The organism is Variovorax sp. DXTD-1 (genome assembly GCF_003984625.1).
Lineage (GTDB): Bacteria > Pseudomonadota > Gammaproteobacteria > Burkholderiales > Burkholderiaceae_C > Variovorax.
Genome location: NZ_RWKH01000010.1, coordinates 1 through 110,876, shown reverse-complemented (window position 1 = coordinate 110,876; position 110,876 = coordinate 1). Strand labels below are relative to the sequence as shown.

Here is a 110,876-nt window from a genome sequence, read left to right as displayed (position 1 = left end):
ATTCCTCACAAGCCCGACTCCGTTTCTTCGGGCACGCAATATGAAATCTCTTGATCGGCTCGGTCTTGGCTTGGACGCACTTTGGCGAGGTTCAGGGTGGTGAGGCGCATGCAGCGGGCCTGGAAGTTGTTCCAGAAGTCGGGTTGGCGCGGTATTCGATGGGAGTTGCGCCGGCGCCTTGGTGGCTACAACGATTATTCCAAGTGGGTACGGCGCTACGACACGCTCACGCCTGAACTACGCGAAAAGATCGCGCAGCGCGTGGCGGCGATGAAAGACCGCCCACTGATCTCCGTGCTGATGCCGACCTACAACCCCAACCCGGCGTGGCTTCGCGAAGCCATCGAGTCGGTTCGTGGGCAGCTCTACCCGCATTGGGAGCTGTGCATTGCCGACGACGCTTCGCCTTCGGCGGAGGTGCGCGAGGTCCTCAAGTCGTACAGCGAAACAGATCCCCGCATCAAGGTGGTGTTCCGGTCTGAAAACGGCCATATCTCTGCGGCTTCGAACAGCGCGCTGGAACTGGCCGTCGGACCTTGGGTGGCGCTCATGGACCACGACGACCTGCTGCCGGCCCATGCATTGTTCTGGGTGGCCGATTGCATTGCCGAGCACCCTGGCGTGCAGCTGATCTACTCGGACGAAGACAAGGTCGACGAAGGTGGTCATCGCTTCGGGCCGTATTTCAAGTCGGACTGGAACGTCGATCTCTTTCGCTCGCAGAACATGTTCAGCCACCTCGGCGTGCTGTCCACCGAGCTCATGCGCTCGGTTGGCGATTTTCGCGCGGGGCTCGAAGGTTCGCAGGACTGGGACCTGGTGCTGCGCTGCATGGAGCGCGTGGAGCCGGAACAGATTCAACACATCCCCCGCGTGCTTTATCACTGGCGCGTGCATGCCGAAAGTACGGCCCGTTCGATGACGGCCAAGCCCTATGCGGCTATTGCGGGCGAGCGGGCGCTGAACGAACATTTTGTGCGCACGGGAGTGCGCGCCACGGCCGAACATCTGGATTTCGGCTACCGGGTGCATTACGCCTTGCCCGATGTCTTGCCCCTGGTTTCGTTGATCATTCCCACGCGCAACGCGCTGCCTCGAGTGCGCCAGTGCGTCGGCTCCATCTTGCAGAAGACAAGCTACTCGCGCTACGAGATCATCATTGTCGACAACGGTTCTGACGACCCCGCGACACTGGCCTGGTTGAAGGCCGTTGCTGCGGACCACCCGAACATTCGTGTGTCGCGCGACGAGCGGAGTTCCAGTTATTCAGCGCTGAACAACGGTGCGGCAGCCATCGCGCAAGGCGATGTGATCGCATTGCTCAACCACGACGCCGAAGTCATTTCACCCGACTGGCTGGGCGAGATGGTGAGCCTCGCACTGCAGCCCGGCGTCGGCGCTGTCGGCGCCAGGCTCTGGTACCCCGATAAGACGCTTCAGCATGCGGGGCTGATTCTTGACACGAGGGACATCGCAACCCATCCGCATCGCGGAATGCCCGCGGGAAGGCCCGGCTACGGCGGGCGCGCTGCGCTGATCCAATCGTTCTCGGCCGTCTCGGCCGAGTGTCTGGTGATCCAGAAAAGCCACTATGAACAGGTTGGCGGGTTCGATGAGGTGCATCCGAAGGAGTTTTTCAGCGACGTCGACTTCTGCCTCCGCTTGCGCGCTTCGGGCTTGCGAAACCTGTGGACACCCCATGCGGAGCTGTTCCTGCACGAATCCGCTATGCAGTCCAAGAATGCCTCCCAGCAGAGAAAGGACCAGTTCCAGGAAGATGCCGCCTACATGCAGCAACGCTGGGGCGAGTTGCTAAAGAATGACCCCGCCTACAGCCCGAACCTGATGCTCGCCCGCGAAGACTTCAGCTACGCCTGGCCGCCACGCCTGGCACCGGTTTGACGATGCTGGGAATTTCGGTCGCGCTTTGCACGCGCAATGGCGCGCGCTTCGTGGCGGCGCAGGTGCGCAGCATCTGTGCGCAGGACAGGCTGCCGAGCCAGATCGTGCTTTCCGACGACGGCTCGACGGACGAAACCATCGCTACCGTGCGCAACACGTTGGCAGCCTGCGGCGTTGCCGAGCGTGTCGAACTCGTCGTCCTTCAGAATTCGCCGGCACTGGGCGTGACGCGCAATTTCGAGCAGGCGGTGCGGGCATGCGCCCACGAACTGATCGCGCTCAGCGACCAGGACGACGTGTGGCACCCCGGCCGGCTGGCCCGCATGGCGGCCCGCTTCGAAGCCGCACCCGAACTGCTGCTGCTGCACACCGATGCCCGCCTGGTCGACGCCGAGCTCATGCCGCTCGGCACTTCGCTTTTTCACGCATTGGAAGTGTGCCCTGCTGAATTGGCGGCCATTGCCGATGGAAATGCCTTCGATGTGCTGCTGCGGCGCAATCTGGTGACCGGCGCCACCGCCATGTTCCGCAAGTCGCTGCTAGCACCTGCGCTGCCGTTTCCCGAAGGCTGGGTGCACGACGAGTGGCTCGGCGCGGTGGCCGCGGCCACGGGCCGTGTCGATGTGCTGGCGGAGCCGCTCATCGACTACCGGCAGCATGCAAGCAACCAGATCGGCGCACGTCGGCCGACGCTCTCCGAAAAGATCGGCAAGGCTTTCGTAGAGCGCGGCGACAAGCATTGGGCGCGCCTGCGCAGGGCGGAAGCGCTGCTGGAGCGGTTGAACTCTCTCGGCGCGAAGGTGCAAACCAAGTACATCGAGGCCCAGCGTGCCAAGGTGGCGCACCAGCGCTTCAGGGCCGAGTTGCCTCGCTCAAGAATCGCGCGCCTCGGTCCGGTAGTGCTGGAGGCCGCTCGCGGGCGCTATGACCGCTTCGGGCGCGGCTGGCACGCGGTGGCGCAGGACCTGCTCGAGCGCGGGTAGCTCGGCTAGAGGGACCTTGCTTAGCGGATGCCCGCCTTGAGCCGCCTGTACCGCCAGAAGGCACCCGAAGTCCACACCTTCAACAAGCTGGTCACGTGCCAGTACAGGTGCTTTTTGCTGCTGCGGCTGGCACGCTGGGCCTCGTGGCGCGCCAGCAGGTCTTCTCCCACCTGCAGCTTCCAGCCCGCCAGTTGGGTCCGGGCGCAGATGTCGAAGTCTTCGCCGTACATGAAGAAGCGCTCGTCGAAGCCGCCGATCTGGCGGTAGGCGCTGCTTCGAAACAGCATGAACAGGCCCGGGATCCAGGCTGGTACCGCCGGGCGCTCATAGCTTGGCCTCCGGCGGGTCACGATTTCGAGCGGCGTGATGATCTCGCGATGCTGCTCAGGGGTGTTCTTGCCCGGCTCCAGGATGCGCGGCGTCAGCAGGCCGGCATCGGGTGCTGCCTGTGCAATCAGCGGCGCCAGCACGTCGCCGTCGAAGCGGATGTCCGGGTTGAGCACCAGGAACCATGGCGTTTCGCAGTGCTGGAACGCGTGGTTGTGGTTGGCGCCAAAGCCCTTGGGCTGGGCGTTTTTGATGCGCTCGACCGGAAAGCCCCATTCCTGGCCCGCCAGCACGTCGTCGGGTTCGGGGATATTCAGCGTGAGCACGACCTTGGCGGTCGATGCACCGCTGAAGCGGTCCAGCTGCTCGAGCAGCGGCCTTATCAGCGTGAGCTGACCGTGGCTGACGATCGAAACGGTGATGGGGGGAAAGGAGGGGGAGGGCGCTGGCATGGTCTAATTTCGCTCGGGAATTCTAGAGTTCCCCAACACCCACACATGATTGCTCTGATCGTCATCAGTTTTTTTGCCTCTGCCTTCGCGGTGCAGCTGTTCATGCGCCGGGCGCGCCGGCATGCGCGGCTCTACGGCACCGACATGCCCCAGCGCTTCCACAAGGGCCACGTGCCCCGGCTCGGCGGCGCCGGCATCATGTTCGGCATGGGGGTGGCCTGGCTGGCGGCCGGCATCACCGGAACCGATCCGTTCAACGTGTCGTGGCCGGTCAAGACGTCGATGCTCACGCTGCTGTGCATTGCACCGGCCGTCATCGCCGGCATCGTCGAGGACGTGACGCAGAACGTGAGGGTGCGCTACCGGTTGGGGCTCACCATCGGCTCCGCCTTGCTGGCCTGCTGGATGCTCGGGCTCAGCCTGTCGCGCACCGGCATCGAGGCTGTCGACGGCTGGTTGGCGCTGGTTCCCTATGGCGCCGTGCTATTCGCGGCGCTGGCCATCGGCGGGCTGCCGCATGCCTTCAACATCATCGACGGCTACAACGGGCTCGCGGGTACCGTGGCCGTGCTGGTCTGCCTTGCTATTTCGCACGTGGCGCTGCAGGTGGGCGACCGCCAACTCGCGGCGATGATGGTTTGCCTGGTGGGCGCCACCGTCGGCTTTTTGATCTGGAACTACCCGCGCGGCAAGATCTTTGCCGGCGACGGCGGCGCCTATGTGTGGGGCATGGTGATTGCCGTGGCCTGCGTCACGCTCGTCCAGAGGCACCGTGTCGTCTCGCCGTGGTTCCCGATGCTGCTGCTGATCTACCCGGTCTGGGAAACGCTGTTTTCCATCTACCGCAAGCTCGCGCGCGGACAGTCGCCCGGCACGGCCGATGCGCTGCACTTCCACCAACTTATTTTTCGCCGCATCGTGCGGGTGGCGTTCGCGGACGACGAGGCCCGGCAACTGCTCGCCCGCAACAATAGAACGTCTCCCTATCTTTGGATGTTCGCTGCCCTCTCGGTGGTGCCGGCCGTGCTGTTCTGGAACAACACCATCGTGCTGATGCTCTTTTGCCTGCTGTTCGTCACGACTTATGTGGGTGCGTACCTGATGATCGTGCGATTCAAGGTGCCGCGCTGGCTGCGCCCGTGACGGCCTCGTTGTTGCGACAATTTCCCCTATTCATCGTCCTCCTCACCGTATTGGAGCCTGCCCGCCCATGACCGATCCTGTCCTCAACATTCCCCCGCGCGACAAGGCCGAGATATTGGCCCAGGCGCTGCCATACATCCGCAAGTTCCACGGCAAGACCATCGTCATCAAGTACGGCGGCAATGCCATGACCGATCCGGCCCTGCAGGCCGACTTTGCGGAAGACGTGGTGCTGCTCAAGCTGGTCGGCATGAACCCGGTGGTGGTGCACGGCGGCGGCCCGCAGATCGAGGCGGCGCTCAACCGCCTGGGCAAGAAGGGCAGCTTCATTCAGGGCATGCGCGTGACCGACGCAGAGACCATGGAAGTGGTCGAATGGGTGCTGGCCGGCGAAGTGCAGCAGGACATCGTGGGCCTCATCAACCAGGCCGGCGGCAAGGCCGTGGGACTGACGGGCCGCGACGGCGGCATGATCCGCGCGCAAAAGCTCAAGATGGCCGATCGCACCGACCCCAACCTGCATCACGACGTGGGCCAGGTCGGCGACATCGTCTCGATCGACCCCAGCGTGGTGAAGGCGCTGCAGGACGACGCGTTCATTCCGGTGGTCAGCCCCATCGGCTTCGGCGAGGAGAACGAGAGCTACAACATCAATGCCGACGTCGTCGCCGGCAAGCTCGCCACCGTGCTCAAGGCCGAGAAGCTCATGCTCCTGACCAACACGCCCGGCGTGCTCGACAAGGACGGCAAGCTGCTCACCAACCTGAGCGCACGCGAAATCGATGACCTGTTTGCGGACGGCACTATCTCGGGCGGCATGCTGCCCAAGATCGAAGGCGCGCTCGACGCGGCCAAGAGCGGCGTGAATGCGGTGCACATCATCGATGGGCGCGTGCCGCACGCCATGCTGCTCGAGATCCTGACCGACCAGGCCTACGGCACGATGATTCGCGCGCGCTGAACCAGCCGGTATAGGTCCGCCTCAGCCCTCGTACCCGTTCGGATTGCCCTGCTGCCAGCGCCAGCTGTCCGCGCACATCTGGTCGAGTCCGCGATGCGCTCGCCAGCCCAGCGTGGCCTGCGCGAGCGAGGGGTCGCCCCAGTACGCCGGCACATCGCCAGCCCGTCGCGGACCGACCTCGCAAGGGATCGATCGCCCGCTTGCGCGTTCGAATGCATGCACGACCTCCAGCACTGAAGCGCCGTGGCCAGTGCCGAGGTTCAGCGTGACGAGGCCTGGACTGGCCTCCGCATGCCGCAGGGCCGCGACGTGCCCCTCGGCCAGGTCCATCACGTGCACGTAGTCGCGCACGCCGGTGCCGTCGGGCGTGGGATAGTCGTTGCCGTGGATGACGAGCTTGTCCCTCTGCCCCACGGCCACTTGGCACACGAAGGGCATCAGGTTGTTCGGCTTGCCTTGCGGGTGTTCTCCGATGAGCCCGCTTTCATGCGCGCCGACCGGGTTGAAGTAGCGCAGCAGCGCAATGCGCCATTCCGGCTCGGCGCGCTGCAGGTCGCCAAGCGCTTCTTCGACCATGTACTTCGAGCGGCCATAGGGGCTGGCCGGCCTGCGGGGCGCATCTTCCGGAATGGGTGAATGGTCGGGTTCGCCGTATACCGTGGCGGACGACGAAAAGATCAAGGTCCGCACGCCCGCCTGCTGCATGGCCGAAGCCAGCACGAAGCTTCCGTGCACGTTGTTGTCGTAGTAGGCGAGAGGGTCGGCCACCGAGTCGCCGACCGCCTTGAGGCCTGCAAAGTGGATCACGGCCGAAAAGCGTTCGCTGCCCAGCATGCGGTCGAGCAGGGCCCTGTCGCGCACATCGCCTTCGATCAGCCGCGGCGCGCTGCCCGTGATCTGGCGCAGGCGTTCCAGCACTCTCACATCGCTATTCCCCAGGTTGTCCAGGATCACCGGCACATAGCCGGCCGCGGCCAACGCCACGCAGGTGTGGCTGCCAATAAAACCAGCTCCTCCGGTCACCAGTACGCTGTGGGCCATGAAAAACTCTTTGCTTTGTTGAGGAAGTTGATTCTGTACGAGCTTCCCCGCCCCGTTTGCGCGCGCTCACTGCGCGGCCCTGTGCGAGAATCAATTGATTACATCTTTGCACGCGCTCCCATGCAGAACGAAGAGACAAGCTATCCCGACGTAGAAACTCCGACAGAGCCGCTGGCAGCCGCCGCCCCCGTGCGGAAGCGCCCCAAGCCCGGGGAGAGGCGCGTGCAGATTTTGCAGGCGCTGGCCGCCATGCTGGAACAGCCCGGCGCCGAACGGGTAACAACCGCGGCGCTGGCAGCCCGGCTGGACGTGAGCGAGGCCGCGCTTTATCGCCACTTCGCGAGCAAGGCCCAGATGTTCGAAGGTCTCATCGACTTCATCGAGCAGAGTGTCTTCACCCTGGTCAACCAGATCCTCGAGCGCGAAGGTGCCACCGGTGCGCAGCAGGCCGCAAGAATCCTCACGCTGCTGGTGCAGTTTGCCGAGCGCAACCCGGGCATGACGCGCGTCATGGTGGGCGACGCACTGGTGTTCGAGAACGAGCGGCTCCAGCAGCGCATGAACCAGTTCTTCGACAAGATCGAAGCCACGCTGCGCCAGGTGCTGCGCGGCACCGCTGCGGCCGATGGCTCTGCAACGCCCACGGTCGACGCACAGGTGCGCGCCGCCGCACTCACGGCCTTCGTGGTCGGGCAACTGCAGCGCTTCACGCGCTCGGGCTTCCGCCGCGCGCCTTCGGAACATCTCGAAGCCACGATCGCATTGATCGTCTAGCGGCAGCGCCAGCGCGCCGCCGGTCGCGGGGAGATCGCCTCCTGGCATCGCCTCCTATCGAGGCGATAGTTGAATATGACGCGACGCCGTCATATTCATTGACAAAATACATGGGCTCCACAACACACGAGGAAAGCCCATCAATGACCGACTCCCGCAAGCTCACCACCGAAAACGGCGCGCCCGTCGAGAACAACCAGCAATCGCAGACGGCTGGCGTCAACGGCCCTGTGCTGATGCAGGACCACAACCTCATTGAGAAGCTTGCGCGCTTCGACCGTGAGCGCATTCCGGAGCGTGTGGTGCATGCGCGTGGCTCGGGCGCCTTCGGCACCTTCGAAGTGACGGCCGACGTGTCGAAATGGACCAAGACCAGGTTCCTCGGCCAAGTCGGCAAGAAGACCGAAGTGCTGGCCCGTTTCTCGACCGTGGCGCTCGAGCTCGGCTCGGCCGACACCGTGCGCGATCCGCGCGGCTTTGCGCTCAAGTTCTACACCGAAGAAGGCAACTACGACCTCGTGGGCAACAGCACGCCGGTCTTCTTCATTCGCGACCCGCTCAAGTTTCCCGACTTCATCCACTCGCAGAAGCGCGACCCCTACAGCCACGTGCAGGAGCCCAACAACGCCTGGGACTTCTTCTCGCATTCGCCCGAAGCCACCCACCAGTTCACCTGGCTCTTCGGCGACCGCGGCATTCCGAAGAGCTACCGCCACATGGACGGCTTCGGCTCGCACACCTTCCAGTGGGTGAACGCCAAGGGCGAAGCCTTCTGGGTCAAGTACCACTTCAAGACCAACCAGGGCATCGAGACCTTCGTGGCCGAAGAGGCGCAGCGCGTGGGCGGCGAAAACCCCAACCACCACCACCTCGACCTGCTGCACTCCATCGAGCGCGGCGAGTTCCCGAGCTGGAAGGTGCAGGTGCAGATCATGCCGGTGGCCGAAGCGCAGACCTACCGCTTCAACCCCTTCGACCTGACCAAGGTCTGGTCGCACAAGGACTATCCGAAGATCGACATCGGCATCCTCACGCTCAACCGCAACCCCGACAACTACTTTGCCGAGATCGAGCAGGCCGCGTTCAACCCGGCCAACTTCGTGCCCGGCATCGGCCCGTCGCCCGACAAGATGCTGCAAGGCCGCCTGTTCAGCTACGGCGACACGCAGCGCTACCGCCTGGGCATCAACCACACGCAGCTGCCGGTGAACCGGCCGCACGCCACCACGGCGCAGAACTACGGCCGCGACGGCGCCATGCGCGGCGACGGCAACGGCGGCCGCGGCCCCAACTACGAGCCCAACAGCTTCAGCAACGCGCCCAAGCAGACCAACGAGCCGGTGTATGCGCCGCTCGAGATCCACGGCTGGACCGGCAGCCACCAGTGGCAGAAGCACCCCGAAGACAACGACTTCGTGCAGGCGGGCGACCTCTATAGCCTGATGGACGAAGCCGCCAAGGAGCGGCTGGTGAACAGCATCGCGGGCGGGCTGGGCGCCGTGACGCGGCAGGACATCATCGACCGCTCGATCAGCTACTTCCGCCAGGCCGATGCCGACTACGGTGCGCGGCTCGAGAAAGCCGTCAAGGCCGTGCAGGCGAAGATCAAGGGCGAGGAAGTCAGCGTCCAGGTCGGCAAGCCGGCGCACGACAGCAGCAACAGCTGAGCGTGTCGATGTCAGGCCGCGACTGCGACGCCTACCTTCGAACCGGCCGCGACGATTTCTCCCCACGTCGCATCGTCCAGCCAGATGCCGCTGCGCTCGCGCGCCACGCGTGCGGCACGCTCGGGTTCGCCTGCGATCTGCACCTGGTCGAAGCCTGCGCCTGGCGGGCTCTGGCGCAGCCAGTCGACGAACGCCGTCGCTTCCTGCGCGAAGCTTTCCTGCGTTCCCAGCTTCGCGGGATCGATCAGGATGGTCAGCATGCCATTGAGCACTGTGCGCGCGGTATCGGCCGGGCGGTGCCAGGTGCCGCCGCCGGTGAGCGCGCCGCCCAGCAGCTCGCAAGCCATCGCCATGCCGTAGCCCTTGTGCTCGCCGAAGGTCAAGAGCGCGCCGAAGAGCCCGTTCGATTGCGGCACCACCACCACGCCCGGGTCATTGGTCGGCGCGCCGCGCTCGTCGATCAGGTAGCCGTCGGGCACCTGCTCGCCCTTGTTGTGCGCAACGCGCATCTTTCCCTGTGCCACGCGGCTGGTCGCAAAGTCGAGCAGGAAGGGCTCGGCCCCCGCCAGCGGAATGCCGATGCAGCACGGGTTGGTGCCAAAGCGCCCGTCGCCGCCGCCCCACGGCGCCACCACGGGCCGCGAGAGCACGTTGACGAAGTGCATCGACACCAGGCCTTCGGCCGTTGCCATTTCGGCGAAGTGCCCGATGCGGCCCAGGTGGTGCGCATTCGCGAGCGTGAAGATGCAGCTGCCGTGCTGCTTCGCACGCGCGATGCCGATTTCCATCGCCTGCACGCCGACGATCTGCCCGTAGCCATGCTGGCCGTCGAGCGCGAGCATCGTGCCGATGTCGGCGTTGACCTTGACCGACGCGTTGGGCACGAGCCCGCCTTCGGCCACCGCATCCACATAGCGCGGCAGCATGCCCACGCCATGCGAATCATGGCCGCTCAGGTTGGCGAGCACCAGGTTGGCCGCCACCTGTTCGGCTTCGGCCGGTGTGCTGCCGGCAGCAGTCAGGATTTGCGCGCATTGCGATCGCAACGTAGCGGCGGGAAGGGTCTTGGGCATCAGTTGACTCCATGGGTTTGATCAAGGGCCGCGCAGCAAGGCCCGTTCGTGAAACACCGCGGAACCGGCTTTGCCGGGCCGCTGGTGTTGCCCCCGGTAGGGGGAGGGAGAAGCGACACGAAGTGCGCGTAGCCTGGGGGCGAGCTACATCACTGCGCCGACTTGCCACGGCACGAATTCGTTCTGCCCGTAGCCATGCTTTTCGCTTTTCGACGGTTCGCCGGACGCGGTGGCGAGCACCAACTCGAAGATGCGCTGGCCCATCTCCTGGATCGACGACGTTCCATCCACGATCTCGCCGCAGTTGATGTCCATGTCCTCTTCCTGCCGCTGCCACAGCGCCGAGTTGGTCGCGAGCTTGAGCGAAGGAGAGGGCGCGCAGCCATACGCCGAGCCGCGCCCCGTTGTGAAGCAGATGATGTTGGCGCCGCCCGCCACCTGCCCGGTGGCGCTCACGGGGTCGTAGCCCGGCGTGTCCATGTAGACGAAGCCGTGCGACGTCACTGGCTCGGCGTATTCGTACACCGCCTCCAGGTTGCTGGTGCCACCCTTGGCCACCGCGCCGAGCGACTTCTCGAGGATCGTCGTGAGGCCGCCCGCCTTGTTGCCCGGCGAGGGGTTGTTGTTCATCTCGCCTTCGTTGATCTCGGTGTAGTGCTCCCACCACTTGATGCGGTCCACCAGCTTCTGGCCGACCTCGCGCCGCACCGCGCGGCGCGTGAGCAGATGCTCGGCGCCATAGACCTCGGGCGTTTCGCTGAGGATGGCCGTGCCGCCATGCGCGACCAGCAGGTCGACCGCCGCACCCAGCGCCGGGTTGGCGCTGATGCCCGAATACCCGTCCGAGCCGCCGCACTGCAGGCCGATGGTGATGTGCGCCGCGCTGCAGGGCTCCCGCTTCACCGCATTGGCGCGCGGCAGCATCTCGTTGATGAGCGCGATGCCTTTCTCGACCGTCTTGCGCGTGCCGCCGGTGTCCTGGATGTTGAAGGTGCGGAAGTTCTCGCCCTCGGCCAGGTGGCCCGTTGCAAGCCACGCGTTGATCTGGTTCGCCTCGCAGCCCAGGCCCACCACCAGCACGCCCGCAAAGTTGGGGTGGGTGGCATAGCCGGTGAGCGTGCGCTCCAGGATCTGCATGCCCATGCCCTGCGTGTCCATGCCGCAACCCGTGCCGTGCGTGAGCGCCACGATGCCGTCGACGTTCGGGTAATCCGCCAGCGCAGCCGGATTGGTCTTGCGCGAAAAGTGGTCGGCAATGGCGCGCGCCGCGGTGGCCGAGCAGTTCACGCTCGTCAGCACGCCGATGTAGTTGCGCGTGGCCACGCGGCCGTCCGCCCGCTTGATGCCCATGAAGGTGGCCTCGCGCTTTGCAGGTGCCGGCTTCACGTCAGCGCCGAAGGCGTAGTCGCGTTCGAAGTCGCCCTTGTCCGGGCCCATGTCGAGGTTGTGCGTGTGCACATGCTCGCCGGCCGCAATGGGCTTGCTCGCAAAGCCGATGATCTGGTTGTAGCGGCGCACCGGCTCACCCGCGGCAATGGCGTGCGTGGCCACCTTGTGGCCGGCGGGAATGAGGCCGCGCACGGCAAAGTCTTCGACCTTGGCGCCGCCGACCAGCTGGCTGCGCGCGATCACGACATCGTCGGCCGGATGCAGGCGAATGAAGGGATTCATCGTGGAACTCGTGTTGTGTGTGGTCAGAAGAACATTTTCGGGAGCCAGAGTACCAATGAAGGCACATAGGTAATCACGAACAAGGCCAGCAGCAGCGGAATGAGCCACGGCAGGATGGCCATCGTCGTGCGCTCGAAGCTCAGGCCCGCCACGCGCGCCAGCACGAACAGCACCATGCCCATCGGCGGATGCAGCAGGCCGATCATCAGGTTCAGCACCATCACCAAGCCGAAGTGGATCGGGTCGACGCCCAGCTGTGTGGCAATCGGCAGCAGGATGGGAACCAGAATGGTGATGGCGGCGGTGGGCTCCAGGAAGCAGCCCACGAACAGCATCAGCAGGTTGGCCAGCAGCAGAAACACCCAGGCTTCCTTGGTGAAGCCCAGCACCCAGCTGGCGATGTCGGTGGTCACGCCGGTAGCGGTGAGCATCCAGCCGAAGATCGATGCGGCCGCCACGATGAACAGCACGGTCGACGTGGTCTCGATGGTGTCGAGACACACCTTGACGAACATCTTCCACGACAGCGTCTTGTACCAGGCAAAGCCCAGGATCATGGCCCACACGCAGGCGGCAATTGCGCCCTCTGTGGGCGTGAAAAGGCCCGTGCTCATGCCGCCGATCAGCAGCACCGGCGTCATGATCGGCAGCAGCGCCTCGAACTTGAAGATCCTGTCGAGCACGAAGAGCGAGGCCAGGCCCGCAAACACGGTGAGCTGCGGCGGCGTGCCCAGCTTCGAAACCAGCAGCCACATCAAGAGCGGCCAGCCGACCACCACGGCAAGCTCGCACATGGCCTTGAAGAAACGCGTGCTCGAGAACTTGACGTCGCCGCCCCAGCCGTTGCGGTGGGCAAAGTAGGCCACCGTGAGCATCATCAAAATGGCCAGCAGCGCGCCAGGCAATATGCCCGCGAGGAACAGCGCCCCCACCGACACGTTGGCCATCATCCCGTAGATCACGAACGGCAGGCTGGGCGGAATGATCGGGCCCAGCGTGGCCGAGGCGGCGGTCACGCCGACCGCGAACTCGGTCGAATAGCCGTGCTCCTTCATCGCCTTGATCTCGATCGTGCCGAGGCCCGCCGCGTCGGCAATGGCGGTGCCGCTCATGCCCGCGAAGATCACCGAGCCCAGCACGTTCACATGGCCCAGGCCGCCCTTGAGCCAACCCACCAGCGCAAGTGCGAAGTTGTAGATGCGGGTGGTGATGCCCGCGTTGTTCATCAGGTTGCCGGCCAGGATGAAGAAGGGCACCGCCAGCAGCGGAAAGCTGTCGATCCCGCTCACCATCCGGTGGATGACGACGAACGGCGGCAGGCTGCCGCTCACGAGGATGTAGGCCAGCGAGGCTCCGGCCATGGCCACGGCCACCGGAATGCCGCCCGCCATGAAGATCAGGAAGAATATTTTCAGCATGCAGTTGTTCTCGTCGGGCTCAGTGGTCGGCCAGGGTGGATTCGGGGCGTTCGAGCACGCTGTAGCCGCGCTTCCAGTGAATGCGCGCCACCTGGATCGAGCGCCAGGTCATCGCGACGAAGCCGAACAGGCACAGCGCGTAGACGATGTTCATGGGCGCATCGACGATGGTCATGCGCGTGTTGTTGCCGATCTTCAGCATCATCTGCACCGTCATGATCACGGCCGCAACGAAGAAGGCCGTGCGCAGCACGTCGACAGCGCGCGACATCCACCGGCCCATGGCCGCAGGCATGTGGCGATAGAAGAAGTCGACCTGGATCTGGTTGTTCTTGGCCACCCCGATGGCCGCGCCGATGAACACCACCGCAATCAGCATGTAGCGCGCCACTTCCTCGGTCCACGCGGCCGAATCGTTCATCACGTAGCGCGTGACGAACTGGTAGAACACCGTGAGCCCGAGCATCCAGAAGATCGCAAGCGAGATCCAGCCTTCGGTGATGGTGGGTGAAAGGTCGACGGCCTCGTCTTCCGCGTGGAAGTGGCCTTCGTCGTCAATGATTTTTTGTTCGGTCATGCCAAGTCTCGTGAAAGGGTGCGGGCCCATTCCAGGAACACCGCGGAACCGGCTTTGCCGGGCCGCTGGTGTTGCCCCCTGCAAGGGGGTGGGCGAAGCGACACGAAGTGCGCGCAGACTGGGGGGTTACTTGATTGCCGTGATGCGGTCGTAGTCCTGCTGGCGGTAGCCGTGGTCCGTGGGCTTGGTGTTCTTCAGCACGGCCTCGCGGAACGCGGCCTTGTCCACCGTGATCACGTTGTTGCCCCGCTTCTTGAACTCCTCGACCAGGCGGGCTTCCGAGGCGATGATGTCGCGGCCGGTCTTTTCAGCGGCCTCCTGCATCACCTCGGTGAAGATCTTCTTCTCGTCGGCCGAGAGCTTGCCCCACAGCTGGCCGGAGGTCACCGTCAGCAGCGAATCGACGATGTGGCCGGTGAGCGAGATGTTCTTCTGCACCTCGAAGAACTTCTTGGCCTCGATGGTCGGCAGCGGGTTTTCCTGCGCATCGACCGTGTTGTTCTGCAGCGCGAGGTAGACCTCCGCAAAGGCGATGGGCGTGGCGTTGGCGCCCAGCGCCTTCGGGAAGGCCAGGTAGGCCGGCGCGTCAGGCACGCGGATCTTCAGGCCCTTCATGTCCTCCGGCTTGGTCACCGGCTTGGCCGCGTTCGAGGTGACGTGCCGCGCGCCGTAGTAGTTGAGCGCCGTGATGTGGTTGCCGCTCTTGTCGTCGTAGCCCTTGGCAAGCTCCTTGAACACGTCGCTCTTGGCGTACTTCAGCAGATGCTCCGCGTCGCGGAAGATGAACGGAAAGTAGGTCACCGCCAGCGGCTTGTAGGTGTTGCCCGCAAAGCTCGCGCCGGTCAGCACGATATCGACCGTGCCGAGCGTCATGCCCTGGTTGATGTCTGCTTCCTTGCCCAGGCTGGACGCCGGGAACACCTGGATGTCGTACTTGCCGTTGGTCCGCTTCTTGATCTCTTCGGCGGCCCACACGGAATACTTGTGGAACGGCTCCGAGGTTTCATACACGTGCGCCCACTTGAGCTTCGTTTGCGCGCCGGCCATGCCGGCGGTGCCCAGCGCCGTGGCTGCCAGGGTGCAGGCGGCGATGGCTTTCAGGGTGTTGCGTTTGCTGCTGTTCATCGGTTTGTCTCCGTTGTAGTGGCTGAAAGAAATGCTGCTGGCGATCAGAAAGTTTTTGCGCGGCGCCAGCTCGCGCTGAATCTCTGGTGCGAGTTGTCCATGTGGATGTGCATCGCGGCGCGTGCGCCCTCGGCGTCGTGCGCGGCCACCGCGTCGCGAATGGCCTCGTGCTCGGCAATCGCCGAACGCCAGGAGGGCACCGTTTCGAAGTACCCCCCCAGGCGGGTGAAGATCGGGCCGTTGCGCGAATCCCAGAAGCTCTGCACCGTTTCCACCAGCACGGCGTTGCCGCTCGCCGAGACGATGGCCACGTGGAATGCGCGGTCGCCGTCCAGCGGCAGCACCTCGCGGGCGGCCAGTTCGCGCATGAGCTCGATGGCGCGGCTCATGGCGTCGATGTCCTTGCGCTTGCCGACGGTGGCGGCAATGGCGGCCGTTTCGCCCTCGATCACCCGGCGCGCGCGAATCAGCTCGAGTGGCCCCCATTCCGTGGGCGCCACCGGCTTGCTTGCGCGGTGCGAGCGGTCGAGCACATACACGCCCGAGCCCGTGCGAACCTCGACCCAGCCTTCGACCTCGAGCGCAATCAGCGCCTCGCGCACCGAGGGACGGCTCACGCCGAGCTGCTTTGCCAGGTCGCGTTCGGCCGGCAGCCGCGCGCCGACCGCGAACTCGCCCTGGCCGATCAGTCCGCGGAGCTGGTCGGCAATCTGGCGGTACAAGCGCTGGGGTTCGACGGTCTGTAGCGGCACGGGTGGCTTGCTGTTAAGGGTTGTCCTGAATTGGACAAGTGGTAAGGCCAGTTCAGAATACGATCCGCACCGCGCCATTGCCATCAGGCCAAACCCTGAAACGGGGCGGTACCCATCTTTCAAGGAGACATGCATGAGACTCAAGGGCAAGACCGTGCTCGTGACGGCAGCCGGACAAGGCATTGGCCACGCGAGCGTGCTCGCCATGGCCGCCGAAGGCGCACAGGTCTGGGCAACCGACGTGAACGAAAAGCTGCTCGAACGCTACGCCGGCGTGGCCAACGTTCGCACCGCCAGGCTCGACGTGCTCGACAAGGACGCCATCGGCGCCTTCTTCAAGAGTCTTCCCGCGCTCGACGTGCTCTTCAACTGCGCGGGCGTGGTGCACAACGGCACCGCGCTCGACGCCTCCGACAAGGACCTGGAGTTCGCGTTCAACCTGAACGTGCGCGCGCAGTTCTGGACCATCCAGGCCGCGCTGCCCGGCATGCTGGCCGCAGGAAGCGGCAGCATCATCAACATGGCGAGCGTGTGCTCGAGCATGAAGGGGCTGCCCAACCGCTTTGTTTACGGCACCACCAAGGCCGCGGTGCTCGGCCTCACCAAGAGCGTGGCGGCGGACTTCGTGGCGCGCGGCATCCGCTGCAACGCCGTGTGCCCCGGCACGGTCGATACACCGTCGCTCGGCGAACGCATCAACGCCAATGAAGACCCGGACGCCGCGCGCAAGGCCTTCATCGCCCGCCAGCCCATGGGGCGGCTCGCACAGGCCGAGGAAATCGCGCCCGTGGTGGTGTTCCTGGCCAGCGACGAATCGGTGTTCGCCACCGGCCAGGCCTTCACGGTAGACGGCGGCCTCACCATATGAACCAGCTCGACTTCGCCGGCCGCCACGCGGTGGTGACCGGCGGCGCGGCGGGCTTGGGCTACGGCATCGCCGAGCGGCTGATCGCATCGGGCGGCAGCGTCACGCTGTGGGACCGCGACGAGGCCGCGGCGCACAAGGCCGCTGCTGCGCTCGGGCCCAAGGCCTTCGCGGTGATGGTCGATGTGGCGCAGCAGCCTTCCGTCTCCGCCGCCGTGGCGGCCACGCTGGCGCATTCGCCGAGCATCGACGCATTGGTCAACAGCGCCGGCATCACCGGCCCCAACACCAAGCTCTGGGACTACCCGGTGGACGATTGGCGGCAGGTGATGGAGGTGAACATCAACGGCGTCTTCTTGTGCTGCCGCGAAGTGGTCGCGCAGATGCGCAAGCAGGGCTACGGCCGCATCGTCAACATCGCCTCGGTGGCGGGCAAGGAGGGCAACCCCAACGCCAGCGCCTACAGTGCGAGCAAGGCCGCCGTCATTGCGCTCACCAAGTCGCTGGGCAAGGAGCTGGCCGACACCGGGATTCGCGTCAACTGCGTGACGCCCGCGGCGGTGAAGACCGCCATCTTCGACCAGATGACACCGGAGCACATCGCGTTCATGCTCTCCAAGATTCCCATGGGCCGCTTCGGCACGGTGGAAGAAGTGGCCGCGATGGTCGGCTGGCTCTGCACCGAAGATTGCTCGTTTTCCACCGGCGCCGTGTTCGATCTCTCCGGCGGCCGATCCACTTACTAGATAGACAGACAACAGTCTCCCCCCAAGAAAGGACAACATGAAACTCGTTCGCTATGGCAACCCCGGCAAGGAAAAGCCCGGTCTCATCGACGACGAAGGCCGCCTGCGCGACCTGAGCGCGGTGGTCAAGGACATCGGGCCCGAGCAGCTCGGCGACGCCGCCATTGCCAAGCTGCGCAAGCACAAGGTCGACAAGCTGCCGCTGGTCAAGGGCAAGCCGCGCTTCGGCAGTCCGGTGGCCAATGTCGGCAAGTTCATCGCCATCGGCCTGAACTACGCCGACCATGCGGCCGAGTCGGGCCTGCCGATTCCCGCGGAGCCGGTGGTCTTCATGAAGGCGACCAGCTGCATCCAGGGCCCGAACGATCCGGTCATGCTGCCCAAGAACTCAGTCAAGAGCGACTGGGAAGTGGAGCTTGGCGTGGTCATCGGAACGCGCGCGCGCTATGTCTCGCAAAAGGACGCGCTCAACTTCGTGGCGGGCTACTGCACCATCAACGACGTGAGCGAGCGCGAGTTTCAGATCGAACGCGGCGGCACCTGGGACAAGGGCAAGGGCTGCGACACCTTCGGCCCCATCGGTCCGTGGCTGGTGACGCGCGACGAAGTGCCCAATCCGCAAAAGCTGTCGATGTGGCTCGACCTCAACGGCAAGCGCATGCAGACCGGCAGCACCAAGACCATGATCTTCAGCATTGCCAAAATCGTGAGCTACCTGAGCCAGTTCATGACGCTCCTGCCCGGCGACGTCATCACCACCGGCACGCCGCCCGGCGTGGGCCTGGGCATGAAGCCGCCGCTCTACCTGAAGAAGGGCGACGTGATGACGCTCGGCATCGAAGGTCTGGGCGAGCAGCGCCAGGAAGTGGTGCCTTTCAAGCTCTGAGCAAACAGGCACATAGGAAAAGGCGTGGTGGGCTGAGGCCCACCGCGCCTTTTTTTGTTTGCGCTGCCGGGCACGCTCAGCGCAGCACGCGAATCAGCTCGTCATACACCAGCCGCACGCGTGCCGGCACCGGCGCGCGCTGCGGGCGGTAGACGTTGATCGGCCAGGGCTCCGGTGCATCGGCCTCCAGCACGGCCACCAGCGCGCCTGTTTGCAGCCAGGGTTCCGCCAGCGGCGCAATGAGCTGGCCGAAGCCCACGCCGGCCAGCACGGCGGCACATTCGGCATCGATGTCGTCGGTCACAAAAGCCGGCGACGTCACCGTGACGATCCGCCGCTTGCTGAACGCCCACGGCCACGGCCGGCCCGAGCTCAGGTCGATCAGCGCGGTGAGCGGCAGTTCCGAAAGCGCATCGAGGCTCTGCGGCCTGCCGACTTTTGCGATGAGCGCCGGCGCCCCCACCACATGCAGCGGCATCTTCCCAACGGTGCGCGCCACAAAGCGCGCGTCGCGCATCGGTCCCACGCGCACGCCGATGTCGATCTGCTCGTCGACCACGTCGGCATGCTGCTCGGACAGGCGCAGGTCGAGCACCAGTCCGGGGTGCGCCGTCAGCAGCGGTGCGAGCGCCTGCGGAATGAGCCGCGCATGCATGTGCGGCGCCGTGACCCGCACCGTGCCCGCGTGGCGGGAGAGCGTGCGCCGGTCGATCTGGTGAAACAGCTCGTCCACGCCGCCCACCGCCACGCGGGCGCGCTCGGCAAGCTGCCGGCCGAAATCGGTGAGCTGCACGCCGCGCGTGCTGCGGTGGAACAGCGGCTCGCCCAGTTCTTCTTCGAGCTCGCGCACCGCGCGCGTCACCACCTGGGGCGATACGGACAGGCGCACGGCGGCCTCGCGGAAGTTGGCGGCATCCGCGGCGGTGCAGAACACGCGCAGGGCTTCGAGGCGGTTGGCCATGGTGGTGCTTTCAGGAGGCTCAATAGAAAGAGTATTCCATTTTCAGGAATTCTGAAGTCGAAAGAGTTTCATTTACGGGAACGCGTGGATTTTCCACACTGCATGCACTTCTTGTTTTTCTTCAACACCCCCGAAAGGAACTTCCATGACATCCGTTCAAGACAACATCCGCGGCAAGGTTGCCATCGTCACCGGCGCGAGCAGCGGGCTCGGCGAATCGACCGCGCGCCACCTGGCCGCGCGCGGCGCCAAGGTGGTGCTCGCGGCGCGCCGCACCGATCGGCTCGACAAGGTGGTCGCCGAAATTCGCGAGGCCGGCGGCGAAGCCATTGCCGTCGCCACCGACGTGGCCCGGCGCGCCGACCTGGAAAGGCTCGCGACCGCCACCGTCGAAGCCTTCGGCCGCATCGACGTGCTGGTCAACAACGCGGGCGTGATGCCGCTGTCGCCCATCGACAAGCTCAAGGTCGACGAGTGGGACCGCACCATCGACGTCAACATCAAGGGCGTGCTCTACGGCATTGCCGCGGTGCTGCCGCGCATGCAGGCCCAGGGCAGCGGCCACATCGTCAACGTCGCGTCCATCGCGGGGCTGAAGGTGTTCACGCCCATCGGCACTGTGTACAGCGCGACCAAGCACGCGGTGCGCGCCATCTCCGAAGGGCTGCGCGTGGAAATGGGCAACAGCGGCGTGCGGGTGACCATCGTGTCGCCGGGTGCGGTGGATTCGGAACTGAAGTTCGGCAGCACCGACGCCGAAAGCGCCGCCGGCGTGAAAGCCTTCTACGAAGCCAACCAGATCCCCGCCGACTCGGTGGCGCGCGCGGTGGTCTATGCGGTGGAGCAGCCCGCGGATGTGGACATCAATGAGGTGGTGCTGCGGCCGGTTGCGCAGGAGTTCTGATCGGGGCGGGGCCGGCGACGGCCCCCGTCCCATCGATTAACCTTCAACCGCGGAAGGACATTGACATCGAAAAGCAGAAAGCCCCTGCAAAATAGAACGACCGTTCGTTTTATTCGGAGCTTCCACGATGTCTGTCAATGCCGTTCCCGCCAAGCCGGTCCGCGCCGCCCAGAAGGGCCAGCAGACCAAGGCCGTCATCGTCGACGCGGCGCTGGCGCTGGCGGCGCAGATCGGGCTCGAGGGCCTGTCGATCGGCGCCGTGGCCGAGATCACCAAGATGAGCAAGTCGGGCGTGTTCGCCCACTTCGGCTCACGCGAGGAACTGCAGATCTCGGTGGTGCGCGAGTATCACGCACGCTTCGAGCAAGAGGTGTTTTTTCCGGCCCTCGAGGCACCGCGCGGCCTGCCGCGCCTGCGTGCCATGTTCGCCAACTGGATGAAGCGCACCTCGGCCGAGATCGACTCGGGCTGCATCTACATCAGCGGCGCCTCCGAATTCGACGACCGTCCCGGTCCGGTGCGCGATGCGCTCGTGGAGTCGGTCAGCGTCTGGCAGGCGGCCGTTCTGCGCGCCATCGTGCAAGCAAAGAGCGAAGGCCATCTGCGTGCCGACGCCGACGAGCGGCAGGTTGCCTTCGAAATCCACGGCCTCATCCTCGCGCTGCACTACGAAGCGCGCTTTCTGCAGGTGCCGGGCTCCATCGGCCGCGCGAACATCGGCTTCGACAACATCCTCGCGCGCAGTGCCACGCCCGATGCACCGCCGCCTGCCGCGGAACCCGCGGCCGCCAAACCCGCTGCCCGCCGGCTCAAGCCCGTGCGCTGAGCGGCCCGTTTTCTCGTTTCCCCTTTTTCTTTTATCCAAGTTTCGACCAGGAGAGTCCCGGATGCCTACCTACAACCCGCCCGTACGCGACATGCAGTTCGTTTTGCACGAGGTGCTCAACGTCGCCGAAGAACTCAAGGCCCTTCCGGCCCACGCCGAGACCGATGCCGACACCATCAACGCGGTGATCGAAGAGGCCGGCAAGTTTGCCGCTGAAGTCACGTTCCCGCTCAACATCAGCGGCGACGAAGAAGGCTGCACGCTCGACAAGACCACGCACGAAGTGAAGACGCCCACCGGCTTCAAGGACGCCTACGCCAAGTACGTCGAAGGCGGCTGGCCCGCGCTGTCGTGCGACCCGGCCTTCGGCGGCCAGGGCCTGCCGTTCGTGGTGAACCAGTGCCTTTTCGAAATGCTCAACAGCGCCAACCAGGCCTGGACCATGTACCCCGGCCTTTCGCACGGCGCCTACGAGGCGCTGGTGGCCCACGGCACCGAAGAGCAGAAGAAGACCTATCTGCCCAAGCTCACGAGCGGCGAATGGACCGGCACCATGTGCCTGACCGAGCCGCACTGCGGCACCGACCTGGGCCTGCTCCGCACCAAGGCCGAGCCGCAGCCTGACGGCAGCTACCGCATCACCGGCAGCAAGATCTTCATCTCGGCCGGCGAGCACGACATGACGGACAACATCATTCACCTGGTGCTGGCCCGCCTGCCCGATGCGCCCAAGGGCAGCAAGGGCATCAGCCTGTTCGTGGTGCCCAAGTACAAGGTCAAGGCCGACGGTTCGCTCGGCGAGCGCAACCCGATCTTCTGCGCCGGCCTCGAGCACAAGATGGGCATTCACGGCAACGCCACCGCGCAGATCGTTATCGAAGGCGCCACCGGCTCGCTGGTGGGTGAGCCGAACAAGGGCCTGCAGGCCATGTTCGTGATGATGAACGCCGCCCGTCTGGGCGTGGGCAACCAGTCGCTGGGCCTGACTGAAGTGGCTTACCAGAATGCACTGGCCTACGCCAAGGACCGCACGCAGATGCGCTCGCTCTCCGGCGTGAAGGCCAAGGACAAGGAAGCCGACCCCATCATCGTGCACCCCGACGTGCGCAAGATGCTCCTCACCGCCAAGGCTTACGCCGAAGGCGGCCGCGCGCTGCAGATCTTCTGCACGCTGCTGCTCGACAAGGCGCACAACCACCCCGACGAAAAGGTGCGCAAGGACTCGGGCGAACTGGTCGCGCTGCTCACGCCCATCGTCAAGGCCTTCATCACCGACAACGGCCACATCGCGACCAACGCGTGCATGCAGGTGTTCGGCGGCCATGGCTTCATCAAGGAATGGGGCATGGAGCAGTTCGTGCGGGACAACCGCATCAACATGATCTACGAGGGCACCAACACCATCCAGTCGCTGGACCTGCTGGGCCGCAAGGTGCTGGGCAACAACGGCGCGTCGCTCAAGAAGTTCGGCAAGCTCGTCGCCAAGCTGGTGGAAGAAGAAGGCGTGAACGAGAAGATGGCCGAGTTCATCAACCCGATCGCGATGCTGGGCGACCAGCTCACCAAGTTCACGACCGAGATCGGCTTCAAGGGCTTCCAGAACCCCGACGAAGTGGGCGCCGCCGCGGTGGACTACCTGCGGGTGGCCGGCCACTTCGTGTTCGGCTACCTGTTCGCCCGCATGGCCCAGGTGGCGCTGCGCGAAATTGCTGCCGGCAACACCGACCCGTTCTATGTGGCCAAGCTGCAGACGGCGCGCTTCTACTTTGCCAAGCTGTTCCCCGAGACGGCCACGTTGATGCGCACGGCGCGCGCCGGCAGCAAGGTGCTGATGGACACGGAAGCGGCGCTGGCCTGAGGCCGCCCCTCTACGCCGACATCGTTCAATCGGAGCCGCTCATGAAAACGACGCTTGCAGCCATCGTCCTTGCTGCCATTTCTGCCACAGCCATGGCGCAGAGCACTCCAGTGGGCTTGTGGCGCAACGTCGACGACAAGAGCGGCGAAGCCAAGGCCGAGATCCGCATCGGCGAGGCCGGCGGCGCGCTCATCGGCCGCATCGACAAGTCGCTCCGGAAAGACACCAAGCCCGACGCCATTTGCGACGAATGCACCGATGACCGCAAGGGCAAGCCCATTGCGGGGCTCGAGATCATCCGCGGCGGCAAGAAGGCCGAAGGCAAGGACGTCTGGGAAGGCGGAAAGATCCTCGACCCCGAGAACGGCAAGGAATACCGCGCGAGCTTCACGCCCATCGACGGCGGCAGGAAGCTCGAAGTGCGCGGCTACCTGGGCCCGTTCTGGCGCACCCAGACCTGGAACCGTGTCCAGTAATCCGCCGCGTTTTCAATTCAAGAAATACCAATCAACATGTCCCGATTTCAAGTGAAGAAGGTCGCCGTGCTCGGCGCAGGCGTGATGGGTGCGCAGATCGCGGCCTACCTCGTCAACGTGCGCGTGCCCGTGGTGCTGTTCGACCTGGCGGCTAAGGAAGGCCCCAAGAATGGCATCGTCACGCGCGCCATCGACAACCTCAAGAAGCTCAAGCCCGCGCCGCTCGGCGACGTGGCCGATGCGGTGCTGATCGAACAGGCCAACTACGAAGACGACCTGACCAAGCTCGGCGAGTGCGACCTCATCATCGAGGCCATTGCCGAGCGCATGGACTGGAAGCTCGATCTCTACAAGAAGATCGCGCCGCACGTGGCCAAGCACTCGATCCTGGCCTCGAACACCTCGGGCCTTTCGATCACCAAGCTGAGCGAAGCGCTGCCTGAAGCCCTGAAGCCGCGCTTCTGCGGCATTCACTTCTTCAACCCGCCGCGCTACATGTTCCTGGTGGAGCTGATCAACACGCCCACCACCGAACCGAAGGTGCTCGACGACCTCGAGGCCTTTGTCACCAGCACGCTGGGCAAGGGCGTGGTGCGCGCGCACGACACGCCCAACTTCATTGCCAACCGCGTCGGCATTGCCGGCATGCTGGCCACGCTGAAGGAAGTAGAAAAGTTCGGCCTCACGCCTGACGTGGTGGACGACCTCACGGGCAAGAAGCTGGGCCGCGCGAGCTCGGGCACCTTCCGCACGGCCGACGTGGTGGGTCTCGACACGATGGCCCACGTCGTCAAGACGCTGCAGGACAACCTGAACGCCGAGACCGATCCGTTCTACGCCAACTTCTCGACACCGCCGGTGCTCGCCAAGCTGCTGGAACTGGGCAACCTCGGCCAGAAGACCAAGGCCGGCTTCTTCAAGAAGGTGGGCCGCGACATCCTGCGCTTCGACCTCCAGAGCGGCGAGTACGTGCCCGCCGGCGCCAAGGCCGACGAGGTGTATGGCCGCATGCTCAAGAAGCCCGCGGGCGAGCGCCTGAAGCTGTTGCGCGGGAGCGAAGGGCCGCAGGGCCAGTTCCTCTGGGCCATTCTGCGCGACAGCTTTCACTATGCGGCCGTGCACTTGGAAACCATTGCCGAGAGCGCACGCGATATCGACTTTGCGATGCGCTGGGGCTTCGGCATGAAGCAGGGCCCGTTCGAGCTCTGGCAAGAGGCCGGTTGGGCGCAGGTTGCCAAGTGGGTGCAGGAAGACATCGATGCCGGCAAGGCGCTGAGCACTGCGCCGCTGCCCAAGTGGGTTTTCGAAGGCCCGGTGGCCGAGGCCGGCGGCGTGCATACGCCTGAAGGCTCGTGGAGCGCATCGCAGAACAAGTTCGTGCCGCAGCGCAAGCTGCCGGTGCATGACCGGCAGCTCTTCCCCGAGAGCGTGCTCGGCGCGAACGCGGCCGATGCGAACACCGCTGGCACCACCATCAGCGACGAAGGCGATGTGCGCGTGTGGACGCTCGACAAGGAAGGGTTTGAAGGAGTGCTCATCGCCAGCATCCATTCGAAGATGCACGCCATCAGCCCTGACGTGGCCGAGGCACTGGGCGCTGCGGTCGACCTGGCCGAGGCTGAATACAAGGGCCTGGTCATCTGGTCGCCCGACGAGATGTTCTCGGTCGGCGCCGATCTGCAGGCAATGCTGCCGGCCTTCGTGGTCGCGGGCATCGGCGCAGTCGAAGGCGCGGAAGAAGAGCTGCAGAACGTGATGCTCAAGATCCGCTACGCCAACGTGCCGGTGGTCTCCGCCGTGCGCGGCATGGCGCTGGGCGGTGGCTGCGAGCTGGCCGTTTATTCGTCGAAACGCGTCGCGGCGATGGAAAGCTATATCGGCCTGGTCGAAGTGGGCGTGGGCCTGATCCCCGGTGCGGGCGGCCTGACCTACATCGCGCGCCGTGCGGCCGAGAACGCTTCGGCCTCGACGGGCACCGACCTCCTGCCGTTCCTGACCGAAGGCTTCACCGCCGCGGCGATGGCCAAGGTGGGCACGGGCGCGCTCGATTCGAAGAAGCTCGGCTTTCTGCTCGACAGCGACGTGATCGTGCCGAACAAGGACGAGCTGCTTTACGTGGCGCTGCAGCAGGCGAAGGCAATGGCCGACGCCGGCTACCGCCCGCCATTGCGCCGCACCTTCCGCGTGGCGGGCCGCAGCGGCGCCGCGACGATCAAGGGCCAGCTCGTGAACATGCGCGACGGCGGCTTCATCAGCGCGCACGACTTCCACATTGCAAGCCTGATTGCCAATGTGGTGACCGGCGGCGACGTGGACGCGGGCTCGCTCGTGACGGAGGAATACCTGATGGCGCTCGAACGCAAGGCGTTCTGCTCGCTCATCGTGCATCCGAAGACGCAGGAGCGGATCATGGGGATGTTGAGTACTGGGAAGCCGGTGCGGAACTGACCTGGCAAGGACCATGAGCGAAGACCTCGACACCTCCGGTCCCCTCTCCCGCTTGCGGGAGAGGGCTAGGGTGAGGGCACGCAGCCTTCGAGAAACCCCGACGGACGCCGAGTTCCTGCTCTGGTACCACCTGCGGGATCGTCGACTGGCCAACTACAAGTTCCGTCGTCAACGCTCAATCGGCCCGTACTTCGCAGACTTCGCATGCCTCGAAGCGAAGCTGATCGTAGAACTGGACGGTGGCCAGCATGTGGAAGCTGCCAGCTACGACGAGAACCGGACTCGCTTCATCGAAGCCCAGGGCTATCGCGTTCTCCGGTTCTGGAACAACGAAGTGCTGACCCAGACGGATGCCGTTCGCGAGCGGATTCTGCAGGCGCTGCAGGAAGACAGCCCTCACCCCAGCCCTCTCCCGCAAGCGGGAGAGGGAGCAAGACAACAGCCGACCATCGTCGCATCGGACGAATGAGCAAGACAAGATACAAGGACTGAAAAGCCATGAAACAAGTACAAGACGCCTACATCGTCTCCGCCACCCGCACCCCCATCGGCAAGTCGCATCGCGGCTACTTCCGCAACTACCGGCCCGACGACCTGCTCGCGACCACGCTCAAGGCCGCGCTCGCCGCGGTGCCCGGCCTCGACCCCAAGGCCATCGAAGACATCATCTGCGGCTGCGCGATTCCCGAATCGCAACAGGGCCTGAACGTCGCGCGCATAGGCGCCGTGCTGGCGGGCCTTCCCACCAGCATCGGCGGCATCACCGTGAACCGGTTCTGCGCTTCAGGCCTCTCTGCGGTGCAGATGGCCGCGGACCGCATCCGCGTGGGCGAGGCGGATGTGATGATCGCGGCCGGTGTCGAGAGCATGAGCATGGTGCCGATGATGGGCAACTCGCCGTCGCTGTCGCCCTCGATCTTCGAGCGCGAAGGCGACGTGGGCATTGCCTACGGCATGGGACTCACGGCAGAGAAGGTTGCGCAGCAGTGGAAGGTGAGCCGCGAGGCGCAGGACGAGTTCGCGCTCGCCTCGCACCAGAAGGCACTTGCCGCGCAGAAGGCCGGCAAGTTCGCGGACGAGATCACGCCCACCGAAGTGACTGATCGCACGCCGAACCTCGAGACCGGCGAATCGATTGCCAAGACCCGCACTGTGAACCTCGACGAAGGCGCCCGCCCCGACACCAGCCTCGAAGGGCTGGCCAAGCTGCGTACCGTGTTCGCCGCGCGCGGCACCGTGACGGCCGGCAACAGCTCGCAGACGTCGGACGGCGCTGGCGCGCTCATCCTTGCGAGCGAGAAGGCCGTGAAGCAATACGGCCTCACGCCGCTTGCCCGCTTCGTGAGCTTTGCAAGCAAGGGCGTGCCGCCGCACATCATGGGCATCGGTCCGATCGAGGCGATTCCGGCGGCGCTGCGCTACGCAGGCCTCAAGCACGAGGACATCGACTGGTTCGAACTGAATGAAGCATTCGCCGCCCAGTCGCTCGCGGTCATCAACACGCTGGGCCTCGATCCGAGCAAGGTCAACCCGATGGGCGGCGCGATTGCGCTGGGCCATCCGCTCGGCGCAACCGGCGCAATTCGCGCGGCGACCGTGGTGCATGCGCTGCGGCGCGAAAACCTGAAGTACGGCATGGTCACGATGTGCGTAGGAATGGGGCAGGGCGCAGCCGGCATCTTCGAACGCGTTTAGGGCGGCTACTGCGCGGGCGATCTGCTGCGTTGCGGGGCCCGTCGGGAAATCCTCACGACCTTGAAGGTCGCTCCGGTTTCCCGCCACCCGCGCCTTGCATCTCATCCCGCTCGCTACGCCGCGGGGCGGTGATTGATCAACGAGAAGGAGACAAACGATGCAGGCACAGCAACTACCGGTCGACAACGGCGTGCAGGTGGCCGTGCGTCGCTATGACCCGGACGGTGAACCTCGTGCCAGCATCGTCATCGGTGGTGCGATGGGCGTGCGCCAGTCGTTCTACGAACCCTTCGCGCAGTGGCTCGCCGGCCAGGGCCTGCGCGTGTGGACCTTCGATTACCGCGGCAGCGGCGATTCGCGCAACGGTGCATCGCTGCGGGGCTTCGAGGCCGACCTGTTCGATTGGGCGCGCGATTACGAGGCGGTCATCGACGCGGCCAAGGCCGCGCTGCCTGAGCATCCGCTCTATCTTCTGGGCCACAGCCTGGGCGCTCAACTGCCGGGTTTCCTGCAGCGACCGGAGCAGGTAGACGGCCTCGTCAGCATCGCGGCGGGCAGCGGCTACTGGCGCGAGAACGCGCCCAAGCTCAAGCGCAGCATTCTCTATTTCTGGTTTGTGCTGGTGCCGCTCGTCACGCGAGTTTGCGGCTACTTCCCGGGCCGCAAGCTCAAGAAGGTCGGCGACCTGCCGCGGGGGGTCATCCTGCAATGGCGCCGCTGGTGCCTGCATCCGCGCTACAGCGTGGGCGCCGAAGGCGAGAGCGCCTTGCAGAGCTACGGGCGCGTGCGCTTTCCGGTGCTTGCACTGTCGATGACGGACGACGAACTCATGACGCTGGCCGGGACCGAAAGCCTGGTGAGCTTGTATGCAGGCGCGCCGCGTGCCGTGGAGCGCATTGCGCCTGCCGATGTGCAGGCGCGCCGCATCGGCCACTTCGGCTTCTTCCGCGAACAGTTCAAGAGCAGCCTCTGGCCGAGCACCGTCGACAAGCTGCACCGCCTGGCCACACTTACCGCGGTGCAGCAACCCGGCGTCCCGCACACGACTGCGTGACGCCACGCATCGGAGGCACACTTCAAATCACCATGAGCACGCATCCCTTCGACAAAGCCCTGGCGCTTGAGCACAGCGACATCCGCGCCGGTCATTTCACCGGCGCCACCAGCCCCGACTACTGGAACATGGTCGGGCCCTTCGGCGGCGCCACGGCGGCCATTGCGCTGCAGTCGGTGCTGCGGCACCCGGACCTGCTGGGCACGCCGCTCGCGTTGACCGTCAACTTTGCGGCGGCGCTCGAAGCCGGCCCCTTCGACGTGCAGGCCACGCCGGTGCGCACCAACCGCTCGACGCAACACTGGACGGTGCAGATCACCCAGCCGGGAGCGAACGGCGCGCCGAACATGACGACCACGGCCACGGTGGTCACGGCGGCACGGCGCGAAACCTGGGGCGAAAGCGACATGCCCCTGCCCGAGGTGCCGCCGCCCGAGTCGGTCGAGCGCTTCAGCATCGGCCCCGCCGGCGTGGCGTGGTTGGACCGCTACGAGATGCGCCCGATCAGCGGCGGCATTCCCGCGAAGTGGGACGGCAGCCTGCAGCACAGCGAAAGCCGGCTCTGGCTGCGCGATGCGGAACAACGGCCGCTCGACTTCTGCTCGCTGGCGGCGATGAGCGACATGTTCTATCCGCGCGTGTGGCTGCGCCGCGCCAAGCATGTGCCGGCGGGCACGGTGTCGATCACCACCTACTTCCATGCCGGGCCGGATCAACTGGCCGAGGTCGGCTCGGGCTACTTGCTGGGCCGCGCGGTGGGGCAGCAGTTCTTCAACGGCTTTTTCGACCAGGCGGCACACCTGTGGAGCGAGAAGGGCGTGCTGCTCGCCACGTCGAACCAGATCGTCTACTACAAGGAATAGCGAGAGAACGTCCATGCAAAAGACCGCACTCATCGTCGGAGCCGGCGACGCCACCGGCGGTGCCATTGCCCGCCGCTTCGCGCGCGAAGGCTATGCCGCCTGCGTGACGCGGCGCAGCCTCGACAAGCTGCAGCCGCTGGTTGAGCAGATCGAAGCCGACGGCGGCCGCGCCCATGCGTTCGGCTGCGACGCCCGCAAGGAAGAGGAAGTGGTCGCACTGGTCGAACAGATCGAATCGACGATCGGCCCCATCGAGGTGATGGTGTTCAACATCGGCGCCAACGTGCCCGAGAGCATCCTCACCGAAACCGCGCGCAAGTATTTCAAAGTGTGGGAGATGGCTTGCTTCTCGGGCTTTCTCAATGGGCGCGAGGTCGCAAAGCGCATGGTGTCGCGCGAACTCCCGAAGGGCGGGCATCGCGGCACGATCATCTTCACGGGCGCCACCGCATCGCTGCGAGGCGCAGCGAACTTCGGCGCCTTCTCTGGCGCGAAGATGGCTTTGCGTGCGTTGGCCCAGTCGATGGCCCGCGAGCTCGGGCCGCAGGGCATTCACGTCGCGCACGTGGTGGTCGACGGCGCCATCGACACCGAGTTCATTCGCACCAATTTTCCCGAGCGGTATGCGCTGAAGGAAAGCGACGGCATCCTGAACCCCGAGCACATTGCTGACAGCTACTGGATGCTGCATTCGCAGCCGCGCGATGCTTGGACGCATGAGCTTGATTTGCGACCCTGGTCGGAGAAGTTCTGAGATGTCGGATCGCTGCGTTGTGCGTTCGATGCCTTGTTCAGGGTGCGCTCCCGCCGACGGGGTACCTTGCTCCGCGAATGTCCCCCGGCCTGCGGCCTCCTCCTTTATTTCGCTGCGCAAGGCACCCCGCCAGCGGGTGCGTTGCACAGAGCGGCCGTTGATCAGCGGTACACCCAGAGCGTGCCCAGGTGCACAGGGCATCGGGTGCTCCGCGCAGCGAAATAAAGGAGGAGGGGCGCAGCCCCGGGGGACATTCGCGGAGGGGAGTACCCGGTGGCCTGTGCACACGCCCTGAACAGCAGCCGCACCAACAAGTGGCGACCTGAGTAAAGACAAGGACACACCCATGACCAAATCCGTCGACTTCTATTTCGACTTCGGCAGCCCCGCCGCCTACCTGGCCGCCACCCAGTTGCTGCACGTCTGCGCCGACACCGGCGCCGAACTCGTCTGGAAGCCCATGCTCCTGGGCGGCGTTTTCCAGGCCACCGGCAACCGGTCTCCCGCCGAAGTGGTGCCCAAGGCGCCGTACATGACCATCGACCTGCAGCGCTTTGCAAAGCGCTATGGCGTGCCCTTTGTGCACAACCCGCACTTCCCGATCAATACGCTGCTGTTGATGCGCGGCGCCACAGGCATTCAGATGAAGGAGCCGGCGCGCTTCGGTGCGTATGTCGACGCCATATTTCACGCGATGTGGGTCGAGCCGAAGAACATGAACGACCCGGCCGTTGTCGGCGCGGTGCTTCAGAATGCGGGCTTCGACGCCGCCGCCTTGCTCGCGCTGGCCGGTTCGCAGGAGGTGAAAGACTGCCTGAAGGCCGTCACGCAGGAAGCGGTCGAGCGCGGCGTGTTCGGCGCGCCCACCATGTTCGTCGGCGACCAGATGTTCTGGGGCCAGGACCGGCTGGATTTTGTGCGAGAAGCCCTCGACGCCTGAGCGCGGCGTTACCCGTTTTTATTCAAGGACCATTCCCATGAGCGACATCCTCGTCCACACCGAAGCCGGTGTGATGACCCTGACCTTCAACCGCGTCGACAAGAAGAACTCGATCACCAGCAACATGTACGGCGAACTGGCCGACGCGCTGGCCGCGGCCGAGAGCGATGCCGCGGTGCGCTGCGTGCTGATCCAGGGCGACCCCACCATTTTCAGCGCGGGCAACGACATCGGCGACTTCCTGAACGCCCCGCCCGCCGGCAAGGAGTCGCCGGTGTTCCGCTTCCTGCGCGGCATCGCGACCTTTCCCAAGCCCATCGTCGCGTCCGTTTGCGGCCCGGCCGTCGGTATCGGCACCACGATGCTGTTCCACTGCGACCTGGTCTATGCGGGCGACAACGCGGCGTTCTCGATGCCTTTCGTGAACCTGGGCCTGTGCCCCGAGGCGGCCTCGAGCCTGCTGGTGCCGCAGATGCTGGGCTACCACCGTGCGGCCGAGGCGCTGCTGCTGGGCGAACCCTTCATGGCCGAGGCCGCGCTCGAAGTGGGCCTGGTCAACCGCATCGTGCCGCCGACCGAAGCCAACGCCATCGCCCAGGTGCAGGCCCGCAAGCTCGCGGCCAAGCCGCTGAGTGCGCTCGTCGAGACCAAGCGCCTGCTGAAGAAGGCGCAACTGCCCGCCGTGCTCGAACGCATGGACGAAGAGGGCGCGAGCTTCGGCCGCATGCTGCGGGAACCGGCCGCGCGCGAAGCCTTCGGCGCGTTCATGGAAAAGCGCAAGCCGGATTTTTCGAAGGTCTGAGGGCGCTCGGCCCCCTTAGCGCCAATTACTTTTCGATCGGGCGGGGGCGGCCGTTGTCGTCGATGGCCACGTAGGTGAAAGTGGCCTGCGTGACCTTGATGTACTCGCCCTGGGCCCGGAAACGCTCGGCGAACACCTCGACCGTGACTGTGACCGAGGTGCGCCCGATGCGCACCAGCTTCGAATAGAACGACAGGATGTCGCCCAGCCGCACCGGCTGCTTGAAGATGAATTCGTTCACCGCCACCGTGGCCTGGCGGCCCTTAGCGTAGCGCGCCGGAATCACCGAGCCGGCCAGGTCGCACTGCGCCATGACCCAGCCGCCGAAGATGTCGCCGTTGGCGTTGCAGTCCGCCGGCATGGGAATGACCTTGAGCACCAGCTCCATGTCGGTGGGCAGGCTTTTGAGGGTGGCGGCAGCGGCGGTGCTGGAAGTATCGGACATGGGCACAATCTGAGGCAGAACAAAGCAACCACGATTGTCCCTCATGCGCCGCAGCGGCGAAGCCCTACCCCCTCCCTCCCATCCCGTCGCCGGGCACCCTCCGGCGCGCAGCGACCGCTCCGACTGGGCCACGCTGCGCCGCCTTTTTCCCTACCTCTGGCAGTACAAGTGGCGGGTGATTGCCGCGCTTGCCTTCATGGTGGGCGCCAAGGTGGCCAACGTGGGCGTGCCGGTGCTGCTCAAGAACCTCATCGACACGATGACGCCCAAGCCCGACATGGCGCAGGCGCTCCTGATCGTGCCCATCGGGCTTTTGCTGGCCTACGGGCTGCTGCGGTTCTCGACCGCGCTCTTCGGCGAACTGCGCGAACTCATCTTCGCCAAGGCCACCGAAGGCACGGCCCGGCAGATTGCGCTGGAGGTGTTCGGCCATCTGCATTCGCTGAGCCTGCGCTTTCACCTCGAGCGCCAGACCGGCGGCATGACGCGCGACATCGAGCGCGGCACGCGCGGGGTGCACTCGCTCATCTCGATGTCGCTCTACAGCATCGTGCCGACCATCATCGAGCTGGTGCTGGTGCTCACGATTCTGGGCGTGAAGTTCGACTCGCTCTTTGTCTGGATCACGGCCGCGGCGCTGGTGTTGTACATCAGCTTCACGGTCACCGTGACCGAGTGGCGCACCCAGTTTCGCAAGACCATGAACGAGCTCGACTCCATGGCCCAGAGCCGCGCGGTCGATTCGCTGCTGAACTACGAAACCGTCAAGTATTTCAACAACGAGGAGTTCGAGGCGAAGCGCTACGACGCCAGCCTGGACCGCTACCGCAAGGCCGCCATCAAGAGCCAGCGCACGCTGAGCATGCTCAACATCGGGCAGCAGATGATCATTGCCGTGAGCCTGGTGCTGATGCTCTGGCGCGCCACCTCGGGCGTGGTCGAAGGGCGCATGACGCTGGGCGACCTGGTGATGGTCAACGCCTTCATGATCCAGCTCTACATTCCGCTCAACTTTCTGGGCGTGATCTACCGTGAGATCAAGCAGAGCCTGGCCGACCTGGACAAGATGTTCGTGCTGATGGAAAAAGAGCGCGAGGTGCGCGATGCGCCCGGTGCGCAACCTCTGTCTTTGCTCCCTCTCCCTCCGGGAGAGGGCAGGGGTGAGGGCAGCGGCTTCGACTCCACCATCCGCTTCGAAGACGTGAGCTTTGCCTACGAGCCCGCGCGCCCCATCTTGAAGCACGTGAGCTTCGAGATTCCGGCCGGCAAGACCGTGGCCGTGGTCGGCCCCTCGGGCTCGGGCAAGTCCACGCTCGCACGACTGCTTTACCGCTTCTACGACGTGCAGCAGGGCCGTATCACCATCGGCGGCGAGGACATCCGCGAAGTGCAGCAATCCAGCGTGCGCCGCGCCATCGGCATCGTGCCGCAAGACACGGTTCTGTTCAACGACACGGTCGAATACAACATCGCCTACGGCCGCCCCGGCGCCACGCGCGAAGAAGTGGAAAACGCCGCGCGCGCGGCCCGCATCCACGACTTCATCTCGGCCACGCCCCTGGGCTACGAGACCACGGTGGGCGAGCGCGGCCTCAAGCTTTCGGGCGGAGAGAAGCAGCGCGTGGCCATTGCGCGCACGCTGCTCAAGAACCCGCCGATCGTGATCTTCGACGAAGCCACTTCGGCGCTGGATTCGGCCAACGAGCGCGCCATTCAGTCCGAGCTCAAGAGCGCGGCGCAGGACAAGACCACGCTGGTCATCGCGCACCGGCTGTCGACCGTGGTCGACGCGCACGAGATCCTGGTGCTCGAAGCGGGCGTGATCGTCGAGCGCGGCACGCATGCCGAGCTGCTGGCCAGGCAAGGCCGCTATGCGCAGATGTGGGCTTTGCAAAAAAGCGAAGCCACACCGCTGATGTAGCCCGATCATTCTTCTTTTTTAATCGATCCAGGAGTTCAGACGTGCCGACCAAGATTCCCCTGCTGGTGCTCAACAGCCTCTCGAGCGCCCACCAGGCCCAGATTGCCGAGGTCTACGACGTGACCTACGCCTTCGACCCCGCCGCGCGCGCCGCGGCCGTTGCCGAGCACGGCAAGAAATTTCGCGCGGTGCTGACCATCGGCGTGATCGGCATCACGCCCGAAGAGATCGCGGCCATGCCGGCGCTCGAGCTCGTCTGCTGCATGGGCGCGGGCTACGAAGGCGTGCCGCTCGACGCGACCCGGGCGCGCGGCATCGTCACGGCCAACGGCGCGGGCACCAATGACGACTGCGTGGCCGACCACGCCTTCGGCCTGCTGATCAGCATCGTTCGCGGGTTTCGCCAACTCGACCGGCTGTGCCGCGAGGGCGTGTGGCGCGAGGCGATTCCGCAGCCGCCGAACGTGTCGGGCAAGAAGCTCGGCATCCTCGGGCTGGGCACCATCGGCCAGAAGATCTCCAAGCGCGCGGCCGCGTTCGACATGGAAGTGGGCTATCACAACCGCAAGCCGCGAGAAGGCGCAACGCAGCGCTACTTCGACGACCTGAAATCGCTCGCCACGTGGGCCGATTTTCTGGTGCTCGCCGCGCCCGGCGGGCCGGCCACGCGCCACCTGGTGAATGCCGAGGTGCTCGATGCACTCGGGCCGCAGGGCTTCCTGGTCAGCATCGGCCGCGGCAGCGTGGTCGATACCGAGGCGCTGGCCGCAGCGCTGCGCGAGAACCGCATTGCCGGCGCGGGCCTGGACGTCTATGAAAGCGAGCCGAAGCGGCCCGAACCGCTGATCGGCCTGGACAACGTGCTGCTCACGCCGCACATGGCGGGCTGGTCGCCGGAGGCGACGCAGAAATCGGTCGACCATTTCCTTGCGAATGCCGAAGGGCATTTTGCAGGGCGCGGAGTATTGACCCCGGTCTGATGCCTTGCCCCTTCCCCCGCTGGGGGAAGGTTGGGATGGGGGCGGGCAGGGCGCCCAGTGGATGCGCCGCTTGCCCCCACCTCAGCCCTCCCCCAAAGGGGGAGGGAGTCAAGCCAGGACCGGAGGGCGCCGGGCACCCCATCCGCACGCCTTCTCATACACATGCCCCAGCCGCAGCACGCCGAGATCCGCATGGATCGGCCCGGCCAGCTGCAGGCCCATCGGCAAACCACCCTCGCCGAATCCCGCGCGCACATTCAGCGTGGGCAGGCCGGCCAGGGTGAACGGCGTCACGATTTCCATCCAGCGGTGGTACGTGTCGCTCGGCACGCCAGCGACTTCAGTGGGCCAGTGCAGCTCGGCATCGAAAGGAAACACCTGCGCCGATGGAGCCAGCACGAAGTCGAAGCGCTCGAACAGGCTGAGGAATGCGCGGTACACGTTCGAGCGATAGACCGAAGCCTGGTACAGCGACGTCGCATCAAGATGGCGGCTCTGCTCTATTTCCCACTGCGCCTCGGGCTTGAGCTGGGCAAAGAGCTTCGGGTCGCGCAGGTACGCGCCGAGCTTGCCGCCCACCAGCAGCTGCCGCAGGCGCAGCCAGGCGCTCCAGTTGTGCTCGCGCGGCACGTCGAGCGTGCAGGGCTCCACTTCGCAGCCGATGGCGCGAAAGGTGTCGAGTGCGCGCTCGCCCAGTTCGCGGATGCCCGGCGCCAGCGGCAGATCGGGCCAGATGCCGCCGAGCCAGCCCACGCGCAGGCCCTCCACGTTGTCGTCGAGCCGCAGTGCATCGGGCGCCGGCAGGGCCTGCGGCGAGGACAGAGGCACGCGCGTGTCGAAGCCCGCCTGCACCGCCAGCAGCCGCGCGGTGTCTTCCACGTTGCGGGCCATCGGTCCTTCGGTACCCAGTTGCTGGAAGAACAGCTCCTGCTCCGGATCGCCGGGCACGCGGCCGCGCGAAGGCCGCATGCCGATCACGTTGTTGAAGGCGGCCGGGTTGCGCAGCGAGCCCATCATGTCGCTGCCGTCGGCCACCGGCAGCATGCCCAGGGCCAGCGCCACCGCGGCGCCGCCGCTGCTGCCGCCGGCGCTGCGGTCGGGCGCATAGGCGTTGCGGGTAATGCCGAACACCGTGTTGTAGGTGTTCGAGCCCAGGCCGAACTCCGGCGTGTTGGTCTTGCCGATCACGACGGCGCCGGACTCCCGCATGCGCGCGACGTGCAGGCTGTCGGTGCGCGCCGGGGTGCGCGGCGAAAGCGGCGAGCCCATCGAGGTCGGCAGCCCGGCGGCGTGGCTCAGATCCTTCACCGCCAGCGGAAAGCCGTGCATCCAGCCGCGCCGCTCGCCGCGTGCCAGTTCGGCGTCGCGCTCGCCGGCTTCGGCCAGCAGGGCTTCGGGGTCGCGCAGCGAAACAATGGCGTTGAAGCGCGGGTTGAGCGCCTCGATGCGCGCCAGCGAGGCTTGCATCACCTCGCGGCAGGACACCTTGCGGCTCCCGATCAGGTGCGACAGTTCGGTGGCGGTCAGTTCGGGCAGGTCGGCAAAAGACATGGCGAGTGCGGGAAAAGGAGGGGGCGTCCAGTATGGCGCGGCGCTCGCATAATCGCCGCGTATGGAAACAAAGTGGCTAGAAGACTTCATCAGCCTGGCGGAAACGCGCAGCTTCAGCCGCTCGGCCCAATTGAGGCATGTCACGCAGCCGGCTTTTTCGCGGCGCATCCAGGCGCTGGAGGGCTGGGCCGGCACCGACCTGGTCGACCGCAGCTCCTACCCCACGCGCCTCACGCCCGCGGGCCAGACGCTCTACAGCCAGGCCATCGAGATGCTGCAATCGCTGCAGAGCACGCGCGCCATGCTGCGCGGGCACTCGGCCGCCGGGCAGGACGTGATCGAAATTGCCGTCCCGCACACGCTGGCCTTCACCTTTTTCCCCTCCTGGGTGACCAGCCTGCGCGAGCACTTCGGGCCCATCAAGAGCCGGCTCATCGCGCTCAATGTGCACGACGCCGTGCTGCGGCTGGTCGAAGGCAGCTGCGACCTGCTGATTGCCTACCACCACCCCTCGCAGCCGCTGCAGCTCGACGCCAACAAGTACGAAATGGTCAGCCTGGGCGAGGAAACCGTGGCGCCCTGGGTCAAGGCCGATGCCGAGGGCGCACCGCGCTTCCGCCTGCCCGGAAGGCCCGGCCAGCCGCTGCCTTACCTGGGCTACGCGCCCGGCGCCTACCTGGGACGGGTGGTCGACCAGCTGCTGAAAGAGTCGGGCACCGCCATCCACCTCGACCGGGTCTATGAAACCGACATGGCCGAAGGCCTGAAGGTCATGGCGCTCGAGGGCCACGGCATCGCCTTTCTGCCGCAGAGCGCGGTGCGCAAGGAAATCAAGGCGCGCAAGCTGGTGAGCGCGCTGCCGCCCGAGATCGACAGCCTGGAGGCGACGATGGAAATCCGCGCCTACCGCGAACGGCCGAGCGCACCGGTTCCCGTAAAGACCGGCACCGGCCGCTCCGCGAAGGCCGTTGCGGGTTCTTCAGAAGGCCTGCAGCCCAAGCGCACGGCCGATGCGCTCTGGTCGTACCTGGTCGGTGCCCAGCCCAAACGGTGACCTGATTGACGGATGGAATTTGTGCGCTGCACAATCTATAAATGCTGCGCATAGGGCTCCCCGCAAACGGCATTGGCGTCGCGGGCCTGGCGCCACTAAAGTCGCGGCAGTTTCCAATCACACCGCTGTCACAGCAAGACTTCCGGCACGCGCCACCCGCGTGCTTTTTTTTAGCCGAGGAACCTGTATGAGCCCCAATTTCAGGACCGAACACGACTTCCTCGGCGAAAAGCAGATTCCTGCCTTTGCCTACTGGGGCGTGCACACGGCGCGCGCGGTCGAGAACTTCGCCATCTCCGGCACCCGCGTGTCGGCCATGCCCGACCTGGTGCGCGCGCTGGCCTTCGTGAAGAAGGCCGCCACGCGCGCCAATGCCGACCTCGGCGCCATCGACCGCGACCGCGCCGCGGCGATCATCCTGGCCTGCGACGACCTCATCGAGGGCAAGCTGCTCGAGGAATTCGTGGTCGACGTGATCCAGGGCGGCGCCGGCACCTCGACCAACATGAACGCCAACGAGGTGATCTGCAACCTCGCACTCGAGAAGCTCGGCCATGAAAAGGGCCGCTACGACGTGCTGCACCCCAACGACCACGTCAACGCCTCGCAGAGCACCAACGACGTCTACCCGACGGCGGTGCGGCTGGCCCTGTGGTTTGCCATCGACAAGCTGCTCGAATCCATGGCCGCGCTGCGCCAGAGCTTCGAGGCCAAGGCGCTCGAGTTCAAGGACATTCTCAAGATCGGCCGCACCCAGCTGCAGGACGCCGTGCCCATGACGCTGGGCCAGGAGTTCCTGACCTACGCCATCATGATCGGCGAAGACGAGGCCCGGCTCGGCGAGGCGCGCGCGCTCATCGAGGAAATCAACCTCGGCGCCACCGCCATCGGCACCGGCATCAACGCGCCGCACGGCTATGCCAACCTGGCCTGCCAGTACCTGGCCGAGCAGAGCGGCGTGCCGCTGAAGCAGGCCGCCAACCTCATCGAGGCCACGCAGGACACCGGCGCCTTCGTGCAGCTTTCGGGCGTGCTCAAGCGGGTGGCCACCAAGCTCAGCAAGACCTGCAACGACCTGCGCCTGCTGTCCAGCGGCCCGCAGGCGGGCTTTGGAGAAATCCGGCTGCCGCCGCGCCAGGCCGGCTCGTCGATCATGCCGGGCAAGGTCAATCCGGTGATCCCGGAAGTCATGAACCAGGTGGCGTTCGAGGTCATCGGCAACGACATCACGGTCACCATGGCATCGGAGGCCGGCCAGCTGCAGCTCAATGCCTTCGAACCCATCATGGGGTGGAGCCTGTTCAAGAGCATCCGGCACCTGAGCAATGCCTGCATCACGCTGCGGCAGAACTGCGTCGAAGGCATCGAGGCGAACCGCGAGTTCCTGGCCAAGCGGGTGCGGGAATCGGTCACGCTGGTTACCGCGCTCAATCCCCTCATCGGCTACGAAAAGGCGGCGCTCATCGCCAAGACTGCGCTGGCCACCGGCGGGCCCATCGACCTGGTGGCCGAATCGCTGGGCATCATGACGCGCGCCGAGATGGAAGCGCTGCTCGTGCCCGAAAATCTGACCCAGCCCGTTCGCCTGTCCGCACCGGTGCCCCCGGCTGCCGAGCCCTCGGGCACAAAGGCTGCTTAGTGAAAGTCGGACAATGCCAATGGGTAGCCCTGCACCACGACGGCGCCGCGATGCGCGGCGCCGGTGCACACGTCATCGAGAATGCACCGGGTTGGCCCGGGTATTCCCCATGACCTGAATGTCTAAAATTTAGTTGTATCTGTATCTTCCAGTCACCTCAGGAGTTTTCCGTATGAAAAAGCAAGTATTGGCATTGGCAATCGCAGCCGTGGCTGCCGGCAGCGCGTTTGCACAGGCCAATGACACCCTGGCCAAGATCAAGGCCTCGGGCACCATCACCGAAGGCGTGCGGGAATCTTCCGGCCTTTCGTACACGCTCGGCAACGGCCAGTACACCGGTTTCCACTACGACGTCTGCGCCAACATCATTCGCGACATCCAGAAGCACCTCGGCCTGGCCAAGCTTGAAACCAAGTACCAGCCCGTGACCTCGCAAAACCGCGTGCCCCTGGTGCAAAACGGCACCGTCGACCTGGAGTGCGGCTCCACCACCAACAACGCCACGCGCCAGAAGGACGTGTCGTTTGCCGTCACCACCTACGTCGAGGAGGTGCGCATTGCGGTCAAGGCCAACTCGGGCATCAACGGCATCAAGGACCTGAACGGCAAGACCGTGGCCACCACCACCGGCACCACGTCGGTGCAAACGCTGCGCAAGAACGAACGCGCCGGCGGCATCGACTTCAAGGAACTGTATGGCAAGGACCACTCCGACAGCTTCCTGCTGCTCGAATCGGGCCGCGCCGACGCCTTCGTGATGGACGGTTCCATCCTGGCCTCGAACATCGCCAAGTCGAAGTCGCCCGCCGACTACAAGATCGTGGGCGAAGTGCTCAGCGTCGAGCCCATCGCCATCATGATCCGCAAGGACGACGCCGCCTTCAAGAAGGTGGTGGACGACAGCATCAAGGCGCAGATCAAGAACGGCGAGCTCGCCAAGCTCTGGGACAAGTGGTTCCTGAAGCCGATTCCCCCGGCAAACGTCACGGTGAACCTGCCGCTGTCCGAAGCTACCAAGTCGGCCTGGGCCAACCCGAACGACAAGCCGATGGAAGAGTACGCCGCGAAGAAGTAATCGCTGCGAAGGTCATCCGCGCAACGCCCGCCGCCCCCGGCGGGCGTTTGTTTTCGCAGGCAACGCAATGCTGCGGCGCGCGGGCACGGCCTCTGCAAGCTGGCAGTCTGGAAATCTGAAAGAAGGAGAGTCCCCGATGGGATCAAACTGGGATTGGCAGGTCTTCTTGCAAGACCCGGGCGGGAAGTACCCGACCTACTGGGAGTGGATGCTGTCCGCATGGGGCTGGACCGTGTCGGTCGCCCTGCTGGCGCTCATCGTCGCGCTGGTGCTGGGTTCGCTCGTCGGCATCATCCGCACCTTGCCCAACAGCCCGTGGCTCATACGCCTGGGCAATGCCTGGGTCGAGCTGTTCCGCAACATTCCGCTCTTGGTGCAGATCTTCCTCTGGTACCACGTGATTCCGGCCATGATTCCGGTCATGAAGGGCGTGCCGAGCTTTGTGCTGGTGGTGCTGGCGCTGGGCTTCTTTACCTCGGCGCGTATTGCCGAGCAGGTGCGCTCGGGCATCCAGGCGCTGCCCAAGGGCCAGCGCTATGCGGGCATGGCGGTGGGCTTTACCACGCCGCAGTACTACCGCTACGTGATCTTGCCCATGGCCTACCGCATCATCATTCCGCCGCTCACGAGCGAAACGATGAACATCTTCAAGAACTCGTCGGTGGCGTTCGCCGTGTCGGTGACTGAACTCACGATGTTCGCCATGCAGGCGCAGGAAGAAACCTCGCGCGGCATCGAGGTGTACCTGGCGGTGACAGGGCTCTACGTGATTTCGGCCTTTGCAATCAACCGCATCATGGCTTTCATCGAGAAGAAGACGCGCGTGCCGGGCTTCATCGTCTCGGCCAGCGGCGGCGGCGGGGGACATTGACATGATGAATCTCGACCTGTCGTTCTATAACTGGGACGTCATCAGCAACTTCGTCGTCAAGGGCTTCTACTTCAGCATCATGCTGACGATCGTCGCCACCATTGGCGGCGTGCTCTTCGGCACCGTGCTGGCGCTCATGCGGCTCTCGGGCAAGAAGTGGCTCGATGCGCCCGCCGCCATCTACGTCAACGGCATGCGCAGCATTCCGCTGGTGATGGTGATCCTGTGGTTCTTCCTCTTGGTGCCGGCTTCGTTCTACGCGGCCTTCGGCTCCGTCGGCTCGAACTACCGGTCGGAAATCTCGGCCGTGATCACCTTCATCGCGTTCGAGGCGGCCTACTTCAGCGAGATCATGCGCGCGGGCATCCAGTCGATTCCGCGCGGCCAGGTGAATGCAGGCCAGGCGGTCGGCATGACCTATGGGCAGAACATGCGCCTGATCGTGCTGCCGCAGGCCTTCCGCAACATGCTGCCGGTGCTGCTCACGCAGACCATCATCCTGTTCCAGGACACCTCGCTGGTCTACGCCATCGGCGCATACGACATGCTCAAGGGCTTCGAGACCGCGGGCAAGAACTTCGGCCGCCCGATCGAGGCCTACCTGCTCGCGGCTGTCGTTTACTTCATCATGTGCTATGCCTTGTCGTGGCTCGTCAAGCGCCTCCACAAGAAGATTGCCATCATTCGCTGAGTGGCTGAACCGGAGAAAGAAATGTCCGAAAAAATGATTGAAATCAAGAACGTCTCCAAGTGGTATGGCCCGGTGCAGGTGCTCAACGATTGTTCGGTGAGCATCGCCAAGGGCGACGTGGTGGTGGTGTGCGGGCCCTCGGGCTCGGGCAAGTCCACCCTCATCAAGACCGTGAACGCGCTCGAGCCCTTCCAGAAGGGCGAGATCACCGTCAACGGCATTCCGCTGCACGACCCCAAGACCAACCTGCCCAAGCTGCGTTCCAAGGTCGGCATGGTGTTTCAGCACTTCGAGCTGTTTCCGCACCTGTCGGTCACCGAGAACCTCACGATCGCCCAGATCAAGGTGCTCGGCCGCAGCCCCGAAGAAGCCAAGACCCGCGGCCTCAAGATGCTCGACCGCGTGGGCCTGATGGCGCACAAGGACAAGTTCCCGGGCCAGCTCTCGGGCGGCCAGCAGCAGCGCGTGGCCATTGCCCGCGCGCTCAGCATGGACCCGATCGTGATGCTGTTCGACGAACCCACTTCGGCGCTCGACCCCGAAATGGTCGGCGAAGTGCTCGACGTGATGGTGAGCCTGGCCAGGGACGGCATGACCATGATGGTGGTGACGCACGAAATGGCCTTCGCCCGCAAGGTGGCCAGCCGCGTGATCTTCATCGACGTGGGCGGCAAGATCCTGGAAGACTGCCCGAAGGACGAGTTCTTCAGCCACCCGGAAAACCGCCAGCCGCGCACGAAGGATTTCCTGAACAAGATCCTGCAGCACTGATCGATTCGCTGCTGCGGCACAAAAACAAAAGCCACGCTGTTCGCAGCGTGGCTTTTTTTTGCCTGGGTTCTCAGGGCAGCCGTGCGATGTGTTCGGTCAGCAGGTCGAAAAAACCCTGCGCATCGCCATCGACGATCCAGTTCACGTTGGCGGGGCGGTTCAGGCTGCCGTACCAGTCGGCCGCCGTCTGGCCGAAGCCCATGCCTTCGCGGCTGTCGACTTCGACGTGGATCAGCCTGCCCCTGAAGAGCGTGGGCTGCAGCAAATAGGCGATCACGGTCGCGTCGTGCACCGGCCCGCCGGGCATGTCGTAGTACTGCATTTCCTGCGGGGCGTAGGCGTCGAGGATGTCGGCAACGATCGCGCCGGCCCGGTTGCCGATGCCGCGCAGCCGCGCGATGCGCTCGTCGCTCGTGAGAATCTTGTGCGTCACGTCCAGCGGCAGCATCTTCGTCGGTACGCCGCTCTTCAGCACGGCCTCGGCCGCATGAGGATCGGCGAACACGTTGAACTCCGCAGTCGGCGTGATGTTGCCGCCGTTGAAATGCGCGCCGGCCATGAGCACGAGTTCGCGCAAGCCGCGCACGATGTCCGGGGCTTGCCCAAGCGCCAGCGCGAGGTTGGTTTGCGGGCCAAGCATGGCAAGCGTCACGCTTTTCTCGGGCGCCTCGCGCAGTGTGCGAATGAGGTAGTCGACCGCATGCCCTTCAGCCAGCGGCGTGGCCGGCTCGTGAACCTCGACGCCGGTGATGCCTTCGCGGCCGTGGATGTTGGCTGCGTAGATCGGCGTGCGCTGCAGTGGGCGCTCCGCGCCGGCGTACACAGGAACGTCCGGCCGCCCCGCCCATTCGCAGGCAAGGCGCGCGTTGCGCGAGGTCTTGGCCAGCGGAACATTGCCGGCCACCGTGGTCAGCGCCTGGAGCTTCAGTGCTTCAGGCGCCGCCATGGCAAACAGCAGCGCGATCACATCGTCCGCGCCGGGGTCCGTGTCGATGATCAGGGTGTGCATCGCGACATTGTCGCGGCGGCACCCTGAAGCGGCACGGGTTGCTTGCTGCTTACTTCTTCCGTGCTGTGATGGCCTTCTCGGCCTTCGCCACGAGGTCGGCACCCACGGTGCCCTTCCACTTTTCGTACACAGGCCGCGTGGCCTTCACAAAGGCTTCGCGCTCGGCGGGCGTGAGCTGGGTCACGGTCACGCCCATGGCGGCAATGTCCTTCAGCACGGGCTTGTCGGCCTCCACCAGGCCCTTGCGCGCAATGGCAATCTCCTGCTGGCCGGCATCGATGGCGGCCTGGCGAACGATGGCCTGGTCGGCCGGCGTCCACGAAGCCCAGATTTCCTTGTTGACCACGAACACCAGCGGATCGGCCACGTAGCCCCAGGTGGTGACGAACTTCTGGCCCACGTTCTGCATCTTGAGAACGGTGAACAGGAAGAGCGGGTTCTCCTGCCCGTCGACCGCGCCGCTCGCGAGCGCGGGCTGGGCGTCGGCCCAGCTCATCTGCGTGGGGTTGGCGCCCAGCGCGGTGAACATGTCGGAGTAGATCGGCGAGCCGACGACGCGGATCTTCATGCCCTTCAAGTCTTCAGGCGACTTGATCGGCTTCTTGGAGTTGGTGATTTCGCGGTAGCCGTTCTCGCCCCAGGCAAGGGGCACGACGCCGGCTTTGTCGAGGGTCTTGAACATGTCCTTGCCGACCTCGCCTTGCGTGAGCGCATCGATGGCCGCGTAGTCGGGCATCAGGAAGGGCATGGAGAAGAGGTTGAGCTGCTTGACTTGCGGCGACCAGTTGATGGTCGAGCCCACGGCCATGTCGATGACGCCCTGGCGCAGCGCGCTGAACTCGCGGGTCTGGTCGCCCTGGATGAGCGACACGCCGGGGTAGAGCTTGATGTTGATGCGGCCCTGGGTACGCTCTTTCACGAGGTCGGCCCAGATCTTTCCGGCCTGGCCCCACGGCGTGGGCGGGCCGAGCACGAGGGACATCTTGTATTCGGGCTTGTAGGCGGCCTGCGCCATGGCGCCGGTCGAGAACATGCCCAGGGCGGTGGCTACGGCGGCAAGGCCCAAGAGGGTACGGCGGAATTTCATGAGAGGTCTCCTTGTTTTCTGAACACAACTAAGTAGTGGATGTTTTCGGGAACGTTTGCTGATGTTTTGGCGCTGCTGTTCTTGGGGCCGCTGTTCAGGGCGTGTGCAAAGGCCACCGGGTACTCCCCTCCGCGAATGTCCCCCGGGGCTGCGCCCCTCCTCCTTTATTTCGCTGCGCGGAGCACCCGATGCCCTGTGCACCTGGGCACGCTCTGGGTGTACCGCTGTTCAACCACCGCTCTGTGCAACGCACCCGCTGGCGGGGTGCCTTGCGCAGCGAAATAAAGGAGGAGGCCGCAGGCCGGGGGACATTCGCGGAGAAAGGTGCCCCGTCGGCGGGTGCGCGCCCTGAACAAGGCGCTAACCGAACAGCGCGAAGCAAAGAGAAGCAGAGTCGCATCTCAATACCCCAGCTTCCGAGGCAACCACAACGCAAGTTCCGGGAAAGCGATCACCAGCACCATCACCAGGAACATCGAGAACAGCATCCAGCCCACCCACCGAACGGTTTCTTCCATGCGCACCTTGGCGATGCGGCACGACACCATCAGGTTGACCGCGAGCGGTGGCGTGAACTGGCCCAATGCCACCTTGAGCGTGAGGATGACGCCGAACCACACGGGGTCCCACTTGTAGTACTGCACGATCGGCAGCAACAGCGGCACGAAGATCAGGAAGATCGACACGCCGTCCAGGAACATGCCGACTGTAATCAAGAGCAGGATCAGCAACGCCAGGATGCCGTATTCGCCCAAGCCCGAATTCACGATCGCACGCGTCACAGGGTCGATGATGCCGAGCGTCGAGAGCGAGTACGCGAAGATGCCCGCGAGCGAGACCACCAGCAGGATCACCGCCGAGAGCTCGCCCGATTCGCGCAAGATCACGAACAGGTCGCGCACCTTGATGGTCCGGTGCACGCACATGCCCACGAACAGGCCGTAGAACACCGCCACCACCGCTGCTTCGGTCGGCGTGAACCAGCCCGCGCGCATGCCGCCCAAGATGAGCACCGGCGCAGCCAGGCCCCAGATCGCTTCGCGAAAGCTCTTCCAGAACGGTGGGCGAGGCAGCGTCGATTCGAGCGCGCCCATCTTGTGCTGGCGGGCCAGTAGCACGGCCGGAATCATCAGCGCCAGGCCGGCCATCACGCCCGGGATCATTCCGGCGGCAAACAGCGCCGGCACCGAGGCACCCGGCACCAGCACCGAATACACGATGAATGCGACCGAAGGCGGAATCAGGATGTCGGTGGCCGCCGCGGCGCCCACCACGCTGGCTGAAAAGGCGGCAGGGTAGCCCGCGCGCGACATGGCCGCGATCATCACCGCGCCCACCGCGGCGGCATTGGCCGGGCCGGAGCCCGAGATGCCGCCGAGGAACATGGCCACCGCAATCGCCACCAGCGGCAGCATGCCGGGGCCGCGGCCGACGATGGCGACCGCAAAGTTCACGAGCCGCAGCGCCACGCCCGAGCGGTCGAAGATGGAGCCCACCAGCACGAACATCGGAATGGCCAGCAGCGGGTACTTGCCCAGGCCGGCATAGAAATTCTGCGGCACGGCCAGCAAGCCGAACCACTGCGCGTCGCTGTTGGCCAGCGCAATGCAGGCGGCGCCGGCCAGGCCGAGCGCGGCGCCAATGGGCACGCCCACCAGCATCATCGCGACGAAGGCGACGAAGAGAAGGGTGGCGATCACGATGCGTCGCCTTTGTCGTCTTTGCTTTGCTCGCCGGTGTACGCCTTGCGGCCTCGGCGGATCATCAGGCCCACCGCGCGCAGCGCAATGGCAAAGGACACGATGGGCAGCCACATCGAATACCACCAGGCCGGCAGGCCGATGCCCGGCGTGGTTTCTTCGAAGCGGTAGTCGTCCCACACCATGCGGATGCTGAGCGCACCGATCAGCGTGAACAGGATGGCGATCATGAGCGCGCCGAACTGCGCGAGCCGCTTGCGCCGCGCCATGGAGCCGTTCTCCGAGAAGTATTCGATGCGGATGTGCCGGTCGCGCGCCACCGCGGCCGAGCCGGCCACCAGCGCCAGCATGATCATGAGGAAGACCGAGAACTCCTCCGTCCACGCAAACGATGAATCGGTGAAATAGCGCACCAGCACGTTGGCAAAGGTGATGAGCGCCAGCGCGCCCATGATGATCACGGTGAGCCAGTCCTCGATGGCAAGCGGCACCTTGGTGGGCTCGTCGGCGGCTTCGATGTCTGGGGGGAGGGGGCTGGCGGCGTCCAGCAAGGGGCCGGACTCGTTGGGAGTGGTCATCGAGAGGGAGGGGGAAAGCAGCCATGGATGGTAACGATCCATGTCCATCCGTTCATCGGGGTTTTCCTAAGCTGCGGCCCCATTCCCGCCCCCTCCGGCCCTCTCGAAACGGGCTACTCGAGCTTGGCGCCCGAATCCTTGATCAGGCGCTCCCAGATCGGGCTTTCCTTCTTGTACACGGCGGCAAAGGCCTCGGGCGAGCTCTCCTTCAGGTCGAAGCCCATCGCCGCCACGCGTGCCTGCACATCGGGCTGGCGCGTGGCCTTGCCCACTTCTTCGGCAATGCGCTGCACGATCGGCTTGGGCGTGCCAGCCGGCATGGCAATGGCGAGCCAGCCGGCCACGCGGTAGGCCTCGTCGTCCAGGCCCTGCTCGGCCAGCGTCGGCACGTCGGGGAGCGTGGCCATGCGGCGCTCGCCGCTCACGCCGACGGCCTTGAGCTTGCCGGCCTCGATGTGCGGCTTGGCCACCAGCGCGCTGGCAAAGGCCATCTGGATCTGGCCGCCGATCAGGTCTTGCAGCATCGGCGCCTCGCCCTTGTAGGCCACCTTGCCCTTGTTGGCGGCCACGTACTTCAAGAGCTCCGGCCCGTTCTTCACCGGCACGCTGGGGTGCACCACCAGCACCAGCACCAGCGGCGCGGTGGCAATCTGGTAGACCAGCGTGAGGTCGCGCTGCGTGTCGTAGGGCAGCTTCTGGTAGAGGAACTGGTTGGTCAGCAGCGAATTGCTCAGCGCCAGCACCAGGGTGTAGCCGTCGGCCGGGGCCTTGGCCACCGCGTCGGTGCCGATGATGCCGGCGGCGCCAGGCTTGTTGTCGACGATGACCGGCTGGCCCAGCCCTGCGGCCATTTTCTCGCCCACCACGCGGGCCAGCACGTCTGTCGCGCCGCCCGCGGCGAAGGGCACCACCATGCGTATCGGCTTGCTCGGGTAGGTCTGCGCCCAGCCGGCGGTGGTGACCGCGAACGCTAGCGATGCCATGGCGCAGTGCAGGGCGCGGCGGATGGTGAATGTGGCGTTGTTCATGTTCTCGATGTCTCCTATGGTTGATTTTTTCTGCGCGTGCCGCAGCCAAGAAACGGCGCAGGGACTACTCCGCGCGCACCTTGGTCCGGAACGGCAGCGGCGCGAGCGCCGCCTCGATCCGCTGCTGCAGCGGCGCCGCGAGCGTGCCCGCGGCGGCTGCGTCGATGCGCACCTCCACCAGGCTTTCGCCCTCGCTGCGCACGCTCGGCCAAGCGGCTTCCGTCAAGCCGAGTTCGTTGCAGATCTGCGCCACCGCAGCCGCCACCACGCGGCTGGCCGCCATGGCGCGAAGCTCGGGCTTGTAGATCTTGCCGACGTTGGTCATCGGCATGTTCTCGATGACGATCACCGACTTGGGTTTGGCGGGCGCCTCGTCGACGCGCGCGGCTGTAAAGGCCAGCAGTTCGTCCTCGGTGGCCGATGCGCCCGGCACCAGCGTTGCGAACACCACCGGCAGTTCGCCCGCGTACGCATCGGGCGCGCCCACCGCCGCGCACAGCTGCACCGCGGGATGCGCGCCCAGCGCGTCCTCGATCACCTTGGGGTCGATGTTGTGGCCGCTGCGGATGATCAGGTCCTTCGAGCGGCCGCTGAGGTTGAGCCTTCCGTCGCCATCGATCCAGCCCAGGTCGCCAGTCGCAAGCCAGCCGTCGGCGGTAAAGGCCTTGGCGTTGTCCGCCGGATCGACGAAACCCGAGAACAGGTTGGGCGACTTGAACAGCACCATGCCCTGCTCGCCCGGCGGCAGGTCGCGGTCGCTGGCGTTGCCGCTTTCGTCGAGCGCCACGATGCGCATCTGCATGTAGGGCAGCGGAAAGCCGACGCAGCCCGCCGGCCCGTCCACGCCGGGCGGCGTGATGGTCGAGATGCCGGCCATTTCGGTCATGCCGAGGCTCTCGTGCACGTGCAGGCCGAACAGGCGCTCGAAGCGCGCGGCCAGTTCCGGCGAGAGCACGGCAGCGCCCGTGCGGCAGTAGCCAATCGATGAAATGTCGGCGCCGTCCAGCGGCACATTCGCCAATGCCGCCAGCACCGTGGGCACGGCCGAGAGCGAGGTCGGCCGGTATTTCTCGACCAGCTTCCAGTAGTTGGCGAGCACCTCCTTGTTGCGCAGCAGCGAGGTCGTCGGAATGATCACCTCCACACCGGCCGAAAGCGACGCCAGCGAAGCCGGCAGCACGCCCGCCACATGGAACAGCGGATAGCCGTTGATCGAGATGCCCTGGTCGTTCATGCCCGCGACCTGCACGCTGGCCCAGGCGGTGAACACCTGCGCGCCGTGGCTGTGGCGCGCGAGCTTGGGTGCGCCGGTGGTGCCGCCGGTGTGGAAGTAGGCGGCGATGTCTGTGGGCGCAATGTCGCGGCCGCTCATGAGCCGGTCGGCAGGTTGCGCGGCGCGCAGCGTGTTGAACTCGGCGACACCTTTGGGCAGCGCGCCCGCGGCGCCCGGTGCCTCGTCGTGCGGCGCCACGCGAAGCACGGTGGTGAGCGTCGGCACCTGGCTGCGCAGCCGCATCGCCTTCGACCACATGCCCGATTCGCTGTCCGAGCCGTAGGCGATCAGCACCTTGGCGCGGCCGGCGGTCATCAGCGCCACCAGCTTCTCGTCGGTCAGCAGCGGATTGAGCGGCTGCACGATGCCCGCCGCTTCGCCGCCCCAGAGCGCCAGGTGGTATTCAAGGCAGCCCGGCAGCAGCACCGCCACAGCGTCTTCCGGGCCCACCCCCAGCGCATGCAGCATGTTCGCGGTCTGGTGGATGCCCGCGAGCAGGTCGGCATACGACCAGCGGATCGGCTCATCGGCCGGGTTGCCGGTGCGAAGAAAGGTGAGCGCCGTCTTGCCGCCGAAAGCCGCGCCCGCGTTGCGAAAGATCTCGTAGGTGCTGCGCACCGTCAGCGCCTGCGCGAGCGGCGTTTCCTCGAGCCTGCGGATATCGGCCAGGCTGCGCACCGGAAACAGGGGGCGGAACGGCTCGCCGGCCATCTTGGTCTTCTTGCTGTCTGCCATGCGTGTCTCCTGATATTGTCTCTTTGCCGGCCGCGTGCGAAGCGCTGTTTTACTGGTTCGTGATCTTGTTGTCGCGAATGACCTTGCCCCAGCGCTCGAAATCCTGGCGCATGCGCGTGCCCGTTTGCTCGGGCGTGCCGTAGGCCGCGAAGGCGCCGACGCTTTCGAGCTTGTCCTGCACTTCCTTGTCGGCCAGCGCCGTCTTCAGCTCGGCGCTCATGCGGTCGACCACGTCCTTGGGCGTGCCCGCCGGTGCCAGCAGGCCGCCCCAGGACGTGGCATCGAAACCCGGGAAGCCCTGTTCGGCCACCGTCTTCACGTCGGGCAGCAGGCTCACGCGCTTGCCCGAGCCGACCGCAATGGCGCGCAGCGTGCCCGCGCGGATGTGCGGCATCACCGCCACCAGGTCGGAGAACATGGCCGGCACCTGCCCGCCGATCAGGTCGGTCACGGCCGGCGCGCTGCCGCGGTAGGGCACGTGCTGCATGTCGAACTTGCCGATGTTCTTGAGCTGCTCGGTCGTCAGGTGGCCGAAGCTGCCGGCGCCCGCCGTCGTGTAGTTGAGCTTGCCGCCTTCAGCCTTGGCCTTGGCGATCAGGCTTTGCAGGCCGGTGACTTCGGGCAGCGACTTCGGATTGACCACCATCACGATCGGCAGGTCGTACACCGTGCCCACGGGCGTGAAGCTCTTGAAGATGTCGTAGGGCGTGGGGCCGTACAGGTGCGCGGCCAGCAGCGTGGGCGTGGCCAGCATCACGAAGGTGTAGCCATCGGGCGCGGCCTTGGCGGCAGCCGCCGCGCCGATGGTGCCCGAGGCGCCGCTGCGGTTGTCGATCAGGATGTTCTGCTTCAGGCCCTGCGACATCTTCTGCGCCACGATGCGCGTGGCCACGTCGGTCGGGCCGCCTGGCGGAAAGGGCACGACCACGGTGATCGGCTTGGCCGGCCAGGCCTGCGCGAAGGCGGCGCCTGCCACCAGCGGAAGGGCCAGGGCGATGAGCGCGCGGCGTGCGGGATTGCGAAGGGAGCGGGAGAAAGGAAATGCCATGACTTCTTCAGGGAATCAATGAGGAGAAGGAAAGAGCGTCTTCAGAGAACGCCGTTCGATTTAAGTTGCGCGAGCTTGTCGTCCGAAAGGCCGAGCAGCGACTGCAGCACCTCGTGCGTGGCTTCGCCCAGTTGCGGCGGCGCGCTGCGCACCGGCAGCCGCTCGCCGTCGAAGCGATAGGGCGGCGCCAGCACGTTGACCTTGCCGGCCACCGGATGCGGCTGCTCGGTAACAAGGCCCGCGTCGGTCGCGCGCTTGGAGTTGAGCGCTTCGAGCAGGCCCAGCACCTCGCCGCAGGGAATGCCTGACTGCGTGAGTTTTTCGAGCAGGTCGGCGCGCTGGCGCTTGGCCAGTTCGGCGTGCAGCTCGGGCAGCAGCACCGCGCGGTTTGCCGAACGCAGGATGTTTGTCTTGAAGCGTTCGTCCGCCGCAAGGTCGGGCCGCTCGAGCACGTCGGTGCAAAAGCGCGAGAACTGCGCGTTGTTGCCCACGGTAATGACCAGCGGACCGTCCGCCGCGTCGAACACGCCGTAGGGCACGATCGACGGATGCGAGTTGCCGTAGCGCGGCGGGTCTTCGCCCATCAGCAGTGCTTCGAGGCCGTAGTAGGCGGTGATCATCAGGCCGCAGTCGAACAGTGCCATTTCCACGTGGCGGCCCTTGCCGGTCTTTTCGCGCTGGTACAGCGCGGCCAGCACGGCCTGCGCCGAGTACATGCCGGTGAACAGGTCGACCACCGCCACGCCGAACTTCAGCGGCGGCTGGTTGGCTTCGCCGTTCAGCGCCATCAGGCCCGCCTCGCCCTGCACCACGAGGTCGTAGCCGGGGCGCGCGGCCTCCGGGCCGGTGCGGTCATAGCCCGAGATCGAGCAGTAGATGAGCTTCGGGTTTTCCTTGCTCAGCTGTTCATAGCCGAGGCCGAGCTTGTCGATGCCGCCGAACTTGAAGTTCTGGATCACCACATCGCACTGCCTGGCAAGGTCGCGTGCAATCTGCTGGCCTTCGGGCGTCTGCAGGTCGAGCGTGACCGAGCGCTTGTTGCGGTTCACGCTGTTGAAGTAGGCCGTCTCGGTGTTGCCGACACGCAGGCCCCAGTCGCGCGTGTCGTCGCCGCGGCCGGGGTGCTCGACCTTGATGACTTCGGCGCCCATGTCGGCCAGCACCATGCCGCACCAGGGGCCCGCGAGGATGCGGGACAGATCGAGAACGCGCACGCCGGCAAGCGGCAGCGAGGAATTCAGCATGGGCATGAGAGCAACTCCCTTGAAACGAGAAAGCCCCGCAGCGGGTGCGAGGCGTGATGTGGGGTGAATGTGTGCAGCGGCGTCAGGAAGGGTCCGGCTTCTGCCGGCGCAGCGCAGCGAAATCCGCCGTGCGCTTGCCGAGAAAGGCACCGATGCCTTCGGCCGCTTCGGCGTCGGCCTGCGACTCGACCATGTACACGGCCTCGGCCTCGAGCTGTTCCTCGAGCGTGGCGCGGTGCGCCTGGCGGCACAGCGTCTTGATGCGCGCGCTCGCACGCTGCGGGCCGTTGGCCACCTTGGCGGCCAGTGCAATGGCCTCGGCCAGCGCGGCGCCCTTGTCGGTGAGCCGGTTGACCGCGCCCAGCGCATGCAGGCGTTCGGCCGTCATGCGGTCGCCGGTCAGGCACATTTCGGTCAGCACCTGGCGCGAGACGAACTCCGACAGAAAGGCCGTGGCGCCGCCGTCGGGCGTGAGGCCGACCTTGACGTAGGCCACGGTGTAGAACGCATCGCGCGCCGACACCAGCATGTCGCAGGCCAGCGCCATCGACAGGCCCGCGCCCGCCGCACCGCCTTCGACGGCCGCGATGACAGGCTTGCCGCAATCGCGAATGGCGCGGATCAGGTCGTGCAGGCCCTCGAGCTTTTCGCGGCGTTCGGAGGCGGGCAGTTCGCGGCGCTTGGCCAGCAGGTTCAGGTCGCCGCCCGAGCAGAAGAAATCGCCCGCGCCGGTGAAGACGATGGCGCCGACTTCGGGGTCGTCTTGCGCGTCGGCGAGCGCGGCGCTCAGCTCCGCATACAGCGTCGGCGTGATCGCGTTGCGCGCACCCGGGTTGCTGTTGGTCAGGATGCGGACGGCGCCTTGCTGGCTGATGAGAACGGTCTTGTCGCTCATTGCACGGTCTCCTTGCCAAGCGCGATGTAGCGCTGCAGATGATGGTCTTCGTCGCCGAGCTGGTGGTCGATCATCACGAGCCGTTTGGCATAGTGCGGCAGCGGCAGCTCCCACGTCATGCCGATGCCGCCGTGCATCTGGATGCTTTCTTCCGCCACCAGCGCACCGATGCGGCCGATGCTGAACTTGGCAGCCGAGAGCGCACGTTCGCGCGCCACGCGGTCCGCGCCGTCGATGGCGGCTGCCGCGTTGATCACCGCCGAGCGCGCCTGCTCGATCTCGAGCAGCAGGTCGGCCATGCGGTGCTGCAGCGCTTGAAAGCTGCCGATGAGCGTGCCGAACTGCTTGCGCGTACGCAGGTAGTCGAGCGTGGCGGTCTTGGCGGCTTCCATCGCGCCGACGGCCTCGGCGCACAGTGCGAGCACCCCTCGGCCGATGGCGCGCTCCAGCGTGGCGTGGCCCTGGCCTTCGGTGCCCAGCAGTGCATCGGCACCCAGCTTCGCGCCGTCGAATGCGAGTTCGGCCACGCGGCCGCCGTCGATGGCGGGGCAGCCGCGCACCGTGAGGCCCGGCGTCTTCGCGGGCACGAGGAACAGCGAGATGCCGGCTTCGTCGTCCACCTGGCCCGAGGTGCGGGCGGAAACCAGGAACAGGTCGGCCTGCTCGCCGTGCGGCACGGCCGCCTTGGCACCGCTCAGCACCCAGCCGTCGCCGCTGCGCTCGGCGCGGGTGGCAACGTGCGTACGCTCGTGGTGCGCGCCGGCTTCGTCGTGCGCGAATGCGGTAACGATGGCGCCGTTGATGATGTCGCCGAGCTTTTCTTTCTGTGCAGCATTGCCGGCGGCGCTGAGCGCTTCACCGACCATCACCGCGCCCAGCAGCGGCTCCACCACGAGGCCACGGCCCAGCGCCTCGAAGACCACGGCAATGTCGAAGCCGCCGCCGCCGAAGCCGCCATCGGCCTCGCTGAACAGCGCGCCGATCACGCCCAGTTCTGCGAACTGTTGGAAGATTTCCTTGCTGAACCCATGCGCGGACTTCGCGACGCGGTCGCGCGCATCGAAGGCGTACTGCTCGGCGATGAAGCGGTTCAGGCTGTCGGCGAGCATGCGCCGGTCTTCGGTGTGTTCGAAGTTCATGGCATGTCTCCTTTACAGACCGAGGATCATCTTGGAGATGATGTTCTTCTGGATTTCATTCGAGCCGCCGAAGATCGACAGCTTGCGGTTGTTGAAGTAGCGCGCAGCCGCGGCCGACGCGTAGGCGGGGCCGAAGGTTTCGCCATCGAAACCGTCGTGCAGCGCTTCTTCGATGAAGGGCCGGCCGTACACGCCCATCGCACGGCGCGCGAGCGACGAGATTTCTTGCCGGATCTCGGTGCCGCGAATCTTGAGCATCGAGCTTTCCGCACCCGGCACGCCGCCGCCGGCCACGGCCGCAATCACGCGCAGGTTGGTCGTCTTCATGTTCTCCAGATCGATCTCGACACGCGCCATGCGTGCGGCGAAGGCGGGGTCTTCCGCCAGCGGCTTGCCGTTCTTCGTCTGCGTGGCGGCAATGCCCTTGAGCTGTTCGAGCGCGGCCACCGAGAAGCCCACGCCCGCGATGTTGGTGCGCTCGTAGGTCAAGAGGTACTTGGCGCAGGTCCAGCCCTTGTTCTCTTCGCCGACCAGGTTCTCGGCCGGCACGCGCACGTCGGAGAAGAACACCTCGTTCACCTCGTGCTCGCCGTCGAGCGTGATGATCGGGCGCACTTCCACGCCGGGCGAAGTCATGTCGATCAGCAGGAAGCTGATGCCTTCCTGCTTCTTCGCCTCGCGGTTGGTGCGCACCAGGCAGAAGATCATGTTGGCGTGCTGGCCCAGCGTGGTCCAGGTCTTCTGGCCGTTCACGATGTAGTGGTCGCCCTGCGCGTCGATGCCGCGCACGGCCGAGGTCTTCACGGCCGCAAGGTCGGAGCCCGCGCCGGGTTCGGAATAGCCCTGGCACCACCAGTCGGAGCCGTCGAGGATGCGCGGCAGCCAATGGCGCTTTTGCGCCTCGTTGCCGTACTTGATCAGCACCGGCCCCAGCATGTTCACGCCGAAGGGCACGATGCGCGGCGCAAAGGCCAGCGCGCATTCGTGCTCGAAGATGAACTTTTCGACCGCCGTCCAGCCCGGGCCGCCGTACTGCTCGGGCCAGTGGTTCGCAAGCCAGCCGCGCGCGTTGAGGATGGCGTGCCATTCCTCCATGTCGGCCTTGGCGAGGATCTTGCCGCCGCTGACCTTGGCCGAGAGGCGTGCGGGCAGCTTGTCGGCGAGGAAGGTGCGCACTTCCGCGCGGAAGGCTTCTTCTTCGGGGGTGAAGTTCAGGTCCATGGCGTCGCTTCTTCCTAAGGGGTTCAGGCGTGGTTGAGGCTGTCGAAGTTCGCGCCGCGTTCGACCAGGTCGACCAGCAGCGGAGAGGGCTGCCAGAAGAGCGGGTCTTGCTTCGCGAATTCGCGGATGTCGGCCAGCACCTTGGGCAGGCCCACGGTGTCCGCGTACTTCATCGGGCCGCCGCGGTGGCGCGGAAAGCCGTAGCCGTAGAGAAAGGTCACGTCCACGTCGAGCGGGCGCAGCGCGATGCGCTGGTGCACGACGTTGGCGCCTTCGTTGACCATCGCGGCCATGTAGCGGCGCATGATTTCTTCTTCCGTGAAGGCGCGCGGCTTGATGCCGGCGCGCTCGCGCTCGGCGTCGATGATGGCCAGCACCTCGGGATCGGGCACGCCGATGCGCGCGCCTTCGGGGTACAGGTAGTAGCCGCGCTGCGTCTTCTGGCCGAACCAGCCGCACTCGCAGATGCGGTCGGCAATCTGAATGTAGCGCGCCTTCGGGTCGCGCGTGGCGGCCTTGCGCTTGCGCGTGGCCCAGCCGATGTCGCCGCCTGCCAGGTCCGACACCTGGAACGGGCCCATCGGGTAGCCGAAGTTGCGCACCGCCTCGTCGATCTGGTAGGGCGAGGCGCCGTCTTCCATCATGTGGTCGGCGGCCTGGCGGTACACCGCGAGAATGCGGTTGCCGATGAAGCCGTCGCACACGCCCGCGCGCACGGGCACCTTCTTGAGCTTCTTCGCCAGCTCGAAGCCGGTGGCGACCACGTCGGCGCTCACCTTGGCGGGCACCACGATCTCCAGCAGCTTCATGATGTTGGCCGGCGAGAAGAAGTGCAGGCCCACCACGTCCTGTGGACGAGAGATGCTGGTTGCGATCTCGTCGATGTCGAGGTACGAAGTGTTGGTGGCCAGCACCGCGCCGGGCTTGCACACGCGATCGAGTTCGGCGAACACGGCTTTCTTCACGCCCATGTCCTCGAACACCGCTTCGACCACGATGTCGACCTGCGCGAGCGCGTCGTATCTCGTGGAGCCCGAGAAGCGCGCCATAACCGCGGCCTTGGCCTCGGGCGTCATGCGGCCCTTCTTGATGAGGCCGTCGTACACCTTCTCGACATGCTGGCGGCCGCGCGCGAGGCTGGGCTCGTCGCGCTCGATCATGACGACGGGCAGGCCCGCGTCGAGCATCGCCACCGCGATGCCCGCGCCCATGGTGCCGCCGCCGACGATGCCGGCCGATTCGAGCGGGCGCGGGCTGGCAGACTTGGTCTCGGGTGCCTTCAGCACTTCGCGTTCGGCGAAGAAGGCATGGATCAGGCCGGCACGCTGCGGGCTGTCGATGCACTGCAGGAACAGCTTGCGCTCCAGCGCCATGCCCTCGTCGAAAGGCAGCGTGAGCGCAGCCTCGACAGCTTCGATGATCTTCATCGGCGAGAAGAGTCCGCGGCTTTTCTTGGCGGTGTCGGCGCGCGCCGCTTCGAGCGCGGCACGGCTGGCCTCGGCATCGGCCAGCCCGGCGGCCTCGCGCGTGCGGCGCACCGGCGCCTTGGTGGCGGCGAGTTCTTCTGCGTAGGCCAGGCCTTCGGCGCGCGCGTCGGCTTCGGTGCTGAGGCGGTCGACGAGGCCGAGCGACAGCGCTTCCTTCGCACCGGCGTGGCGGCCGCTGAGCATCAGTTCGAGCGCGGCCTTCACGCCGATGAGGCGCGGTGCGCGCTGCGTGCCGCCCGAACCGGGCAAGAGCCCAAGCTGCACTTCGGGCAGGCCTAGCTTGGCCGAGGGCGCGGCAAGGCGGTAGTGCGCCGAAAGCGCCACCTCGAGGCCACCGCCCAGTGCCGCGCCGTGGATGGCAGCAATCACCGGCTTGCTGCAGTTCTCGATCTTCAGGCACACCTCGGGCAGCGAGGGCGGTTGCGGCGTCTTGCCGAACTCGCGGATGTCCGCGCCCGCGATGAAGTTGCGGCCCGCGCCGACGATCAGCACCGCGGCGGCCGCGCTGTCGGCCTCCGCCGCCTCGATGGCGGCCACGAGGCCGCGGCGCACATCCACGCCCAGGGCGTTGACGGGCGGGTTGTCGATGGTCACCACGAACACGCCGCCAAGACGCTCGAAGGTGACAGGACCGGAAGACGTGGAAGGGGCGGGAGTGGTGATGGCCATGTGCTTGTCTCTTGCGTTGACGGGCCCTGCGGATGCGGATGCAAGGCGCGGGGCCCGAGGCTCTGGGGTGAACCCCGCATTCTTGGCCCGCACCGCCGCTTTGACAATTGCATAGACGGTTGACAGACTGTCAAAGAATTTTTGACACAATGGCCGCATGGACCTCCAATCGCTGACTTTGCTGGTGGAAATCCTCGACGCCGGAAACCTGAGCGCGGCCGCCCGCCGGCTCAAGATGAGCCGCGCCAATGTCAGCTACCACCTGAACCAGCTGGAGCGCTCGGTCGGCGCACAGCTGGTGCGCCGCACCACCCGTCGCGCCGAGCCGACCGAGATCGGCCTGCGCCTGTACCAGCACGGCGTGGCCATCCAGACCGAATTGCTGGCCGCGCGGGAATCGGTCACCACGCTGGGCGAGGGGTTGCAGGGGCGCGTGCGGCTCAGCGTGCCCAGCGGCTACGGCCAGCTGGTCATGGCCGACTGGCTGATCGACTTCAAGCGCCAGTACCCCGGCATCGTGCTTGACGTGGTGTTCGAAAACCGCATCGAAGACCTGCTGCGCGACGAGGTCGACATTGCCATTCGCGTGGTGCCCGAGCCGCCGCAGAACCTGGTGGCGCGGGAGCTGGGGCCGGTGCGCTACGTGGCTTGCGCCTCACGCGACTACGCCGAGAAGCACGCGCTTCCCACCCAGCTTGACGAACTCCAGGGTGCGCCGGTGGTCACCGCCGCCGTCATCGGCCGGCAACTGCGCGTGTCGGCCTACCAGGGTGAGACCCGGCGCGAGGTGATCCTGGAGCCCACGCTGATATCAGAGAATTTTTTGTTCCTGCGCCAGGCCATCCTCGCGGGCCTGGGCATCGGTCTCGTGCCCGATTACGTGGTGCAGGAGGACGTACGCCGGGGCGAGGTGGTGACCACGCTGGACGACTGGCGGCTGAGCATTTTCGGCACGCAGATGTTCATGCTCTACATGCCCAACCGGCAGCACACGCGGGCGATCCGGACCTTCATCGACTTCATCCTGGAGCGGGTGCGGGTGCGGGTGCCCGGCGCTGAGCCGGTCGATCAGTCGCAGCGGTAGGTGGTTTCGCCGGCCGCCATGGGGCGCGCCTCAGTGGCAGGTCAGAGCCCAAGGGTGGTCAGGCACTGCGCAATGCGCGCCGCGAGGTGCTCGCGCCACCCGGTGCATCGAGAGGCCCGAGCCGGCGCATCTTGTCGTACAGCGTCTTGCGCGGAACACCCAACCGCTCGGCCGCGGCGGCCGCGCTGCCGCCGCAGGCCTCCAGTGCCTCGTGGATCAGGTAGCGCTCGAACTGCGCCATCTGCTCGTCAAGCGTGCGCGAGCCTTGCGCTGTGCTCAGGATGCCGTCGTCGCCGCCGTCCCACAGCCCGAGCACGAAGCGGTCGGCAATGTTGCGCAGCTCGCGCACGTTGCCCGGCCAGGCGTGCGTCATCAGCTCCTGCAGGTGACGCGACGTGACCGCGGGCAGTTTCCGTTCGTGGCGCAGCGCCGCCTGCATCGCAAAGTGGGTGAAGAGCAGCGGGATGTCTTCGCGCCGCTCGCGCAGCGGCGGCAACTGCAGCACCACCACGCTCAGTCGGTAGTAGAGGTCATCGCGAAACTTTTTCTCGCGCGCAGCTTCCAGCAGGTCGGCCTTGGTGGCCGCGACCACGCGGCTGTCCATGGGCCGCAGTTCGTTGGAGCCCAGGCGCTCGTACTGGCGCTCCTGCAGCGTGCGCAGCATCTTGACCTGCAGGTTCATCGGCATGGTCTCGATCTCGTCGAGAAACAGCGTGCCGCCGCGCGCATGCTCGATCTTGCCGATGCGCCGCTTGGCCGCGCCGGTGAAGGCGCCGGCTTCGTGGCCGAACATCTCGCTCTCGAACAGCGCCTCGGGCATGCCGCCGCAGTTGATGGCCGCGAAGTGGCCTTCGTGCCGGCGTCCATGGTCGTGCAGGCAGCGTGCCACCAGTTCCTTGCCGGTGCCGGTCTCGCCGAGGATCAGCACGTCGGCGTCGGTGCTGGCTACGTCGAGCACCAGCCGGCGCAGGCGCTGCATGGCCGAGGAGCGGCCGATGAGCTTGGCCTCGATCGCCTCGTAGCTCGCGAGCTTGCGGCGCAGCAGGTCGACCTCCAGGCTCAGCGCGCGCTTTTCCAGCGCGCGCTGCACCACCTCTGCCAGCTCCTCGGGCGAGAAAGGCTTCTCGATGAAGTCGTAGGCGCCCAGGCGCATGGCCTGCACCGCCATCGTGATGTCGCCGTGCCCCGTTACCAGGATCACGGGCAGCGTCGGGTCGATGTTCAGCGCGTGCGAGAGCAGCGCGAGCCCGTCCATGCCCGGCAGCTTGACGTCGGTGACGAGCACGCCCGCGAAGCCGGGCGCGAGGCGTCGCATCACCTGCTCGGCCGAGCCGAAGCCCGACACGTGCAGGCCCGCGAGTTGCAGCGCCTGAGTGCTGCCCATGCGCACGGCGGGGTCGTCCTCGACGAACAGCACTTCGAGTTCTTCTTCAGCCATGGGTGGTTGCTCCGCGCTGTCCGTTGCGCAAGGTGACGATGAATGCGGCGCCGCCGAGTTCGCTCTCGCCGGCGCGCAGGAGGCCGCCGAAGTCGCGCACGATGCCGGCCGAAATAGCCAGGCCCAGGCCGAGCCCGAGGCCCTGTTCCTTGGTGGTGAAGAAGGGCTCGAACAGGCGCGGCATCACCTCCGCGGCAATGCCGTTGCCGTTGTCGTGCACCTCGACGATCGCGCCGTCGGGCGTGCGGCGCGCGACGATGCGCACGCGGCGCACACCGGTCTCGCCCGCCGTCGCATCGAAGGCGTTGGCCAGCAGGTTGACCAGCACCTGCTCCAGCCGGTTGCCCTCGCACAGCGCATGCAGGTGCGGCTCAACGGCCTGCTCGAGCTGGATGCGTTCCTGGCGAATGCGCTGGTCAAGCAGGAAGAGCGCATCTGCGATGACGTCGGCCAGCGCCACCGACTGCAGCTCGACCGCCGAGCGACGCGCAAACTTCTTCAGCTGCGCGGTGATCTGGCCCATGCGGTCGGTGAGTTGGCAGATGGTCCGCAGGTTCATGTCGACCTGCGCCGACTCGCCGCGCGCGAGGAACACCACCGCATTGGCCGACAGCGTGCGCAGTGCGGTCAGCGGCTGGTTCAGCTCGTGCGTGATGCCCGCGGACATCTGGCCCAGCACGGCCATCTTGCCGGTCTGCACGAGGTCTTCGAGCGTGGTCTTCAGGATCTCCTCGGCGCGCTTGCGCTCGGCGATCTCGGTCTGCAGGTGCAGGTTGGCCTCGCTCAGCGCCTCGGTGCGCAGCTGCACCTTGTGCTCGAGTTCATCGTAGGCGCCCTGCAGGGCTTCGCGCGCGGCCAGCCGCTGGTGCACGATCCGGCGGCGCTGCTGGAAGTACAGCACCAGCAGCGTGAGGAAGACCAGCGCGAACACCGTGGCCACGGCGCTGGTGCGCGCGAGCGCGTGCACGGGCTTCATGTCCGACAGCATGATCAGCTTCCAGTCGGTGCCGTCCACCGGCCGGCTGTCGAGCAGGTAGTCGGGCCCGAAGGGTTCGCCAGCCGTCTGGCGCCGGGCCTCGCTTGCGCTCAGTTGCACCACCGTGGCGGCGCCGCCCGAGAGCGGCCTGTGCTCGCGCATGTCGATGGGCGTGAGCGAGCCGGCTTCGGTGTATTGGCGCGTCTGCGCGAGCTGCTGCAGGGTCTCGCTGGAGAGCGGGCGCAGCGCGCGGAATTTCCAGCCCGCGTCCGACGAGAGAAACACCACGCCGTTGCCGTCCACCGCCAGCACTTTGTCGGCCGAGTGCGACCACGTCGCATCGAGCTTGTCGAGGTTGACCTTCACGGCGGCAACGCCGAGCTGGCGCGCGCCGTCCACGATGCCGAACGAGAAGTAGTAGCCGGGTTCGCGGCTCACGGTGCCGATGCCGTAGAAGCGCCCCGGCACTCCGCGCAACGCGTCCTGGAAGTACGGCCGGTACGAGAAATTCATGTCCACGAAGCTGCCCTGCTGGTTCCAGTTGCTGGCGGCCAGCGTAAGGCCGCTGGCGTTCATCACGTAGATGGCCGAGGCCTGGGCGTGCGCGTTGACGGTCTCCAGGTAGACGTTGGCATTGAACTGCAGGCTGCTGTCGTCGGGACGGCGCAGCAGGTCGAGCACGTCGGGGCTCAGAGACAGCACCTGCGGCAGGTACTCGTAGCGGCTTAGTTCGCTGCGCAGGCTGGTCGAATAGATGTCGAGCCGGTGCAGGGTGCCCTGCTGCAGCGAGCGGATGCCGGCGCGCTCGCCCCCGAGGTAGGCCAGTGCGCCGCCCGCGCCGATGAGGCAAAGCCAAACGCCGATGGCCGCCCAGCGGCGCCAGCGCGAAAGCTGCGGCGTGCCGGTCGTTACGTCGCTGCCATGGAATCGCACCAGCACGGCCTTGTCGCGCAGGTCGCCCGGCGATCCGGCAAAGCCGGGCCGGTACGGCGCCGAAAGTTTCAGCATGGTGCGGCCTGCCGAAAGGAGCAATGACACGGGAACGGGAGGCGGCGATCCGCCGGTCTGCGATGGAGGAGCCCGATCGTAGTCAGGCCCACCCGCTGCGCCGAGACGGAATTACCCTCGATGCCGCCCGCGCCCTGCACCATGAGCTTGCGCCGGGCTCAGTCCGCGTACACGCCGGCGGCCTTGATGACCGGGCCGAAGCGCGCGACCTCGGCCTGCACGAACTTCTTGTGCTCGGCCGGTTCGACCCGCTTGTCGGCGACAACGACCGCGCCCAGGCCCTCTTCCTTCTTGATGAACTCCGGGTCCTTCAGCGCGACCTTGAGCGCGTCGTTGAGCTTTTTCAGCACCGGCGCGGGCGTGCCCTTGGGCGCGTAGAGGCCGTGCCAGATCGTCACCTGGAAGTTCTTCAGGCCCGACTCGTCGAGCGTGGGCAGGTCCTTCAGCGCGGGCGTGGTCAGGCGCTTGAGCGTGGTGACGGCGTAGGGCTTGACCTTCTTCGCCTCGATCTGGCCGGTGGTGTTGGTCGTCTGGTCGCACAGCAGGTCGATCTGGCCGCCCAGCAGATCGGCGATGGCGGGTGCGGTGCCCTTGTAGGGCACGGTGGTCATCTCGGCCTTCAGTTCGCTTTGCAGCAAGAGACCGCACAGGTGCGAGGCCGAGCCGATGCCGGCGTTGCCGAGGTTGGTCTTGCCGGCGTTCCTGGTGACCCACTCGCGCAGCTCCTTGAAGTTGTTGGCTTCCAGCTGCGGCTTGCCGATGACGGTCATCGGCACGTCGTTGATCATGCCCAGGTATTCGAAGTCGATCTCGTAGTTGTAGGGCAGCTTGCGGTAGAGCACCGGAGTGGTTGCCATGCCCACGTGCGTGAGCAGCAGCGTGTAGCCGTCGGCCTTGGCGCGCGCGACCTTGGCGTTGCCGATGGTGCTGCCGGCGCCGGCGGCGTTGTCGATCACGATGCTGGTGCCGTCCAGCGGCTTGCGCATGGCCTCGGCAAGGTCGCGTGCGACGCGGTCGGTCGGGCCGCCGGCCGCGAAGGGCACGACGATGGTGATCGGCTTGCCCGCAGGAAAGTCCTGCGCGTGCAGGCCGAGCGAGGCGGTGGAGAGGGCGGCGGCAATGGCGGCGAGGGCGAGGGGCTTCTTCATGGATGCTTTCAAGGTTCACTCCGGGGATCAGGGAAAGAAAAAGGGCGCAAGGCCATTGCGGCGGCCCTGCGCGCGGGTTGACTTACATGAAGCTCGACACCAGCTTCTTCGTGATGTCGAACAGCAGGTTCACCGGCGACGGACCGAACGACAGCCAGGTGCCGGTGAGCGGCTGCTGGCCGACGCCGGGCTTGGTCCAGTCGCACACGCCGTCGGGGAAGGCTGCGCTCAGGCGCGTCCACTGCGTCGGGCTGAAGGTCACGCTGTACTCCGAGGGGTTCAGCGGCTTCAGCTGGCACTTGGCGATGTCGTCGGTGAGCGGGCCGCCGGCCGCCATGCGCGGCGTGGTGCCGGCCGGGTAGAAGGTGTTGCAGGCACCGGTGCCGAAGGCGGTCTGCTCCTCGGAGTACTTCAAGCCGGCGTTCCAGCAGGCGTCCTGCAGGTCGGCCGGGCGGTTGGCCGCGATCTTCTGGGCCTTGGTGCGGTCCGAGGTGTCGGCCTTTGCGGCGGTGAGCCAGGCGACCATCTGATCGAAGGCAGCGGCGGAGCCGCCGCCGCCCATGGTCCACATCACGTGGTTGTCGATGTGGCCGTTGGCGCGGCGCAGGCGTTCGCGCATCGAGAACGAGTGGATCTTCGTGTGGATGTCGCCGTTGGTGGCGCCGTCGTTGTAGTCGCGCAGGTCGATGATGGCGGTGGACGCGAGCCCGCCGCCGCCGCTCACGATGCGGCCCGACTGATAGGCGCGGCGCAGCGCATCCAGATCGCCCACGGTGCGCGCCGCGGTGCGCTTCATGTCGCGATCCACGCCGCCCACGCGCTCGTTCAGGTCGAGAAACTTGTCGATGCTCAGCTTGCCCTCGTTGAGCGCCTGCAGCCCGTACTGGATGCCCACGTTGTCGATCGGGCGAAGCGCGAAGCCCTCGGCCTCGGTCTTGCCGTAGACGTTGACGGTGTGGTCGAACACCGTGGCGCGGGCGCCGGTCGGGTTGGTGAGCGCGTTGTAGCGCTGCTCGGCCGGCACGCCCGCGGGGAACGACACGGTCGGGTCGAGCCGGCCCGCGCTGTTGCTCATGTTCGGGATGTTGCCGATCTGCAGGTAGCCTGAAATGGCCTGCTTCTCCGCCGTGGTGTAGGCGAGCGCCGCCGTGGCCGGGTCGTTGAAGTAGTTGTTGAGAACGCGCGAATCGTGCAGCTTGAAGATCGTCGAGGAGGTCACGTCCGCGAACACCTGGCTCACCACCACGCCGTCGAACAGGCCCGGGTAGTTGTCGCTGGTCTGGTGGCTCTGGTAGGAGCCGCCCGAGCCGCCGGTGCCGATGGTGTGCTTGGGCACGCCGAAGTTCTCGATGAAGCGCTCCTTCACCATCGCGATCGTTTCCGAGGAGAGCTGGTCGTTGCAGTTGGTGCCGAAGACGTTGAGTGTCGAAGTCGTCACCGCATAGCCGCGGCTCTGGTAGGTCGGGTTGATCAGCGTCGCGAAGTCGTTGCCCTGCTGGAACCAGCCGCCCTGGCAGCCACCGCCCAGCGGATAGATCAGCGTGCCGTTCCAGCCGGCCGGCGGGGTTGTCGGCGATGGCGGCGGCTCGTTCAGGACGTCGTGCAGGATTGCCGACTGGTAGAGCCCGCGGTTGATGGTGCCGCTTTCGAGCCGCACCACGTAGGGCACCTGCTTGCCGTTGATCGTGAGGTAGGCCATGTTGGCCGGGTAGGCCGTGATCGATTCCGGCGCGAAGCGCGTGTTGCCGCCGGTGGTGGTGCGGTAGTAGTAGTCGACCCGCGTCTCGACCGAGCACTTGCCGTCGTCCAGCGGCTTGAGCACCTGGCCTCCCATGCGCGTGAAGGTGGCGTAGCCGCAGACAAAGGGCTCCTCGTGAGGACCGGAGATCACCGGCCCGGTGACCGGGTAGGCGGTGAGCGCGAGCTTGGCGCTGTAGTCGCCGTACTTCGCGACCAGTTCGTTGGCGCCTTCCTTCAGGCCCGTGACCTTGCCGAGCATGCGGCCGTTGGCGGGGTTGCGCACGAAGGCGCCCGTCACGTCGCGGCCGTCGACCGTCACCGCGAGGCTCTCGGCGGGTTGGTCCTTGAGAAACTCGAGCTCGACCAGCGTGTCGTCGCCGGTCACGAGTTGCGGTGACGAGGACAGCACGCTGACCTTGAGCGTGGCGTCGGGCGGCGGCGGCGGTGGCGGTGGCGGTGGCGGGGGCGTGCCGGGATCGGGGTTGCCCGGGTTGCCTGGGTAGTTCGGATTGCCGGGATCCGGGTTGCTTGGTGTGCCTGGTGTGCCGGGGCCGCCGGCGACGGGCGGAATGAAGCTGAAGCCGCCACCGCCGCCGCTACCGCCGCCGCAGGCGGTGAGGATCAGCGCGGCCAGCAGCGTGCTGACCCGGGCAGGGGTGGTGCGAAAGCGTGTCGCGGTCGGGGTTCTCATTTTCATTGTCTGGTCTCCGTTTTGTTGTGGTTGCAGGGCAGGCGAGGAAAAAGGCGGCTTCGCCATCCGGCGCACGGGCATGCGGCGGCGCGACTCGGCAGGGCCGGGTCGTCGCGCAGGGCAGGGCGCGTCAGTGCGGGCTGGGGAGGAAAGAAGCGGGCGAAGCGCGCAAAGCGGGCGCGGCAGGTGTCGGCAGGTCTGTCATGTGTGTCTCCATCCTCTGGCGGGTGTGCAACCTAAGTAGCAACCGATGTGCCATGCCCGGCGCCAGACGCAAGCGGTTGAATTCAAAGGAATTTTTTTGTGGGGCTCGTGGTTTTCCCGTGCGGTGCGGGCTGAAAAACCAGCCAGCCGAAGCCTGCGTTGTCTGGAAATTCGCACGCTGCCCCACGGCACGCTTTCTGCTGCAATCGCCGAATGAACGATGAACTTCCCGCCGCCGCTGCACTGCGGATCACGGCCAGAATCTGGGAGAGGAGCGGCGCGAGGTGATCCTGGAGCCGACGCTGATCTCGGAGAACTTCTTGTTCCTCGCGGGCGATCCGCACCTTCATCGACTTCATCCTGGAGCGGGTGCGGCCGCCCACTGCGGACCCGGCCGATCAGTCGCAGCGGTAGGTGACTTCGGACTCCGGCGCGCGCGCCGCCGCCTTGGGATCGAGGTAGCGCAGCGGGGCGCCGAAGTTGCGGCAGTAGGCTTCGGCATCCTTCACCGAGGGCGACTTGAACACGCCGTCGCCCAGCCAGGTGACGCGGGGCGCGGGCCGCGCGGCGCATCCGGCGAGGACGAGGGCCGCGAGGGGCAGGACGAAAAAAGCGGAGAGAGCAGGCGAGCGGCGCATCGGAAAGCGCATCGCTGCGCAAGGGTGGAGGAGAGCCCGCGACTTTAGCGGCTGTAAGACCCCGGGGCTTTCCCCGTTCTTCAAGACAAGCACCCTTCAAAACTGTATATTCATACAGTATTTTAACTGCCCAGTTTTCCGTGGACCTCCAGCGCAAACTCGCCATCCTCGCGGACGCCGCCAAGTACGACGCGTCATGCGCCTCCAGCGGCTCGCAGCCGCGCGACTCGCTTGGCGGGCGCGGCATCGGCTCGACCGAGGGCGCCGGTATCTGCCACAGCTTTGCGCCCGACGGCCGCTGCATCTCGTTGCTCAAGGTGCTGCTCACCAACCACTGCCAGTACGACTGCCTCTACTGCGTCAACCGCGCGTCGAGCAACGTGCCGCGCGCGCGCTTTCGCGTCGACGAAGTGGTGCAGCTCACGCTCGACTTCTACCGCCGCAACTGCATCGAGGGCCTGTTCCTGTCCAGCGGCATCGTCAAGTCGCCCGACCACACGATGGAGCAGGTGGTCGAGGTGGCGCGCACGCTGCGTGAAGACCACGACTTTCGCGGCTACATCCACCTGAAGACCATTCCCGATGCGAGCGACGAACTCATCGCGCGCGCCGGCCGCTATGCCGACCGCCTGAGCATCAACGTCGAGATGCCGACCACCGAAGGCCTGCAGGCGCTTGCGCCCGAGAAGGACGAAAGCGCCATCCGCCGATCGATGGCGCGGCTGCGGCTGCGCATCGACGACACGCGCGAAGAGGCGCGCCGCGTGGTGCCGATTCGCGCGCTGCCCGGCGCGGCGCCCGCCGCCGCAAAGCCGCCGCCCTTTGCGCCCGCGGGCCAGAGCACGCAGATGATCGTCGGCGCCGATGCCACCGACGACCGGCAGATCCTCGCGTCGAGCGCCACCCTCTACGGCGCCTACAAGCTCAAGCGCGTGTACTACTCCGCGTTCAGCCCCATACCCGACGCCGCCCGCGCGCTGCCGCTGGTGGCGCCGCCGCTGATGCGCGAGCATCGGCTCTACCAGGCCGACTGGCTCATGCGCTTCTACGGCTTCGGGCACCAGGAAATCGTGGCCGAGCCCGACGGCCTGCTGCGGCTCGACGTCGATCCCAAGCTCGCCTGGGCACTCGCGCATGCCGATCGCTTTCCGGTCGACCTGAACCATGCGCCGCGCGAAATGCTGCTGCGCGTGCCGGGGCTCGGCGTAAAAGCCGTCGAGCGGCTGCTGCAGGCGCGGCGCGTGCGCCGGGTGCGCGCGGACGACCTGCGGCGGCTGCACGTGCCGGCGCGCAAGGTGCTGCCGTTTGTCGTTGCAGACGGGCACCGGCCATCGCGCGGAGCGCCCATGCCGTCGACGGCGCCGCAGCGCCCGGCGCAAGCCTCGCTGTTCTGAGCTGAGGTATTCGCCATGCAAGTGCGGCTCGACGACCCGGTCGATCTCGACGCCTTTCGCCGCCACGCGCGGCAGCTGCTTGCCGCGGGCGTGCCGCCGGACCGCGTCGAATGGAACGCGGCGCAGGCCGCTGGCGATGCCGCCGATCTGTTCGGTGCTGCGAGCGATGCGGCGCCGCCAGCAGCGCTTGCCTCCGCCGCGCAGCATCAGCCTGTGCCCGCATGGTTCGTCGAGCTGTGCGGCGACGTCATCCTGCACCGCGACTCGCAGCGCTTTGCGCTCTTGTACCGGCTGCTGTGGCGCCTTTCGCACGAGCCCGCGTTGCGGCACGACCCGCTCGACGCCGACCTGATGCAGGCCCGGCAGATGGCCAAGGCCGTGCACCGCGACATCCACAAGATGCGCGCCTTCGTGCGCTTTACCCGCGTACTGGGCGACGACGGCCTGGAGCGCCACGTGGCGTGGTTCGAGCCCGAGCACCGCATCGTTGAGGCCAATGCGCCGTTTTTTTCGCGGCGCTTCGCGCAAATGCGCTGGGCCATCCTCACGCCCGAGCGCTGCGTCGAATGGAACGGCCAGGCGCTGGCCTTCCAGGGCGGCGCCGACCGCCGCGAGAAACCGCCGCCCGATGCCGGCGAGCAGCTCTGGCTCACCTACTACGAACACATCTTCAACCCGGCACGCCTCAAGCTCGCGATGATGCGGCGCGAAATGCCGCGCCGCTACTGGCACAACCTGCCAGAGGCCGCGCTGATCCAGCCGCTGGCCGAAGCGGCCACGTCGCGCAGCCAGTCGATGATCGAGGCGCCGCCCACCGCGCCGCGCCGCATCCGCGCGCCCATCGCGCTGCACCTGCGGCCGGCGCCGGGCGTGGCGCCCGCCGGCCTTGGCGAGCTTCGCGCGGCGGCGCACGCTTGCCGCGATTGCCCGATCGGCGCGCTAGCCACACAGGCCGTGTGCGGCGAAGGCCCCCTCGGCGCCACGCACATGCTGGTCGGCGAACAACCGGGCGACCAGGAAGACCTCGCGGGCCGCCCCTTCGTCGGGCCCGCGGGCCAGCTGCTCGACCGTGCAATGGCGCAGCTGGGCTGGGCGCGCGACACCGTGTACCTGGCCAACGCAGTCAAGCACTTCAAGTACGAGCTGCGCGGCAAGCGCCGCATCCACAAGACCGCGGGCCAGCGCGAGGCCGAAGCCTGCGCGCACTGGCTCGACAGCGAGATTTCGCTGGTGCGCCCGCAGGGTCTGGTGGCGCTGGGCGCGACGGCCGCGCGCACGCTGCTGGGGCGGCCGGTGGCGGTGCAGGCCGAGCGCGGTGCGTGGCTGCACGAGCGCGGCGATGGCCGGCCCGTGTTCGTCACCCTGCATCCTTCAGCGCTGCTGCGCCTGCCGTACCCGGAGCAGGGCGAAGCCTTCGGGCGCTGGCTGGCCGATCTTGCGTTGGCGCGCGGCACGCTTTCTGCTGCAATCGCCGCATGAACGAACAAGCTTCCGGCGGAACCGCCTTGCGGGTCGCGCCGCTGACACCGCAGGCCTTTGCGCCCTACGGCACCGTGATCGAGGCGCCCGCCGCTGGTGGCCGCAACATCAACGGCGGCAACGCAAGGCGCTTCGACCTGCTCGACAACCTGCAGCTCGATGCCGCCGGCGGCCGCCCGATGCTCGCGCTGTTCCGTGCCGCGGCGCGCAGCTTTCCGCACGCAGTGGCCGAGATGGAGCGCCATGCGCTCGGCAGCCAGACCTTCGTGCCGCTGGGCGAGCGGCGCTTCGTGATCGTGGTCGCGCGTGCGGGCGAAGCGCCCGCGTCGGCCGGCGAACTGGCCGCTTTCGTTACCGACGGAAGGCAGGGCGTGGTGCTTGCGCCCGGCACCTGGCACCACGCGCTGCTGGCGGTGGACGCGGGCGACTTCGTGGTGATCGAGCGCGCCGCTGGGGCTGTCGATTGCGACCTCTGCGCGCTCCCGGCGCCGGCGGTCGTCGACTGGAAAGGCTAGGCGCGCTGCGCCGCAATGCGTCAGCTGGCGGCGATGCGCTCGGCCATCCGGATCAATGAGCGGTCAGAGCCTGCCGGCCCGAGCAGCGAAATGCCCAGCGGCGCGCCGTCGCGAGAAGCCAGCGGCATCGACAGCTGCGGAAAGCCGCTGAGGCCTGCAATGCACAGCATGCGTATGGCGCGGTTGCGGTAGTCCTCCAGCCCGGCCTCGCTCTCGCTGCGCAGCGGCGCAATGTCGGGCATGGTCGGCATCAGCAGCACGCCGTCGGTGCCCAGCAGCGCGGCCAGGTGCGCGCGAAACGCGGTGCGAAAGACGCGCGCGGCCGCCACCTGCGCATCGGTCACGTCGCGCGACCACGCAAAGCGCTCGGCCACGCCCGGGCCCAGCGGCGGTGCATAGCGCTCGATCAGCGGGCCGTCGGTGAGCCAGGCCTCGCGCGACTGCAGGTAGCGAAAGTTCCAGTACATCGCGTCGAACGATTCCATTGCCACCGTCGTGCCCCGCGCGGGACCGAGCAGGCCCTGCACACGGTCGATCACGCCTTGCAGCGCCTTCGTGGCGGTGGGCGCGGCCAGGGCCCACACGTCGTCGGGACCCAGCAGGCGCACGCGCTCGGGCAGGGCCAATGCGTCGGCGCCCAGCAGCACGTCGGCCACGCGCGCAAAGGTGCCGACATCGCGCGCGAACCAGCCGCAGGTATCGAAGCTTGGCGCAAGGTCGAGCGCGCCCTCCAGGCTCACGCGGCCGTGCGTCGGGCGCAGGCCGTACAGGCCGCAGTGGTTGGCCGGCGCACGCACCGAGCCGCCGGTGTCGGTGCCGAGTGCAAAGTCGCAAAGGCTCGACGACACCGCCGAGGCCGACCCCGACGACGAGCCGCCCGTGATGCGGTCTTTGGCGGCACCGTTGATCGGTGCGCCGAAATGTGCGTTGTTGCCGTTCATCGAGAACGCGAGTTCGTCGGTCACCGTCTTGCCCGCGAAGCGCGCGCCCGCGTCGAGCAGCTTTTGCACGGTGGGCGCGGTGCGGCTCTTGATGCCCGACATTGCCAGCACGATGGGGCTGCCGCCGCCGGTGGGGTAGCCGGCCACGTCGAACAGGTCCTTGGCCGCAAAGCTCAGGTCGGCGAGCGGGCCGGTGGGCGCATGCGGCACAGGCACGTCGGGATACGGAACGAAGGCGTGGGCCGGGTCGTGCAAGGGCATGGTGCGTAGGTAGGAGTTGTGCAGGGCGGGTCAGGCGACCAGCGTGGGCGCAATGGCTGCTGCGGCGGCGGTGTGGATGCAGCGCGCGCGGTGGTTGGGCGCGAGCTCGACCACCGGCGGCTGCGCGACGCGGCAGGCGTCGGTGGCAAGCGCGCAGCGTTCGGCAAAGGCGCAGCCCGGCGGCAGCGCCGAGAGATCGGGCGGCGCGCCGCCAATGGTGTCGAGCCGCGCGCCGCGCGCCAGCGCCCCATGCGCGCGGCTCTTGAGCAGCGCGATGGTGTAAGGGTGGCGCGGCGAACGGATCAGCTCGCGTGCCGTGCCTTCCTCGACGATGCGGCCCGCATACATCACGGCAATGCGGTCGGCCACCTCCACCGCGGCGCCGATGTCGTGCGTGACGAAGATCACCGACAGGCCGAGGTCGCGTTGCAGTTCGCGCAGCAGCAAAAGGATCTGGATCTGCACCGTGGCGTCGAGCGCGGTGGTCGGCTCGTCGGCCAGCAGCAACTGGGGCTTGCACGCCAGCGCCAGCGCAATCATGGCGCGCTGGCGCATGCCGCCGGACATCTCGTGCGGATACGCGGCCAGCCGCCGCTCGGGGCTTGGAATACGCACGCGCTCGAACAGCGCGAGCGCACGCTGGTGCGCCTCGGCCGCCGTCACTTTCTTCTCGTGCCGGCGGATCGATTCGACGATTTGCGCGCCGACCGAATACACCGGGTCGAGCGCGAGCAGCGGCTCCTGGAAGATCATCGAGGCGACCTTGCCGCGAAAGTCGTCGAGCTCGCGCGCCGGCATCGCGAGCACGTCGCGCCCGGCCACCTGCACCTGCCCGCCCATGCGCGTGCGGCGCTCCGGGTGCAGGCGCAGCAGCGTGCGCATGGTCACGCTCTTGCCGGAGCCCGATTCGCCGATGAGCGCGACCACTTCGCCGCGCTGCACTTCCAGGCTCACGCCGCTGACCGCATGCACGGGCTTGCGGCCGCCGCTGAAGGTGACGCTGAGGTCGCGCAGGCGGACCATCGGCTCGCCGGCGGGAATGACGTTGGTGCTGCCGTTGTTGGTGCTGCTGCTGTCGCTCATGCTGCCTGCCTCATCGGCGCTTGCGCCATCGGGTGCCCGCTCCCGGGCTCGAGAACAAGGCAGCTCGCCGCGTGCAACGAACCCGTGGCGACGGGCTCGGGCACCACTTGGCTGCACACCGGCGCGGCCAGCGCGCAGCGTGGATGAAAGCGGCAGCCCGAGGGCGGGTTGATCGGATTCGGCGGGTCGCCGGCCAGCGCCGCCTCCATGGTGCGGTTGTCGGGGTCCATGGAGGGCATCGAAGAGAGCAGGGCGCGGGTGTAGGGATGTGCTGGCGCGTCGTAGAGCGCGTCGGCTGGCCCGATCTCGGCCACCTGGCCGAGGTACATGACCATGACGCGGTCGCTCACGTAGCGCACCACGTTGAGGTCATGGCTGATGAAAAGATAGGTCAAACCAAACTCGGCCTTGAGATCGAGCAGCAGGTTGATGACTTGCGCTTCGACCGATTTGTCGAGCGCCGACACGGCCTCGTCCAGAATCACCATGCGCGGCTGCAGTGCAAGCGCACGCGCAATGTTGACGCGCTGGCGCTGTCCGCCCGAGAGCTCATGCGGATACCGTTCGGCGAAGCGCTGCGGCTCCAGGCCCACGCGCGCGAGCAGGTCGCGCGCACGCGCCACAGATTCGCGCCGGCTCACGCCATGCACCTGCGGACCGAAGGCAACCGAGTCCTCGATGGTGAGACGCGGGTTGAGCGAGGCATAGCTGTCCTGGAACACCATCTGCACCTGGCGCCGAAATTCCTTGAGCGGAAGTTCGCGGCCGCCGACTTCGCGGCCGTCGAAAATCACTTCGCCCCGCGTCGGTGCAATGAGCTGCATCAGCAGCCGCGCAGTGGTCGACTTGCCGCAGCCCGACTCGCCGACCACACCCAGCGTTTCACCTTTAAGGACTTCGAAATCGACGCCGTCTACTGCACGCACCACGCCGCCGCCACGACCCAGAGGGTCTTTCTTGAGTGGGAAGTGCTTGACCAAGCCCGTGATGGTGAGCAGTGGTTGTGCGGGGCCGCCAATGTCTTTCAGTGCGTCCATGTTGTCCTTTGTTGCTCTTGTTCTGGGCGCTGCTGTTTCTGGCGCTGTTGTTCAGGGCGTGTGCAAAGGCCACCGGGTACTCCCCTCCGCGAATGTCCCCCGCCTTCGGCTCCTCCTTTATTTCGCTGCGGGGAGCACCCGATGCCCTGTGCACTGGGGCACGCGGCTGGTGTACGGCTGATGAACGACCGCTCCGTGCAACGCGCCCGTCGATGGGGTGCTTTGCGCAGCGAAATAAAGGAGGAGGCCGCAGGCCGGGGGACATTCGCGGAGAAAGGTACCCCGTCGGCGGGTGCGCACCCCGAAGACGGCCCGCAACAAACAACACAAGCAAAACAAGCACCCATCTTCATCCCTTGTTGTCCATTGCCGACCGCAATCCGTCGGACAAAAGATTGAAAGAGATCGAGGTGATGAAGATCATCGCCCCAGGCAGCGCAGCAACCCACGGCTGCACATAGATCGCAGTGCGCAGCGTGTTGAGCATCAGGCCCCACTCCGGCTCCGGCGGCTTCACGCCCAGGCCCAGGAACGACAGGCCCGAAGCCAGGATCATCGACACAGCGATCAGGCTCGTGGCGTAAACGAAGATCGGACCGAGCACGTTGCCCAGCACATGTACCCGCACGATGGTGAACGGGTTGGCGCCCGAGGCGCGCGCCGCTTCCACGTAGTCGCGCGTGCGCACCTGCGTCGTCACGCTTTCGGCCACGCGCGCAATCTGCGGAATGAACACGATGGTCAGCGAGATCAGCGAGTTGACCACCCCCGCGCCCAGCGTGCCCGAGAGTGCAATGGCCAGCAGCACCGATGGGAAGGCATAGAACACGTCGATGGTGCGCATGATCAGCGTGTTGGTGAGGCCGCCAGCGTAGCCCGCGACGATGCCGATCACCGTGCCGAGCACGAAGGCGCAGATCACCGGCGTGATGCCGATGAACAGCGAAAGCCGCGCGCCGACGATCAGGCGCGACAGCATGTCGCGGCCCAGCTCGTCGCTGCCGAGCGGCAAGCCCTCGGTGCCGATGGGCTTGAGCCGCTTGAGCATCGACGAGGCGTAAGGGTCGGCCGGCGCGAGCCAGGGGCCGAACACGGCCAGGCCTATGAGCAGCAGCACCATCAAGGCGGCGCCCATGGCGACCGGATCGCGCGCGAAGCGCAGCAGCGCCGAAGTCCAGTAGCCGCGCGAACGCTGCATCGGCAGCGGTTTTACATCGGCGGCTGCAGCAGCTGGGGAGGGGATGGGGAGTGCGCTCATGGTGGTCATGCCCGCGCGATTCGCGGGTCGAGCATGGTTTGCAGCACGTCGACCAGCAGGTTCAGCAACACGAAGAACAGCGCCAGCACCAGAATGGTTCCCTGCAACAGCGGCAGGTCGCGCTGGAAGATGGCGGAGTTCAGCAGAAAGCCGGTGCCGGGCCAGGAGAACACGGCCTCGATCAGGATCGAGCCGCCGAGCAGGTAGCCCAGCTGCAGGCCCATCACGGCCAGCGCCGTGGGCGCCGCGTTCTTCACCATGTGCCGGAACACGCCGAAGTGCGTGAGGCCCTTGGCGCGCAGCCCGACGATGAATTCCTGGTCCAGGATGTCGGCCACCAGCGCGCGCACCGTGCGCGCGATGATGCCCATGGGAATCACCGACATGGTGAGGGCCGGCAGGATGAGGAACTGCACGTGCTCCCAGTCCCACGCCCAGTCGCTCGAGCCACCCGGGCCCGCGCCGGTGGCCGGCAGCCACATGAGCTGCGACGAGAACACGATCACCATCACCATGCCCAGCCAGTAGTGCGGCACGCTCACGCCCAGCACCGACAGCATCGAGGCGAAGCGGTCGATCCACGAGTTGCGGAAGTACCCGGCCACAAAGCCGAACAGGCAGCCCAGCACGAAGCCGATGAACGTGGCCACCACCGCCAGCCGCAGTGTGTTGCCCACGGCGGTGAACACCTCGCCCGCCACCGCGCGGTTGCTCGCGATCGAAACGCCCAGGTCGCCGTGCAGCGCACGCCAGATCCACATTGCGAACTGCTCGGGCAATGAACGGTTGAAGCCGTACAGCTCGCGCAGCTGCGCCTGCAGGTCGGCCGAGGCATCGGGCGGAAGAATCGACACCAGCGGATCGCCGGGCGCGATGTGCACGAGCAGAAAGCACACCAGCGCCACGCCGATCATGATCGGCACGGCGTAGACCACGCGGCGCAGCAGATAGGCCAGCATCAGTCCATCGTCATGGTTGCGATGTCGATGAACCAGCTCTTGGGCTGCACCACGTTCTTGACCTTGGCCGACATCGCGCGCGGGCCGACGTCGTGCGCAATCCAGACGAACGGCGCGTCATCGACGATGTGCGCATGCAGCTTGGCCAGCGCGCCGTCGCGTGCCTTGTCGTCGAAGCTGGTGCGCGCATCGGCCACCAGCTTGTCGACCTCGGCGTTGCCGTAGTAGCCCCAGTTGTTGGACACCGGCGGGAAGGTCTTGGTGCTCACGAAGCGCACCATGGCAAAGAACGGGTCCATCGCCGCGAAGCTCACGTTGGTGGCGCTGGCGCCGTTGGCCGACGGGTCCTTCGCGCCCTTGCGCCAGTTGGTGAAGAGCGTGTTCCATTCGATCACGTCGAACTCCACGTCGAAGAAGCACTGCTTGAGCGACTGCTGCGCAAATTCGTTCATGGGCAGCGGCTGCATCTGGCCCGAACCCGAGGCTGAGATCTGCACCTTCACCTTGATCGGCTTGGCGGCCGAGTAGCCAGCCTGCGTCATCAGCGCCTGGGCGGCCTTCACGTCGTACTTGATGTCGAACTTGGGGTTGCCCCACCACGGATGGCCGGGCGGCACGGTGCCCTTGGGCTCGGCCATCATGCCGCCGAGCAGCTGCTTCATGCCGCCGCGGTCGATGCACAGGTTGGCGGCCTGGCGCACGCGCTTGTCGAGCCAGGGCGAGCCTTCGGCGAAAGACAGTTGCCACGGCCACACGTGCGGCTGCGCGTTGGAGTAAATCTTGAAGCCGCGCTGCGTGATCTGCGGCATGGCATCGGGCGCGGGGGCTTCGATCCAGTCGACCTGGCCGCCGAGCAGCGCGGCGGTGCGCGCGTTGGCTTCGGGCATCGGCAGCATCACGACCTTGTCGATCTTGGGCACGCGCTTGGCATCCCAATAGGTCTTGTTGGCGGCCAGCTCCAGCCGCTCGCGGGCCACGAAGCGCGTGACCTTGAACGGGCCCGAACCGGCGGGGTCGGCGGCAAAGGCGGTCCATGCGGCCTTGGACTTGTCGGCGGGCGTGGCGCCGGCTGCGGCGTCGAACTTCTTCTGCCACTGCGCGGGAGAGGCCATGAACAGGTTCGTCAGGTTGATCGGCAGGAACGCATCGGGCTCGCTGGTGGTGAGCTCGACCGTCATGTCATCGATCTTGCGCGCGGTGCGCAGCGTCGGCATGCGCGAGGCGGTCACGCCGACCTGGCTGGGGTCGAACTGCGGGGCGTCCTTGTCGAGCACCTTCTGCACGTTCCACACCACGGCGTCGGCATTGAAGGCCGAGCCGTCATGGAACTTGACGCCGGGGCGCAGCTTGAAGACCCACTTGGTCTTGTCCTTGGCGTCGACGGCCCAGGAGCTGGCCAGCGCCGGAATCAGCACGCTCGGCGCATCGGCTTTCGACAGGTCCCACTGCGTGAGCGAGTCGTAGATCGGAATGCCGGTGAAGCGGTTGCCCTCGAAGCCCTGGTCGGGCTGGCCCAGGGTACGCGGAATGTCGGCCGCGGTCATCGCGATGCGCAGCGTTTTCTCCTGGGCCAGGGCCGGCGTTGCGAAGGCCAGGGTGGCGAGCGCCGCGCAGGCGGCCAGGGGTTTCAGGATCAAGGCAGGAACAGCACGCTTCACATGGAACTCCTAGGGATGAAAAGGCAAAAGGTGTCGAACCGGTGGTGAAGCACGACGTGTGCCAGCCGCGGTCTTCAGGGCCAGGCCCAGGCCATCTCGCGGCGGGCGCAGCGCAGGTCCATCTCGTATTCCATGTCGACGATGGGCGGGCGCGCGAGGTGCCAGGTCAAGCCGGTCGTCAGGGCGCCGCGCTGCACGATTTCGTCGAACACCAGGGCGCCGATGTCGTGCGTGGTGTAGGCCTGCACGGCCGATGCGTCGCTCCAGCCGAAGCCCAGCGCCGCGAGCCGGCGCTCCATCTCGGTCATCACATAGGCCAGCTTGGCGCGCATGCCTTCGGTGCTGGTGTCGCCCAGGCGGACCATCACGTCGCGGTAGCTCGCGTGGCCGTCGGGCGCTTCTCCGCCGCCCGATACCACGAAGCTCGGCGGGCCGGCGTCGTCGTCGGCCGGCACCGTGTACGAGAAGGCCTGGAACGCCGGCGTCGCGGGTGCGCCCAGGCGCGGGCAGACGTTGGTGCGGGCGACCGGGTTGCGATCGCCGCGTACGACGCCCCAGCTTTCGAGGGTGCCGGCATAGAGCCGGTTGAAGTCATGGAAACCGCGTTCGGAGAACGGCGCGGGCGAGCGCAGTTCGCAGCCGCACAGCGCCGCGAGCGGCCGGCCGATGGCGGCCAGGTGGTTGGCGATGGCGTCGAACCCGTCGGCCAGCGGCACCGCCTTCTGGAAGCGCACCCGCTCTATCGCGAACCCCGGCTGTGCGGCCACGCCGGCCGAATACTGGAACACGCCTTTCACGTAGCGGTAGCCGCCCTCGGGAAAATCCACCACCTCAGTCGCAGTCTTCATGCAGCCTCTCCAAGTCAGCGCTCAATGTAGGCAGCGCCGGCTCCGGCGGGAAGGCTGATTCCGGCACGCCGCTGTTGCCGGAATCAGAACAGGCGGGCGCGCCGCCGCCGTAGCGGCGCATGCTGGCCGACAGCGCTTCGAGCAGCGCGCGCGCTGCCGGGGAGAGCCGGTGGGCGGGCATGGTGAGCAGGCTGGTTGCCGTGGCCGCAAAGTCGCGCTCCTGCAGCGGCACCGCGCAAAGGTCGCCGCTCGACACCTCGTGCAGCGCGGCATAGCGCGGCAGGAAGGTGGCCAGATCGCTGTTGCGCACCACGCCCTTGGCCATGTCCAGCGTGCTGGTCTCGATGGCGAGCTCCAGCGCAACCTGCGTCTGGCCGGCGATGCGGTCCACCAGGTGACGGATCTGGAACGAGCGGTCGGGCAGCGCCACGCGCTGGCCCGCCAGCTCCTGGAAAGACACGCTGCGCCGCCGCGCGAGTGCATGCGTCGGCGCCACCACCACGCACAGCGGCTGCTCGAGCCGCGCATGCTCGCGAAACGCATGGCGCTCCGGAAGGTTGAACGCCAGCGCGATGTCGATGCGGCCCTCTTGCAGCGCCTCCAGCACCGCGCGGGAGCCGACCACCGAGGCCACCACCCTGACCTGCGGATGCCGCTTCTGGAAGCGCGCAAGATTGTTCGAGAGAAAGTGGCCAACCATGCCCTCGATGCTGCCGATGCGCACCACGCCGCAGGGCTGGCCCAACAGCTCCTGCAGTGCGCCGCGCAGGGCCGTGCTGTCCTGCAGCACCCGCTCGGCATGCGCGAGGACCAGTTCGCCGGCCGGCGTCAGCACCGTGCGGTTGGCGCGGCGGTCGAGCAGCGCGGTCTGCAGCTCGCCTTCGAGATTCGCGATCTGGCGGCTGATCGCGCTCGGCGCCACGCCCAGCTGTTCCGCCGCCCGGCGCAGAGAGCCGGCGCGCGCGGTCTCGCGGAAGTAGAGCATTGCCGTGGAAAGCATCGTGGTGTTCCTTTTCGTGTTCCGGATCGCGCAACCCGGCCGAACCATCGGCCGTTCGGCGCACCACGTCAAGCAACGGGCGTGCCGCAGGGCCGATGCGACAATCGTCTTCCCATGACAGACACCCTCACCATCACCCGCCCGGACGACTGGCACCTGCACGTGCGCGACGGCGCCGCGCTCGAAGCCGTGGTGCCGCACAGTGCGCGCCAGTTCGGCCGCGCGCTGATCATGCCGAACCTGCGCCCCCCCGTGACCACTGCGGCGCAGGCCGCGGCCTACCGCGACCGCATTCGCGCGGCGGTGCCCGAAGGCACGGCCTTCGAGCCCGTGATGTCGCTCTACCTGACCGACAAGCTGCCGCCCGAAGAAATTGCCCTGGCCGCCCAGGCCGGCGTGCGCGCGCTCAAGCTCTACCCGGCCGGCGCCACCACCAACAGCGATGCCGGCGTGACCGACATCCGCCACACCTACAAGACGCTCGAAGCCATGCAGAAGCACGGCCTGCTGCTTCTGGTGCATGGCGAGGTCACCGACCCGGCCATCGACCTGTTCGACCGCGAGGCTGTGTTCATCGACCGCGTGATGATTCCGCTGCGCCGCGACTTCCCCGAACTCAAGGTGGTGTTCGAGCACCTCACCACGAAAGAGGGCGCTCACTACGTGCGCGACGCCGGCCGCTTCACGGCCGCCACCATCACGGCGCACCACCTGCTGTACAACCGCAATGCCATCTTCACCGGCGGCATTCGACCGCACTACTACTGCCTGCCCGTGCTCAAGCGCGAGACGCACCGCGTGGCGCTGGTCGAGGCGGCCGCGAGCGGCAGCGACCGCTTCTTTCTGGGCACCGACAGCGCGCCGCACCCGGCGCACCTGAAGGAGCATGCGCTCGGCTGCGCCGGCTGCTACACCGCGCTGACCGCCATCGAGCTCTATGCCGAGGCCTTCGACAGCGTGGACGCACTCGACAAGCTCGAGGGCTTTGCGAGCTTCCATGGGCCCGACTTCTACGACCTGCCCCGCAACAGCGGCACCATCACGCTGAAGCGCGAAAGCTGGACCGTGCCCGAGACGGTGCCTTACGGCGAAGCCACGCTCAAGCCGCTACGCGGGGGTGAGACGGTGGCCTGGCGCTTGCAGGGCTGACCTCCGATCAATTCCTCAACAAGGGCGCGCACGATGATCGCTTTTTTCATAGATGCCGATAATCTTTGCGTGTCTTCCTGGGTCGAGGAATCCCTTCGCAAGCTGGAGGATGGCGAGGGCCGCGTCCTGGTGCGGCGGGCTTATGGCAGCGCCGAGAAGCTCAAGGGACTGGCCGACGTGCTTCGCACTCGGCACATACGCCCGTTCGTGAATCTTGCGTTGTCCAAGAACACGACCGACGTTGCCTTGGCCGTCGATGTCATGGACCTGTCGTACCAGACCCCTCGGCCGACCGTCATTGCAATCGGTTCCGGCGACGCCGATTTCGTGCCGTTGGTGCTGCGGTTGCGTGAACGCGGGTTTCACATGGTCTGCGTGTCCGAGCAGGGCAAGATGGCTCCGGAGGCCGTTTATGCCTACGACCATGTGATCTTTGTGGGACAGGAGCAGGCTGCCGAGGTGCTGAAGTCGCCTGCTGCCGAGTTGCAAAAGTCGGCTTCACCTCCCGCCAAGTTGCCGGCTGTGCGAACCGCAGCAAAGAAAGCGGCCGCCAAAAAAGTCGCTGCGAAGAAGGCCCCGGCCGCCAAAAAGGTCGCCGCCAAAAAAGCCAAGCCTGCTGCGAAGCAGAATGCGGGCGATGCAGCCGGCAAAGTCACTGTTGATCAGATATTGAACGCAGTCTCTTCGTTGCGGGCGGGGCAACCTCAGTCGCTCGGGGAAGTGGTCAAGCTGCTGCACGACGCCAAGCTGCTCGGCAAGAACGCGGCATCGACCAAGCTGTTCAAGAAGTTTCCGTTTCACTTCGAATTGTTGCCGCCGAAGCAGCCGAACCAGATCCGGTACATCCCATCTTCTTGAGCGGAATGCAAGCGGTTGCAGCGGCGCCCGAGAACCTCGATGTGCCTTGGTACTTGCCATTCACGGGCAAGCGGCAAGTCGAGACGGCATGGCATTCGGGGCTTTCGTTGCACGATGCCCTCAACGGCGCCAAGCCGGGCTTCGTGCAGTTTGTGCCGCAAGAACAGCTTCCGCCTGACGAGGCCTACGAGGCCTTCATCTGGCGCACCGGCACCGTGCCCACGCGCGACAACCTGCACGACTTCTTCAACGGCCTGGTCTGGCTCGCCTTTCCGGAAACCAAGCGCCGCCTCAACGAGTTGCAGGCTGCGGAGATCGCCCGCAGGGGCATCGCGTCCACGCGCGGCCCGCTGCGGGATGCGCTCACTTTGTTTGACGAGAACGGTGCCGTGCTCGATGCGCCCGCACCCTTGTGGAAGGCGCTGGCGGCGCGCGACTGGCATTCCCTTTTCGTCACGCAGCGCGCCCTGTGGGCCGAGGCGCGCCTGCTGGTGTTCGGCCATGCGCTGCTCGAGAAACTCACCACACCGCGAAAAGCGCTCACGGCGCATGTGCTGCTGCCTTGGCCGGAGGCGGGCAGGCTGCCGGCGCTCGACGACCGGGCGCTCGCGCGCAGCCTCGATCCAGACTGTCTGGTGGGCAAACCCTTCGTTCCGCTGCCGGTGCTGGGCGTGCCGGGCTGGTGGCCGGAGAACGAGCTGCCGGATTTCTACGACGACGCGAAGGTCTTCCGGCCCGGACGGTAGAACTTTTGCTCCTATCATCGCTCTACCCGCGAGCCGCCGTGCGGGCCGTCTTCAGAACCAAACAACAACGGAAGAGGGCCACTCATTGCACGGCTTGAAGAGGGCCATCCGGTCCTCATCTATGCGGCAGCGTTCCCCCACGGAGAATTCAACTTGAAACGTATCCTTCTGTTCGTTTTGACCAATGTGATGGTCGTTGCGGTGCTCGGCATCGTTGCCAGCCTGCTCGGCGTCAACCGCTTTCTGACGGCCAACGGGCTCAACCTGACGGCGCTGCTCGGCTTTGCGCTGATCATGGGCTTTGGCGGCGCGATCATTTCGCTGCTGATCAGCAAGCCCATGGCCAAGTGGACCACCGGCATCCGCATGATCGACAACCCCCAGTCGCCCGACGAGGCCTGGATTGTCGGCACCGTGCGCAAGTTTGCCGACAAGGCCGGCATCGGCATGCCCGAGGTCGGCATCTTCGAGGGCGAGCCCAACGCCTTTGCCACAGGCGCGTTCAAGAACTCGTCGCTGGTGGCGGTGTCCACCGGCCTGCTGCAGAACATGACGCGTGAAGAGGTCGAGGCCGTCATCGGCCACGAGGTGGCGCACATCGCCAACGGCGACATGGTGACGATGACGCTGATCCAGGGCGTGATGAACACCTTCGTCGTGTTCCTCTCGCGCGTGATCGGCTACGCGGTCGACAGCTTCCTGCGCCGCGGCGACGACCGCTCGTCGGGCCCCGGCATCGGCTACTACGTGAGCACCATCGTGCTGGACATCGTGCTGGGCTTTGCGGCGGCCATCGTGGTGGCCTGGTTCTCGCGCCAGCGTGAATTCCGCGCCGACGCCGGCGCCGCCGCGCTGATGGGCAACCGCCAGCCGATGATGAACGCGCTCGCACGCCTGGGCGGCCTGCCGGCCGGCGAACTGCCCAAGGCAGTGGAAGCCATGGGCATCACAGGCAGCATCGGCAAGCTGTTTGCCACGCACCCGCCGATCGAAGAGCGCATTGCGGCGCTGCAGAACGCGCGCTGATCTTCCGCCGCGCCAGCAAAAAAGCCGTCACGGGTAACCGTGGCGGCTTTTTTAATGGGGGCGGAGGCTTCGTCAGTACGAACGCAGCGAAATGCCCCAGCGTCCCGCAACGCGGGTGGCAATCCAGAGATTGCGGTGCGTGCTGAGCACCGTGCCGGCTCCGTCTTCACGCGTGTAGCTGACGACGAAATGCACCTTGTCGGCGCTGGGCAGCACGGCTTCCTTGGACTGGTAGCGCGTGAGGCGCCAGCCTGAAGCTGTGAGCTTCTCGAAGAAATCGACCGGGTGGTTGCCGGGTGCCTGCCACTCGAGCCGCTCCGCGCCCGAGAGCATCACATGCGGAAAGTGAAGTTCGCCGTCCATGCCCGCGGTGTCGCGGGCATTGAAGCGCTCGGTGAAGCGGTCGAGGCAGGCGGAGGCTTCGCGGATTGCATCCGCCTCCGCGGCACTCGCGGAGGCTGCCGGTGCAACGAAGCTCGCGAAGTCGGTCACAGATGTTGCGGCGGCAACGGCCGGGGCGATCAGGCCGCGGGAGCTGCAGGCTGGCGCTCGGCGCGTGCGCGTTCGAGCGTGCGCGCGACTTCTTCGGCGTCCATGCCGTACATCTCGGCAAAGGCCTGCTCGCTGTCGCGCCCGCTGGCCTCGAAGGCGCGCAGCAGCGCCTCGCGCTTGGCGGCTTGCCGGCCGAGTTCGGCCAGCGCCTCGTCGAGCACGGCATTGGTTTCTTCGTCGCGCGAGCGCACCAGCACCGCATAGGCTTCGCGGTCGAGGCCCGAGGCTTCCACGGCGCGGGCAATGCGTGCCACCAGCTGCGGACGCAGGTCTTCGCCGGGGTTGCGCTGCGCGCGGCGGCGGTGGAGTTCGAGGATGGCGTGGTGCACATGCTCGGGCGCCACGGGTTCCACCACGTTGCCGTCGAGGTCGTGCCGAGGAAGGCCCGCCGCCACGGCCTCGAGATAGCGCGTGGAGCGCGCATGCAGGCCGAGCGCGACCTTCAGGTCGTCCTTCCTGAAATCGTCGGGGTGCTTTTCGAGCAGGTCCTGGAACACGCCGAGCTTGAGCGGCAGGAAGCGCGCGCCGAACATGCCGGGATAAAGCTCGAACAGCTTTTCGAGCGCGGGGTGCACCTTGCGCGCGCGCTGCGGCTGTTGTTGCTGCGCGGCCTGCTTGCCGGCCTTTTGTTTTTGCTGCTGCTGCCGTGGCTGGCGCGGCTGCCGGGGCGGGCGGGCCCCTTCGGCGCGGGGTTGCTGGGCAGCGCCCCCGGCTTCCGTTTGCTGGACTTCCTGGATTTCTTCTTGAGGCGTGGCGGTGTCGGTCATCGGTCGGTTCTTGTCAGGTTGGCAGCAGGCAGAAAGAAAAGCAATGTTCCCCCGCGCTCAGCGCGGTCGGAACATCTTGAAGAGATTGTCGGGGCTGATCTCGAAATAGTCGGCCGGGCCGCCGCCGCGCAAGATGGGGCGCGCGGCAGCCGTGTCGTAAATGCCGTTCTTCAGCAGGTGCCGCGCAATGTGCACGCCCACCACTTCGCCGAGGATGAGCCACGTGGGCACCGGCTCGCCGTTCACGCCTTCGAGCTGCAGCAGCTGCGTGAGCCGGCACTCGAACGACACCGGGCTTTCGGCCACGCGCGGCACCGCGATGTTGCGCGAAGCCGCTGGCGTGAGGCCGGCAAGCTCGAACTCGTTCACCTCGGGCGGCACGGCCGCGCACGACTGGGTCATTTGCTCGGCCAGCGGCCGGGTGGCCAGGTTCCAGCCGAACTCGCGCGTCTGGCGAATGTTGTGCAGGCTGTCCTTGGCGCCAATGCTGGCAAAGCCGACGATAGGCGGCGTGTAGTTGAAGGCGTTGAAAAAACTGTACGGCGCGAGGTTGAGCGCGCCGTTCTCGTCCTGCGACGAGATCCAGCCGATCGGCCGCGGACCGACCATGGCATTGAACGGATCGTGCGGCAGGCCGTGGCCCTTGGCGGGCTCGTAGAAGTGGAAGCCGTCTTCGCTGTTGTTGCTGTTGGACATGGCGGTGGCTCTTTACGTTCCGGTGACGCTGCGTGCCACCGCCTCGGCCACCTTGATGCCGTCCACGCCGGCCGAGAGAATGCCGCCCGCGTAGCTCGCGCCTTCGCCGGCCGGGTACAGGCCGCGCACGTTGAGGCTTTGAAAGTCGTCGCCGCGCGTGATGCGGATCGGCGACGAGGTGCGCGTTTCCACACCCGTCAGCACGGCATCGTGCAGGTCGAAGCCCTTGATCTTACGGCCGAAGGCGGGAAAGGCCTCGCGCATCGCCTCGATGGCGTAGGCGGGCAACGCCTGGTGCAGGTCGGTCGGCGTGACGCCAGGCTTGTACGAAGGCAGCACGCTGCCGAGCGCGGTCGAAGGTTTGCCCGCGATGAAGTCGCCCACCAGCTGGCCCGGCGCGCGGTAGTCGCCGCCGCCAAGCACGAAGGCGTTCGATTCGAGCTCGCGCTGCAGCGCGATGCCGGCGAGCGCATCGCCCGCGGTCTCTGCCGTCCAGCCGGGAAAGTCGCGCGGATCGATGCCCACCACAATGCCCGCGTTGGCGTTGCGCTCGTTGCGCGAATACTGGCTCATGCCGTTGGTGACCACGCGGCCCGGCTCGCTGGTGGCCGCCACCACGGTGCCGCCCGGGCACATGCAAAAGCTGTAGACCGAGCGGCCGTTGCTCGCGTGGTGCACCAGCTTGTAGTCGGCCGCGCCGAGCAGCGGATGGCCCGCGTGCCGGCCCCAGCGCGCACGGTCGATCAGGCCCTGCGGATGTTCGACCCGAAAGCCGATGGAAAACGGCTTGGCCTCGATGTGCACGCCGCGCTCGTGCAGCATGGCGAAGGTGTCGCGCGAGCTGTGGCCGAGCGCCATCACCACGTGGTCGGCGCGCAGCTCGCTGCTTTGGCCGGTAGCCTGGTCTACAACGGTCAGGCCGCGCAACTGGCCGTCTTCGATGCGCACGTCGGTCACGCGCTGCTCGAAGCGAATTTCGCCGCCCAGCGCCACGATCTGCTCGCGGATGTTTTCCACCACCTTCACCAGCTTGAAGGTGCCGATGTGCGGATGCGCGACGTAAAGAATTTCGGGCGGTGCGCCGGCCTTGACGAACTCTTCCATCACCTTGCGGCCGAGGAAGCGCGGGTCCTTGATCTGGCTGTAGAGCTTGCCGTCCGAAAAAGTGCCGGCGCCGCCTTCGCCGAACTGCACGTTCGACTCCGGGTTGAGCACGCTCTTGCGCCACAGGCCCCAGGTGTCGCGGGTGCGCTGGCGAACGGTCTTGCCGCGTTCGAGCACGATAGGCCTGAAGCCCATCTTCGCGAGCATCAGCGCCGCAAAGATGCCGCAGGGGCCGAAGCCGATCACCACGGGCCGGGGCGCGCCTTCGGGCGCATGCGCCGGCGGCGTGTAGCGCATGTCGGGCGCGGGCTGGATGTGCGGGTGGCCGGCGTGCTTTGCGAGCAGCGCAGCCTCGAGCTTGGCGTCGGCCAACTGCACGTCGCAGATGTAGACCGTGAGCAGGTCGACCTTGCGCGCATCGAAGCTGCGCTTGAAGACGGTGTGGGAGGCGATCGCTTCGAGCGGGACGTCGAGGGTCCGGGCGATCAGGGTGACGAGCGCTTCAGGCGCGTGGTCGAGGGGAAGTTTGAGTTCGGAGATTCTCAGCATGACGGTGGCTTGTGGTTATCAAGCAGGCCGCAGATTTTACGCGCCCGGGGCGCTATGAAAGAGATAGCTGATCAGGCGGGCAGGAAGCCTTCGACCGACAGGTAGCGTTCGCCGGTGTCGTAGTTGAAGCCCAGCACCACTGCATCGGGTGCCAGCGTGGGCAGTTTCTGTGCAATGGCCGCAAGCGTGGCGCCGGAGGAAATGCCCACCAGCATGCCTTCCTCCACCGCGCAGCGGCGGGCCATTTCGCGCGCCGGTTCGGCGTCGACCTGCAGCACGCCGTCGAGCAGCGAGGTGTCGAGGTTCTTCGGAATGAAGCCCGCGCCAATGCCCTGGATCGGGTGCGGCGAGGGCTGCCCGCCCGAGATGACCGGTGAGGCCACCGGCTCCACCGCAAACACCTGCAGCTTGGGCCACTTCTTCTTGAGCACCTTCGCCACGCCCGTGATGTGGCCGCCCGTGCCCACACCGGTAATCAGCACGTCGACGCCGTCAGGAAAGTCGGCCGCAATTTCCTCGGCCGTGGTGCGCATGTGCACCTCGACATTGGCGGGGTTGTTGAACTGCTGCGGCATCCACGCGCCCGGCGTGCCGGCCACGATTTCCTCGGCACGGGCAATGGAGGCCTTCATGCCGCCGGCGCGCGGCGTCAGGTCGAAGGTGGCGCCATAGGCCAGCATCAGGCGGCGGCGCTCCATTGACATGCTGTCGGGCATCACCAGAATGAGCTTGTAGCCCTTGACGGCCGCGACCATCGCCAGACCGATGCCGGTGTTGCCCGAAGTGGGCTCCACGATGGTGCCGCCGGGCTTCAGCGCGCCGGATCTCTCGGCGTCTTCCACCATCGACAGCGCGATGCGGTCCTTGATGGAGCCGCCCGGGTTGGCGCGCTCGGACTTGATCCACACCTGCTGCTTCGCATTGCCGAACAGGCGGTTGATGCGGATGTGCGGCGTGTTGCCGATGGTCTGGAGGATGTTCTGGGCCTTCATTGGATCTCCTTGGGCTTGTTTGGGGCAGTGCAGGGCGGTCGAAGCGCCATTGTGAAACGGCCCGGCAGCGGATGCGAGGGGATCCGGCGATAATCCCTTTCGTGAAGCACGCCAGACCGCCGCTGGTGCAAGCCCGAAAGGGGCGACGCCGCAAGGCGCCGCGTCGAAAGACCGCACTGGAGGAACGTCCGGACTGCACAGGACAGCGCAGGAGTTAACGACTCTCCACCGTGAGGTGAGGATCAGAGCAACAGAGACGAGCCGATTAAGTTCGGGTGAAACGGGCAATCTCTGCGCGCAGCAACACCAAGTAGGCCAGTATCGAGGTGGTTCCGCTGAGCTGGCGGGTAGGTGGCATCGAGCCGTTTGGCGACAAACGGCCCAGAGTAATGGCGGTCACGTTGGGGGCAACCCCAACGCACAGAATCCGGCTTATCGGCGGGCTTCACACTTTTTCTTGCCCGATGATTCGCGCTCAGCGCGTTTCGGGCTGCAGCGCGCCTTCAGCCTTGCAGCGCTTCTTCAGATCCGTACCGATTTGCGCTGTCAGATCGTTCAACGCCCGATCGAATGCAGTCTGGATTTCGCCTTCGGAGTTGGACCAGTTCATCGAATCGTCGAAGCCGCGGTAGGTTCGCGTCGCTGCAGGCGCACCATCCCGGGCAAACTGCACGCGCACGACGATGTTGGCCGACTTCAGCGTGGCCAAACCTTGAAGGTAAGCCTTGAGCACCGAAATCCGTATCGCAGGTGCAGCCCGATCGCGCGTGTAGCCGGGAATCGCCGTGATACCACCGGTGAACCATTCGTTGAAGTCTTCGCCGTCGATGTGCGTGCGGCCCAGCTGGCCCAAGCTGCGGACATCACGCTGATCGTCGATTGCGCCAAGGGTGAACGGGCAGGCCGAAGTCGCGTCGGCCGGCGGCGCAGTGCCTGTACGCCGTTGCACGCCAGCGACTTTGTCCGACGCGCAGCCCACGAGAGAAAGCAGCGCCAACAGGACACAGCCTGCGGCCCTGCCCCACGGCGCATGTCTCACTTGGCAGCCGTCTCCGCGGCAGGCTGCGCAGCAGAAACCGCCTCAGGTGCCACGATGCCGGAAGCGGGCGTTGCCGGCTGCGCGGGCGTCGCAGCGGCGGCCATGGTCGGCACGGCGTCGAGGTTGAGCGAGCCGTCGGGATAGCGAAGCAGTCTGCCGCCGTTGCTCTGCGAGACCAGGTTCGCCTTCAGACCGTTGCCTGCGTCCGCTTTGGCTGTCGTAGCTTCATACGCAGGGTACTTGCGCTGGAGGTCGGCGGCCAGCAGCGTGCCTGCCTGCGCAATGCCATCCTGCAGGGCCGTCTTCAGCATGCGCGCGTTATCGGTTTTCCAAGCCTCGATGTTCTTCGTCGCGTCTGCGCTGGCGGCCGGATGCTTGGCCCGGTACACGATGCTGCTGCGATACACCGCATTCTTCAGATCCAGCGCGGGCTCCGAAGGCGTCGTCGCCAGCGTTGCCGGCTGTTTGGCTGCGGTGCGCGCGGTGGCCCCACGTGGATAGAGCAAGCTGCGGGCAGACACTTCGAGCGTCGAGAAATCGACGGACATGTGATAGTCGATATTGACAAACATGACGGCATTCGATGTCGCCGCCGTGAAGGTCTTCTCATAGGCCGCGGTGTTGACCACCTTGGTCACCGCCACGTTGGCGACCTGCATGCCTGGCACAGACCGCAGCGATTGGGCCAGCGACTCGTTCATAAGCTGGTCGAATTTCATGTCGACCATTTCGTCCTTCAGCGGACGAACACTTTCTTCCGCCGCCTTTGCCCGTGTTGCGTTGACGCTGGCATCTACTGCGCCCATTGCACCGCCGCATGCCGCAGCCAGGAGAATGCCCAAACCCGGAACGGCCGCACAGGCGGCAGCGCCCGACGCCGCTGCGTTCGATCGAACGAAAGCCGCATACAACTCGGACTGCGAAATGCCGACTTTCACGTCGACCGGTTGCATGGCCGCCAGTACCTCTGGTTGGACTGGTTGTGTAGCCGGCAAATGCGTACAGCCGGTGAATACGAGCGACACCAGCACCGGGATCGCGGCGCAGCGAATAGACAACATGGATTCCTCGCCAACGATTGAATCGAATGCATCGCCGCGCAGTTTTTTTGCGGATATCGGCGGCGATGAACCTCGGCCAGGGCTCTCGACCTGTAGCCGACGCGGATCGTACATGTCGTTACTTGGCGTGCGCTCTTTCGTTTCTCCGGACTGTGTGGAAAAGCACTTTCCCTCAGTTTTTTTCAGCGCGTAAACAGCCAGCCGCCCTTGGGCTGGCGCATCAGCTCGTGGCGCCTGACGGAGCGCTCTTCGCCGTCGTCTCCCACGTACACCACGTCGAAGCGCAGCAGCTTGGGCGACACCATCTTCCAGTTCTGGATGCGCTTGACGGTGACGCAGGCTGTCCTGTCGTGGTACTGCATTTCAGCCATGGGGCCGCCCTGGAAGCCCGTGCCGTCGAACAGCCGGCCCGGCGCCGCAAAGGGGTTGAGCACGGCGCCGTTGCGGGCGGTGATGCAGCCTTCGGTCCGCACGAAAGATTCGATGGTCGGCGCCGCGCTTCGCACGATCTTGGCCACGGCGGGCGTCGGCGGCTTGGCGACGATCGCCTCGCGGATGCGCTCCACCTGCTCTTCGGTGATGGGTGCGAGCCCGCTGGGAGAAACGACCGGCGATAGCGCCGGTGGCGCAGGCGGCGCCTGGTTGGGCAGCAATGGCGCCAGATAGCTGCAGCCCGCCAGCGCAAGAGGCGCTGTGCAGGCAAGTGCGGCGGTCTTGAATCCGAACTGCATTTTTGCTCCTGTCCCTGTACCTGTCCCTGTACCTGTTTTTTGTCCCTCGACAGCTTCTTTCTTGTTGTTGTCGTTGTCGTGTCAGAAGCGTTCGTGCGGCGAAAGATAGCGCCACTGCCCGGGCTGCAGCCCCGACAGCGGCACGCGGCCGATGCGGATGCGCCGCATCGCAAGAATGCGCAGCCCTGCGTCATCGCACAGGTGCGCGATTTGCCCAGGCCGCGCGCCCTTCAGCGCAAAGCGCAGGCCGGTCTGCTCGTCGGCTTGGCGGCCGATGCTCACGCGTGCGGGCGAGCGCTCGAAGCGCACCAGCTGCTCGGGGCTGACCGTGCCCGCCACGTCGACCATGACCTCGTGTTCGATCACGCCCGCGTCTTCATGCAGCTTGCGCTCGATGCGCCAATCCTGCGTGTACACGACGAGTCCGCTGGCGCCGGTTTCGAGCGGCGTCATGCAGTTCTGGCCCTTGGCGTGCGCCGGCAGAAAGCGCATGCCGGCGCGCTCGGGCTCGTGATGGTTGGCGGCTACCAGCAGCCGGTGCGCGGTTTCGGTCGGCATGCCGGCCGGCTTGTGCAGCAGCAGCGTGACTGGCAGCACCGGCTCGGGCTTGGCGCCGGCTTCGATCTCGACCTTCTGGTGGTCTTGCACGCGCGACTGCGGCAGCAGCGCCGGCACGCCGTCTACCCGCACCGCGCCGTTTTCGATGAGCAGCTCGGCCTCGCGGCGCGAGCAGCCGGCGATGGCGGCCACGCGCTTGGCAAGGCGAATGCCTTCTTCGCTGGCGCCGGTCATTGGGCGGAAGCCAGTTGCCGGATGCGCGCCACGTGCGCGGCCAGCGAGCGGGCCGCCACGGGCCACATGCGCTCGGGCACGTCGTCATAGGCAAGCGGCAGCCAGTCTTCGGGCGTGCCTTGGGGAAGTTTCTTCATGGCGGATGCAATCTTGGCTTCGCGCTTGAGGCGATGCGCTTTCAGTTGGGCGATGGCGGCACGTGCGTTGCCGATGACGTAGCCGTGCGCCGGCAGGATGAAGTCGATGCCGCCGACTTTGGAGGCCGCGCAGGCCGCGTCGAGCTTGTCCAGCGAATCGAGATACGCGTTCATGTCGCCGTCGGGCGGGTCGACCACGGTGGTGCTGCCGTTCAGGATGTGGTCGCCGGAGAACAGCAGCCCGTCTTCCTCCAGCACCAGGCACAGGTGATTGGCGGCATGGCCGGGCGTGTGAATGGCGCGCAGCGTGTGGGTGATTTTCTGGCCTTCGGCGCCGGTGCCCAAGAGCACCAGGCGCTCGCCGTCGAGCAGCTCGCGCTCGGCGGCAAAGCGCGCGGACGAACGCGCCGTGGGCGCAGAAGAAAGCCCGAGGATCGGCGGCTTCGCCTTTTCGCACAGCGCCTGCAGCGGCGCCGCGCCGGGCGAATGGTCGGCATGCGAATGCGTGCAGACGATCATGCGGATGTCGCCCCGGGTGGCTTGCCAGAGCCGATCGATGTGCGCGGCAATGTTCGGGCCGGGGTCGATCACAAGGTAGCCGGTGGCCGCATCGCCCACGATGTAGCTGTTGGTGCCCGGTCCGGTCATGACGCCTGAATTGGGCGCGGTTAGGCGCTGCACGTTCTTGAGCAGCGGCACCGCGTGCTCGCTCTGCCAGTCGAGCGTGTGCAGCAATTGGCCATCGGGGCACACCAGCGCGAGCTCGCCGTAGGGCGATTCGCCTTCCATGTAGCGCGCATCTTGCCCGCGGAGCAGGCCGGCGCGCGGGCAACTGGTCCACAGCGGCTTTTCGCCGGCGCAGGCTTGCAGCACCGCATCGACCTTGGCGTAGGCCGCCAGCCGCTGCAGCGTGCGCACCGTCGGAAAGATCATGAAGAAGCTGCCCGCCGCGTGGCGCGCCAGCGCGGCGGCCGGCCGCACCCAGCAGGGCTCGAACTGCTCGCTTTCGTCGGCCGTGGGCGTCTGGCCTTCGGGCATGCGTGCCACCAGAAAGGGCACGTCGAAGCGCTTGGGCAAGTCGCGGTCGGTGATCCAGTGCGCAAGGGTGAACACCTGGTCGGACGCGAGCAACAGCCCGCGCTGCTCGCACTGCGCCACAAAGGAAACGGGCGACGTGGTGCTGCGGTCCATCGAGGCGATGTCTTCCGCGCTCACCGGACGGCCGTCGGCATGGCGCGCAAGCAGCACGCCCAGTTCTTCGAAGCCTTCGCGAATGGCCGCAATGGCCTGCGTGAGTTGAAGTCCGCTCTGCGTCGGGCGGCGCGTGGCAATGCGCTGGGCGGCTTCGTCGGCCGCATCGATCTGCCCGCCGGGAAACACATAGGCGCCTGGCGCGAAGCTTGCTGTGTCTGAGCGGCGCGTCATCAGCACTTCGATGCCGGCTTCGGAATCGCGCAGCAGCAGCACGGTGGCTGCCGCGCGCACGGGCACCGGCTCGCGTGCGGGGTGGAGTTGTTGGGTGGGGCGGACCATGCGGCGATTATGGAGAGGTAGCGCGATGCGGGCTCGCCCCGCATAAGCTCATACCGGATCGGGCATGAACCGCGCGCCACAATCCCGGGCTGCACCGCCCGCATCGAGGAAAGACAGTCATGACTCATTCTCCCTTTTCACGTTCCTTCCGGCCCGGCCTGCTGCTGGCCGGCGCCGCCCTGTGCGTGGCCGCGTCGTCCGCCGCCTTTGCGCAAGCCGACTGGCCGCAGCAGCCCGTCACGCTGATCATGGGCTTTCCGGCCGGTTCCGGCGTGGACGTGGTGGCCCGCGCCATCCAGGAGCCGCTTGCCAGGCAGCTCGGCAAGCCCGTGATCATCGACTACAAGTCGGGCGCGGCCGGCAACATTGCCAGCGAATACGTGGCCCATGCCAAGCCCGACGGCTACACGCTCTCCTTTGGTACCGCCGCCACGCACGGCAGCAACGCCGCGCTCTACAAGAAATTACCGTTCGACGTGGAGGCCGACTTCGTGCCCGTGGCGCCGGTGCTCGATGTTTCGAACGTGCTCACCATCAACCCCGAGGTGATCAACGCAAAGACATTGAAGGAGTTCGTCGATCTCGTCAAGGCCAACCCCGGCAAGTACAACTATGCGTCTACAGGCAACGGCGCCGGCACGCACATGGCCTTTGCCGAACTCAATTCGCGCCTTGGCCTGAGCATGGTGCACGTGCCCTACAAGGGCGGGCCCGAGGCCATCACGTCGGTGGTGCGCGGCGAAACCTGCTGCATCATGAACCAGGTGCAGACGGTGCTGCCGCACTACAAGGCGGGCAAGGTGCGCCTGCTGGGCGTGACCACGGCTGCGCCAGTAGCGGCGGTCAAGGAGGTGCCCACCATCGCATCGAGCGGGTTGCCGGGTACGAAGGGTTTCGACAGTTCGATCTGGTTCGGCATCTTTGCGCCCAAGGGCACCGATGCGCAGATCGTCAACAAGCTCAATGCCGCCGTGAAAACGGTGCTCGAACAGCCCGAGATCCGCGAGCGCTTCGAAAGCCAGGGCAATACCGTGCGCATCGAATCGCCCGCGCAGTTCAAGAAGACCGTGCACGACAACCGCGTCAAGTGGGCCGAGGTGGCCAAGGCCGCGAGCATCAGCATCGATTGAGGCCCGGCTAACCTCAGTGCTCGCGTCGATTTTCTTCAGCCTGCGAGCGGTTGCGCTGGCGAGCGCTCCATTGCAACCGGCGAAGTTCTGAACCCCAGCTTGGCAAAGAACTCGGCGGCGCCTGGTCTGCCCGCCCGCAGCACCCATGTGATGCCTGTTTCCGAACCTACGATGTGTTGGACGAGCGCCTGTCCAATGCCTCTCCGGCGGAAGGGCTCGGCGACCACAACCATGGACAGGTAGCCGTTGGACAGGCCGTCGCTGATGGCACGCGCAAAGCCGACGACCTCGTCGTCTGCCACCGCGATCACCGACGTATGCGATGCCGAGATCAGCCGGCCGAGGTACTCGATATCAGCGATCCGGTGGGCCCATCCATTCGCTGAAAGAAGCTTATGAACCGCTTCGAGGTCGGAAGCAGCAACGCTGCGAATTTGCATGTCTTCTGCTCCTCAAAGAACAAGCGGAACGTCTCTCAAGAAAACCGGCAAGTCCATGGTTGGGGGGCGACGCGATGCCTGGTAAAGCATCTGCGCCACATATTCGCGGTGGTAGGTCTTGTGATTCACCACATGGAGCAGCATGTCGCCTCGAGTCATCGCGCCTGAGCCACCATCGACGAATTCGAAGTGCACGGCTTCATCGTGCGCCGTGCCGGAGATCCGGTCGGCATAGTCGATGTACCAGTCGTCGATGAGCGCCTGCGCATTGCAAAGCTCACCAAGGCTTGGCATCACCTCTGTGTTGCGCGAAGTGAAGCCATGGCGTTCTCCTTCGAGGTGAGCCTTCCAGATCAGGTCGACCACATAGGTGTGGTTCAGTGTCTTGATCATGTCGCCTAATGCGGATGCAACGGGCTCGCTTTGCGGCAGCTCGGCCAGTGCGCCGAAGAGGCGCGAGTTTGCCCAAGCCGTGTAGCGCGTGAGCATGCGGATGTTGCGGGTTTCGGTCACGGAGCCTCCATGAGGTGTTCATTTCCCTTTTTGCATCGACTCGTCCAAAGGGATGGAGCACACCGCCAGTGAACGGGCAAGGATGCTGAGACTCACCGACCCTGCCCCGCCCGTTGGGCAAGCCTGAGCACCTGCTGATCTAACCACCCGACGAACTTGTTGCACGCTTCTCGAACGGCCTCCAGCGGCGCCTCTAGAGAAATGTATTGATCTGAGCAAAGGGGTCGGTGTAACACCTTCACGGTTCTTCCATCCGGACAAAAGATGAAAGACTTTCCGCTGTTGTCAAACATCTCACCCCGGTTGATGAGAAAATTGAACTTGCCGTACAGCCGCTCATCCTCGCTCAATTGCGGGAGCGTACGGTCGTCGAAGAGCGCTGCGCCGCGGCGGTAGCCGTACAAGAGCCTATCCAAGTAATCGAACAATTCCACGTCAGCCATGCCGTCGAACTCCCGCTTCCATAAATTCGGCAAGTTGATCGCGAGCTGCTCGAACGCATCACGCGGTAGCCCGCAGTGTGGATTTGCGTAGTTTCCAATGGAGAACCCGCTGATCCAAACGCGCATTCGACCCCATGCTGCGGAGGGCGCTACCAAGTCGGGCTCCACCATCGTTTCGATGGCGAAATGATCTTTGCGGCCAAATAGCATGGTGCTTGAGCCACGAGAGGAAATTTCGGCCTTTCGCTCGATTGCATGGGTCGCGCAGACGTGCTCGACCATGGCTCTGGCGTATCTCACAAACGCAGTCACTTCCACCGCACGATGGGCCAAGTCGTCTTCTGCACAGCCCAAGTAAGCCGCATGCGCTGTCGCCAACACAGGCCGATGCTCGTCGGGCAAGCGCTCAAGAACCCACTCCGCGGCGGCGTTCTTGGAAGTGATCTCACCGGTGGCCGCGCTGAACCATATGCGCGCGAGTGCAAGCACTACGTTGCGCTCGTCGCCTTGCCAATCGGGCTCGTCGTTCCACTGTGCAACAGTGTCCAGCAGGGCCTGCGAGAAGTCGGCTTCAGGCACAGGGTCGAACAATTCCGCGGCAGGTGCACCGGCCACGCACACGCTGTGCTGTCTCACCTTTGTGAGCAATATCGCAAGGTCATGGTCCGGCACGGCCGGCGAGATGATTCCGGCTTGCAACTCCTCGCGAAGCCATTCGCCGAACTGCAGTTCGCGAAGTGGCGGGTATTGCCACGGCACGACTTCGCTCTGAACGACAAGCGTCACTTCGAGGGGGCGCCATGGCCCGTCGACTCCCGGTGCGGCCGAGACGGACAGCAGGTCCATCATCAGCGACCGCCTGACCGGGTCTGTGAGCGCATTGCTCACGGTAACCATCAAGTCGATGTCGCTGAGCGGCTTGAGCCCACCATCGACGGCTGAACCAAACAGGTGGATGGCTTGGAGGTTGTCGGCCAAGTGACGCTCGAGCACGGCTCGCGCTTGCGACAGCTGCGGGGTGATTTCAGCGGGCAGTGACGCAGTCATCAAATCGGCTCTTCTCTTTCATACCGCATAAGCAGCGCAGGCCCATCAGGCGTCATGACTTCGCCAACGTCCTTGAAGCCAACTTTTCTGTAGCACCGTATGGCACGTGCGTTGTCGGGCGAGGGGTCTGTCTGCACCTTCGAAACCCCCGGCTCCTGAAAGAGCCGCTCGACGAAGGCCTTGATCATTGCGGTGCCGAGTCCCTGGTTCAATCGCGCGGCGTCTGCCAGAAACTGGTCGATGCCTCTCGCGCCGGCATCGGTTTCGTCTTCCCACCAGCCGTCTCCGGAGCCTTGCACCACATAGACCTGGATGAACCCGATCGGCTCATCATCAAGGCTGGCGATGAATGCCCTGGTCGAAGACCTGCCGTCGAGGGTGGGCAGGTACTCGTCCTTTATCTCTTCCAGCGTGCTGGGCTCGCTCCACCATTCGGCGACGTGGGGCCGCCGAACCCATTCGTGGAACATCGGAAAGTCGCGCTCTTCCAGTGGCCTGAATGAAAGTGTCTTGGACACGAGCGGGTACTCCTTTTCAAGGTGAGGGCGGGTCTTTACTATAGGGCTCGATTTGGCGTCGACCTGTACCAGGAGTTCACATGAACCGCGCTGCCGTATGCATGCTGCTGGCCAGTGCCCTTGTGCTGGGTTGCGCGCCGGGCTCGGGCCAGACCGATACCGGGTGGGGCGCGCTGCGCAACGGCGACGTCGTTCTGTTCCGGCATGCCGAGGCACCGGGAATCGGAGACCCGCCCGGCATGCGCCTGGACGACTGCAGCACGCAGCGCAACCTCGACGACACGGGCCGCAAGCAAGCGCGCCGCATCGGCGAGCGGTTTCGAGAGCGCGGCATTGCGGTGTCCAGCGTGCTTACGTCCGAATGGTGCCGTGCGCGCGATACCGCCACCTTGGCCTTTCCCGCCATCAAGCCTCGTGTCGACAGTGCATTCAATTCGCTGTTCTCCGATCGATCGCGCGAACCCGAGCAGAGCGAGCGTGCGCGGGCGCTGCTCTTGGCCTGGCGCGGCCCGGGCGTACTCGTGGTGACCACTCACCAGGCCAACATCAGCGCGCTGACGGGCGTGGCGCTGGCGTCCGGCGAAGGCGTGGTCATGCGATCGCGCCAGGGCGCCCTGGCGGTGGTGGGCACGCTACCCACCGACGGGCGGTGACGCCTGGGTCAGGTGAACGCGGCGACCCAATCCCAAACCGTTTCGGGCGCCTCGATCATCACGTTGTGGCTGTGCGGTCCAAGGTCGCGGGCATCGGGGTCGAGCGCGCGGGTCTGCTCCGTCGTGACCAATGCATCGTCGCGCCCCCGGCCAAGGTGAACGGGGCAGCGGGCCAGCGCCATCAGTTCGGATAGCGGAGGTTTGCCGACTGCATTGGCTCGGGGGTCCATCGCCAGGTGCCATCCGTCGGCGTCGCGCTCCACGCCTCTTGCAGCGGCAGCCGCCGATGCATCGGCAATTCCTGCAAGGCCAGAAACCTTCAGGTACCGCTCCCAGGCTTCATCCTCCGTGGAAAACTTCTTTGCGGGCTGCGATGCCAGCGTGTCCATGCGGCGCAGTTCGTCGTCGCTCCATGCCGCCTTGATGCCGGCCCCAAAGACCCGGTGCGGTGCCACACCGAACCAGCCCGTGGCCAGCGCGAGGGCGATCACTCCGCCCAGCGAATGCCCGAGCACCACCAGCCGCCCCGCGGGGTCGACGTGCGGCAGCGCGGCGCGCGCAACGGTTGCGGCGAATTGGCCGATCGCATAAGAGTCTTGCCGGCCGGAGCGGCCGTGGCCGGGCAAATCCAGCGCGAGCCAGCGCCCGGCCCAGCGGGTGCCTGCCGTTTCGCGCATCGGCGACCACACGGCGCCCGTTGCGCCCATGCCATGCAGCATGAGAAGCAGGTCGGGGCCTCCGCCGCCTTGTTCCGCGTAGATGTTCGCTGTTTGCATCGCATCGCTCCTCAGGCGCGGCGCACTTCCATCACGCCATGCTCGCCGGCCTGCTCATAGACCGACGGCACGCGCGCGGCCAGGTGCAAAAGAATGCGGGGCGCCTGCTTCTTGACGGACCACCGCACCAGAATGCCGGCCACCACCAGCGGCCCGCCGATCCACGGATGCCCGGCCAGCGCCGCGGCAATGCCCGGGCCGATGAGGGCGAGTGCCAATGCCGTCGCATGCATGCGGTGCGACACGAAAGGCACCGCCAGCGCGGGGTTGACGATGACGCGAAAGCGCCCCTGCGGCAGCCCCTCGCGGAATTCCTCGAAAGGAATGCGTTCGGCGGTCTCCTGCGTGTCGTTGTGGTGGCTCATGAGCGCATTCTGGCGCCAAATGGCGGTGGGTCGGCTACTGCTGATTCGATGTACCTGATGCGGCTTTTCATCGGCGCTCACCCTTGGAGAGATCAAAGACCTGAATCTCTTCCTAGCGGCCGATCGGGCCGAAGCCGAGGTCTACGCCCGGAGCCTGGTCAGACGCGGTCCGCCGCGCGCGGGCACCGTCATCGCGACCACGCCCGCCACGATGCACGCGAGCCCGGCCCACGCGGTAGGCGAGAGCGCCTCGCCGAGGAACAACACGCCGATCATCACGCCGATGGGCACGCGCAGGTAGGCCTGCGCGGCGGTCGACATCGGCCCGAGCGTCTTGATGAGCCGGAAGTAGATCGTGAAGGCAAAGGCCGTGGAAAGCACCGCGAGCGCCAGCACCGCCAGCACCGAGCCGGCCGAAGGCGCCAGTGTCCACGGCCGGTCGATCGCGAGGCTCGCGGGCAGCAGCATCGCCGCGCCGCAAAGCAGTGAGCCCGCGGCCGGCACCATCGGATCGAGTCCCTTGAACACGCGGCCGAACATGGCGGCGCAGCCATAGCAGACGGCCGCCGCCACCAGCCCGATTTGCCCAACGAGCGAATGCCCGAGGCCGTGCAGCGCCTCGACGCCGACGATCAGGCAGATGCCCGCGAGGCCCGCGCACACGCCGAAGAGGCGGCGCAGCGTCGGCTTCTCGGCGCCGCCCATGCCCAGGCCCAGCAGGAAGATGAAGATCGGCGAGGTCGAGTTGAGGATGGCGGCGAGCCCGGCATCCACGCTGCGCTCGGCCCACGCGATGAGCGTGAACGGCAGCACGCTGTTCAAGCATGCTTGCAGCGCGAAGCGGCGCCACATGGCGGGCTCCCGCGGCAGCCGCACGCCGCGCAGGCGCAGCAGCGCGAGCAGCAGCAGGCCCGCAATCAGCGTGCGCGCCGCGATCAGCGTGACGGGCGGCAGCGTCTGCACGCCGATCTTGATGAAGGTGTACGAGGCGCCCCAGCAGGTGGCGAGCACGGCGAGCAGCATCCATTCGAAAGCGATGCGGGGTGGGGTCGTTGGCATGGTGCGCCGATCATCGAGAGCCTGCGGGAGGAACACTTCGGGCTGCAACGAAACGTGCGCGCCCTCGGCCTACGCAAAAGTCCGCTGTCGGCTGTAGAACGCCGGGCCGGCGCCAGGAGAGTCTTCGCCGCAGACTCAAACTTCGAATGAAAGGCTTTGCATGCGCGCCAACGACAAATCGCTGTCCGGACACGTTGCCGATGAACTGACGCCGCTGGAAATTTCCCAGGCCGTTCTTGAGGGCGAAGAAAACCCGAACACGGCGCGGCCGCTCACGCCGCTCGAACGCGCCGCCACGGGCATCGGAACGGGAAGCGGACAACGCTCGTCGCTCGGCCGCATGCTGTGCAGCCCCGCGGTGGCTTGGGGCGCCGCGGCCGTGGCGGGCCTCGGCCTGCTCGCCGCGCTGGCCTATGCAAAGCGGGAGTCCACGTTCAGGCCTTGACGCCGCCCGCGGCGAAGGCGGGCACGCGGAACCTGCCTCACTACACTGCTGCGGATGAGCCTTCCCACTCCACCGCCTCGCGTGCGAGAAGACCACCTCGTTTGCTACTTCCTGAGCGGCGATGCCATGCGCAGCCGCAGCGTGAGCGATGTGGTGTTGTCAGGCAGGGTCGATGTGCCCGCGCCCCCCGCACGCCTGATTGCAGATTGGGAGCGCGAGGTTTCTTCGCACTTGGCGCTGGAGCCCGGCGACGTGGAGCCGTTGCCCCTGGCGCGGGCCCGGGCGCGCTGGCCCGACTACGCGCGCTGCGTGCAGGCCGCGGCGGAGTGGAGGCGCGCGCTCGGCCTGGGCGACGTGCTCGCGTCGAGCGACGTTGCCCTCATGGCTTGCCGCGGTGCACGCTACCACCACGATGCTGCGCAATACGGCGGTACGGCGTTCTGCAATCTCTTCGTGAGCGAAGACAAGGGGCTGGACGTGCACTTTGCTTCCACGGGCCATCGCATTCCGCTTGCGCGCGGCACGGTCCTGATCTTCGATACCGGCCAGCCTCACGCGGTGGTACCGCGTGGCGGCAGCGGCTTCGATGCGGCCAGCTTCGGACCGGAGAAAGACTGCACCCAAGTGTTCCTTACCTGGGAGCTGCCGATAGAAGATGCCAACGTGGCGCGCGCACTCGGCGTTGCGTTCGACGTCGATCCTTCGACCGCATCGCAACTGCATGAAGAGCAGGTGCGGGTGAAGGGCAAGCGGGCAATCGTGAGCCCTGAATCCGGCCGATGGGCGCCGTTCGACTGAGAAACATCGGCAATGCATTACCAATGCATTACTGATTTGCCTCCAATGCCTACCAAGGTTCGCATCGCTGCTACATCGCGGTGTCATGGCTGCTTCGTACGCTTGATGCCGCCTTGATGCTTTGGCGGCGGAGACACTGCTGGTCATCGAGGCCATTCAAATTGCCTCGGCGAAATCAGGAGTGACTCATCCATGCATTCACGGCTTTTGTATCTGCGCGCGCCGCTCGCGCTGTTGGTCCTCGCTTGCGCGTTGAGCGCATGCGGCGGTGGTGATGGCGGTGGCGGAAGTGGCGGCTTCAGCGCCAGCGCCAGTGCGAAGGACAGCGGCGACAACACGGCCAAGACCGACCCCGCATCGACCACGCCCGACCCGGGCAACAACAGCGAACCCACCGTCAGCTACGCCCCCTGAAGGCGCGCGCATCATCAACACCTGAAACCGACCCACCATGACCACACGTCGCAAGTTTCTACAGAGCGCCACGGGCACCGGCATTGCAGCCGCCACGCTGGCCACCTTTCCGCCCAGCATTCGCCGCGCGCTGGCCATTCCGGCGCACCACGACACCGGCACCATCAAGGACGTGAAGCACGTCGTTCTGCTGATGCAGGAGAACCGCTCTTTCGACAGCTACTTCGGAACCTTCAAGGGCGTGCGCGGCTATGGCGATCGCTTTGCCGTTCCGGCGCCCAACGGCAAGACCATCTTCCACCAGACCTATACCAGGACATCGCCGCCCAGCACCTATGTGCCCTACCGGCTGGACGAGAGCAAGGGCAACGCGCAGCGCGCGGGCAGCACGCCGCACAGCTGGTCCGACTCGCAGGCCGCATGGGACCACGGCCGCATGTTCAAGTGGCCGGACTCCAAGAACCTGCTGTCGATGGGCTACTACGACACCGCCGAAGTGCCGTTCCAGCGCGCGCTGGCCGAGGCCTTCACGCTGTGCGACCACTACCACTGCGGCATGCACACCGGCACCATTGCCAATCGCTTGTTCTACTGGAGCGGCACCAACGGCCCCAACGGCACCAGCCCGGTCGATGGCAGCAAGGTGCAGTTGGCGGTGCTCAACAACCAGTTCAACGCGGGCAACGACATCGGCGCCTCCACCGAAGGCTGGACCTGGACCACCTATGCCGACCGGCTTGAAAAGGCCGGCGTCAAATGGAAGGTCTACCAGAGCCTGATCGACAACTTCGGCTGCAACGAGATGATGAGCTTCAGGCACTGGCGCACCGCCATCGAGCAGATGCCCGAAGCCCGCCGACCGGTGTACGTGCCCGCCACCGACATCACGCAGCCGGTGACCGCCGCGGGGCCGTTTTATGACCCGGCCATCGACGATCCGCTCAGCCCGCTGGCCAAGGGCTTCGGCAACACCATGCCGTATGGCTTTCTCGAAACCTTCCGTGAAGACATCCGCAACGGCACCTTGCCCGCGGTGTCGTGGATCATTTCGCCGTCTGCCTATAGCGAGCACCCCGGCCCCTCGAGTCCGGCCAAGGGCGGCTGGTATGTGCAGGAAGTGCTGGACGCACTCACCTCCAACCCCGAGGTGTGGAGCAAGACCGTGCTGCTCATCAACTTCGACGAGAACGACGGCTTCTTCGACCACCTGCCTTCACCCGCGGCACCATCGCGCAACCCCGACGGAACGCTTGCCGGCGCGACCACCATGGCCGAGGCCGACGTGGCCGTTGAATATCACAACTACACGCCGGCCACGCCGCGGCAGCCCGCCATGGACGGCCGCCCCTACGGCCCCGGCCCGCGCGTGCCGATGTGGGTGGTTTCGCCGTGGAGCCGCGGCGGCTGGGTCAACTCGCAGGTGTGCGACCACACCTCGACGCTCATGTTCCTGGAAAAGTGCTTTGGCGTGGCCGAGCCGCAAATCAGCAAGTACCGCCGGGCCGTGTGCAGCGACCTCACCAGCGCGTTCAACTTCGAGAGGCCCAACGACGAGCCCTTGCCCACCCTGGCAGGCCGCAAGACCAAGGCCGAGGCCGACGCGCTCACCGCTGCGCAGCAGGCCATGCCGAGCATCGTGCCCACGGCCGATGCCGCGTTGCCCGTGCAGGCGACCGGCGTGCGGCCCTCACGCGCGCTGCCCTACGAGCTGCACACCAGCGCCCGCAGCGACTCGCTCAACGGCCGCGTTCAGCTGCTGTTTGCCAACAGCGGCAAGGCGGCCGCCGTGTTCCACGTGTACGACAAGCTGCACCTGTCGGACAGCCTGCCGCGCCGCTACGCGGTCGAGCCCGGCAAGCAGCTCGACGGCTACTGGAACGCCATGACCGACAACGCCGGCCTGTACGACCTGTGGGTGCTCGGCCCCAACGGCTTTCACCGCCAGTTCAAGGGCGACCTGAACCGGCTGCGCGCCGGCGGTGCGGCCGCGCCCGAAATCCGCGTGGGCTACGACGCGCGCCGCGGCGACATCTACCTGCAGATGCGCAACGACGGCCGGCGCGATTGCCGCTTTACCGTGCAGTCGAACAAGGCCTACCCGCGGCCCGATGCCTACCAGGCCGGCGGCAGGGGCCGCCACGAAGACCGCGAAGACGACGACAACGACCGCCGCCGCCATGACAACAACGGAAACAATGCCCACGGCGAGCACGGCGAGCACGGCGAGCACGGCGAGCACGGCAACAACGGCATCTACCGCCCCCATCCCGACGGCTCATGGCGCGTTCGCGTCAAGGGCGGCGGCGACACCGCCATGCGCTGGAGCCTGGACTCCAGCGGCCAGTGGTACGACTTTGTGGTGACCTGCGATGCCGACCCGTCTTTCTACCGGCGCTTTGCCGGCCGCATCGAGACCGGCCGGCATTCGGTGAGCGACCCGGCCATGGGGCTGCCAGACCGCTTCTGACGGCGACCGCCGGGGCCTACGGCAGCAGCCTCGCAACCGAATCCGTGAACGACGGAATATCGGTTTCGGTGTGCGTTGTCGAGTAGGTGGTTTCTTCCACGGTCAGGCCTTGGTACACGCGCCCCTGCAGCCGCCTGAATATCGAGTCGACAGGGCCCGAGTTGCACTCGACCGCGTCGCTGCAGCGCGTAAGAATGAGCGTGGCGGGCAGGGGCCTGCCGTTGAGCGCGTCGTGCATCTGCTGCTCGAGGTTCTCGTACTCCGGCCCCTGGTGCGCATACGCGCCTTCGAACGACAGGAAGTGCGAGAACGTCAAGCTGCCCGCCGCCCCTTCGAGAAAGAGCGCAATGCCGGCCATGCTCCCGCTCAGCGACAGGCCGGTGAGCATGCGCCTGCCTGTGTCGGCGCGGTACTTCGCTTCGATGAACGGCACCAGCTCCTGCGTCAGAAAGTCGTGGTACGCCCTGGCGCCGGGCAGGGTGTAGTCCTGCTCGCGGCGCGACGTGCCACCAATGCCGACCAGGATCGCCTGCGTTCCGCGGCTGTCGAGAATGTCTCTGAAGTTGGAAAAGCGCGTGCCCGGCGGGTTGAACACCGCATCGCCATCCATCGCGTAGATGATCGGGTAGCGCGTTGAGCTGCCGTCGTAAGAAGCGGGCAGGTAGATCTCCAGCGGATAGCTTGCGCCGGTCTTGGCCGAGGCAATGCTGTCGGAAACCACGCGGCTGGTGGCCGGAGGCGGATCGACCGGCTCAGCGGGCGGAGGCGGTGCCGCGGGAGTGTCTGGCGCGGGTGGGGGCGGTGACGGAGGCGCGGCAGGTGTATCGCTCGGTGGCGGTGCGGTACCCACTGCGGCAATGGGGAACGCGGCGCCACCACCACCGCCGCCCCCGCCCCCGCCGCCGCAGCTCGACATGCCGAACACCAACGCCCAGCCCCCGACGAATACGAACGCGCGCAGCGCTCGTCCAAGTTGCCGCATTGCAACTCCTCGATCGATTGTGGTTGCAGAGAAATGCCGTCAGTTGCCACGTCGACAAAGCGCGCGCGCAAGCCAATACAGCCCCGCTTCAGAATGCCACAGGGGCCCGCCGCTGCGGGCCGTTCGAGGGGTAGCTCAGGCCTGAAACACTCGTATCAATCCCATGCAGGCGAAAGGCCCGCGGGGTCGGTCAGCCGCTCGCCGCGGTCGCGCCCATGAACTCCGCCACCGGCACTGCGCTGCCGGGCGAAGGCCAATGGATGAGCGTCAGTCGACATGGTCTGTACACAGTCTGGCGAGGCTTTCTTTCAGGCTGGGCACCGGCTTGCCTTTCGCGTGGTTGTCCTCCGTCCAGATATTGATCGCTGGCTTTTGCGCCTGCGGGCCGCTATTGCATGGCGCTTGATCGAGCCGCGGCTGCCGCTCGCTCTCACATGAACCGCAATCCTCGGCTGAGTTGCATTGAGGCGACGGCGGGCTTCGGCGGTTCACCCAGTTCCGTGAGCCAGGCGCGTCCTTCGTCGGTAATGCGAACCACGGTAACCAGCCGCGGCGAAGCGTATCGGACCGTGGGATGAAGGGCGGGAATGTGGGCGTCGATGAGGCCGGCCGCCGAAAGCACCGAAACATGCCGGATTTCTTCCGGCTCCGCGACCCGCACGGGGAGCTTCTCATGCTGCAGCCGCACCAGGAACGAGAGCGGCATTCGACCTTCCGGCCGATTGGCGCCTGGGTCGTGCCGCGTCGGTTGGGTCTGAATGGGCTTGCCATCGACAGGACTCAATGTCATGGTGTCTCCTTTGATGAGGTACCTGGCGGGGCAATGCGCATGCCTGCGGCCTGGCGCCGCTGCGCCCCGACGAAGCGCCAGCGGAGACGCCCGTCTAACGATCCAAGGGGCCGAACGCTGTGGTGCCGGTGTGCGGCCGTGACAGGTAGTCGTCGATCCAGTGGCGGGCTTTGACCGCCAGCAAGCGGCGCGCTTCGTCTTCCGACTTCACGCCGGCGACGACAAGACGGCAGACACTTTGAGAGAGGCGTTGATCGGACCGTTCTGTCTCGGCGTCCTCGCCGGCTTGAGGAACTTTGCCGACATGAAAGGAGTGCCCGTCGGTCTAACTTTGGTTCTCAGGGCCACAGCGGCGACTTCTCTTCATCAAAAAAAATAGCAATGGGCAAAGGCACGTATGAGCGCAGCACCCGCCACAGAACCGACTCACCGAAAGCGGCTTCTCGCACTTCGGTCAAGGAACAGATGACGAAGCGAGATGCGGACCTGGCGCTGGCAATGGAATCGCTAGAGGCTGTTGCACAGGACGTCGCCGCGAGCATTGCCCAATTTGCGGAATCGGCAATTCCAGGAACGAAGGTGTTGAGCCTGCCTGCTGCGCCAGGGCGCGATCGAGGCTTTCCTAAGGAGTTCGGATTGGCCGGGGACATCGGTCGCGTGGTCTATCGCTTGAAGTTGCTGCAAGCTGCAATCGACAAGGCGACCCGTCGCCACCGACGGAGCAATGCTGTGAAGGCGCAGCACCCCGGAATCCCAGGGTGAGCGCTGGCTCGCAAATGGCGGCTTAATCCGGCAAGAGGTGTGAGGCCATTGCCGGCGCAACGACTACAACGGCGCCTCTCGCCCTAAACTCCTCACTCATGACCGCCACCATCGCTTGCATCCACGTTGCCTTGGCTGCGCTGCTTCTCGCAGCGGCCTATGCCCGTGCGGCCGCAAAGAAGGTGCGTCGTCAGCTGACGCCCGCACATTCCTAAGCCCGGCGGTCCGCTCTCTCCCCTTTCAGCGCAACCATCCACCGCCGGGCACAAAGCCTCGCGCGGTAGCGGTCGCCGTCCCCATCGGACGACGCTCGCATTCGATGGAGTGCGTCAATGCATGCAACGATTCACGGCGAGCGCACGCTCACCGACCTTGACTTCGCCCGCCTGAGCAAACTGCTCGGGCGCGAGCTTCCGCCAAGCCTGGCCGACCTGTTGGCAATCGCCGAAGTGACGAGCTCGCGCGCGGTGCCACCCAATGTGGTGACGATGTACTCGCGAGTGGAACTCGTCGATCTGCACACCGCGCGGCGTCAAACGCTCACTGTGTGCTACCCGGGCGATGCCGCGGCGGCGGCCGGTTTTATCTCGGTGCTCTCTCCGGTTGGCGGCAGCCTGCTGGGGCTGAAGGTCGGCGACATTGCGAAATGGCTGACGCCGAACGGCGACAGCTGCGCTGCTGAAGTCGCGGCGATTCTCTTCCAGCCCGAGGCCGCTGGCGACTACCAGCGATAGATGCCCGGCTCGAGGTGGAGCTCCCGCGCGGGCGCCGAGTGCGCGCTGGCGCACCGCAAACGCCAGGCTGCCTTACGACAACCCTACGCCCGAAACCAGATCTTGAGTGTTACGTAGACTGCATAGCCTAGGCCAAGGACCATCCACGCAAGGAAGAACATGTTGGCCCAGTAATCGCCAGTATTCGCCGCCAGGGTGTAGACCTGCATCCTGCACGCCTTGCCGACGCATGGCACCTCGCCTCGCACGAGTGCGCGCAAAAACTCAAACAGGAAGTAGCAGACTCCGGCAGCAGTCATGAGCAATCCCACCGGCCCTACAAGGCCTTCGGTGCGCTCGCCCTTCTCATTCCAACGCTCTTTTTGAAGCAAGTTTTGCCCGTACTTGTACCAGGCAAATCCGAGCATGAGCATCAGTGAGTAGTAAATGGCGGTGCGCATGTCATTGAGTCGTCGTGCTGTGATGAAGAAGAGCGTTGACAAGATGGTATCCGAGCAACGAAAGGGCGACCGATTTCCCCAAATCGTGGGGGCCGCCTGGAGAGCGCGAACCAGGACCAGTGGCTCTTGCGGCTCTGCGGCCTATGCGATCTGTCGAGCACAAGAATGCCATTGTTGCGTCACCGACTCGGGCAGCTCCAGGCCGGCGGCAAGCATGCGCTTGGGGCTCATGCGTACTCGCGCTGCACCGCATGCAAGAACCCCAGCGGATCGGCCAGCAGCGAGGCCGCCAGAAAGCTCGGCCGCAGGTTGATCGACGCGAGCTCTGCGAGCGCGAACCAGCGGCCCGGCGCACGGTGCACGAGCAGGTGACCGGCATCGAGCACGATGGCCGCGGCACGGACCTGGAAGCTGACCGTGAAGATGGACCGAAATCATGGGGGCTGCTCGATCGTTTGCAGTGGGGACTCGCGCAAGTTTGCACCATCGAGCAGCGCAGCCCCCAGCGCGCGCTAGCCAGAATGCGGCCAAGAGCGCGCGCTGCTCCGCTCACTGCGGCCGGCAGTCATAGTGCAACGCCACGGTGTGCGACCCTGGCAGGCGGTTCTGGCCCAGCAGCTTCCAGCTCTGCGCCAGGCCGGGCTCGAAGGTGGGTACACCCTCACCCAGCAGCACGCTACCCACCAGCAGATGCAGTTCGTCGACCAGCCGCCGTGCCAGAAGGTCGTTGTAGAGCACGTGGCTGCCGTAGATCAGCAGGTCGGGGCCGGGCGCGGCTTTGAGTTGGCTGATGCGTGCCGGGGCTTGGGCCCGGCTGACCACTTCGGTATCGGCCCAGGGCGACTCGGGGCGCACGACGAGACGGTCGCTGACGAGCACTTTGCGTGCTGCCGCCACACGCTCGGCGATCTCGCGCTGCACCGGTTCACTGTCGGGCCCGCGGTCGACGTTGGGCCAATAGGCCTCGAACATCGGGAAGGTGGCCGCGCCAAAGAGCAGCGTGCCGGCGCGGCGCATGCAGTCGAGGTTGTGGACACTGAAGGCGGCATCCATCGGCAGGCCGGCGAGCGCGCCGCCCGGGCCGGCGCAGTAGCCGTCTAGTGAGCTGAGGATGCTGACGATGAGCTTGGCCATGAAGAGGTCTCCTGGAGTTGTGCCACGCCGCCGGCCCTTCCGGGGCGTGTCATCTACTTGGAGACAGGGCGAAGGCCAAACTCATCGGCTCCGGCAGCCGCATCAGCAGATAAGTTCGTCGGCCATGCCGAAGCGCCGACAAACTGCCGGGTCGATGAAGCTGTCGATGGATTCGATCAACCCACCGCGCAGGCGCAGCAGCATCACCCCGCCTGGCGTGAAGCGCTCGGCGCCCGCGTGCTGCATGTAGCAGGCAAAGCCGGGTTGGCCGTTGGCGCGCAGGGGATGCAGACGCCATGGCGTCTGGAACACGCGCTCGGCAAAGAACATCATCGCGAAGCGGCGGCCGTTGAACCAGGCAGGCAGCGGCGGCATGGTGAATCGCGCGTCCTCGGCCAGCAGGCTGGCCAGGGCTGCGACATCGCGGCGCTCCCAGGCGCTGACGAAGCGTTGCAGCAGGCTATCGACGCCTTGCGCCCCGAGTGCCTGCGCGTCGGCCGCCGGTGCGCGCTCCTTCATCGTCTTCTGCGCGCGCTGCAGTGCGCTGTTGACCGACGCCACCGAGGTGCCGAGCATCTCGGCCGTTTCGGCTGCCGAATACTCCAGCACCTCGCGTAGCAGGAGCACGGCGCGCTGCGTGCCGGGCAGGTGCTGCAGCGCGGCCACGAACGCAAGGGCGACCGACTCGCGCCCTTGCAGTGTGGTGGCCGGATCTTCATGATTGCCGATCCACTCGGCATCGGGCAAGGGTTCCAACCACACCGGCCCGGCCACTGGCTCACCCAGTTCGGTCGTGGCCTGCAGCGGCGCGCCATGGTCGGGCGATGTCATGCGGCGTGGACGCTGCGAGGTCATCCGCAGGCATACGCGGGTGGCAATGCGGTAAAGCCAGGTGCCGAGCGTGCTGCGCGACTCGAAGCCGGCCAGGCCGCGCCAGGCGGCAAGCAGGGTCTCCTGAAGCGCATCGTCTGCATCGAAGGGGGAGCCCAACATTCGATAGCAGTGAGCATGAAGCTGGCGACGATGGGGCGCCACCAGTTGGTCGAAAGCAGCGGTGTCGCCGGCACGTGCACGCGACAGGCACTCGGCTTCCGCAACAAGGTCGGGCGCAGGGGACATGGCGCATTCTGGCGCACCACACGAGGTGACGGGCACTGTCGGGCCAGAAGCGACTGGATGCCCATTCGCCGGCGCAACTTGACTGGCAGAATTCAGCGGCCAGGAGCGGAAGTACGATTCAGACGCCGAGCGCCTGGTCTGCCGTTTTTCAATGCCATTGCCCGCGTTGCCTGACCCGCCCCCACTCACCAACGGATGACAATGACCGAAACGACCAAAGTCAAAGGCCCCGCTTCGTACTTTCCTTCAATTGAAAAGACCTATGCGAAGCCAATCGCCTACTGGATGAATGTTCTTCAGGATGCAGGTCCTCTCAAACACATGGACCTCGTGAACCGGCTCAAGACGGAGCATCAGATCGGTCACGGACACGCTAACGCGCTGGTGGCGGCATTCCTGACGAAGAAATAAAAAGTCGGCACTCGAACGGCGCGGAGCACGCTGCCCTTGGAGACTCGGGTAACGGGGCGTGAGCCTGACTCTCGATCTCTGCGTGTCCGAGTACGCTCTTCGTCGCAAGCGGGTTTCACCCGTTTACGCGGTGCGCATACATAGGAAGGATTTGTCTTCTAAACAAACAGATGGAGACAAAATGACCGTTACACGGCGCCAGCTTGCCTTGTCCGCCTTTGGGACCGCCTTCCTTGCCGGATGTACAAGCGTGCCGACCATGCCACCTCCGGCAGTGTCTTCAGACCGA

105 protein-coding genes, 1 other RNA gene and 2 pseudogenes are annotated in these 110,876 nt (G+C 66.1%); 47 read left to right on the top strand and 61 right to left on the bottom strand.

Annotation, left to right across the window (positions count from 1 at the left end):
• The first annotated feature begins 108 nt into the window (after positions 1–108).
• Both EJI00_RS11645 and EJI00_RS11640 read left to right on the top strand, forming a co-directional pair.
• Positions 109–1,902, top strand: coding sequence for a glycosyltransferase family 2 protein (locus EJI00_RS11645; RefSeq protein ID WP_260590685.1), 1,794 nt, complete (start codon positions 109–111; stop codon positions 1,900–1,902).
• 2 nt (positions 1,903–1,904) lie between these two features.
• Positions 1,905–2,885 carry a glycosyltransferase family 2 protein gene (locus EJI00_RS11640; protein ID WP_126747624.1) on the top strand — a complete coding sequence of 327 codons (981 nt, stop codon included), beginning with the start codon at positions 1,905–1,907 and terminating at the stop codon, positions 2,883–2,885.
• A 20-nt stretch (positions 2,886–2,905) separates the two neighbouring features.
• Here the strand turns inward: EJI00_RS11640 and EJI00_RS11635 are convergent, their stop codons facing one another.
• A complete protein-coding gene (locus tag EJI00_RS11635) occupies positions 2,906–3,664 on the bottom strand; it encodes a glycosyltransferase family 2 protein (protein ID WP_126747622.1) in 759 nt (252 codons plus the stop codon).
• Positions 3,665–3,709: 45 nt separating this feature from the next.
• Here EJI00_RS11635 and EJI00_RS11630 point away from each other — a divergent pair, with 45 nt between their 5' ends.
• Positions 3,710–4,807: a glycosyltransferase family 4 protein gene (locus EJI00_RS11630; RefSeq protein WP_126747620.1), complete on the top strand. Its 1,098-nt coding sequence runs from the start codon at positions 3,710–3,712 to the stop codon at positions 4,805–4,807.
• Positions 4,808–4,874: 67 nt separating this feature from the next.
• A complete protein-coding gene (gene argB, locus EJI00_RS11625; RefSeq protein WP_093021615.1) occupies positions 4,875–5,768 on the top strand; it encodes an acetylglutamate kinase in 894 nt (297 codons plus the stop codon).
• 21 nt (positions 5,769–5,789) lie between these two features.
• Here the strand turns inward: argB and galE are convergent, their stop codons facing one another.
• Complete coding sequence (galE, locus tag EJI00_RS11620) at positions 5,790–6,809, bottom strand: UDP-glucose 4-epimerase GalE (RefSeq protein WP_126747618.1); 1,020 nt, start codon at positions 6,807–6,809, stop codon at positions 5,790–5,792.
• A 120-nt stretch (positions 6,810–6,929) separates the two neighbouring features.
• Between galE and slmA the strand changes: the two genes are divergently transcribed.
• Positions 6,930–7,583 carry a nucleoid occlusion factor SlmA gene (gene slmA / locus EJI00_RS11615; RefSeq protein ID WP_126747617.1) on the top strand — a complete coding sequence of 218 codons (654 nt, stop codon included), beginning with the start codon at positions 6,930–6,932 and terminating at the stop codon, positions 7,581–7,583.
• 143 nt (positions 7,584–7,726) lie between these two features.
• Complete coding sequence (locus tag EJI00_RS11610) at positions 7,727–9,250, top strand: catalase (protein WP_126747615.1); 1,524 nt, start codon at positions 7,727–7,729, stop codon at positions 9,248–9,250.
• Between the two features lie 11 nt (positions 9,251–9,261).
• Here the strand turns inward: EJI00_RS11610 and EJI00_RS11605 are convergent, their stop codons facing one another.
• From EJI00_RS11605 to EJI00_RS11580, 6 genes are all read right to left on the bottom strand, one after another.
• Positions 9,262–10,323: a malate/lactate/ureidoglycolate dehydrogenase gene (locus EJI00_RS11605; protein ID WP_126747614.1), complete on the bottom strand. Its 1,062-nt coding sequence runs from the start codon at positions 10,321–10,323 to the stop codon at positions 9,262–9,264.
• Between the two features lie 144 nt (positions 10,324–10,467).
• On the bottom strand, positions 10,468–11,994 hold the full coding sequence (locus EJI00_RS11600) for a UxaA family hydrolase (RefSeq protein ID WP_126747612.1): 1,527 nt from the start codon (positions 11,992–11,994) through the stop codon (positions 10,468–10,470).
• A gap of 23 nt (positions 11,995–12,017) precedes the next feature.
• Positions 12,018–13,412, bottom strand: a complete 1,395-nt coding sequence (locus tag EJI00_RS11595; protein ID WP_126747611.1) for a TRAP transporter large permease — start codon at positions 13,410–13,412, stop codon at positions 12,018–12,020.
• A 19-nt stretch (positions 13,413–13,431) separates the two neighbouring features.
• Entirely contained in the window at positions 13,432–13,989 is a 558-nt protein-coding gene (locus EJI00_RS11590) for a TRAP transporter small permease (RefSeq protein WP_126747610.1), read from the bottom strand.
• 126 nt (positions 13,990–14,115) lie between these two features.
• The gene (locus tag EJI00_RS11585; protein WP_126747609.1) at positions 14,116–15,114 is read right to left on the bottom strand and encodes a sialic acid TRAP transporter substrate-binding protein SiaP; all 999 of its coding nucleotides are present in this window, start codon (positions 15,112–15,114) and stop codon (positions 14,116–14,118) included.
• Positions 15,115–15,158: 44 nt separating this feature from the next.
• Positions 15,159–15,866: a FadR/GntR family transcriptional regulator gene (locus EJI00_RS11580; RefSeq protein ID WP_126747608.1), complete on the bottom strand. Its 708-nt coding sequence runs from the start codon at positions 15,864–15,866 to the stop codon at positions 15,159–15,161.
• Between the two features lie 133 nt (positions 15,867–15,999).
• On the opposite strand from EJI00_RS11580, the gene EJI00_RS11575 reads away from it, so the two are divergent.
• From EJI00_RS11575 to EJI00_RS11565, 3 genes are read left to right on the top strand one after another with little or no spacing between them, the layout of a single operon-like run.
• Entirely contained in the window at positions 16,000–16,734 is a 735-nt protein-coding gene (locus EJI00_RS11575; RefSeq protein ID WP_126747607.1) for an SDR family oxidoreductase, read from the top strand.
• Positions 16,731–17,477: an SDR family NAD(P)-dependent oxidoreductase gene (locus EJI00_RS11570; RefSeq protein WP_126747606.1), complete on the top strand. Its 747-nt coding sequence runs from the start codon at positions 16,731–16,733 to the stop codon at positions 17,475–17,477. Before EJI00_RS11575 ends, EJI00_RS11570 begins: the two co-directional genes overlap by 4 nt.
• A gap of 37 nt (positions 17,478–17,514) precedes the next feature.
• Positions 17,515–18,363 (top strand): fumarylacetoacetate hydrolase family protein, encoded by an 849-nt coding sequence (locus tag EJI00_RS11565; RefSeq protein WP_126747605.1) that lies wholly within the window; start codon positions 17,515–17,517, stop codon positions 18,361–18,363.
• A gap of 76 nt (positions 18,364–18,439) precedes the next feature.
• On the opposite strand, the gene EJI00_RS11560 is transcribed toward EJI00_RS11565, so the two are convergent.
• Entirely contained in the window at positions 18,440–19,324 is an 885-nt protein-coding gene (locus EJI00_RS11560) for a LysR family transcriptional regulator (protein ID WP_126747604.1), read from the bottom strand.
• Positions 19,325–19,469: 145 nt separating this feature from the next.
• Between EJI00_RS11560 and EJI00_RS11555 the strand changes: the two genes are divergently transcribed.
• The 12 genes from EJI00_RS11555 (at position 19,470) to EJI00_RS11500 (ending at position 31,944) form a co-directional block, all read left to right on the top strand.
• Complete coding sequence (locus tag EJI00_RS11555; protein WP_126747603.1) at positions 19,470–20,228, top strand: SDR family oxidoreductase; 759 nt, start codon at positions 19,470–19,472, stop codon at positions 20,226–20,228.
• 127 nt (positions 20,229–20,355) lie between these two features.
• Positions 20,356–21,054 carry a TetR/AcrR family transcriptional regulator gene (locus EJI00_RS11550; RefSeq protein ID WP_126747602.1) on the top strand — a complete coding sequence of 233 codons (699 nt, stop codon included), beginning with the start codon at positions 20,356–20,358 and terminating at the stop codon, positions 21,052–21,054.
• Positions 21,055–21,115: 61 nt separating this feature from the next.
• Positions 21,116–22,912: an acyl-CoA dehydrogenase C-terminal domain-containing protein gene (locus EJI00_RS11545; RefSeq protein WP_126747601.1), complete on the top strand. Its 1,797-nt coding sequence runs from the start codon at positions 21,116–21,118 to the stop codon at positions 22,910–22,912.
• Between the two features lie 41 nt (positions 22,913–22,953).
• Complete coding sequence (locus tag EJI00_RS11540) at positions 22,954–23,388, top strand: DUF2147 domain-containing protein (RefSeq protein ID WP_126747600.1); 435 nt, start codon at positions 22,954–22,956, stop codon at positions 23,386–23,388.
• Between the two features lie 36 nt (positions 23,389–23,424).
• On the top strand, positions 23,425–25,836 hold the full coding sequence (locus EJI00_RS11535) for a 3-hydroxyacyl-CoA dehydrogenase/enoyl-CoA hydratase family protein (RefSeq protein ID WP_126747599.1): 2,412 nt from the start codon (positions 23,425–23,427) through the stop codon (positions 25,834–25,836).
• Positions 25,837–25,849: 13 nt separating this feature from the next.
• Entirely contained in the window at positions 25,850–26,305 is a 456-nt protein-coding gene (locus EJI00_RS11530; protein ID WP_126747598.1) for an endonuclease domain-containing protein, read from the top strand.
• 29 nt (positions 26,306–26,334) lie between these two features.
• The gene (locus tag EJI00_RS11525; RefSeq protein ID WP_126747597.1) at positions 26,335–27,531 is read left to right on the top strand and encodes an acetyl-CoA C-acyltransferase; all 1,197 of its coding nucleotides are present in this window, start codon (positions 26,335–26,337) and stop codon (positions 27,529–27,531) included.
• A 157-nt stretch (positions 27,532–27,688) separates the two neighbouring features.
• Positions 27,689–28,585, top strand: coding sequence for an alpha/beta fold hydrolase (locus tag EJI00_RS11520; protein WP_126747596.1), 897 nt, complete (start codon positions 27,689–27,691; stop codon positions 28,583–28,585).
• Between the two features lie 32 nt (positions 28,586–28,617).
• A complete protein-coding gene (locus tag EJI00_RS11515; RefSeq protein ID WP_126747595.1) occupies positions 28,618–29,448 on the top strand; it encodes an acyl-CoA thioesterase in 831 nt (276 codons plus the stop codon).
• A 13-nt stretch (positions 29,449–29,461) separates the two neighbouring features.
• Complete coding sequence (locus tag EJI00_RS11510) at positions 29,462–30,202, top strand: SDR family oxidoreductase (protein WP_126747594.1); 741 nt, start codon at positions 29,462–29,464, stop codon at positions 30,200–30,202.
• Between the two features lie 346 nt (positions 30,203–30,548).
• Positions 30,549–31,142, top strand: coding sequence for a 2-hydroxychromene-2-carboxylate isomerase (locus tag EJI00_RS11505; protein WP_126747593.1), 594 nt, complete (start codon positions 30,549–30,551; stop codon positions 31,140–31,142).
• A 37-nt stretch (positions 31,143–31,179) separates the two neighbouring features.
• Positions 31,180–31,944 carry an enoyl-CoA hydratase gene (locus EJI00_RS11500; RefSeq protein WP_126747592.1) on the top strand — a complete coding sequence of 255 codons (765 nt, stop codon included), beginning with the start codon at positions 31,180–31,182 and terminating at the stop codon, positions 31,942–31,944.
• A 25-nt stretch (positions 31,945–31,969) separates the two neighbouring features.
• Here EJI00_RS11500 and EJI00_RS11495 read toward each other — a convergent pair whose 3' ends face one another.
• On the bottom strand, positions 31,970–32,389 hold the full coding sequence (locus EJI00_RS11495) for an acyl-CoA thioesterase (RefSeq protein WP_126747591.1): 420 nt from the start codon (positions 32,387–32,389) through the stop codon (positions 31,970–31,972).
• A gap of 43 nt (positions 32,390–32,432) precedes the next feature.
• Here EJI00_RS11495 and EJI00_RS11490 point away from each other — a divergent pair, with 43 nt between their 5' ends.
• A complete protein-coding gene (locus EJI00_RS11490; RefSeq protein WP_126747735.1) occupies positions 32,433–34,310 on the top strand; it encodes an ABCB family ABC transporter ATP-binding protein/permease in 1,878 nt (625 codons plus the stop codon).
• 41 nt (positions 34,311–34,351) lie between these two features.
• Positions 34,352–35,290, top strand: a complete 939-nt coding sequence (locus tag EJI00_RS11485) for a 2-hydroxyacid dehydrogenase (protein WP_126747590.1) — start codon at positions 34,352–34,354, stop codon at positions 35,288–35,290.
• A gap of 108 nt (positions 35,291–35,398) precedes the next feature.
• On the opposite strand, the gene EJI00_RS11480 is transcribed toward EJI00_RS11485, so the two are convergent.
• The gene (locus tag EJI00_RS11480; RefSeq protein ID WP_126747589.1) at positions 35,399–36,841 is read right to left on the bottom strand and encodes an amidase; all 1,443 of its coding nucleotides are present in this window, start codon (positions 36,839–36,841) and stop codon (positions 35,399–35,401) included.
• A gap of 61 nt (positions 36,842–36,902) precedes the next feature.
• Here EJI00_RS11480 and EJI00_RS11475 point away from each other — a divergent pair, with 61 nt between their 5' ends.
• From EJI00_RS11475 to EJI00_RS11450, 6 genes are all read left to right on the top strand, one after another.
• Positions 36,903–37,895, top strand: a complete 993-nt coding sequence (locus EJI00_RS11475) for a LysR substrate-binding domain-containing protein (RefSeq protein ID WP_126747588.1) — start codon at positions 36,903–36,905, stop codon at positions 37,893–37,895.
• Between the two features lie 187 nt (positions 37,896–38,082).
• Positions 38,083–39,534 (top strand): aspartate ammonia-lyase, encoded by a 1,452-nt coding sequence (locus tag EJI00_RS11470; RefSeq protein WP_126747587.1) that lies wholly within the window; start codon positions 38,083–38,085, stop codon positions 39,532–39,534.
• A gap of 172 nt (positions 39,535–39,706) precedes the next feature.
• Positions 39,707–40,609 (top strand): amino acid ABC transporter substrate-binding protein, encoded by a 903-nt coding sequence (locus tag EJI00_RS11465; protein ID WP_126747586.1) that lies wholly within the window; start codon positions 39,707–39,709, stop codon positions 40,607–40,609.
• Positions 40,610–40,745: 136 nt separating this feature from the next.
• The gene (locus EJI00_RS11460; protein WP_126747585.1) at positions 40,746–41,480 is read left to right on the top strand and encodes an amino acid ABC transporter permease; all 735 of its coding nucleotides are present in this window, start codon (positions 40,746–40,748) and stop codon (positions 41,478–41,480) included.
• Position 41,481: 1 nt separating this feature from the next.
• Entirely contained in the window at positions 41,482–42,171 is a 690-nt protein-coding gene (locus EJI00_RS11455) for an amino acid ABC transporter permease (RefSeq protein WP_126747584.1), read from the top strand.
• A gap of 33 nt (positions 42,172–42,204) precedes the next feature.
• Positions 42,205–42,942, top strand: coding sequence for an amino acid ABC transporter ATP-binding protein (locus tag EJI00_RS11450; protein WP_126747734.1), 738 nt, complete (start codon positions 42,205–42,207; stop codon positions 42,940–42,942).
• Between the two features lie 70 nt (positions 42,943–43,012).
• Here EJI00_RS11450 and EJI00_RS11445 read toward each other — a convergent pair whose 3' ends face one another.
• From EJI00_RS11445 to EJI00_RS11390, 12 genes are all read right to left on the bottom strand, one after another.
• Positions 43,013–43,951, bottom strand: a complete 939-nt coding sequence (locus EJI00_RS11445) for a nucleoside hydrolase (RefSeq protein WP_126747583.1) — start codon at positions 43,949–43,951, stop codon at positions 43,013–43,015.
• 49 nt (positions 43,952–44,000) lie between these two features.
• Positions 44,001–45,038, bottom strand: a complete 1,038-nt coding sequence (locus EJI00_RS11440; RefSeq protein WP_126747582.1) for a DctP family TRAP transporter solute-binding subunit — start codon at positions 45,036–45,038, stop codon at positions 44,001–44,003.
• Positions 45,039–45,439: 401 nt separating this feature from the next.
• On the bottom strand, positions 45,440–46,738 hold the full coding sequence (locus tag EJI00_RS11435) for a TRAP transporter large permease (protein WP_126747581.1): 1,299 nt from the start codon (positions 46,736–46,738) through the stop codon (positions 45,440–45,442).
• On the bottom strand, positions 46,735–47,316 hold the full coding sequence (locus EJI00_RS11430; RefSeq protein WP_126747580.1) for a TRAP transporter small permease: 582 nt from the start codon (positions 47,314–47,316) through the stop codon (positions 46,735–46,737). Before EJI00_RS11430 ends, EJI00_RS11435 begins: the two co-directional genes overlap by 4 nt.
• A gap of 113 nt (positions 47,317–47,429) precedes the next feature.
• Complete coding sequence (locus EJI00_RS11425) at positions 47,430–48,344, bottom strand: Bug family tripartite tricarboxylate transporter substrate binding protein (RefSeq protein ID WP_126747579.1); 915 nt, start codon at positions 48,342–48,344, stop codon at positions 47,430–47,432.
• Between the two features lie 64 nt (positions 48,345–48,408).
• Positions 48,409–50,352: an acyl-CoA synthetase gene (locus tag EJI00_RS11420; protein WP_126747578.1), complete on the bottom strand. Its 1,944-nt coding sequence runs from the start codon at positions 50,350–50,352 to the stop codon at positions 48,409–48,411.
• Positions 50,353–50,401: 49 nt separating this feature from the next.
• The gene (locus EJI00_RS11415; RefSeq protein ID WP_126747577.1) at positions 50,402–51,400 is read right to left on the bottom strand and encodes a Bug family tripartite tricarboxylate transporter substrate binding protein; all 999 of its coding nucleotides are present in this window, start codon (positions 51,398–51,400) and stop codon (positions 50,402–50,404) included.
• Between the two features lie 41 nt (positions 51,401–51,441).
• Complete coding sequence (locus EJI00_RS11410; protein WP_126747576.1) at positions 51,442–52,650, bottom strand: CaiB/BaiF CoA transferase family protein; 1,209 nt, start codon at positions 52,648–52,650, stop codon at positions 51,442–51,444.
• A 76-nt stretch (positions 52,651–52,726) separates the two neighbouring features.
• The gene (locus EJI00_RS11405; protein ID WP_126747575.1) at positions 52,727–53,539 is read right to left on the bottom strand and encodes an oxepin-CoA hydrolase, alternative type; all 813 of its coding nucleotides are present in this window, start codon (positions 53,537–53,539) and stop codon (positions 52,727–52,729) included.
• Entirely contained in the window at positions 53,536–54,678 is a 1,143-nt protein-coding gene (locus EJI00_RS11400) for an acyl-CoA dehydrogenase family protein (protein WP_126747574.1), read from the bottom strand. Before EJI00_RS11400 ends, EJI00_RS11405 begins: the two co-directional genes overlap by 4 nt.
• A gap of 12 nt (positions 54,679–54,690) precedes the next feature.
• A complete protein-coding gene (locus tag EJI00_RS11395) occupies positions 54,691–55,899 on the bottom strand; it encodes an acyl-CoA dehydrogenase family protein (RefSeq protein ID WP_126747573.1) in 1,209 nt (402 codons plus the stop codon).
• Between the two features lie 23 nt (positions 55,900–55,922).
• Entirely contained in the window at positions 55,923–58,055 is a 2,133-nt protein-coding gene (locus EJI00_RS11390) for a 3-hydroxyacyl-CoA dehydrogenase NAD-binding domain-containing protein (RefSeq protein WP_126747572.1), read from the bottom strand.
• Positions 58,056–58,212: 157 nt separating this feature from the next.
• Here EJI00_RS11390 and EJI00_RS11385 point away from each other — a divergent pair, with 157 nt between their 5' ends.
• Entirely contained in the window at positions 58,213–59,139 is a 927-nt protein-coding gene (locus EJI00_RS11385; RefSeq protein WP_126747571.1) for a LysR family transcriptional regulator, read from the top strand.
• Between the two features lie 58 nt (positions 59,140–59,197).
• Here the strand turns inward: EJI00_RS11385 and EJI00_RS11380 are convergent, their stop codons facing one another.
• The 6 genes from EJI00_RS11380 to EJI00_RS11355 form a co-directional block, all read right to left on the bottom strand.
• Positions 59,198–60,577, bottom strand: coding sequence for a sigma-54-dependent transcriptional regulator (locus EJI00_RS11380; RefSeq protein ID WP_126747570.1), 1,380 nt, complete (start codon positions 60,575–60,577; stop codon positions 59,198–59,200).
• Complete coding sequence (locus EJI00_RS11375; RefSeq protein WP_126747569.1) at positions 60,570–62,561, bottom strand: ATP-binding protein; 1,992 nt, start codon at positions 62,559–62,561, stop codon at positions 60,570–60,572. The genes EJI00_RS11380 and EJI00_RS11375 overlap by 8 nt, the downstream gene beginning before the upstream one ends.
• 158 nt (positions 62,562–62,719) lie before the next feature.
• Entirely contained in the window at positions 62,720–63,709 is a 990-nt protein-coding gene (locus EJI00_RS11370) for a tripartite tricarboxylate transporter substrate-binding protein (RefSeq protein WP_126747568.1), read from the bottom strand.
• Between the two features lie 82 nt (positions 63,710–63,791).
• On the bottom strand, positions 63,792–66,146 hold the full coding sequence (locus EJI00_RS11365) for a DUF6351 family protein (RefSeq protein ID WP_126747567.1): 2,355 nt from the start codon (positions 66,144–66,146) through the stop codon (positions 63,792–63,794).
• Positions 66,147–66,427: 281 nt separating this feature from the next.
• Positions 66,428–66,694 carry a hypothetical protein gene (locus tag EJI00_RS25080; protein WP_185868118.1) on the bottom strand — a complete coding sequence of 89 codons (267 nt, stop codon included), beginning with the start codon at positions 66,692–66,694 and terminating at the stop codon, positions 66,428–66,430.
• A gap of 48 nt (positions 66,695–66,742) precedes the next feature.
• Positions 66,743–66,994, bottom strand: a complete 252-nt coding sequence (locus tag EJI00_RS11355) for a hypothetical protein (RefSeq protein ID WP_260590684.1) — start codon at positions 66,992–66,994, stop codon at positions 66,743–66,745.
• Positions 66,995–67,122: 128 nt separating this feature from the next.
• Between EJI00_RS11355 and EJI00_RS11350 the strand changes: the two genes are divergently transcribed.
• Genes EJI00_RS11350 through EJI00_RS11340 form a run of 3 tightly spaced genes read left to right on the top strand, consistent with a single transcriptional unit; the run spans position 67,123 to position 70,370 of the window.
• Positions 67,123–68,376 (top strand): putative DNA modification/repair radical SAM protein, encoded by a 1,254-nt coding sequence (locus EJI00_RS11350; protein WP_126747566.1) that lies wholly within the window; start codon positions 67,123–67,125, stop codon positions 68,374–68,376.
• 15 nt (positions 68,377–68,391) lie between these two features.
• Positions 68,392–69,855: a UdgX family uracil-DNA binding protein gene (locus EJI00_RS11345; RefSeq protein WP_126747565.1), complete on the top strand. Its 1,464-nt coding sequence runs from the start codon at positions 68,392–68,394 to the stop codon at positions 69,853–69,855.
• A complete protein-coding gene (locus tag EJI00_RS11340; protein ID WP_126747564.1) occupies positions 69,852–70,370 on the top strand; it encodes an ureidoglycolate lyase in 519 nt (172 codons plus the stop codon). The genes EJI00_RS11345 and EJI00_RS11340 overlap by 4 nt, the downstream gene beginning before the upstream one ends.
• A 20-nt stretch (positions 70,371–70,390) precedes the next feature.
• On the opposite strand, the gene EJI00_RS11335 is transcribed toward EJI00_RS11340, so the two are convergent.
• The 8 genes from EJI00_RS11335 to EJI00_RS11300 form a co-directional block, all read right to left on the bottom strand.
• Positions 70,391–71,572: an amidase gene (locus tag EJI00_RS11335; RefSeq protein ID WP_126747563.1), complete on the bottom strand. Its 1,182-nt coding sequence runs from the start codon at positions 71,570–71,572 to the stop codon at positions 70,391–70,393.
• 30 nt (positions 71,573–71,602) lie between these two features.
• The gene (locus tag EJI00_RS11330; protein WP_126747732.1) at positions 71,603–72,595 is read right to left on the bottom strand and encodes an ABC transporter ATP-binding protein; all 993 of its coding nucleotides are present in this window, start codon (positions 72,593–72,595) and stop codon (positions 71,603–71,605) included.
• Positions 72,596–72,651: 56 nt separating this feature from the next.
• Positions 72,652–73,692 (bottom strand): ABC transporter ATP-binding protein, encoded by a 1,041-nt coding sequence (locus EJI00_RS11325; RefSeq protein WP_126747562.1) that lies wholly within the window; start codon positions 73,690–73,692, stop codon positions 72,652–72,654.
• A gap of 349 nt (positions 73,693–74,041) precedes the next feature.
• Positions 74,042–74,950: an ABC transporter permease gene (locus EJI00_RS11320; protein WP_126747561.1), complete on the bottom strand. Its 909-nt coding sequence runs from the start codon at positions 74,948–74,950 to the stop codon at positions 74,042–74,044.
• 5 nt (positions 74,951–74,955) lie between these two features.
• Complete coding sequence (locus tag EJI00_RS11315) at positions 74,956–75,909, bottom strand: ABC transporter permease (protein ID WP_126747560.1); 954 nt, start codon at positions 75,907–75,909, stop codon at positions 74,956–74,958.
• A complete protein-coding gene (locus tag EJI00_RS11310; RefSeq protein ID WP_126747559.1) occupies positions 75,909–77,567 on the bottom strand; it encodes an ABC transporter substrate-binding protein in 1,659 nt (552 codons plus the stop codon). The genes EJI00_RS11315 and EJI00_RS11310 overlap by 1 nt, the downstream gene beginning before the upstream one ends.
• 74 nt (positions 77,568–77,641) lie before the next feature.
• Entirely contained in the window at positions 77,642–78,415 is a 774-nt protein-coding gene (locus tag EJI00_RS11305) for a hypothetical protein (RefSeq protein ID WP_126747558.1), read from the bottom strand.
• On the bottom strand, positions 78,399–79,415 hold the full coding sequence (locus EJI00_RS11300) for a LysR family transcriptional regulator (RefSeq protein WP_185868117.1): 1,017 nt from the start codon (positions 79,413–79,415) through the stop codon (positions 78,399–78,401). The genes EJI00_RS11305 and EJI00_RS11300 overlap by 17 nt, the downstream gene beginning before the upstream one ends.
• A 114-nt stretch (positions 79,416–79,529) precedes the next feature.
• Between EJI00_RS11300 and pyrC the strand changes: the two genes are divergently transcribed.
• From pyrC to htpX, 4 genes are all read left to right on the top strand, one after another.
• Positions 79,530–80,564, top strand: coding sequence for a dihydroorotase (gene pyrC / locus EJI00_RS11295; protein ID WP_126747556.1), 1,035 nt, complete (start codon positions 79,530–79,532; stop codon positions 80,562–80,564).
• Between the two features lie 33 nt (positions 80,565–80,597).
• Entirely contained in the window at positions 80,598–81,422 is an 825-nt protein-coding gene (locus EJI00_RS11290; protein ID WP_126747555.1) for an NYN domain-containing protein, read from the top strand.
• A 5-nt stretch (positions 81,423–81,427) separates the two neighbouring features.
• On the top strand, positions 81,428–82,168 hold the full coding sequence (locus EJI00_RS11285; protein ID WP_126747731.1) for a DUF3025 domain-containing protein: 741 nt from the start codon (positions 81,428–81,430) through the stop codon (positions 82,166–82,168).
• 153 nt (positions 82,169–82,321) lie between these two features.
• A complete protein-coding gene (gene htpX, locus EJI00_RS11280; RefSeq protein WP_126747554.1) occupies positions 82,322–83,194 on the top strand; it encodes a protease HtpX in 873 nt (290 codons plus the stop codon).
• Positions 83,195–83,266: 72 nt separating this feature from the next.
• Here the strand turns inward: htpX and EJI00_RS11275 are convergent, their stop codons facing one another.
• The 5 genes from EJI00_RS11275 to cysK form a co-directional block, all read right to left on the bottom strand.
• On the bottom strand, positions 83,267–83,686 hold the full coding sequence (locus tag EJI00_RS11275) for a hypothetical protein (RefSeq protein WP_126747553.1): 420 nt from the start codon (positions 83,684–83,686) through the stop codon (positions 83,267–83,269).
• Between the two features lie 29 nt (positions 83,687–83,715).
• Positions 83,716–84,513: a ProQ/FINO family protein gene (locus tag EJI00_RS11270; RefSeq protein WP_126747552.1), complete on the bottom strand. Its 798-nt coding sequence runs from the start codon at positions 84,511–84,513 to the stop codon at positions 83,716–83,718.
• 57 nt (positions 84,514–84,570) lie between these two features.
• The gene (locus tag EJI00_RS11265) at positions 84,571–85,209 is read right to left on the bottom strand and encodes a flavin reductase family protein (RefSeq protein WP_126747551.1); all 639 of its coding nucleotides are present in this window, start codon (positions 85,207–85,209) and stop codon (positions 84,571–84,573) included.
• 12 nt (positions 85,210–85,221) lie between these two features.
• Entirely contained in the window at positions 85,222–86,862 is a 1,641-nt protein-coding gene (locus EJI00_RS11260; protein WP_126747550.1) for an NAD(P)/FAD-dependent oxidoreductase, read from the bottom strand.
• A gap of 71 nt (positions 86,863–86,933) precedes the next feature.
• Entirely contained in the window at positions 86,934–87,854 is a 921-nt protein-coding gene (cysK, locus tag EJI00_RS11255) for a cysteine synthase A (RefSeq protein WP_126747549.1), read from the bottom strand.
• 103 nt (positions 87,855–87,957) lie between these two features.
• Here cysK and rnpB point away from each other — a divergent pair.
• Positions 87,958–88,305: RNase P RNA component class A (gene rnpB / locus EJI00_RS11250), an RNA gene on the top strand.
• 24 nt (positions 88,306–88,329) lie between these two features.
• Here rnpB and EJI00_RS11245 read toward each other — a convergent pair.
• From EJI00_RS11245 to EJI00_RS11225, 5 genes are all read right to left on the bottom strand, one after another.
• On the bottom strand, positions 88,330–88,851 hold the full coding sequence (locus EJI00_RS11245) for a hypothetical protein (RefSeq protein WP_126747548.1): 522 nt from the start codon (positions 88,849–88,851) through the stop codon (positions 88,330–88,332).
• Between the two features lie 38 nt (positions 88,852–88,889).
• On the bottom strand, positions 88,890–90,068 hold the full coding sequence (locus tag EJI00_RS11240) for a hypothetical protein (protein WP_126747547.1): 1,179 nt from the start codon (positions 90,066–90,068) through the stop codon (positions 88,890–88,892).
• Between the two features lie 68 nt (positions 90,069–90,136).
• Entirely contained in the window at positions 90,137–90,685 is a 549-nt protein-coding gene (locus tag EJI00_RS11235; RefSeq protein WP_126747546.1) for a hypothetical protein, read from the bottom strand.
• Between the two features lie 81 nt (positions 90,686–90,766).
• Complete coding sequence (locus EJI00_RS11230; protein ID WP_126747545.1) at positions 90,767–91,477, bottom strand: RNA pseudouridine synthase; 711 nt, start codon at positions 91,475–91,477, stop codon at positions 90,767–90,769.
• The gene (locus EJI00_RS11225) at positions 91,474–93,147 is read right to left on the bottom strand and encodes an MBL fold metallo-hydrolase (protein ID WP_126747544.1); all 1,674 of its coding nucleotides are present in this window, start codon (positions 93,145–93,147) and stop codon (positions 91,474–91,476) included. The genes EJI00_RS11230 and EJI00_RS11225 overlap by 4 nt, the downstream gene beginning before the upstream one ends.
• A gap of 119 nt (positions 93,148–93,266) precedes the next feature.
• Between EJI00_RS11225 and EJI00_RS11220 the strand changes: the two genes are divergently transcribed.
• On the top strand, positions 93,267–94,277 hold the full coding sequence (locus EJI00_RS11220) for a tripartite tricarboxylate transporter substrate binding protein (protein WP_185868116.1): 1,011 nt from the start codon (positions 93,267–93,269) through the stop codon (positions 94,275–94,277).
• Between the two features lie 35 nt (positions 94,278–94,312).
• Here the strand turns inward: EJI00_RS11220 and EJI00_RS11215 are convergent, their stop codons facing one another.
• From EJI00_RS11215 to EJI00_RS11200, 4 genes and pseudogenes are all read right to left on the bottom strand, one after another.
• The gene (locus EJI00_RS11215; protein ID WP_126747543.1) at positions 94,313–94,717 is read right to left on the bottom strand and encodes a GNAT family N-acetyltransferase; all 405 of its coding nucleotides are present in this window, start codon (positions 94,715–94,717) and stop codon (positions 94,313–94,315) included.
• Between the two features lie 12 nt (positions 94,718–94,729).
• The gene (locus EJI00_RS11210; protein WP_260590679.1) at positions 94,730–95,230 is read right to left on the bottom strand and encodes a DinB family protein; all 501 of its coding nucleotides are present in this window, start codon (positions 95,228–95,230) and stop codon (positions 94,730–94,732) included.
• A 710-nt stretch (positions 95,231–95,940) separates the two neighbouring features.
• Positions 95,941–96,720, bottom strand: a pseudogene (locus EJI00_RS25390) (AadA family aminoglycoside 3''-O-nucleotidyltransferase); the annotation flags it as partial.
• On the bottom strand, positions 96,720–97,238 hold the full coding sequence (locus tag EJI00_RS11200) for a GNAT family N-acetyltransferase (RefSeq protein ID WP_260590678.1): 519 nt from the start codon (positions 97,236–97,238) through the stop codon (positions 96,720–96,722). The gene EJI00_RS11200 and the pseudogene EJI00_RS25390, both read right to left, overlap by 1 nt.
• Before the next feature lie 80 nt (positions 97,239–97,318).
• On the opposite strand from EJI00_RS11200, the gene EJI00_RS11195 reads away from it, so the two are divergent.
• A complete protein-coding gene (locus EJI00_RS11195; protein WP_126747541.1) occupies positions 97,319–97,891 on the top strand; it encodes a histidine phosphatase family protein in 573 nt (190 codons plus the stop codon).
• An 8-nt stretch (positions 97,892–97,899) separates the two neighbouring features.
• On the opposite strand, the gene EJI00_RS11190 is transcribed toward EJI00_RS11195, so the two are convergent.
• The 3 genes from EJI00_RS11190 to EJI00_RS11180 form a co-directional block, all read right to left on the bottom strand.
• The gene (locus EJI00_RS11190) at positions 97,900–98,667 is read right to left on the bottom strand and encodes an alpha/beta fold hydrolase (RefSeq protein WP_260590676.1); all 768 of its coding nucleotides are present in this window, start codon (positions 98,665–98,667) and stop codon (positions 97,900–97,902) included.
• 11 nt (positions 98,668–98,678) lie between these two features.
• Positions 98,679–99,032 (bottom strand): hypothetical protein, encoded by a 354-nt coding sequence (locus EJI00_RS11185; protein WP_126747540.1) that lies wholly within the window; start codon positions 99,030–99,032, stop codon positions 98,679–98,681.
• 141 nt (positions 99,033–99,173) lie between these two features.
• Entirely contained in the window at positions 99,174–100,091 is a 918-nt protein-coding gene (locus EJI00_RS11180) for a DMT family transporter (RefSeq protein ID WP_126747539.1), read from the bottom strand.
• A 160-nt stretch (positions 100,092–100,251) separates the two neighbouring features.
• Between EJI00_RS11180 and EJI00_RS11175 the strand changes: the two genes are divergently transcribed.
• From EJI00_RS11175 to EJI00_RS11160, 4 genes are all read left to right on the top strand, one after another.
• Positions 100,252–100,536 carry a hypothetical protein gene (locus EJI00_RS11175; protein WP_126747538.1) on the top strand — a complete coding sequence of 95 codons (285 nt, stop codon included), beginning with the start codon at positions 100,252–100,254 and terminating at the stop codon, positions 100,534–100,536.
• A gap of 54 nt (positions 100,537–100,590) precedes the next feature.
• On the top strand, positions 100,591–101,334 hold the full coding sequence (locus EJI00_RS11170; RefSeq protein WP_126747537.1) for a hypothetical protein: 744 nt from the start codon (positions 100,591–100,593) through the stop codon (positions 101,332–101,334).
• A 192-nt stretch (positions 101,335–101,526) separates the two neighbouring features.
• On the top strand, positions 101,527–101,748 hold the full coding sequence (locus EJI00_RS11165) for a hypothetical protein (protein ID WP_126747536.1): 222 nt from the start codon (positions 101,527–101,529) through the stop codon (positions 101,746–101,748).
• Positions 101,749–101,785: 37 nt separating this feature from the next.
• Positions 101,786–104,215 carry a phosphocholine-specific phospholipase C gene (locus EJI00_RS11160; RefSeq protein WP_126747535.1) on the top strand — a complete coding sequence of 810 codons (2,430 nt, stop codon included), beginning with the start codon at positions 101,786–101,788 and terminating at the stop codon, positions 104,213–104,215.
• Between the two features lie 16 nt (positions 104,216–104,231).
• Here the strand turns inward: EJI00_RS11160 and EJI00_RS11155 are convergent, their stop codons facing one another.
• From EJI00_RS11155 to EJI00_RS11145, 3 genes and pseudogenes are all read right to left on the bottom strand, one after another.
• Positions 104,232–105,197 carry an alpha/beta hydrolase gene (locus tag EJI00_RS11155; protein ID WP_126747534.1) on the bottom strand — a complete coding sequence of 322 codons (966 nt, stop codon included), beginning with the start codon at positions 105,195–105,197 and terminating at the stop codon, positions 104,232–104,234.
• Between the two features lie 202 nt (positions 105,198–105,399).
• A pseudogene (dkgB, locus tag EJI00_RS25385) lies at positions 105,400–105,554 on the bottom strand (2,5-didehydrogluconate reductase DkgB); the annotation flags it as partial.
• Between the two features lie 73 nt (positions 105,555–105,627).
• Positions 105,628–105,987 (bottom strand): hypothetical protein, encoded by a 360-nt coding sequence (locus EJI00_RS11145; protein ID WP_260590700.1) that lies wholly within the window; start codon positions 105,985–105,987, stop codon positions 105,628–105,630.
• A gap of 381 nt (positions 105,988–106,368) precedes the next feature.
• Here EJI00_RS11145 and EJI00_RS11140 point away from each other — a divergent pair, with 381 nt between their 5' ends.
• Complete coding sequence (locus tag EJI00_RS11140) at positions 106,369–106,749, top strand: hypothetical protein (protein ID WP_126747533.1); 381 nt, start codon at positions 106,369–106,371, stop codon at positions 106,747–106,749.
• A 332-nt stretch (positions 106,750–107,081) separates the two neighbouring features.
• Positions 107,082–107,483, top strand: a complete 402-nt coding sequence (locus EJI00_RS11135) for a GreA/GreB family elongation factor (RefSeq protein WP_126747532.1) — start codon at positions 107,082–107,084, stop codon at positions 107,481–107,483.
• 83 nt (positions 107,484–107,566) lie between these two features.
• Here the strand turns inward: EJI00_RS11135 and EJI00_RS11130 are convergent, their stop codons facing one another.
• From EJI00_RS11130 to EJI00_RS11115, 4 genes are all read right to left on the bottom strand, one after another.
• Positions 107,567–107,923, bottom strand: a complete 357-nt coding sequence (locus EJI00_RS11130) for a hypothetical protein (protein WP_126747725.1) — start codon at positions 107,921–107,923, stop codon at positions 107,567–107,569.
• Between the two features lie 227 nt (positions 107,924–108,150).
• A complete protein-coding gene (locus tag EJI00_RS11125) occupies positions 108,151–108,309 on the bottom strand; it encodes a hypothetical protein (RefSeq protein ID WP_260590675.1) in 159 nt (52 codons plus the stop codon).
• Between the two features lie 163 nt (positions 108,310–108,472).
• Positions 108,473–109,057: a dihydrofolate reductase family protein gene (locus EJI00_RS11120; protein WP_126747531.1), complete on the bottom strand. Its 585-nt coding sequence runs from the start codon at positions 109,055–109,057 to the stop codon at positions 108,473–108,475.
• A gap of 102 nt (positions 109,058–109,159) precedes the next feature.
• The gene (locus EJI00_RS11115) at positions 109,160–110,176 is read right to left on the bottom strand and encodes an RNA polymerase subunit sigma-70 (protein ID WP_126747530.1); all 1,017 of its coding nucleotides are present in this window, start codon (positions 110,174–110,176) and stop codon (positions 109,160–109,162) included.
• 201 nt (positions 110,177–110,377) lie between these two features.
• Between EJI00_RS11115 and EJI00_RS11110 the strand changes: the two genes are divergently transcribed.
• On the top strand, positions 110,378–110,587 hold the full coding sequence (locus EJI00_RS11110) for a DUF4287 domain-containing protein (RefSeq protein WP_126747529.1): 210 nt from the start codon (positions 110,378–110,380) through the stop codon (positions 110,585–110,587).
• The last annotated feature ends 289 nt before the right edge of the window (positions 110,588–110,876 follow it).

Excerpts from the sequence above, each read along its gene's own strand:
- EJI00_RS11170 (WP_126747537.1), top strand. The coding sequence starts at position 100,591 with ATGAGCCTTCCCACTCCACCGCCTCGCGTGCGAGAAGACCACCTCGTT.
- EJI00_RS11420 (WP_126747578.1), bottom strand. The coding sequence starts at position 50,352 with ATGGCAGACAGCAAGAAGACCAAGATGGCCGGCGAGCCGTTCCGCCCC.
- EJI00_RS11490 (WP_126747735.1), top strand. The coding sequence starts at position 32,433 with ATGCGCCGCAGCGGCGAAGCCCTACCCCCTCCCTCCCATCCCGTCGCC.
- EJI00_RS11165 (WP_126747536.1), top strand. The coding sequence starts at position 101,527 with ATGCATTCACGGCTTTTGTATCTGCGCGCGCCGCTCGCGCTGTTGGTC.
- EJI00_RS11505 (WP_126747593.1), top strand. The coding sequence starts at position 30,549 with ATGACCAAATCCGTCGACTTCTATTTCGACTTCGGCAGCCCCGCCGCC.
- EJI00_RS11195 (WP_126747541.1), top strand. The coding sequence starts at position 97,319 with ATGAACCGCGCTGCCGTATGCATGCTGCTGGCCAGTGCCCTTGTGCTG.
- EJI00_RS11175 (WP_126747538.1), top strand. The coding sequence starts at position 100,252 with ATGCGCGCCAACGACAAATCGCTGTCCGGACACGTTGCCGATGAACTG.
- EJI00_RS11365 (WP_126747567.1), bottom strand. The coding sequence starts at position 66,146 with ATGAAAATGAGAACCCCGACCGCGACACGCTTTCGCACCACCCCTGCC.
- EJI00_RS11260 (WP_126747550.1), bottom strand. The coding sequence starts at position 86,862 with ATGCTGAGAATCTCCGAACTCAAACTTCCCCTCGACCACGCGCCTGAA.
- EJI00_RS11335 (WP_126747563.1), bottom strand. The coding sequence starts at position 71,572 with ATGCCCTTGCACGACCCGGCCCACGCCTTCGTTCCGTATCCCGACGTG.
- EJI00_RS11325 (WP_126747562.1), bottom strand. The coding sequence starts at position 73,692 with ATGGACGCACTGAAAGACATTGGCGGCCCCGCACAACCACTGCTCACC.
- EJI00_RS11460 (WP_126747585.1), top strand. The coding sequence starts at position 40,746 with ATGGGATCAAACTGGGATTGGCAGGTCTTCTTGCAAGACCCGGGCGGG.
- EJI00_RS11500 (WP_126747592.1), top strand. The coding sequence starts at position 31,180 with ATGAGCGACATCCTCGTCCACACCGAAGCCGGTGTGATGACCCTGACC.
- EJI00_RS11595 (WP_126747611.1), bottom strand. The coding sequence starts at position 13,412 with ATGCTGAAAATATTCTTCCTGATCTTCATGGCGGGCGGCATTCCGGTG.
- EJI00_RS11145 (WP_260590700.1), bottom strand. The coding sequence starts at position 105,987 with ATGACATTGAGTCCTGTCGATGGCAAGCCCATTCAGACCCAACCGACG.
- EJI00_RS11355 (WP_260590684.1), bottom strand. The coding sequence starts at position 66,994 with ATGCGCTTTCCGATGCGCCGCTCGCCTGCTCTCTCCGCTTTTTTCGTC.
- EJI00_RS11535 (WP_126747599.1), top strand. The coding sequence starts at position 23,425 with ATGTCCCGATTTCAAGTGAAGAAGGTCGCCGTGCTCGGCGCAGGCGTG.
- EJI00_RS11600 (WP_126747612.1), bottom strand. The coding sequence starts at position 11,994 with ATGAATCCCTTCATTCGCCTGCATCCGGCCGACGATGTCGTGATCGCG.
- EJI00_RS11425 (WP_126747579.1), bottom strand. The coding sequence starts at position 48,344 with ATGAACAACGCCACATTCACCATCCGCCGCGCCCTGCACTGCGCCATG.
- EJI00_RS11345 (WP_126747565.1), top strand. The coding sequence starts at position 68,392 with ATGCAAGTGCGGCTCGACGACCCGGTCGATCTCGACGCCTTTCGCCGC.
- EJI00_RS11270 (WP_126747552.1), bottom strand. The coding sequence starts at position 84,513 with ATGACCGACACCGCCACGCCTCAAGAAGAAATCCAGGAAGTCCAGCAA.
- EJI00_RS11470 (WP_126747587.1), top strand. The coding sequence starts at position 38,083 with ATGAGCCCCAATTTCAGGACCGAACACGACTTCCTCGGCGAAAAGCAG.
- EJI00_RS11550 (WP_126747602.1), top strand. The coding sequence starts at position 20,356 with ATGTCTGTCAATGCCGTTCCCGCCAAGCCGGTCCGCGCCGCCCAGAAG.
- EJI00_RS11290 (WP_126747555.1), top strand. The coding sequence starts at position 80,598 with ATGATCGCTTTTTTCATAGATGCCGATAATCTTTGCGTGTCTTCCTGG.
- EJI00_RS11495 (WP_126747591.1), bottom strand. The coding sequence starts at position 32,389 with ATGTCCGATACTTCCAGCACCGCCGCTGCCGCCACCCTCAAAAGCCTG.
- EJI00_RS11415 (WP_126747577.1), bottom strand. The coding sequence starts at position 51,400 with ATGGCATTTCCTTTCTCCCGCTCCCTTCGCAATCCCGCACGCCGCGCG.
- EJI00_RS11215 (WP_126747543.1), bottom strand. The coding sequence starts at position 94,717 with ATGCAAATTCGCAGCGTTGCTGCTTCCGACCTCGAAGCGGTTCATAAG.
- EJI00_RS11565 (WP_126747605.1), top strand. The coding sequence starts at position 17,515 with ATGAAACTCGTTCGCTATGGCAACCCCGGCAAGGAAAAGCCCGGTCTC.
- EJI00_RS11610 (WP_126747615.1), top strand. The coding sequence starts at position 7,727 with ATGACCGACTCCCGCAAGCTCACCACCGAAAACGGCGCGCCCGTCGAG.
- EJI00_RS11590 (WP_126747610.1), bottom strand. The coding sequence starts at position 13,989 with ATGACCGAACAAAAAATCATTGACGACGAAGGCCACTTCCACGCGGAA.
- cysK (WP_126747549.1), bottom strand. The coding sequence starts at position 87,854 with ATGAAGGCCCAGAACATCCTCCAGACCATCGGCAACACGCCGCACATC.
- EJI00_RS11235 (WP_126747546.1), bottom strand. The coding sequence starts at position 90,685 with ATGCAGTTCGGATTCAAGACCGCCGCACTTGCCTGCACAGCGCCTCTT.
- EJI00_RS11445 (WP_126747583.1), bottom strand. The coding sequence starts at position 43,951 with ATGCACACCCTGATCATCGACACGGACCCCGGCGCGGACGATGTGATC.
- EJI00_RS11475 (WP_126747588.1), top strand. The coding sequence starts at position 36,903 with ATGGAAACAAAGTGGCTAGAAGACTTCATCAGCCTGGCGGAAACGCGC.
- EJI00_RS11160 (WP_126747535.1), top strand. The coding sequence starts at position 101,786 with ATGACCACACGTCGCAAGTTTCTACAGAGCGCCACGGGCACCGGCATT.
- EJI00_RS11265 (WP_126747551.1), bottom strand. The coding sequence starts at position 85,209 with ATGTCCAACAGCAACAACAGCGAAGACGGCTTCCACTTCTACGAGCCC.
- EJI00_RS11380 (WP_126747570.1), bottom strand. The coding sequence starts at position 60,577 with ATGGCTGAAGAAGAACTCGAAGTGCTGTTCGTCGAGGACGACCCCGCC.
- EJI00_RS11185 (WP_126747540.1), bottom strand. The coding sequence starts at position 99,032 with ATGAGCCACCACAACGACACGCAGGAGACCGCCGAACGCATTCCTTTC.
- EJI00_RS11370 (WP_126747568.1), bottom strand. The coding sequence starts at position 63,709 with ATGAAGAAGCCCCTCGCCCTCGCCGCCATTGCCGCCGCCCTCTCCACC.
- EJI00_RS11315 (WP_126747560.1), bottom strand. The coding sequence starts at position 75,909 with ATGCTGGCCTATCTGCTGCGCCGCGTGGTCTACGCCGTGCCGATCATG.
- EJI00_RS11180 (WP_126747539.1), bottom strand. The coding sequence starts at position 100,091 with ATGCCAACGACCCCACCCCGCATCGCTTTCGAATGGATGCTGCTCGCC.
- EJI00_RS11405 (WP_126747575.1), bottom strand. The coding sequence starts at position 53,539 with ATGAGCGACAAGACCGTTCTCATCAGCCAGCAAGGCGCCGTCCGCATC.
- EJI00_RS11385 (WP_126747571.1), top strand. The coding sequence starts at position 58,213 with ATGGACCTCCAATCGCTGACTTTGCTGGTGGAAATCCTCGACGCCGGA.
- EJI00_RS11510 (WP_126747594.1), top strand. The coding sequence starts at position 29,462 with ATGCAAAAGACCGCACTCATCGTCGGAGCCGGCGACGCCACCGGCGGT.
- EJI00_RS11430 (WP_126747580.1), bottom strand. The coding sequence starts at position 47,316 with ATGACCACTCCCAACGAGTCCGGCCCCTTGCTGGACGCCGCCAGCCCC.
- EJI00_RS11400 (WP_126747574.1), bottom strand. The coding sequence starts at position 54,678 with ATGAACTTCGAACACACCGAAGACCGGCGCATGCTCGCCGACAGCCTG.
- EJI00_RS25080 (WP_185868118.1), bottom strand. The coding sequence starts at position 66,694 with ATGAAGGTGCGGATCGCCCGCGAGGAACAAGAAGTTCTCCGAGATCAG.
- EJI00_RS11305 (WP_126747558.1), bottom strand. The coding sequence starts at position 78,415 with ATGAAGACTGCGACTGAGGTGGTGGATTTTCCCGAGGGCGGCTACCGC.
- EJI00_RS11540 (WP_126747600.1), top strand. The coding sequence starts at position 22,954 with ATGAAAACGACGCTTGCAGCCATCGTCCTTGCTGCCATTTCTGCCACA.
- EJI00_RS11440 (WP_126747582.1), bottom strand. The coding sequence starts at position 45,038 with ATGAAATTCCGCCGTACCCTCTTGGGCCTTGCCGCCGTAGCCACCGCC.
- galE (WP_126747618.1), bottom strand. The coding sequence starts at position 6,809 with ATGGCCCACAGCGTACTGGTGACCGGAGGAGCTGGTTTTATTGGCAGC.
- EJI00_RS11570 (WP_126747606.1), top strand. The coding sequence starts at position 16,731 with ATGAACCAGCTCGACTTCGCCGGCCGCCACGCGGTGGTGACCGGCGGC.
- EJI00_RS11155 (WP_126747534.1), bottom strand. The coding sequence starts at position 105,197 with ATGCGGCAACTTGGACGAGCGCTGCGCGCGTTCGTATTCGTCGGGGGC.
- EJI00_RS11645 (WP_260590685.1), top strand. The coding sequence starts at position 109 with ATGCAGCGGGCCTGGAAGTTGTTCCAGAAGTCGGGTTGGCGCGGTATT.
- EJI00_RS11300 (WP_185868117.1), bottom strand. The coding sequence starts at position 79,415 with ATGCTTTCCACGGCAATGCTCTACTTCCGCGAGACCGCGCGCGCCGGC.
- EJI00_RS11240 (WP_126747547.1), bottom strand. The coding sequence starts at position 90,068 with ATGTACGATCCGCGTCGGCTACAGGTCGAGAGCCCTGGCCGAGGTTCA.
- EJI00_RS11410 (WP_126747576.1), bottom strand. The coding sequence starts at position 52,650 with ATGCCCATGCTGAATTCCTCGCTGCCGCTTGCCGGCGTGCGCGTTCTC.
- EJI00_RS11515 (WP_126747595.1), top strand. The coding sequence starts at position 28,618 with ATGAGCACGCATCCCTTCGACAAAGCCCTGGCGCTTGAGCACAGCGAC.
- pyrC (WP_126747556.1), top strand. The coding sequence starts at position 79,530 with ATGACAGACACCCTCACCATCACCCGCCCGGACGACTGGCACCTGCAC.
- EJI00_RS11190 (WP_260590676.1), bottom strand. The coding sequence starts at position 98,667 with ATGCAAACAGCGAACATCTACGCGGAACAAGGCGGCGGAGGCCCCGAC.
- EJI00_RS11390 (WP_126747572.1), bottom strand. The coding sequence starts at position 58,055 with ATGGCCATCACCACTCCCGCCCCTTCCACGTCTTCCGGTCCTGTCACC.
- EJI00_RS11450 (WP_126747734.1), top strand. The coding sequence starts at position 42,205 with ATGATTGAAATCAAGAACGTCTCCAAGTGGTATGGCCCGGTGCAGGTG.
- EJI00_RS11630 (WP_126747620.1), top strand. The coding sequence starts at position 3,710 with ATGATTGCTCTGATCGTCATCAGTTTTTTTGCCTCTGCCTTCGCGGTG.
- EJI00_RS11135 (WP_126747532.1), top strand. The coding sequence starts at position 107,082 with ATGCATGCAACGATTCACGGCGAGCGCACGCTCACCGACCTTGACTTC.
- EJI00_RS11340 (WP_126747564.1), top strand. The coding sequence starts at position 69,852 with ATGAACGAACAAGCTTCCGGCGGAACCGCCTTGCGGGTCGCGCCGCTG.
- EJI00_RS11115 (WP_126747530.1), bottom strand. The coding sequence starts at position 110,176 with ATGTCCCCTGCGCCCGACCTTGTTGCGGAAGCCGAGTGCCTGTCGCGT.
- EJI00_RS11330 (WP_126747732.1), bottom strand. The coding sequence starts at position 72,595 with ATGGTCCGCCTGCGCGACCTCAGCGTCACCTTCAGCGGCGGCCGCAAG.
- EJI00_RS11320 (WP_126747561.1), bottom strand. The coding sequence starts at position 74,950 with ATGAGCGCACTCCCCATCCCCTCCCCAGCTGCTGCAGCCGCCGATGTA.
- EJI00_RS11285 (WP_126747731.1), top strand. The coding sequence starts at position 81,428 with ATGCAAGCGGTTGCAGCGGCGCCCGAGAACCTCGATGTGCCTTGGTAC.
- EJI00_RS11555 (WP_126747603.1), top strand. The coding sequence starts at position 19,470 with ATGACATCCGTTCAAGACAACATCCGCGGCAAGGTTGCCATCGTCACC.
- EJI00_RS11395 (WP_126747573.1), bottom strand. The coding sequence starts at position 55,899 with ATGGACCTGAACTTCACCCCCGAAGAAGAAGCCTTCCGCGCGGAAGTG.
- EJI00_RS11130 (WP_126747725.1), bottom strand. The coding sequence starts at position 107,923 with ATGCGCACCGCCATTTACTACTCACTGATGCTCATGCTCGGATTTGCC.
- EJI00_RS11520 (WP_126747596.1), top strand. The coding sequence starts at position 27,689 with ATGCAGGCACAGCAACTACCGGTCGACAACGGCGTGCAGGTGGCCGTG.
- EJI00_RS11525 (WP_126747597.1), top strand. The coding sequence starts at position 26,335 with ATGAAACAAGTACAAGACGCCTACATCGTCTCCGCCACCCGCACCCCC.
- EJI00_RS11635 (WP_126747622.1), bottom strand. The coding sequence starts at position 3,664 with ATGCCAGCGCCCTCCCCCTCCTTTCCCCCCATCACCGTTTCGATCGTC.
- EJI00_RS11230 (WP_126747545.1), bottom strand. The coding sequence starts at position 91,477 with ATGACCGGCGCCAGCGAAGAAGGCATTCGCCTTGCCAAGCGCGTGGCC.
- EJI00_RS11545 (WP_126747601.1), top strand. The coding sequence starts at position 21,116 with ATGCCTACCTACAACCCGCCCGTACGCGACATGCAGTTCGTTTTGCAC.
- EJI00_RS11480 (WP_126747589.1), bottom strand. The coding sequence starts at position 36,841 with ATGTCTTTTGCCGACCTGCCCGAACTGACCGCCACCGAACTGTCGCAC.
- EJI00_RS11560 (WP_126747604.1), bottom strand. The coding sequence starts at position 19,324 with ATGGCCAACCGCCTCGAAGCCCTGCGCGTGTTCTGCACCGCCGCGGAT.
- EJI00_RS11605 (WP_126747614.1), bottom strand. The coding sequence starts at position 10,323 with ATGCCCAAGACCCTTCCCGCCGCTACGTTGCGATCGCAATGCGCGCAA.
- EJI00_RS11375 (WP_126747569.1), bottom strand. The coding sequence starts at position 62,561 with ATGCTGAAACTTTCGGCGCCGTACCGGCCCGGCTTTGCCGGATCGCCG.
- EJI00_RS11140 (WP_126747533.1), top strand. The coding sequence starts at position 106,369 with ATGGGCAAAGGCACGTATGAGCGCAGCACCCGCCACAGAACCGACTCA.
- EJI00_RS11585 (WP_126747609.1), bottom strand. The coding sequence starts at position 15,114 with ATGAACAGCAGCAAACGCAACACCCTGAAAGCCATCGCCGCCTGCACC.
- EJI00_RS11575 (WP_126747607.1), top strand. The coding sequence starts at position 16,000 with ATGAGACTCAAGGGCAAGACCGTGCTCGTGACGGCAGCCGGACAAGGC.
- EJI00_RS11640 (WP_126747624.1), top strand. The coding sequence starts at position 1,905 with ATGCTGGGAATTTCGGTCGCGCTTTGCACGCGCAATGGCGCGCGCTTC.
- EJI00_RS11530 (WP_126747598.1), top strand. The coding sequence starts at position 25,850 with ATGAGCGAAGACCTCGACACCTCCGGTCCCCTCTCCCGCTTGCGGGAG.
- slmA (WP_126747617.1), top strand. The coding sequence starts at position 6,930 with ATGCAGAACGAAGAGACAAGCTATCCCGACGTAGAAACTCCGACAGAG.
- EJI00_RS11120 (WP_126747531.1), bottom strand. The coding sequence starts at position 109,057 with ATGGCCAAGCTCATCGTCAGCATCCTCAGCTCACTAGACGGCTACTGC.
- EJI00_RS11110 (WP_126747529.1), top strand. The coding sequence starts at position 110,378 with ATGACCGAAACGACCAAAGTCAAAGGCCCCGCTTCGTACTTTCCTTCA.
- EJI00_RS11455 (WP_126747584.1), top strand. The coding sequence starts at position 41,482 with ATGATGAATCTCGACCTGTCGTTCTATAACTGGGACGTCATCAGCAAC.
- EJI00_RS11220 (WP_185868116.1), top strand. The coding sequence starts at position 93,267 with ATGACTCATTCTCCCTTTTCACGTTCCTTCCGGCCCGGCCTGCTGCTG.
- EJI00_RS11225 (WP_126747544.1), bottom strand. The coding sequence starts at position 93,147 with ATGGTCCGCCCCACCCAACAACTCCACCCCGCACGCGAGCCGGTGCCC.
- argB (WP_093021615.1), top strand. The coding sequence starts at position 4,875 with ATGACCGATCCTGTCCTCAACATTCCCCCGCGCGACAAGGCCGAGATA.
- EJI00_RS11465 (WP_126747586.1), top strand. The coding sequence starts at position 39,707 with ATGAAAAAGCAAGTATTGGCATTGGCAATCGCAGCCGTGGCTGCCGGC.